This window comes from Bradyrhizobium japonicum USDA 6, assembly GCF_000284375.1.
Taxonomy (GTDB): Bacteria; Pseudomonadota; Alphaproteobacteria; order Rhizobiales; family Xanthobacteraceae; genus Bradyrhizobium; species Bradyrhizobium japonicum.
The window spans coordinates 3,893,260-4,007,642 of sequence record NC_017249.1; the positions used below are offsets into that span (position 1 = coordinate 3,893,260).

100 protein-coding genes and 1 pseudogene (2 of these 101 only partly in view) are annotated in these 114,383 nt (G+C 64.9%); 60 read left to right on the plus strand and 41 right to left on the minus strand.

The features are described 5' to 3' along the window. The 11 genes and pseudogenes from BJ6T_RS18145 to BJ6T_RS18190 all read left to right on the plus strand — a co-directional run. Window positions 1-93, plus strand: the 3' portion of a protein-coding gene (locus BJ6T_RS18145) for an SDR family NAD(P)-dependent oxidoreductase (RefSeq protein ID WP_014493914.1). The gene continues 897 nt to the left of window position 1, outside the view; the window shows 93 of its 990 coding nt (coding positions 898-990); the start codon falls outside the window, past its left edge; the stop codon is at window positions 91-93. A 7-nt stretch (window positions 94-100) separates the two neighbouring features. Beyond that, window positions 101-1,513 (plus strand): mannose-1-phosphate guanylyltransferase/mannose-6-phosphate isomerase, encoded by a 1,413-nt coding sequence (locus tag BJ6T_RS18150; RefSeq protein WP_028170556.1) that lies wholly within the window; start codon window positions 101-103, stop codon window positions 1,511-1,513. A gap of 183 nt (window positions 1,514-1,696) precedes the next feature. After that, complete coding sequence (locus BJ6T_RS18155; protein ID WP_028170557.1) at window positions 1,697-2,701, plus strand: Gfo/Idh/MocA family protein; 1,005 nt, start codon at window positions 1,697-1,699, stop codon at window positions 2,699-2,701. Between the two features lie 10 nt (window positions 2,702-2,711). Further along, window positions 2,712-3,887 (plus strand): DegT/DnrJ/EryC1/StrS family aminotransferase, encoded by a 1,176-nt coding sequence (locus tag BJ6T_RS18160; RefSeq protein ID WP_028170558.1) that lies wholly within the window; start codon window positions 2,712-2,714, stop codon window positions 3,885-3,887. A gap of 277 nt (window positions 3,888-4,164) precedes the next feature. Beyond that, a complete protein-coding gene (gene murJ, locus BJ6T_RS18165; protein WP_014493918.1) occupies window positions 4,165-5,691 on the plus strand; it encodes a murein biosynthesis integral membrane protein MurJ in 1,527 nt (508 codons plus the stop codon). 46 nt (window positions 5,692-5,737) lie between these two features. Then, window positions 5,738-8,668 carry a helix-turn-helix transcriptional regulator gene (locus BJ6T_RS18170; protein ID WP_225894833.1) on the plus strand — a complete coding sequence of 977 codons (2,931 nt, stop codon included), beginning with the start codon at window positions 5,738-5,740 and terminating at the stop codon, window positions 8,666-8,668. Window positions 8,669-9,051: 383 nt separating this feature from the next. After that, window positions 9,052-9,653 (plus strand): annotated as a pseudogene (locus tag BJ6T_RS18175) (alpha/beta hydrolase); the annotation flags it as partial. A gap of 12 nt (window positions 9,654-9,665) precedes the next feature. Beyond that, on the plus strand, window positions 9,666-9,800 hold the full coding sequence (locus tag BJ6T_RS49150; protein ID WP_014493921.1) for a hypothetical protein: 135 nt from the start codon (window positions 9,666-9,668) through the stop codon (window positions 9,798-9,800). 418 nt (window positions 9,801-10,218) lie between these two features. Further along, window positions 10,219-10,494 (plus strand): YjiS-like domain-containing protein, encoded by a 276-nt coding sequence (locus BJ6T_RS18180; protein WP_014493922.1) that lies wholly within the window; start codon window positions 10,219-10,221, stop codon window positions 10,492-10,494. A gap of 259 nt (window positions 10,495-10,753) precedes the next feature. Further along, window positions 10,754-13,063: a xanthine dehydrogenase family protein molybdopterin-binding subunit gene (locus BJ6T_RS18185; RefSeq protein ID WP_014493923.1), complete on the plus strand. Its 2,310-nt coding sequence runs from the start codon at window positions 10,754-10,756 to the stop codon at window positions 13,061-13,063. A gap of 131 nt (window positions 13,064-13,194) precedes the next feature. Then, entirely contained in the window at window positions 13,195-13,641 is a 447-nt protein-coding gene (locus tag BJ6T_RS18190) for a c-type cytochrome (RefSeq protein WP_014493924.1), read from the plus strand. A gap of 95 nt (window positions 13,642-13,736) precedes the next feature. Here BJ6T_RS18190 and BJ6T_RS18195 read toward each other — a convergent pair whose 3' ends face one another. Further along, window positions 13,737-14,015, minus strand: a complete 279-nt coding sequence (locus tag BJ6T_RS18195; protein WP_141378592.1) for a hypothetical protein — start codon at window positions 14,013-14,015, stop codon at window positions 13,737-13,739. A gap of 364 nt (window positions 14,016-14,379) precedes the next feature. On the opposite strand from BJ6T_RS18195, the gene BJ6T_RS18205 reads away from it, so the two are divergent. Next, on the plus strand, window positions 14,380-15,663 hold the full coding sequence (locus BJ6T_RS18205; protein ID WP_014493926.1) for a cystathionine gamma-synthase family protein: 1,284 nt from the start codon (window positions 14,380-14,382) through the stop codon (window positions 15,661-15,663). A 61-nt stretch (window positions 15,664-15,724) separates the two neighbouring features. On the opposite strand, the gene BJ6T_RS18210 is transcribed toward BJ6T_RS18205, so the two are convergent. Further along, window positions 15,725-15,970 carry a YjiS-like domain-containing protein gene (locus BJ6T_RS18210; RefSeq protein WP_014493927.1) on the minus strand — a complete coding sequence of 82 codons (246 nt, stop codon included), beginning with the start codon at window positions 15,968-15,970 and terminating at the stop codon, window positions 15,725-15,727. Window positions 15,971-16,140: 170 nt separating this feature from the next. Here BJ6T_RS18210 and BJ6T_RS18215 point away from each other — a divergent pair, with 170 nt between their 5' ends. After that, window positions 16,141-17,709: a winged helix-turn-helix domain-containing tetratricopeptide repeat protein gene (locus BJ6T_RS18215; protein WP_014493928.1), complete on the plus strand. Its 1,569-nt coding sequence runs from the start codon at window positions 16,141-16,143 to the stop codon at window positions 17,707-17,709. Between the two features lie 90 nt (window positions 17,710-17,799). Here the strand turns inward: BJ6T_RS18215 and BJ6T_RS18220 are convergent, their stop codons facing one another. Then, window positions 17,800-18,216, minus strand: a complete 417-nt coding sequence (locus tag BJ6T_RS18220; RefSeq protein ID WP_014493929.1) for a CHRD domain-containing protein — start codon at window positions 18,214-18,216, stop codon at window positions 17,800-17,802. Window positions 18,217-18,369: 153 nt separating this feature from the next. On the opposite strand from BJ6T_RS18220, the gene BJ6T_RS18225 reads away from it, so the two are divergent. Further along, window positions 18,370-19,299, plus strand: a complete 930-nt coding sequence (locus tag BJ6T_RS18225; RefSeq protein WP_028170562.1) for a c-type cytochrome — start codon at window positions 18,370-18,372, stop codon at window positions 19,297-19,299. A gap of 1 nt (window position 19,300) precedes the next feature. Here the strand turns inward: BJ6T_RS18225 and BJ6T_RS18230 are convergent, their stop codons facing one another. From BJ6T_RS18230 to BJ6T_RS18245, 4 genes are all read right to left on the minus strand, one after another. Beyond that, window positions 19,301-20,110, minus strand: coding sequence for an alpha/beta hydrolase (locus BJ6T_RS18230; RefSeq protein ID WP_210161782.1), 810 nt, complete (start codon window positions 20,108-20,110; stop codon window positions 19,301-19,303). A gap of 140 nt (window positions 20,111-20,250) precedes the next feature. Beyond that, window positions 20,251-20,865: a hypothetical protein gene (locus BJ6T_RS18235; protein ID WP_144038004.1), complete on the minus strand. Its 615-nt coding sequence runs from the start codon at window positions 20,863-20,865 to the stop codon at window positions 20,251-20,253. Between the two features lie 147 nt (window positions 20,866-21,012). Continuing rightward, entirely contained in the window at window positions 21,013-22,047 is a 1,035-nt protein-coding gene (gene ypfJ, locus BJ6T_RS18240; protein ID WP_141378594.1) for a KPN_02809 family neutral zinc metallopeptidase, read from the minus strand. A gap of 379 nt (window positions 22,048-22,426) precedes the next feature. Further along, a complete protein-coding gene (locus tag BJ6T_RS18245) occupies window positions 22,427-22,672 on the minus strand; it encodes an Lrp/AsnC ligand binding domain-containing protein (protein ID WP_014493934.1) in 246 nt (81 codons plus the stop codon). A 231-nt stretch (window positions 22,673-22,903) separates the two neighbouring features. Between BJ6T_RS18245 and thiD the strand changes: the two genes are divergently transcribed. From thiD to BJ6T_RS18265, 4 genes are all read left to right on the plus strand, one after another. Next, window positions 22,904-23,704 (plus strand): bifunctional hydroxymethylpyrimidine kinase/phosphomethylpyrimidine kinase, encoded by an 801-nt coding sequence (thiD, locus tag BJ6T_RS18250; RefSeq protein WP_028170563.1) that lies wholly within the window; start codon window positions 22,904-22,906, stop codon window positions 23,702-23,704. A 228-nt stretch (window positions 23,705-23,932) separates the two neighbouring features. Then, window positions 23,933-24,745, plus strand: a complete 813-nt coding sequence (locus tag BJ6T_RS18255) for a UDP-2,3-diacylglucosamine diphosphatase (protein WP_014493936.1) — start codon at window positions 23,933-23,935, stop codon at window positions 24,743-24,745. A gap of 13 nt (window positions 24,746-24,758) precedes the next feature. Further along, window positions 24,759-25,802, plus strand: coding sequence for a glycosyltransferase family 4 protein (locus tag BJ6T_RS18260; RefSeq protein WP_014493937.1), 1,044 nt, complete (start codon window positions 24,759-24,761; stop codon window positions 25,800-25,802). Between the two features lie 64 nt (window positions 25,803-25,866). Continuing rightward, complete coding sequence (locus BJ6T_RS18265) at window positions 25,867-26,850, plus strand: threonine/serine dehydratase family protein (protein WP_028170564.1); 984 nt, start codon at window positions 25,867-25,869, stop codon at window positions 26,848-26,850. 76 nt (window positions 26,851-26,926) lie between these two features. On the opposite strand, the gene BJ6T_RS18270 is transcribed toward BJ6T_RS18265, so the two are convergent. From BJ6T_RS18270 to BJ6T_RS49385, 3 genes are all read right to left on the minus strand, one after another. After that, window positions 26,927-28,753: a caspase family protein gene (locus BJ6T_RS18270; RefSeq protein ID WP_014493939.1), complete on the minus strand. Its 1,827-nt coding sequence runs from the start codon at window positions 28,751-28,753 to the stop codon at window positions 26,927-26,929. A gap of 250 nt (window positions 28,754-29,003) precedes the next feature. Continuing rightward, window positions 29,004-30,488, minus strand: a complete 1,485-nt coding sequence (locus BJ6T_RS18275) for a Na/Pi cotransporter family protein (RefSeq protein WP_347336784.1) — start codon at window positions 30,486-30,488, stop codon at window positions 29,004-29,006. Then, complete coding sequence (locus BJ6T_RS49385; protein ID WP_347336785.1) at window positions 30,485-30,682, minus strand: hypothetical protein; 198 nt, start codon at window positions 30,680-30,682, stop codon at window positions 30,485-30,487. The genes BJ6T_RS18275 and BJ6T_RS49385 overlap by 4 nt, the downstream gene beginning before the upstream one ends. Window positions 30,683-30,975: 293 nt before the next feature. On the opposite strand from BJ6T_RS49385, the gene BJ6T_RS18280 reads away from it, so the two are divergent. Then, a complete protein-coding gene (locus BJ6T_RS18280; RefSeq protein ID WP_039229249.1) occupies window positions 30,976-31,335 on the plus strand; it encodes a hypothetical protein in 360 nt (119 codons plus the stop codon). A gap of 297 nt (window positions 31,336-31,632) precedes the next feature. Here the strand turns inward: BJ6T_RS18280 and BJ6T_RS18285 are convergent, their stop codons facing one another. Further along, window positions 31,633-32,958 (minus strand): hypothetical protein, encoded by a 1,326-nt coding sequence (locus tag BJ6T_RS18285; RefSeq protein ID WP_014493942.1) that lies wholly within the window; start codon window positions 32,956-32,958, stop codon window positions 31,633-31,635. A gap of 75 nt (window positions 32,959-33,033) precedes the next feature. Here BJ6T_RS18285 and BJ6T_RS18290 point away from each other — a divergent pair, with 75 nt between their 5' ends. Further along, a complete protein-coding gene (locus tag BJ6T_RS18290) occupies window positions 33,034-34,230 on the plus strand; it encodes an MFS transporter (RefSeq protein WP_014493943.1) in 1,197 nt (398 codons plus the stop codon). Here the strand turns inward: BJ6T_RS18290 and dgcA are convergent. After that, complete coding sequence (gene dgcA / locus BJ6T_RS18295; protein ID WP_014493944.1) at window positions 34,200-35,195, minus strand: N-acetyl-D-Glu racemase DgcA; 996 nt, start codon at window positions 35,193-35,195, stop codon at window positions 34,200-34,202. The genes BJ6T_RS18290 and dgcA overlap by 31 nt on opposite strands. A 143-nt stretch (window positions 35,196-35,338) precedes the next feature. Between dgcA and BJ6T_RS18300 the strand changes: the two genes are divergently transcribed. The 7 genes from BJ6T_RS18300 (at window position 35,339) to BJ6T_RS18330 (ending at window position 44,373) form a co-directional block, all read left to right on the plus strand. Then, entirely contained in the window at window positions 35,339-36,472 is a 1,134-nt protein-coding gene (locus BJ6T_RS18300) for an MlaE family ABC transporter permease (protein ID WP_014493945.1), read from the plus strand. 2 nt (window positions 36,473-36,474) lie between these two features. Further along, complete coding sequence (locus tag BJ6T_RS18305) at window positions 36,475-37,257, plus strand: ABC transporter ATP-binding protein (protein WP_014493946.1); 783 nt, start codon at window positions 36,475-36,477, stop codon at window positions 37,255-37,257. A 16-nt stretch (window positions 37,258-37,273) separates the two neighbouring features. Beyond that, on the plus strand, window positions 37,274-38,152 hold the full coding sequence (locus BJ6T_RS18310; protein ID WP_014493947.1) for an MlaD family protein: 879 nt from the start codon (window positions 37,274-37,276) through the stop codon (window positions 38,150-38,152). A 219-nt stretch (window positions 38,153-38,371) separates the two neighbouring features. Continuing rightward, entirely contained in the window at window positions 38,372-38,548 is a 177-nt protein-coding gene (locus tag BJ6T_RS43665) for a DUF3311 domain-containing protein (RefSeq protein ID WP_028159764.1), read from the plus strand. Continuing rightward, window positions 38,538-40,028, plus strand: coding sequence for a monocarboxylate uptake permease MctP (gene mctP, locus BJ6T_RS18320; RefSeq protein WP_014493949.1), 1,491 nt, complete (start codon window positions 38,538-38,540; stop codon window positions 40,026-40,028). Before BJ6T_RS43665 ends, mctP begins: the two co-directional genes overlap by 11 nt. 143 nt (window positions 40,029-40,171) lie before the next feature. Further along, window positions 40,172-43,723: a hybrid sensor histidine kinase/response regulator gene (locus BJ6T_RS18325; protein ID WP_014493950.1), complete on the plus strand. Its 3,552-nt coding sequence runs from the start codon at window positions 40,172-40,174 to the stop codon at window positions 43,721-43,723. Beyond that, entirely contained in the window at window positions 43,720-44,373 is a 654-nt protein-coding gene (locus BJ6T_RS18330; protein ID WP_014493951.1) for a response regulator, read from the plus strand. Before BJ6T_RS18325 ends, BJ6T_RS18330 begins: the two co-directional genes overlap by 4 nt. A 76-nt stretch (window positions 44,374-44,449) precedes the next feature. Here BJ6T_RS18330 and BJ6T_RS18335 read toward each other — a convergent pair whose 3' ends face one another. After that, the gene (locus tag BJ6T_RS18335) at window positions 44,450-50,161 is read right to left on the minus strand and encodes an apolipoprotein A-IV repeat region-like domain-containing protein (RefSeq protein WP_014493952.1); all 5,712 of its coding nucleotides are present in this window, start codon (window positions 50,159-50,161) and stop codon (window positions 44,450-44,452) included. Window positions 50,162-50,557: 396 nt separating this feature from the next. Here BJ6T_RS18335 and BJ6T_RS18340 point away from each other — a divergent pair, with 396 nt between their 5' ends. Continuing rightward, window positions 50,558-50,932: an Hpt domain-containing protein gene (locus tag BJ6T_RS18340; protein WP_014493953.1), complete on the plus strand. Its 375-nt coding sequence runs from the start codon at window positions 50,558-50,560 to the stop codon at window positions 50,930-50,932. A 166-nt stretch (window positions 50,933-51,098) separates the two neighbouring features. Beyond that, on the plus strand, window positions 51,099-51,419 hold the full coding sequence (locus BJ6T_RS18345; protein ID WP_014493954.1) for a 2Fe-2S iron-sulfur cluster-binding protein: 321 nt from the start codon (window positions 51,099-51,101) through the stop codon (window positions 51,417-51,419). A gap of 15 nt (window positions 51,420-51,434) precedes the next feature. Here the strand turns inward: BJ6T_RS18345 and BJ6T_RS18350 are convergent, their stop codons facing one another. Next, window positions 51,435-51,902: an acyl-CoA thioesterase gene (locus BJ6T_RS18350; protein WP_014493955.1), complete on the minus strand. Its 468-nt coding sequence runs from the start codon at window positions 51,900-51,902 to the stop codon at window positions 51,435-51,437. A gap of 181 nt (window positions 51,903-52,083) precedes the next feature. Between BJ6T_RS18350 and BJ6T_RS18355 the strand changes: the two genes are divergently transcribed. Together BJ6T_RS18355 and BJ6T_RS18360 are read left to right on the plus strand one after the other, a co-directional pair. Next, entirely contained in the window at window positions 52,084-53,112 is a 1,029-nt protein-coding gene (locus BJ6T_RS18355; protein ID WP_014493956.1) for an NAD(P)/FAD-dependent oxidoreductase, read from the plus strand. A gap of 107 nt (window positions 53,113-53,219) precedes the next feature. Then, a complete protein-coding gene (locus BJ6T_RS18360) occupies window positions 53,220-53,825 on the plus strand; it encodes a DUF2147 domain-containing protein (RefSeq protein ID WP_014493957.1) in 606 nt (201 codons plus the stop codon). A 115-nt stretch (window positions 53,826-53,940) separates the two neighbouring features. Here the strand turns inward: BJ6T_RS18360 and BJ6T_RS18365 are convergent, their stop codons facing one another. Continuing rightward, window positions 53,941-55,041, minus strand: a complete 1,101-nt coding sequence (locus BJ6T_RS18365) for a hypothetical protein (protein WP_014493958.1) — start codon at window positions 55,039-55,041, stop codon at window positions 53,941-53,943. A 399-nt stretch (window positions 55,042-55,440) separates the two neighbouring features. Between BJ6T_RS18365 and BJ6T_RS18370 the strand changes: the two genes are divergently transcribed. Beyond that, the gene (locus BJ6T_RS18370) at window positions 55,441-55,788 is read left to right on the plus strand and encodes a hypothetical protein (RefSeq protein ID WP_014493959.1); all 348 of its coding nucleotides are present in this window, start codon (window positions 55,441-55,443) and stop codon (window positions 55,786-55,788) included. Between the two features lie 9 nt (window positions 55,789-55,797). Here BJ6T_RS18370 and BJ6T_RS18375 read toward each other — a convergent pair whose 3' ends face one another. Together BJ6T_RS18375 and BJ6T_RS48420 are read right to left on the minus strand one after the other, a co-directional pair. Continuing rightward, window positions 55,798-58,059: a TonB-dependent siderophore receptor gene (locus BJ6T_RS18375; protein WP_039227810.1), complete on the minus strand. Its 2,262-nt coding sequence runs from the start codon at window positions 58,057-58,059 to the stop codon at window positions 55,798-55,800. A gap of 192 nt (window positions 58,060-58,251) precedes the next feature. Beyond that, a complete protein-coding gene (locus tag BJ6T_RS48420; RefSeq protein WP_240537983.1) occupies window positions 58,252-58,674 on the minus strand; it encodes a hypothetical protein in 423 nt (140 codons plus the stop codon). A gap of 160 nt (window positions 58,675-58,834) precedes the next feature. Here BJ6T_RS48420 and BJ6T_RS49155 point away from each other — a divergent pair, with 160 nt between their 5' ends. Next, the gene (locus BJ6T_RS49155; RefSeq protein ID WP_259228888.1) at window positions 58,835-58,960 is read left to right on the plus strand and encodes a hypothetical protein; all 126 of its coding nucleotides are present in this window, start codon (window positions 58,835-58,837) and stop codon (window positions 58,958-58,960) included. 57 nt (window positions 58,961-59,017) lie between these two features. Here the strand turns inward: BJ6T_RS49155 and garD are convergent, their stop codons facing one another. The 8 genes from garD to BJ6T_RS18420 all read right to left on the minus strand — a co-directional run bounded on the left by garD (window position 59,018) and on the right by BJ6T_RS18420 (window position 70,589). Beyond that, window positions 59,018-60,559, minus strand: coding sequence for a galactarate dehydratase (gene garD, locus BJ6T_RS18385; protein WP_014493962.1), 1,542 nt, complete (start codon window positions 60,557-60,559; stop codon window positions 59,018-59,020). Between the two features lie 123 nt (window positions 60,560-60,682). Beyond that, a complete protein-coding gene (locus BJ6T_RS18390; protein ID WP_014493963.1) occupies window positions 60,683-62,131 on the minus strand; it encodes an aldehyde dehydrogenase family protein in 1,449 nt (482 codons plus the stop codon). Window positions 62,132-62,210: 79 nt separating this feature from the next. Then, window positions 62,211-63,569: a glucarate dehydratase gene (gudD, locus tag BJ6T_RS18395; protein ID WP_014493964.1), complete on the minus strand. Its 1,359-nt coding sequence runs from the start codon at window positions 63,567-63,569 to the stop codon at window positions 62,211-62,213. A 26-nt stretch (window positions 63,570-63,595) separates the two neighbouring features. Beyond that, the gene (gene kdgD / locus BJ6T_RS18400) at window positions 63,596-64,540 is read right to left on the minus strand and encodes a 5-dehydro-4-deoxyglucarate dehydratase (protein ID WP_014493965.1); all 945 of its coding nucleotides are present in this window, start codon (window positions 64,538-64,540) and stop codon (window positions 63,596-63,598) included. A gap of 130 nt (window positions 64,541-64,670) precedes the next feature. Then, window positions 64,671-65,576: a LysR family transcriptional regulator gene (locus BJ6T_RS18405; protein WP_014493966.1), complete on the minus strand. Its 906-nt coding sequence runs from the start codon at window positions 65,574-65,576 to the stop codon at window positions 64,671-64,673. A gap of 122 nt (window positions 65,577-65,698) precedes the next feature. Next, entirely contained in the window at window positions 65,699-67,054 is a 1,356-nt protein-coding gene (locus tag BJ6T_RS18410) for an MFS transporter (protein ID WP_014493967.1), read from the minus strand. A gap of 416 nt (window positions 67,055-67,470) precedes the next feature. Further along, entirely contained in the window at window positions 67,471-69,420 is a 1,950-nt protein-coding gene (locus tag BJ6T_RS18415) for an SGNH/GDSL hydrolase family protein (RefSeq protein WP_028170569.1), read from the minus strand. An 86-nt stretch (window positions 69,421-69,506) separates the two neighbouring features. Continuing rightward, window positions 69,507-70,589: a lysylphosphatidylglycerol synthase transmembrane domain-containing protein gene (locus BJ6T_RS18420; RefSeq protein ID WP_014493969.1), complete on the minus strand. Its 1,083-nt coding sequence runs from the start codon at window positions 70,587-70,589 to the stop codon at window positions 69,507-69,509. 444 nt (window positions 70,590-71,033) lie between these two features. Between BJ6T_RS18420 and BJ6T_RS18425 the strand changes: the two genes are divergently transcribed. From BJ6T_RS18425 to BJ6T_RS18435, 3 genes are all read left to right on the plus strand, one after another. Continuing rightward, window positions 71,034-71,540, plus strand: coding sequence for a YciE/YciF ferroxidase family protein (locus tag BJ6T_RS18425; RefSeq protein WP_014493970.1), 507 nt, complete (start codon window positions 71,034-71,036; stop codon window positions 71,538-71,540). A gap of 141 nt (window positions 71,541-71,681) precedes the next feature. Next, window positions 71,682-73,115, plus strand: a complete 1,434-nt coding sequence (locus BJ6T_RS18430) for an MFS transporter (protein ID WP_014493971.1) — start codon at window positions 71,682-71,684, stop codon at window positions 73,113-73,115. Between the two features lie 104 nt (window positions 73,116-73,219). Beyond that, on the plus strand, window positions 73,220-75,619 hold the full coding sequence (locus tag BJ6T_RS18435; RefSeq protein ID WP_014493972.1) for a bifunctional diguanylate cyclase/phosphodiesterase: 2,400 nt from the start codon (window positions 73,220-73,222) through the stop codon (window positions 75,617-75,619). Between the two features lie 3 nt (window positions 75,620-75,622). Here the strand turns inward: BJ6T_RS18435 and BJ6T_RS18440 are convergent, their stop codons facing one another. Next, window positions 75,623-76,057, minus strand: coding sequence for a hypothetical protein (locus tag BJ6T_RS18440; RefSeq protein WP_014493973.1), 435 nt, complete (start codon window positions 76,055-76,057; stop codon window positions 75,623-75,625). Window positions 76,058-76,150: 93 nt separating this feature from the next. On the opposite strand from BJ6T_RS18440, the gene BJ6T_RS18445 reads away from it, so the two are divergent. Next, on the plus strand, window positions 76,151-76,738 hold the full coding sequence (locus BJ6T_RS18445) for a hypothetical protein (RefSeq protein ID WP_014493974.1): 588 nt from the start codon (window positions 76,151-76,153) through the stop codon (window positions 76,736-76,738). A gap of 8 nt (window positions 76,739-76,746) precedes the next feature. Here the strand turns inward: BJ6T_RS18445 and BJ6T_RS18450 are convergent, their stop codons facing one another. After that, on the minus strand, window positions 76,747-78,090 hold the full coding sequence (locus BJ6T_RS18450) for an aminotransferase-like domain-containing protein (protein ID WP_014493975.1): 1,344 nt from the start codon (window positions 78,088-78,090) through the stop codon (window positions 76,747-76,749). A 185-nt stretch (window positions 78,091-78,275) separates the two neighbouring features. Between BJ6T_RS18450 and BJ6T_RS18455 the strand changes: the two genes are divergently transcribed. Further along, window positions 78,276-78,512, plus strand: a complete 237-nt coding sequence (locus tag BJ6T_RS18455) for a DUF1127 domain-containing protein (protein ID WP_014493976.1) — start codon at window positions 78,276-78,278, stop codon at window positions 78,510-78,512. A gap of 151 nt (window positions 78,513-78,663) precedes the next feature. Here BJ6T_RS18455 and BJ6T_RS18460 read toward each other — a convergent pair whose 3' ends face one another. Next, window positions 78,664-79,089 (minus strand): universal stress protein, encoded by a 426-nt coding sequence (locus BJ6T_RS18460; RefSeq protein WP_014493977.1) that lies wholly within the window; start codon window positions 79,087-79,089, stop codon window positions 78,664-78,666. Window positions 79,090-79,148: 59 nt separating this feature from the next. Then, a complete protein-coding gene (locus tag BJ6T_RS18465) occupies window positions 79,149-79,685 on the minus strand; it encodes a SixA phosphatase family protein (RefSeq protein ID WP_028170570.1) in 537 nt (178 codons plus the stop codon). A gap of 197 nt (window positions 79,686-79,882) precedes the next feature. Here BJ6T_RS18465 and BJ6T_RS18470 point away from each other — a divergent pair, with 197 nt between their 5' ends. From BJ6T_RS18470 to BJ6T_RS18510, 9 genes are all read left to right on the plus strand, one after another. Continuing rightward, a complete protein-coding gene (locus BJ6T_RS18470; protein WP_014493979.1) occupies window positions 79,883-81,340 on the plus strand; it encodes an NAD(P)/FAD-dependent oxidoreductase in 1,458 nt (485 codons plus the stop codon). Between the two features lie 86 nt (window positions 81,341-81,426). Beyond that, window positions 81,427-81,939, plus strand: a complete 513-nt coding sequence (msrB, locus tag BJ6T_RS18475; protein ID WP_014493980.1) for a peptide-methionine (R)-S-oxide reductase MsrB — start codon at window positions 81,427-81,429, stop codon at window positions 81,937-81,939. 292 nt (window positions 81,940-82,231) lie between these two features. Further along, the gene (locus tag BJ6T_RS18480) at window positions 82,232-84,508 is read left to right on the plus strand and encodes a flagellar hook-basal body complex protein (RefSeq protein ID WP_014493981.1); all 2,277 of its coding nucleotides are present in this window, start codon (window positions 82,232-82,234) and stop codon (window positions 84,506-84,508) included. 34 nt (window positions 84,509-84,542) lie between these two features. Then, window positions 84,543-86,426, plus strand: a complete 1,884-nt coding sequence (gene flgK / locus BJ6T_RS18485) for a flagellar hook-associated protein FlgK (RefSeq protein ID WP_014493982.1) — start codon at window positions 84,543-84,545, stop codon at window positions 86,424-86,426. A gap of 21 nt (window positions 86,427-86,447) precedes the next feature. After that, entirely contained in the window at window positions 86,448-88,316 is a 1,869-nt protein-coding gene (locus tag BJ6T_RS18490) for a flagellar protein (protein ID WP_014493983.1), read from the plus strand. 72 nt (window positions 88,317-88,388) lie between these two features. Beyond that, window positions 88,389-89,171, plus strand: a complete 783-nt coding sequence (locus tag BJ6T_RS18495; RefSeq protein ID WP_014493984.1) for a methylenetetrahydrofolate reductase — start codon at window positions 88,389-88,391, stop codon at window positions 89,169-89,171. After that, window positions 89,161-90,810, plus strand: a complete 1,650-nt coding sequence (locus BJ6T_RS18500) for a hypothetical protein (RefSeq protein WP_028170571.1) — start codon at window positions 89,161-89,163, stop codon at window positions 90,808-90,810. Before BJ6T_RS18495 ends, BJ6T_RS18500 begins: the two co-directional genes overlap by 11 nt. Window position 90,811: 1 nt before the next feature. Continuing rightward, window positions 90,812-92,065: an ATP-grasp domain-containing protein gene (locus tag BJ6T_RS18505; RefSeq protein ID WP_014493986.1), complete on the plus strand. Its 1,254-nt coding sequence runs from the start codon at window positions 90,812-90,814 to the stop codon at window positions 92,063-92,065. Then, the gene (locus BJ6T_RS18510) at window positions 92,062-93,561 is read left to right on the plus strand and encodes a pyridoxal phosphate-dependent decarboxylase family protein (protein ID WP_014493987.1); all 1,500 of its coding nucleotides are present in this window, start codon (window positions 92,062-92,064) and stop codon (window positions 93,559-93,561) included. The genes BJ6T_RS18505 and BJ6T_RS18510 overlap by 4 nt, the downstream gene beginning before the upstream one ends. A 79-nt stretch (window positions 93,562-93,640) precedes the next feature. On the opposite strand, the gene flbT is transcribed toward BJ6T_RS18510, so the two are convergent. Further along, entirely contained in the window at window positions 93,641-94,066 is a 426-nt protein-coding gene (gene flbT / locus BJ6T_RS18515) for a flagellar biosynthesis repressor FlbT (protein ID WP_014493988.1), read from the minus strand. Window positions 94,067-94,389: 323 nt separating this feature from the next. Between flbT and BJ6T_RS18520 the strand changes: the two genes are divergently transcribed. From BJ6T_RS18520 to flaF, 3 genes are all read left to right on the plus strand, one after another. Beyond that, on the plus strand, window positions 94,390-95,994 hold the full coding sequence (locus BJ6T_RS18520; protein WP_014493989.1) for a DUF1522 domain-containing protein: 1,605 nt from the start codon (window positions 94,390-94,392) through the stop codon (window positions 95,992-95,994). Window positions 95,995-96,238: 244 nt separating this feature from the next. Then, entirely contained in the window at window positions 96,239-97,846 is a 1,608-nt protein-coding gene (locus BJ6T_RS18525; RefSeq protein ID WP_014493990.1) for a DUF1522 domain-containing protein, read from the plus strand. A gap of 290 nt (window positions 97,847-98,136) precedes the next feature. Beyond that, window positions 98,137-98,505, plus strand: a complete 369-nt coding sequence (flaF, locus tag BJ6T_RS18530; protein WP_014493991.1) for a flagellar biosynthesis regulator FlaF — start codon at window positions 98,137-98,139, stop codon at window positions 98,503-98,505. Window positions 98,506-98,558: 53 nt separating this feature from the next. On the opposite strand, the gene BJ6T_RS18535 is transcribed toward flaF, so the two are convergent. From BJ6T_RS18535 to BJ6T_RS18550, 4 genes are all read right to left on the minus strand, one after another. Beyond that, entirely contained in the window at window positions 98,559-98,921 is a 363-nt protein-coding gene (locus tag BJ6T_RS18535) for a hypothetical protein (protein ID WP_014493992.1), read from the minus strand. 161 nt (window positions 98,922-99,082) lie between these two features. Next, window positions 99,083-99,580 carry a hypothetical protein gene (locus BJ6T_RS18540; RefSeq protein WP_014493993.1) on the minus strand — a complete coding sequence of 166 codons (498 nt, stop codon included), beginning with the start codon at window positions 99,578-99,580 and terminating at the stop codon, window positions 99,083-99,085. Window positions 99,581-99,591: 11 nt separating this feature from the next. Beyond that, on the minus strand, window positions 99,592-99,960 hold the full coding sequence (gene flgJ / locus BJ6T_RS18545) for a flagellar assembly peptidoglycan hydrolase FlgJ (RefSeq protein WP_014493994.1): 369 nt from the start codon (window positions 99,958-99,960) through the stop codon (window positions 99,592-99,594). After that, a complete protein-coding gene (locus BJ6T_RS18550) occupies window positions 99,960-101,084 on the minus strand; it encodes a flagellar basal body P-ring protein FlgI (protein ID WP_028170572.1) in 1,125 nt (374 codons plus the stop codon). Before BJ6T_RS18550 ends, flgJ begins: the two co-directional genes overlap by 1 nt. 270 nt (window positions 101,085-101,354) lie before the next feature. Between BJ6T_RS18550 and BJ6T_RS18555 the strand changes: the two genes are divergently transcribed. Further along, the gene (locus BJ6T_RS18555) at window positions 101,355-101,768 is read left to right on the plus strand and encodes a flagellar assembly protein FliX (protein WP_014493996.1); all 414 of its coding nucleotides are present in this window, start codon (window positions 101,355-101,357) and stop codon (window positions 101,766-101,768) included. A gap of 157 nt (window positions 101,769-101,925) precedes the next feature. Here BJ6T_RS18555 and BJ6T_RS18560 read toward each other — a convergent pair whose 3' ends face one another. Then, the gene (locus tag BJ6T_RS18560) at window positions 101,926-102,297 is read right to left on the minus strand and encodes a winged helix-turn-helix transcriptional regulator (protein ID WP_014493997.1); all 372 of its coding nucleotides are present in this window, start codon (window positions 102,295-102,297) and stop codon (window positions 101,926-101,928) included. Between the two features lie 164 nt (window positions 102,298-102,461). Between BJ6T_RS18560 and BJ6T_RS18565 the strand changes: the two genes are divergently transcribed. Further along, on the plus strand, window positions 102,462-103,073 hold the full coding sequence (locus BJ6T_RS18565; RefSeq protein WP_014493998.1) for an NAD(P)-dependent oxidoreductase: 612 nt from the start codon (window positions 102,462-102,464) through the stop codon (window positions 103,071-103,073). A gap of 213 nt (window positions 103,074-103,286) precedes the next feature. Next, on the plus strand, window positions 103,287-103,652 hold the full coding sequence (gene dksA, locus BJ6T_RS18570) for an RNA polymerase-binding protein DksA (RefSeq protein ID WP_008554760.1): 366 nt from the start codon (window positions 103,287-103,289) through the stop codon (window positions 103,650-103,652). Between the two features lie 297 nt (window positions 103,653-103,949). Here dksA and BJ6T_RS18575 read toward each other — a convergent pair whose 3' ends face one another. Next, window positions 103,950-104,348 carry a winged helix-turn-helix transcriptional regulator gene (locus BJ6T_RS18575; protein ID WP_014493999.1) on the minus strand — a complete coding sequence of 133 codons (399 nt, stop codon included), beginning with the start codon at window positions 104,346-104,348 and terminating at the stop codon, window positions 103,950-103,952. 96 nt (window positions 104,349-104,444) lie between these two features. Here BJ6T_RS18575 and BJ6T_RS18580 point away from each other — a divergent pair, with 96 nt between their 5' ends. Both BJ6T_RS18580 and BJ6T_RS18585 read left to right on the plus strand, forming a co-directional pair. Continuing rightward, complete coding sequence (locus BJ6T_RS18580) at window positions 104,445-105,473, plus strand: SDR family oxidoreductase (protein WP_014494000.1); 1,029 nt, start codon at window positions 104,445-104,447, stop codon at window positions 105,471-105,473. Between the two features lie 88 nt (window positions 105,474-105,561). Then, the gene (locus BJ6T_RS18585) at window positions 105,562-106,341 is read left to right on the plus strand and encodes a 2-keto-4-pentenoate hydratase (protein ID WP_014494001.1); all 780 of its coding nucleotides are present in this window, start codon (window positions 105,562-105,564) and stop codon (window positions 106,339-106,341) included. Between the two features lie 147 nt (window positions 106,342-106,488). Here the strand turns inward: BJ6T_RS18585 and flgH are convergent, their stop codons facing one another. The 4 genes from flgH to flgF are packed head-to-tail and all read right to left on the minus strand — an operon-like array spanning window position 106,489 to window position 109,973. Next, entirely contained in the window at window positions 106,489-107,253 is a 765-nt protein-coding gene (gene flgH, locus BJ6T_RS18590; RefSeq protein WP_014494002.1) for a flagellar basal body L-ring protein FlgH, read from the minus strand. A gap of 3 nt (window positions 107,254-107,256) precedes the next feature. Next, window positions 107,257-108,396, minus strand: a complete 1,140-nt coding sequence (gene flgA, locus BJ6T_RS18595; RefSeq protein ID WP_014494003.1) for a flagellar basal body P-ring formation chaperone FlgA — start codon at window positions 108,394-108,396, stop codon at window positions 107,257-107,259. Window positions 108,397-108,406: 10 nt separating this feature from the next. Beyond that, on the minus strand, window positions 108,407-109,195 hold the full coding sequence (gene flgG, locus BJ6T_RS18600) for a flagellar basal-body rod protein FlgG (protein ID WP_014494004.1): 789 nt from the start codon (window positions 109,193-109,195) through the stop codon (window positions 108,407-108,409). Between the two features lie 16 nt (window positions 109,196-109,211). Then, window positions 109,212-109,973 carry a flagellar basal-body rod protein FlgF gene (gene flgF, locus BJ6T_RS18605; RefSeq protein WP_014494005.1) on the minus strand — a complete coding sequence of 254 codons (762 nt, stop codon included), beginning with the start codon at window positions 109,971-109,973 and terminating at the stop codon, window positions 109,212-109,214. Between the two features lie 381 nt (window positions 109,974-110,354). On the opposite strand from flgF, the gene fliL reads away from it, so the two are divergent. The 5 genes from fliL to BJ6T_RS18630 all read left to right on the plus strand — a co-directional run bounded on the left by fliL (window position 110,355) and on the right by BJ6T_RS18630 (window position 114,152). Next, window positions 110,355-110,855: a flagellar basal body-associated protein FliL gene (fliL, locus tag BJ6T_RS18610; protein WP_014494006.1), complete on the plus strand. Its 501-nt coding sequence runs from the start codon at window positions 110,355-110,357 to the stop codon at window positions 110,853-110,855. Between the two features lie 19 nt (window positions 110,856-110,874). Further along, complete coding sequence (fliM, locus tag BJ6T_RS18615) at window positions 110,875-112,077, plus strand: flagellar motor switch protein FliM (protein ID WP_014494007.1); 1,203 nt, start codon at window positions 110,875-110,877, stop codon at window positions 112,075-112,077. Then, the gene (locus tag BJ6T_RS18620) at window positions 112,074-112,520 is read left to right on the plus strand and encodes a DUF6468 domain-containing protein (RefSeq protein WP_014494008.1); all 447 of its coding nucleotides are present in this window, start codon (window positions 112,074-112,076) and stop codon (window positions 112,518-112,520) included. The genes fliM and BJ6T_RS18620 overlap by 4 nt, the downstream gene beginning before the upstream one ends. Window positions 112,521-112,529: 9 nt before the next feature. Beyond that, entirely contained in the window at window positions 112,530-113,291 is a 762-nt protein-coding gene (locus BJ6T_RS18625) for a MotE family protein (RefSeq protein ID WP_014494009.1), read from the plus strand. 663 nt (window positions 113,292-113,954) lie between these two features. Next, window positions 113,955-114,152: a hypothetical protein gene (locus tag BJ6T_RS18630; RefSeq protein WP_028170574.1), complete on the plus strand. Its 198-nt coding sequence runs from the start codon at window positions 113,955-113,957 to the stop codon at window positions 114,150-114,152. 22 nt (window positions 114,153-114,174) lie between these two features. On the opposite strand, the gene BJ6T_RS42600 is transcribed toward BJ6T_RS18630, so the two are convergent. Then, window positions 114,175-114,383, minus strand: partial view of a VCBS domain-containing protein gene (locus BJ6T_RS42600; protein ID WP_080593877.1) — the 3' end only. The gene runs 3,193 nt beyond the window's last position; 209 of the gene's 3,402 nt are visible here — the last part of the coding sequence; the start codon falls outside the window, past its right edge; it ends in the stop codon at window positions 114,175-114,177.

The following is a 114,383-nucleotide window of genomic DNA, read 5'->3' on the forward strand; positions in this document are numbered from 1 at the left end:
CTGACGCGCGACACCGGCTTTGCACCGTCAACGCCGATCGCGCTCGGGGTCCGTAATTTTGTCACCTGGTATCGGGACTACTTCAAGGTTTGAAATGACGATGGACAAACGCATTATCCCCCTGATCATGTGCGGCGGTGCCGGCACGCGGCTGTGGCCGGCTTCGCGCGAGGTGCGCCCCAAACAGTTCCTGCCGCTGTTCGGCACGCGCTCGACCTTCCAGGACACGCTGCTGCGCGTGTCGGATGCCTCGCTGTTCGATCGTCCGATCGTCATCACCAATGCGTCCTATCGCTTCATGGTGCTGGAGCAGCTTGCCGAGATCGGCATCGAGGCCGACGTGATCCTCGAGCCGATGCGGCGCGATTCCGGCCCCGCGATCGCCGCGGGCGCGGTGTTCGCGCAGAACCGCGCCGGTGACGCGATCGTGCTCGCGCTCGCCGCCGACCACGTGGTGCAGGACAATGCGGCCTTCGTCGCCGCCTGCCGCGAGGGCCTCACCGCCGCGAGCGCCGGGCGCATCGTCACCTTCGGCGTCAAGCCGGAACGGCCGGCGACCGAATACGGCTATATCAGCCCGGGCGAGGTGATCTCCGGCGAGGTGCATGCCGTCGCGCGCTTCGTCGAAAAGCCTGATGCCGTGAAGGCGGCCGACTACGTCAGCTCGGGTTATCTCTGGAACAGCGGCAACTTCATGTTCCCGGCCACGGTCCTGCTCGACGAGTACCGCAAGGTGGATGCGGCGAGCGTCGAGGCGGTGTCCAATGCAGTGGCCAATGCCGGCCGCGATCTCGGCTTCGTGACGCTGGAGCCCGAGGCGTTCGGCGCGGCGAAGGCGATCTCGATCGACTACGCGGTGATGGAGAAGACCTCGCGCGCAGCGGTCGTGCCGGTGTCCTGCGGCTGGTCCGACGTCGGCTCCTGGCGCGCCGTGTGGGAATTGTCCGAGAAGGACACGCAAGGCAACTCGGCACACGGCACCGCCGTGTTCGAGGATTCGCGCAACTGCAACGTCACGAGCGATCATGCGCTGGTCGCGCTTGAAGGCGTCGACGATCTCGTCGTGGTCGCCACCGCGGATGCGGTGCTGGTCTCGCGCCAGAAGGATGCCAACGGCCTGAAGCGCCTGGTGACGAAGCTGAAGGCGGTCGCGCCGAAGGTCACTGAGGAGCATCTCAAGGTGCACCGGCCCTGGGGCAGCTACCAGTCCGTCGACAACGGCGAGCGCCATCAGGTCAAGCGCATCGTGGTGAAGCCGGGCGGGCGGCTGTCGCTGCAGAAGCACCATCATCGTGCCGAGCACTGGATCGTCGTTCGCGGCGCGGCCCGGGTGACCGTCAACGAGACCGTCAAGACCGTGCACGAGAACGAATCCATCTACATCCCGATGGGCGCGGTGCACCGGATGGAGAACCCCGGTAAAATCATGCTGGAACTCATCGAGGTCCAGACCGGCAGCTATCTCGGGGAAGACGACATCATCCGGATTGAAGACGACTATCAAAGGTCGTAACCAGCAAGCTCCGAATCACGCGACCCGGGCCGACAAGGCGGTCTGTTTTCCGGCTTAAGGCCCGGGGAACGTGTAACTTTTTGAATCAAATCGTGTCCGGACCGTCAGGTCGGCATTCGCCACAAATGTGGCGCCCGTGCTAGAAGCGGCCCGGGGATTTGCGTTGAATCGGGGTTTGCTCAGATGAGTTCCAAAGGGTTTGCACCGGCAAAGGCCGGCTTGCGCGTTGGCGTCATTGGCGCGGGCGTGATGGGCAGCAACCATGCGCGCGTGCTTAGCGGTCTTCCAGGCGTCAGCCTCGTCGGTGTGGTCGATCCGTCGCCGACGCATCTGACGCGCACCATCGAACTTGCCAGCTGCCAGGGCTTCGAGACGCTCGACCAGCTCCTCGCCGCGGGTGTCGACGCCGTCACCATCGCGGCGCCGACCCATCTGCATCACGAGGTCGCGCTCGCCTGCATCGCCAAGAACGTCCACGTGCTGGTCGAGAAGCCGATCGCCTCCACGGTCGCGGAAGGCCGCGAGATCGTCGCCGCCGCGCAAAAGGCCGGCGTCACGCTCATGATCGGCCATGTCGAGCGCTTCAATCCGGCAGTCGCCGCCGTCAAGCAGGCGATCGCGGGCGAAGACATTCTCTCCATCGCGATCACCCGCGTCGGCCCGTTCCCGCCGCGCATGTCCAATGTCGGCGTCGTCATCGACCTCGCCGTGCACGACATCGATTTGATCCGCTGGTTCACCGAATCCGACATCGTCGAGGTGCAGCCGCAATTGTCGAGCGCGGTCGCCGAGCGCGAGGACATCGCGCTCTTGCAGTTCCGCACGGCCAACGGCGTGCTCGCGCACATCAACACCAACTGGTTGACGCCGTTCAAGGCGCGCAGCGTCACGGTCGCGACCCGCGACAAATACGTGATGGGCGATCTGTTGACGCGCCAGGTCACCGAGTGCTTCGGCTTCAAGCCGGACGGCAGCTATTCGATGCGGCATCTGCCGGTCGGCCACGACGAGCCGCTCCGTGCCGAGCTGATCGCGTTCCTGAAGGCCGTGCGCAACGGCGAGACGCCGGCGGTCACGGGCGACGAAGGCGTCGCCAGTCTCGAGATCGCCACGCAGTGCCTCGAAACGCCGGCGCGGCCCGCGGCCTCGTCGGCTGCCCGCAAGGGCCCGCGCCGCGTCGCCGGCTGATTCCCTTTCCATGTCGACCACTCAAGAAGGCGCCATGAACCAGCACCTGCGTTCCGAACCCATTCCCTTCATCGACGTTGCCTCGCAGCGGCGCCGGCTCGGCGCCTCGCTCGATGCCGCGGTCAAGCGCGTGATGGATCATTGCCAGTTCGTCAATGGACCCGAGGTCTTCGAACTCGAGAAGCAGCTTGCGGCCTATTGCGGCGCCAAGCACGTCATCGGCTGCTCCAACGGCACCGATGCGCTTCTGATGGTGCTGATGGCGAAGAATGTCGGGCCCGGCGATGCCGTGCTGTGTCCCTCCTTCACCTTCATTGCGACCGCCTCGCCGGCGGCACGTACCGGCGCGACGCCGGTTTATGTCGACGTCGATGAAGCCACCTTCAACATGAGCCCGGAGTCGCTCAAGCGCGGCATTGCGGCCGCGCGCAAGGCTGGCCTGAAGCCTGTCGCGGTCATTCCGGTCGATCTGTTCGGACAGCCTGCCGACCACGATGCCATCGCCGAGATCGCGAAGGCCGAAGGCATGTTCATCATCGATGACGCCGCACAAGGCTTTGGCGCAAGCTACAAGGGTCGCAAGCTCGGCACCTTCGGGCTCGCCACCACCACAAGCTTCTTCCCGGCAAAGCCGCTCGGCTGCTTCGGCGACGGCGGCGCGATCCTCACCGATGACGACGAGCTCGCCGCGACGCTCCGCAGCATCCGCGTGCACGGGCAGGGCGTCGACAAATACGACAACGTCCGCCTCGGCCTGACCGGCCGGCTCGACACCATGCAGGCCGCGATCCTGATCGAGAAGCTGAAGATTTTTGACGACGAGATCGCCGCCCGCAACAAGGTTGCGGAGCGCTACGCGCGCGGCCTGTCGAACGTGGTCACCGTGCCGCGGCTTGCGCCGGGCAATACTTCGGTCTGGGCGCAGTACACCATCCGTCTCCCTGAGGGCACCGACCGCGACGGCTTTGCCGCCGCGCTGAAGGCCCAGGGCGTGCCGACCGCGATCTATTACGGCAAGTCGATGCACCAGCAGACCGCCTACAAGCAGTATCCGGTCGCCGACGGCGGCCTGCCGGGCTGCGAGAGCCTGTCGCAGGACGTCATCAGCCTGCCGATGCACGCCTACCTGACCGAAGCCGACCAGGAGCGAATCATCGCCGCCGTGCGCGGCGCGATCGCGGGCTGATTTTTGCCTTTCTTCCCCTCTCCCTGCGGGGGAGGGTGGCAGAGGCGGCCTTCGGCCGCCGTCTCTTTAAGGACGCCGATGCTTTGCATCGGCTATGGCATAGCGGCGAGACAGGTGAGGGGTATCTCTCCGCACGTAATGCTCGGAGAGATACCCCTCACCCCAATGAGTTTGCGTCTACCGGCGGCGTAGCCCTCTCCCGCAAGGGGAGAGGGCGCAGCAATGCGCATCGCAAGATGCAATCGACCTCTGTTCGATAAGTCTCTAAAACGGACGCATGCTCGGACGCATCTTCACGGTTGGTGGTTACACGCTGCTCTCGCGGCTGACGGGATTTGCCCGCGACATCATGCTCGCGGCGATCCTCGGCGCCGGCCCCGTGGCCGACGCCTTTTTCGTGGCGCTGCGGCTGCCCAATCATTTCCGCGCGATCTTTGCCGAGGGCGCCTTCAACGCCGCCTGGGTGCCGGCCTATGCCCACGTCCATGGCGAGCGGGGGGAGGGGGCGGCAAAACTGTTCGCCGACCGCATCTTCACGCTGCTGCTGGCCTCGCAGGTGGTGCTACTGATCGTCGCGTGGCTGTTCATGCCGCAGGCCATGAGCATTCTGGCGCCCGGCTTCAGTGAGGACGCCGAGCAGCGCAAGCTCGCGATCGAGCTGACCCGGATCACCTTCCCCTATCTGCTGCTGATCACGCTGGTGACGCTCTACGGCGGCATGCTCAATGTGATGCAGCGTTTTGCCAGCGCCGCGGCGGCGTCGATCTTCCTCAACATCTCCATGATGATGACGCTGGCGCTAGCCGCATGGTTTCCCAGCGCAGGCCACGCCGCCGCCTGGGGCGTGCTGATCTCGGGCTTCCTGCAATATTTTCTGCTGGCGGGCGATCTCGCCCGCCATGGCGGCCTGCCGCGCTTTGCGCCGCTGAAGCTTGATGAGGACGTCCGCGGCTTCTTCAAAGCGCTTGGGCCGGCGACGCTGGGATCGATGGGCACGCAGGTGGCGATGTTCGCCGACACCATCATTGCGACCTTCCTGCCCGCTGGCGCGCTGTCGGCGCTCTATTATGCCGACCGGCTCTATCAGCTGCCGATCGGCGTGATCGGCATCGCCATTGGCACCGTGCTCCTGCCTGAGATGTCGCGCAGGCTGACGGCCAACGATCATGACGGTGCAATGAGGTCGCAGCGCCGTGCCTTCGATTACACACTGCTGTTCTCGGTCCCGTTCGTCGCGGCCTTCCTCACCGTGCCCGACGCGATCATGCGCGCGCTGTTTGCTCACGGAGCCTTCTCCAGGGCGGACGCGGCCGCCGCCGGAGCAACGCTCGCGGCCTATGCGATTGCCTTGATCCCGGCTGTGCTGATCCGCAGCGCGGTCGCAACTTTTTACGCGCGCAAGGACACGGCAACGCCGGTCCGCGCCTCGCTGACGGGCATTGCCGTCAACGTTGCGCTGAAATTCGCATTGATGGGGACGCTCGCGCAGATCGGCCTTGCACTCGCGACCGCCGTCGGGATCTGGACCAATCTGCTGCTGGTGCTCTTCTTCGCGGTGCGGCGCGGCTTTCTCGTGCTGGACCGCGCCTGGCTGTTGTCGCTCGGCAAATTCCTGCTGACCGGACTGATCCTCGCCGCCACGTTCTGGCTGATCGCGCGCTTCAGCGGTTCTATCCTGGGCTCGATGCACTTCCACGATGAACTGACGTTGGTCCTGCTCGCCGTCGGAGGCACGATCATCTACGCGCTCGCGATACTCGCGCTGTTCGGCCGCCGCTGGCTGGTCTCGCTCGTGCGCGGCTAGGCCTGTATCAATCCGTCGGGCCAAAGGCTGCTGCAGCAGGCGAGACATGCCGGAAGCAGCCATCACGTATACGACTCTCCTTTGGTTCCCGGTACATGCTAACGTTAAACCTCGACTGGGTTCGAAGGGGTGCAGTGCCACCAACGGTTATGCGATGACCAGACGGGCGAAAAAGACAGCCTCGTCGCCGAAAAAGCGCAGTGGTGTTGCCCCTGCGTCTCCAAGTTTGCAGGGTCGCGCGCAGGACATTGCGCTGATCGATCACCAGATCGAACGGATCGACCAGGGTGGATCCACGCTTGTGATCAGCGGTGAGCCCGGCATCGGAAAGTCTGCGCTCCTCGATGTGGCCCGACACAGGGCCAGTGAACGCGGCTTCACCGTCCTGGGCATGACCGGCGTCCTGGCCGAAGTCCATTTGCCGTTTGCAGCACTTGAACAGGCCTTGCGTCCGCTGATGAAAGGGGCCGAGGGCCTTGTCCCTCGCCAGCGATCGGCGTTGCTGGCCGCTTTTGGCATGCATGACGACGCGGGGCCGCCCGATATCTTCCTGGTTGCGCTCGCGACGCTGTCTCTTCTGAGCGAAAGGGCGACGCGCAAGCCTCTGCTGCTTGTTGCCGACGATGCCCAATGGCTGGATCAGGCGACCTATGAAGTGCTGGCCTTCATCTCGCGCAGATTGAGCTCGGACCCGATCGTTCTGGTGGTGGCCATGCGCGATGACTTCAAGGGTTCGCTTGGCGACGCCTCGACCCAGAGGCTGCGACTTTCAGGGCTTGACGCCGCCGATGCCGAGCATCTGCTCGATGCCAATGCGCCGGGCCTTCCTGCGGAGCTGCGCAGCCGCTTCCTTAAGGAAGCCTCGGGCAATCCACTGGCCCTTGTGGAGCTGCCTCGCGGAGAACGAGCCGCTGGAGATACTCCGTGGCTTCCGCTGACCGACCGGCTCGAGCGCGCCTTCTCCAATCGCTTATCCGACCTCCCGCCCATCGCGCGATTGCTGCTGTTCGTGACGGCAGAAAACGACGGGACATCACTCCACGAAATCCTTTCCGCCGCCGAAGCCGTGTTGGGCGAGCGCGTGGGGATCGATGCGATGGCACCCGCGGTCGCCGCCAAGCTGATCGAGATCAACGGAACGGAGGTGCGGTTTCGGCATCCGCTGGTTCGCTCCGCCATGCACCAGGCCGCCGACCCGGCAACTCGCCAAAGGATCCACGCCGCGCTTGCTGCCGTGATTCACGATCAGCTCGACCGCCAATTATGGCATCGTGCCGCAGCGACGATCGGACCTGACGACGAACTCGCCGGCGAATACGACCTGATGGCGGCGCGGGCGTTGCGGCGCGGCGCGGTTGCCATGGCGATCGAGGTCCTGGAAAGTGCGGCACGGCTGAGCAGCACGGCGAGAGCCAGAAGCGACCGGCTGTTGCGGGCGGCCGAGCTCGCGGCCGATCTGGGACAGCCGGAGCTCATGGAGCGGCTGCTGCGGCAGGCCGACATCGATGAAGCGAACCAATTGGCGCTGGTCCGGATTGCCTGGTGCCGCGAGATCAGCCAGCCTCCGGCGGCCGACCATCCCGCGAAGATTCTCGCCTTGATCGGGTTTGCTGCGAAAGCCCACGCCGCCGGCGCGATCGATCTCGCTGGCAATCTTCTTTGGCGCGCCGCGCAACGCTGCTGGTGGAGTAGCGCAAGCGATGAATTTTGCAAAAAAGTTTACGACGCGGCAACGCGGCTGGAATTGCCCGACACGGATCCCCGCCTGATCGCGATTTCCGCTTACGTCGAACCGCTGCGGCGCGGAGCTGATGTGTACCTCAAGCTGCAGGGGCTTGCGGGAACGGCGCCCGGCGATCCCACCATTGCGAGAATCCTTGGCAGCACCGCCAATGTCATCGGGACCTTCGACATCGGCGTGAACTTTCTCGCCGAGTCCAGTGCCGTGCTGCGCACGCAGGGACGGCTCAGCGATCTCGCCCGGGTGCTTTTCGCCCAAGGCTGGGCGGAAATGGAAGTCGGTGACTGGCGGGGCGCCATGAGGGAGGCCGAGGAATCCGCTCGCCTTGCCGAAGAGACCGGCGGGCTTCCGTGGATTGCCGCAGCCACGATCCTGAAAGCCAGGCTCGCAGGAATGCAAGGCAATCTGGAGCAATCCGAAGCCTATGCGGCGCAGGCGGAAGCCCTGGCCCTGTCCATCGGCGCGAGTTTCCTGCTGGCCATGTTGCAGATCGCACGAGGCGTATCCGCAATCGGCGCGGGCCGTCATTGGGAGGCCTTTGAGCATCTGCGACGCCTGTTCACGCCGGCCGATCCCGCTTTCAATTTCGGCCTTCAGTTCTTTGGCCTCGCGGATTTCGTGGAGGCCGCCGTGTCGTCCGGCAATGCGGACGAGGCGAGCCGCGTGCTTGATGAGATCGAGCGCGCCTCGGCTCCGACGCCGGTGCCGTGGGTCGGGACGATGCTGCAATATGGCAAGGCGTTCCTCGCTGCGCCTGATGATGCCGAACCGTTCTTCCTGCAAGGTCTTGGACTGCAAGGTCCTGGACTGCAAGGTTCTGGGCCGGCCGCGAAGAAATGGCCGTTCCTTCGTGCCCGATTTCTCCTGGCCTATGGCGGATGGCTGCGCCGCCAGCGCAGATCCGCCAATGCAAGGGCACCGTTGCGCGAGGCGCGCGACATGTTCGATGCGCTCGGCGCCTCACCCTGGAGCGATCGGGCCCGCGAGGAATTGCGTGCTTCGGGCGAAGCCAGCCGCCGGCGAACCGAGCAGGTGTGGGAGACGCTGACCCCGCAGGAGCTTCACATCGCGCAACTCGCCGCCGAAGGTCTCTCGAACAAGGAGATCGGCGCCAGACTGTATCTGTCCCACAGAACTGTCGGGTACCACCTGCACCGGATCTTTTCGAAGGCCGGAATCACCTCGCGGTCCGGGCTACGCCCCGTTCTCGCCAGCATCAGCCGCCCCGCGGACTGATCGCCGTCCGGTCATCGGACTGGTCATTTGACAGAAGCGGCAGCCCCTCCGCGCGGGCTAGCTGTGCGAGTGCGTCTACCCCCAAGCAAAAGTTGACCATGAAACTGTTCTCTTCACTCGCAGTCCTCAGCCTCGGAGCATGCCTCATGACCCAAGCCGCCGATGCGGCCCCGGACGCCGGGACCGACCCCCGGATCGATCCCCAGGTTCGCGCCTTCCTGCGCGAGATCAACAAGGATCCGAGCCCGTTCTGGGAGCTGCCCCAGCCCAAGCCGCAGGACATCCTGACGGAGCTTCAGAACAAGACGGCGGTCGACATGTCGGGGGTGAACACGACCGAGCAGACCATCACCCAGGATGGTCAGTCCGTGAAAATCTACATCATGAAGCCCGAGCACGTGACCGGAAAGCCCGGCGTACTGCTGTTCATTCACGGCGGTGTCTGGATCGTCGGGAATTTCCAGAACCATCAGCGTCTGTTGCGCGATCTGGTGGTCGGCTCCGGCCAGATTGGTGTTTTCGTTGAGTACACGTCCCTGCCGAAGGCGCGCTTCCCCACGCAGCTCGACCAGTCCTATGCCGTGCTGAAATGGGTGGCGAGCCACGCCGAAGAGTTCGGCGCGGACGGTGGCCGGATCGCAGTGGCGGGCAATTCGGTCGGCGGCAACATGACCGCGGCATTGTCGCTGATGGCCAAAGACCGCAGCGGACCCAAGATCAGCTATCAGGTCATGATGATCCCGGCGACCGACGCCAGCGTCGACACCGCGTCCTATCACGAATATGGCACGGGACGATTTCTCGCCCGCGCCTTCATGAAATACGGCTGGGATCTGTACGCGCCGGACGCAGCGGCGCGCAACAACCCCTACGTCTCGCCGCTGCGCGCCAGCCTGCAGCAATTGAAGGGGCTTCCCCGGCTCTTGTCATCACCGCAGAGAACGATCCGCTGCGCGACGAAGGCGAGGCTTACGCGCGCAAGCTCAAGGAGGCCGGCGTGTCCGTGATCGCGACCCGCTACAACGGGATGATCCACGACTTTGTCCTGCTGAACGGCATCCAGAGCGATCCCGAGCCCCAGGCCGCGATTCGGCAGATGTCGGCGGAGATCAAGGCACATCTCGCGCCTTGATCCAGCCTTGGAAGAGCAGGCGGCGACATTGTCGCCGCTTGCGGCGCCTTGACCGATCCCGAGCTTATGATTGCGGCGTACCGCTCACGTCCCAGTCGATCGAGTTGATCCCGAACGCAACGCTGCGAGGAGGTTGCGACGGCGTCGAAGACGAATGCGCCCGGAGTGGGCTCGCCCCCAGGATGCAGCGAGCCTCCGTACATCCCTTGATTTCGTGCGATGGCCGTGGTATTGGCGCCGTATGATCAAATCGTCGCGCCACTTCAACCGCAACCACATGACCCGCTTCGGCTGGGCCGTGGAAGGAGTCGCGCGCTAGGAATTCGACGACGACATCTTTTCACCAAGGCCCCGCCGGCATCGGACGGGGCCTTTTGTTTGGCCACGCTCCCTGCCGGCACAACAGCAGGAGCATCCGATGCCACCTCAACAGACGAACATCTCATCCGAGATTGAGCGCGATGCCGTGAGGCTTCGCCTCGACCTCTCCATCGTCTTGAGTCTGCTCAGGCGATATTGGTATGCGTTTCAGGAGCGGCGGCAGCGCCCACGGGGCGCCTTGCAGGAGCTGAGTGACAGGGAGCTGATGGATATCGGTTTGACGCGTGGCGAGATCGGCTACATCACGCCCGAGCGCGCTATCGACACACTGAGAGATCGCGCCACGGATCTTTGGAGGCGGGGCGTGATATAGGCCGTCAGAAGCGGAGTTACGCTTTGCGAACAAGCGGCAGTAGGAGTGCATTGCGGGACGAGATCGGCAACTATCGTGCCATCAACCGGCCCATTCTTCACAGGGAAATGACCGGGCTGCGGCGTTTTCGTCGCATCCCGCTCTGACAGGCGAGGCACCGGGCGAGTCTTCGCGGCCTGTGCATGCCTAAAGCCGTTTGCCTTGCCACTTTTTCCACGGCAATATGCCCACAAAACAACCATGAGGACGGGATAAGAAAATGGCGGCTCCCATCAAGTTCGGCGTTGGCCAAAGCGTGCTGCGCAAGGAGGATGACGCGCTCATCCGCGGCAAGGGCCGCTATACCGACGATTATGCGCCGCAAGCCGCGCTTCGCTGCCTGATGCTGCGCTCGCCGCACGCGCATGCCAAGTACACCATCGATGCGAGCCGGGCCCGCACGCTGCCGGGCGTTGCGCTGATCCTGACCGCCGATGATGTCAAGGATCTCGGCAATCTGCCCTGCCTGTTCAATCTCGAGACCGATCCGTTCACCGGCCCGCCTTATCCGATCCTCGCCAAGGACGAGGTGCGCCATGTCGGCGATTCCATCGCCTTCGTGGTCGCCGAGACCATCGACCAGGCCCGCGACGCGATCGAGGCGATCGAGGTCAAATGGAGCCCGCTGCCGGCCGTGACCGGCGTCGTCAACGCGGTCAAGAAGGGCGCGCCGCAGGTCTGGCCGGACAAGGCCGGCAACGTGCTGTTCGACGTCTCGATCGGCGACAAGGCGGCGACCGAAGCTGCCTTTGCGAAGGCGCATGCGGTCGCCGAAATCAACATCATCAATCCGCGCGTGGTCGCGAGCTTCATGGAGGCGCGCGCGGCCGTTTGCGAATACGACGCCAAGCGCGATCATCTGACGCTGACCGTCGGCAGCCAGGGCAGCCACCGCCTGCGCGACATCCTCTGCCAGAACGTGCTGAATATCCCCACGGAGAAGATGCGGGTGATCTGCCCCGACGTCGGCGGCGGTTTCGGCACCAAGCTGTTTCCGTACCGCGAATACGCCTTGATGGCGATCGCCGCGCGGCAGCTCAAGAAAGCGGTGAAATGGGCGGCCGACCGCACCGAGCACTTCATGGGCGACGCGCAGGGCCGCGACAACGTCACCACCGCCAAGATGGCGCTGGCCGAGGACGGCAAATTCCTCGCGATGGATTGCGACCTGATGGGCGACATGGGCGCGTATCTGTCGACCTTCGGCCCCTACATTCCGCATGGCGGCGCCGGCATGCTGCCGGGCCTCTACGATATCCAGGCCTTCCACTGCCGGGTGCGCACCATCTTCACCAACAGCGTGCCGGTCGATGCCTATCGCGGCGCGGGCCGACCCGAGGCCGCTTACGTCATCGAACGCCTCGTGGACGCCTGTGCGCGAAAACTCGACATGACGCCGGACGCCATCCGCCGCAAGAACTTCATTCCGCCGAAGGCGCTGCCCTACAAGACGGCCACGGGCAAGGTTTATGATTCCGGCGATTTCGCCGCGCATCTCAAGCGCGCCATGGAGATCGGCGAGTGGAAGGAGTTTCCGAAGCGCGCCAAGGCGGCCAAGAAGAATGGTCTGATCCGCGGCATTGGGCTGGCGAGCTATGTCGAGATCTGTGGCGTGATGGGCGAGGAGACCGCCAATGTGCGGCTCGATCCCAACGGCGACGTCACCGTTCTGATCGGCACACAGTCGAGCGGGCAGGGCCACCAGACGGCTTATGCGCAGATCGTCGCCGAGCAGTTCGGCCTGCCCCCGGAGCGCGTGCACGTGCGCCAGGGCGACACCGACGAGATCGCCACCGGGCTCGGCACCGGCGGCTCGGCCTCGATTCCGTCAGGCGGCGTCAGCGTCGAGCGCGCCACGCGCGAGCTCGGGCAAAAGCTGAAGGAGATCGCGGCGCAGGCGCTGGAAGCCAGTGCCGGCGACCTCGAGCTCTCCGACGGCGTGGTGCGGATTGCCGGCACCGACCGTTCGATGTCGTTCGCTGATCTCGCCAAGCGCGGGAGCGCCGATCCATCGAAGCTTAACGGCAGCGCGACCTTTGCCAGTGCCGACGGCACCTATCCGAACGGCACGCATCTGGCGGAAGTCGAGATTGATCCGGCGACCGGCATCATCAAGATCGTCAACTACGTGATCGTCGACGATTTCGGCAAGACGCTCAATCCGCTGCTTTTGGCGGGCCAGGTGCATGGCGGCGCCATGCAGGGCATCGGCCAGGCGCTGATGGAGCAGGTGGTCTACGGCGCCACTGACGGGCAACTGATCACCGCGACCTTCATGGACTACGCGCTGCCGCGCGCGGCGGATGGTCCGGACTTCGTGTTCGAGACCAGCAACGTTCCCTGCACGACCAATCCGCTGGGCGTGAAGGGGGCGGGCGAGGCCGGCGCGATCGGCTCCTGTCCGGCCGTCGTCAACGCCATCGTCGACGGGCTCTGGCGCGAATACAAGATCGACCACATCGACATGCCGGCCACCCCGGAGCGGGTGTGGATCGCCATCAACGAGCACCACCGCCGTCACAGCCTTTAAGCTCGAGCTCGACCAAATAATCCAAAGTGCGACGATCTATCGCCGCGCTTTGGATGGAATGAACTCTGCCAAACGGTGTTGGCCCAATGTGGGGTCAGCACGATCCTGTCTCGGAGAAAGGGATTTTGCGAATGAAGCGAGTGTTGGTTGTCGGGGGCGCGCTGCTGCTCGGCATGGGCGCGGTTTGGGCGCAGCAGGACTCCGTCAAGGAGGTCCAGGCCCTCATGAAGGGCAACGGCAAGAACGCCGGCGCGGTCGCGGCGATCGTCAAGGGCGAGAAGCCTTACGACCAGGCCACGGTGGACAGCGCGCTGGCGCAGTTCGCGGATACTGCCAAGAAGCTGCCGAACCTGTTCCCGGCGAGTGCAAAGGGCCAGAAGCCCGAGGGCGACTACAGCGCCTCGCCGAAGATCTGGGAGGACAAGGCCGGCTTCGACGCCAAGATCGCAAGCTTCGCCAAGGTCGTCGGCGAGGCCAGGGGCAAGATCAAGGACCTGGACTCGCTCAAGGCGACTTTTCCCGCGGTCGGCAAGGAATGCGGCGGCTGCCACGAGACCTTTCGTGTGAAGAACAGCTGACGCGAAGCCGGCAAAAAGCAAGGGCGGATGCGCGCAGCATCCGCCCTTTTTGCGTCGTGTGCGGGCGCCTCGGTTGACGAAGGCGAGCGTATTGCTCAGCCGGCTCCCGAAGCTTTTCGAGCGGCAGGCTTGCGAGCCTCTTTTTCGAGTAACCACCCCAAAGCCTTGGCTGGGTTCAACCAGCGCACCTCATCGATCTGTTCGGCGAGCGTCAGCGCGTGAACGGTCAGTACCTCAATGTCCTGAGGATCGACGTCAGCCTTTTCAAGCACGTGTATGCACCGGTTGATCGCCGCCAGATCGAGCTGAAGTTGCTCGACACTCGAGTGGTGATGGTTGGCCCCCACGACTTTCCATGGTCTTCTTGCGCGCACTTTTTTCTCCCCATACGCGGTCACGCCTTCGTGAGTGCCGTTTGTGGCGGCAACACGAAGATGGATGGACGGAATCGGGGATGTTTGCGGGCGGCCCGTCAAAGGTAGGGCCGCGGCGGGAGAGGCTCGGACCATTGCGTTGAGGTGCCTCGGTTACCGAGACATCGCTTCGTCGAACCACACCAAAGGCAAAATTTGTCTACGAGGCCTGGCTGATCGCTGTCGGGGCGCCGCGTATGAGCTTATCTTCAACCGCAGCCGCTGCGACGTTGACGAGTCGGATGCAGGCGCATCCGAGCCCTCTGCTTCGATCGCGGAGTTCCAATACGTGGCGAGAATCTGAATCCAAACAGCGAGACAGGCCATGGTCAAACCGTTCCCGTCGAAGACGCACATCGGCAACCATATGCTGCATCCGGAAACGCTAATGCTGACCTATGGCTATGATCCGCAATTGTCGGAAGGCGCCATCAAGCCGCCGGTGTTCCTGACCTCCACCTTCGTGTTCAAGACGGCCGATGATGGGCAGGACTTCTTCGATTTCGTCGCCGGCCGGCGCGAGCCGCCGGAAGGGATGGGCGCGGGGCTGGTCTATTCGCGCTTCAATCACCCGAACAGCGAAATCGTCGAGGACAGGCTCGCGATCTACGAGCGTACCGAAAGCTGCGCGCTGTTCTCATCCGGCATGGCGGCCATCGCAACCACGATCCTGGCGTTCGTCCGCCCCGGCGACGTCATCCTGCACTCCCAGCCGCTCTATGGCGGGACGGAAACCCTGCTGACGAACACGCTTGCGCGCCTGTCGATCGGTGCCGTCGGCTTCGCCGATGGTGTTGATGAAGCGGCGGTGAGCCAGGCCTCGGAGGAGGCCATGCGCAAGGGCCGGGTCTCGATGATTCTGATCGAAACTCCGGCCAACCCGACCAACGGGCTGGTCGACGTCGCGATGATGCGCCGTGTCGCCGAAGCCATCGGAAAGACCCAGGGACACATTCCGATCATCGCCTGCGACAATACGTTGCTCGGACCGGTGTTTCAGCGGCCGATCGAGCATGGTGCGGACATTTCCCTGTACTCGCTCACGAAATATGTCGGCGGTCATTCGGACCTGATCGCGGGTGCCGCGCTCGGCGCGAAGGCGATCGTGAAGGGCATCAAAGCGCTCCGGGGCGCGATCGGCACCCAGCTCGATCCGCATTCCTGCTGGATGATCAACCGCTCGCTCGAGACGCTGAGCCTGCGCATGGAGAAGGCCGACAGCAACGCGCGCCTCGTGGCGGACTATTTGCGTGATCACCCCAAGGTGGCCAGAGTCCACTATCTCGGCCATCTCGAGCAGGCTTCGCCGGCCGGGATGGTGTTCGCGCGGCAATGCCTGGGAGCGGGCTCCACCTTCTCGTTCGACATCGTCGGCGGCAAGGACGCGGCGGTGAAATTCCTCAACGCGCTGCAAATCCTCAAGCTGGCGGTGAGTCTTGGCGGAACGGAGTCGCTTGCGAGCCTGCCTGCAACCATGACCCATTCCGGCGTTCCCGCCGACATCCGCCGGAAAATCGGCGTCCTCGATTCCACGATCCGGCTGTCGATCGGCATCGAAAACCCGACGGACCTGATAGCCGACCTCGCGCAAGCGCTGAACGCGGCCTGAAGGCGCAGCCCCGACATTGCCGGGGCGTGCCCAATCAACGCAATGAGGTCGGCCGTGCCGCTCAGCGCGAATGGCTCACGATGTCTCGCGGGTCGATATCGCGGCTGGAGGCAACGTAGTCGATCTCGCCGCGCGTCGTGCCGATGTCCATCAGCTCCCGGTCACTCAAGCCGGACAACGTGCCGCGCAATCTCCGGCGATCGCGACGTGCCTGAAAGACATCCCAGTAGGTCCGGATCAGGCTGCGGAGATGCCGGGACGATATGGACGCCCGTTCCGGCCATATTGTACCTTGGATCAGGATCATTGCAGTACCTTCGGAGGGTGTTTTTCACCCCGAGAAGGTGCCCGAAGACCGCCGCGCGTGCTTGACCGACAGCTTACATTTTCCCTACCGGCAGCTTATTCTTGCGACGTCCAGCGGGCCAAAAAGCCCACCCCGGTCGCCCCGGAGGGCTCACCCAAGGGATTCGCACCGTGCGCTATCTCTTTGAGGAGTATGCATTCGACGCCGGTCGGCGAGAGCTGCATCGCGGAGCGGATCGGATCTCAGTTACGCCAAAGGTGTTTGATCTCCTCGATTACCTGATCCGCAACCGGGAGCGCGTCGTAGGCAAGGATGAACTCATCGATGCCGTTTGGCAGGGGCGCTGCGTGTCCGATGCTGCGGTGACGACCCGCCTCAACAGTGCGCGATGCGCGATCGGGGATTCTGGCGAAGAGCAGCGGCTGATCAGAACACTGCCACGCAGAGGTTTCCGCTTCGTGGGTCAGGTCCGGGAAACGCTCGCCGCCGAGGGCGCCGCGGCCGCCGACGGCGGAGCCGAGACGCCGAAACCAGGGCTCTCGCTTCCCGACAAACCCTCGATCGCGGTCCTCCCATTCGCCAACCTGTGCCCGGATCCGGAGCAGGACTATTTTGCCGACGGTATGGTCGAGGAGATCATTTCGGGACTGTCGCGTTCGAAGTCTCTTTTCGTCATCGCGCGACATTCGACTCTGGCCTACAAGGGCAGGGCGATCGATGTCAAACAGATCGGTCAGGAGCTGGGCGTTCGCTATGTGCTCGAAGGCAGTGTGCGCAAGGCCGGCAATCGGGTCCGAATTGCGGGCCAGTTGATCGACGCGGCGACAGGCCTGAATCTCTGGACGGACCGGTTTGACAGTGAGATCGAAGATCTTTTCGACCTGCAGGATCGGCTGACGAGCAGCGTGATCGGCGCAATCTCCCCGCAGCTGGAGCGCGCCGAAATCGAGCGCGCCCGACGCCAGCCGACCGACAACCTTCAGGCTTACGACTATTATCTTCGGGCATTTGCCTCCTTCTTCAAATTCACCGAGGAAGCAAGCATCGAGGCTATCGAGCTCGCAAAAACTGCCCGCGAGATCGATCCCGAATTCGCGCGTGCATACGCGCTCGGCGCCCGTTGCTATGTCCTGAGGAATGTTTTCGACTGGATCACTGATGAAGCCCATGAACGCAGTGAAGCCGCGCGGCTGGCGAGGCGAGCGGTTGAACTTGACAGGAATGATCCATCGGTACTTGCCATGGCCGGACATGCTCTCGCCCAGGTCCTCGGTGAGGTCGAGGAGGGCGAATCTCACCTGACGCGAGCGATAAAGCTGGATCCAAACCTCGTCATCGCACGGCATTGGAGCGGATGGGGCCAGCTCTGGCTTGGCCGCGGTGACGCCGCAGTCGAGCAGTTCAGTATTGCATTGCGTCTGAACCCGCTCCATCCGCATGGGAGCTGCAACGCCCAGACGGGTCTGGCTTACGCTTATTTCCTCGCCGGTCGCATTGAGGACGCCTTGTCCTGTGCTGCGTCAGCCGTCAGTCTGATCCCAATCTTTCCGCCTGCACTGTTCATTCTGGCAGCATGTCACGCCGCATTAGGCCACGTCGAGGAAGCGCGGCGGATTTGCGCCGACGCGATCAAGCTATCTCCCAACAAGCGCATCGCCAACTACACATCGCGAATGCGTCGACCGCAAGATGCCGAAAAGCTGACGCAAGCGCTCCGGGTTGCCGGCATGCCGGAATGAGCTTGCGTGGTCACCTCGTGGCGTGCGGAATCGAAAAGGCCGGACGCTCCCTCCGGCGCCCGGCCTTCGCGTACGAAGCAGCCTTGAGGCTTACTTCGTCACCTGGCCGCGGATCTCGCCGCCCGGATTGGCCGCGGTGTGGATGTTGACGTAGAGCTTGCCGGCGAGCAGGTCAGCAGCTTGCGCATCGGTCAGCGTCGCCGAGCCCTCGACCGGGCTGGAGGTCGCGTTCGGGATCGCGACCGCGACGCCGGCGTTCTTGCCGGCCTCGGCCGGCCCGTGGAAGTGGGCGGCCGTTGCCGGGCCGGACAGGCCGGAATAGGTGACCTTCCAGGACAGCTTCTTGCTGGCGGCATCATAGTCCAGATCGGCGGTTCCGGTGCCGCTGGTGGTGGTCGCGGGCACCTCGGACTTGCCGTCGAGCGTTGCTTTCAGCTTTTCGGCGCCGGCGGGGGCTGCAAAAGCTGCGGCGCCCAGCGCGACCATGGCGATGACGGTCTTGTTCATGACATTCTCCCTGAGACCTCGTTGGCCTGCCAACCTTCCAACATTGGCCGTTTCAGTTTATTCCCGTATCCGGCCGGGGCGGGCTAAATTCTTCGTGGCTGGAGCCGCGCGGACATCGGTCATAAGTTCGCGGCAAGCAATGAATGGATCTGCATGTTGCAACGAACAATTGCCGTGGCGCTGCTCGCCGCGGTCGCTGCTGCGGGCCTCTATTGGTGGCTCAGCGCGCCGGTGGTGGCGGCCGGCGCCGCCACAACGCCGGCCCATGTCCCCAATCTCGCCAATGGCGAGGTGATGTTCAACGCCGGTGGATGCGCGTCCTGCCATGCCGTCCCCGACCAGCCCGATCGCACCAGGCTCGGCGGCGGCGTCGCGATCAAGTCGCCGTTCGGAACGTTCTACGCGCCGAACATCTCCTCCGATCCGACCTACGGCATCGGCAAATGGACCGACGCCGATTTCGTCAACGCGGTCATGCACGGGGTCTCGCCGGACGGACAGCATTATTTTCCGGCGTTTCCCTACACGTCCTATCAGCACGCCAGGCGCGAGGATGTGCTCGACCTCTTCGCCTATCTGAAAACGCTGCCGCCCGTTGCAGGCAAGGTGCGTGACCACGACGTGCGCTTTCCGTTCGACATCCGGCGCAACATCGGCATCTGGAAATTCCTGTTTATGGACGGAAAGCCCTTCGTCGCCGACGGCACGAAGTCGCCGCAATGGAATCGCGGAGCGTATCTCGTCAACAGTTTCGGCCATTGCGCCGAATGCCACAGCCCGCGCAATGCGCTCGGCGGCATCATCTCTGGAGAGCGCTTTGCCGGCGGACCCAATCCGGAAGGCGAGGGCTGGGTACCCAACATCACACAGAAGCGTCTCGGCGAGTGGAGCGCGAAGGATATTGCCTATTTCCTCAAGACCGGCGAACTGCCCGACGGCGACAGCGTCGGCGGCGCGATGACGCGCGTGATCAAGAACACCTCGCAATTGCCGGACGAGGATCTCGCGGCCATGGCGGATTACATCAAATCGCTGCCGCCGGTGGACGGGCCGCCGCGGCCGAAACGCAAGGAAGCCAGCTAGTCTAGGGTATGTAGCGGAAGTACGCGGCTTTTTGGGGAGGCTCAGGGAAGCCCCGGATTTCAATTAGCCGTGGTGGAGGCTTGCCTTCCATAAGTAGTATCGCAAGGTCGTTTAGCACGTTTCGTGTCGTGGCGAACGTGTTGTGATTTAGCCCGAACAATTCATCTCCAATCAGACTGACATCAATCGTCCAAAGTCCAGGCAAAACAACTGGCCCGGCATCAGGTACATCTCCTGCGCGCGGGATACCTCCGGCAATACGCTTCGATAGCTGCAAGGCCTTGTCGTTCTTGGATGCGTAAAGTGTAAGCCCCTTAGTGACCTTTGCAACGCCGGAAATGTCTTGGACAAACATGTCTCGGTCCACATCGGGGGCGACCATAATCAACTGCGCGATAGCCGTGGGCGATCGTGTCGCGGCGCTATTTGATAGGGCCTCAACTGCGATCAAATTCCCCATACTGTGAGCTATCACATCGATATTGTCATATCCGGCTTTGTAAAGATCGTCGATCACGCGAAGAAAGGCCGTGCGCGAACCTAACGCGCTTTCTTTGTCATAGAGATAGTCCGCGATATCCCCGCGAGACGGCCATGAGAATAAGATTGTGGTGCCTCTGAACTGAAGATCCCAAGTTATCTGCGCTGCCCGGAGGACGGCGTCGCGGAATTTGGTATTGAAGCCATGGACAAACACGAGAGCCCTTTTCTTCTTCGTTGACGCCAGCGTTCTTATCCATTTCGCTTCGTCTGTTTTCTCGATGTTGCGAATAGTAAAATGCTTCGTTGGGTCAAGTGTGTCTTTTCTCAAGCTAAATCCGAAGAGCTTAAGGCTCGGGGGCAATTCTATGTTTCCGATGTGGTGTCCTTCAGGCACCCGGACGCGAACGATCCCGACACTCAGATCAGGGTTGCGCTCGCCTGTGTAGCCGCTGACAGCAGTCCAGCCGTTCAAGCTGTAGACAGGAGGTCCATCGCTTGTGAATGCGGGCTGGGGATGGCCTTCGATATCGGGGGAGTGTCTGACTGTTTGCGGTTCGTTGCATAGAAAAACTCAACGATACGTGTGTCGATTCCGGAGTCTTGAATCGCGCCGCCTTGGATATCCGGGTCTATCTTGGTGCCGCCGGGCTTGATGGTTGGCCTGACCGGGGCTGCTGTCACATCAAAAGGCGCGCGCCATGGCTCATCATCTGCCAGCGTGACGGGCCTAAACCTCTCGATAGAAATCCATTGAACTGAGTTGGAATCAGTGAGGAACTTCCAGTAACTCTCATACTGTGTGTTCTGAATCAAAAAAGTCACGCTATTTGGCCCGCGCTCGCGCTCCGATGCCGATAGGCAGCCTCGTAGCCGGTCCGAAAAGCGAGCGTATCTCCCAATGAAATTTTTGGCAGCTTCCGGCTGAACAATTGCCGGCATTCGCTCTGGGGCCTTCCGCGAAAACGCTTCGCAGATTTGAAGGACGTCTCGCTCGGCGACGATCGGTTGCGCGCAGCTGCTCCCGAAGCTCGTTGCCAAAGCAATTGACCAAACAGCCAAGTATTTTAACCAATGCTGGGGCACGGCACTCCCCTCAAAATGAAAATGCAAGAGACGCGAGCAGGGGTTCGTCGCGGAGTTTCGCTTCGTCCAGTGGGGGCTCCCGAGCGGCCCCGCTCGGTAGTATGCAGTCGTCGGACATCGGCTGTTGAGAGTTGGGAAGGTCGGGCCTCATTGCCGCGCTCCAGCAAAGGTATTGCAGCTCTTCACCAATCCAGTTGCGTAACCGACATCGAACCAATGATGGCGCTGCGCAGCGCTGCCATGAGTGAACGAGTCAGGCACTACGTACCCCAAGGCACTTTTCTGCAGGGTGTCGTTGCCTAGTGCTTCTGTCGTTCGAATTGCCGCTGCTATGTCGCTCGCGTTGATCTTCGCTTTCTCTTTAATCTTACGCGCCCAAATGCCGGCGAGACAATCGGCCTGCAACTCGAGAAGAACTTGTAACCGGTTTCTCTCCGCCTCCGTTTCCATGCTCCCTTGAAGCTCGCGCACTTTTGGCATAATTCCCAGCAAATTCTGAACGTGGTGTCCGATTTCGTGGGCTATCACATAGGCCTGAGGAAGTTGACAGTCGGCGCCGCTCGAATCGCAGGCGTGAAGTTCAGCCTGCATCTCTTGGAAGAACGAAAGGTCGAGGTAGACCTTCTGATCATCGGGACAATAGAATGGTCCCATGATCTTCTCGGCTAATCCGCAGGCTGCGTAGGTGGCGCTTGTGTACAGGACGAGACGGGGTGGCCGATAAGTCAGGCGATCGGATGCGAAGATTGCCTGCCAGACCTCCTCCGTGCTGCCCAGAACTCGCGAAACGAAGAGATACATCTTGTCGCGCGGCGCACCGGTCTGGTCGCCCGACTTCGCTGGAAGCTCAGCATAAAGCCACTCGGCTTGCGCGTCATGGCTACTCGTTGTTGCCGTAAATCCTTCGCCGAACAGGCGAGCCCGCACGAAGCTGCCAACTTCGATCTGTTCAGTTTGAGCCACGCCATGACGTTGGAGCGGCTGGACGGCTATTGGCTCGTGATAGCCGACCGTCATTTCCGTCGGAGGATCAAAGACAACTGAACCCGGACCAATCCTGTCGACTTGGTTACGGAGGATGGCAGCGGGGTCTATCGGTGCCGGGCGAACTGCCCAGGCTAAGCCGCCTGTGCAAAGCACCCAGACAGCAACTGCTATCGAAACAAGCGGTCCTTTGGGCATTGCCGGCCCCCGGCGCTCACGATCCGTGCGAAAAGAGCATTCCAGGGTTGTATGTTCAATGAAATTTCTCACACTTTGCGCGCGGCATAAGTGCACGCGATCGGGCCGCCGAATTGTTATTCCTCCGCGGACCTAAGCGCGTGGGCTACGATGCAAAGGCCCCAACCACTTGGAGACTATCCGTTTTTTGACCGGACATTGGCGCGATGTCGACGCGGCCGTCATCGATGAAGCGCGTTGAGCCTTGCCAGCGCGGGAGGGGCGAGCGCTGGATGATGTATGCGATGGTCAAAATCCGAAGAACTCACTTTGAGCACAATAGGTCCGCTGCGCTGTCCCGGAAGCGGACTTCCCATCCGGCCCTCTGTGAGTGCACGCCCTAGCTCGCCCCAAACGCCTTGAAGGTGATGATGGTGAGGGTGTCCTGGATGCCAGGCAGCACCTGCACCTTCTCGTTGATGAAGTGGCCGATGTCGGTGTCCTTGTCGACGTAGAACTTCACCAGCAAATCGTAATGGCCGGCCGTGGAGTAGATCTCGGAGGCGATCTCGGCTTCGGCAAGCGCATTGGCGACCGTGTAGGACTGGCCGAGCTTGCATTTGATCTGGACGAAAAAAGGAACCATTGCAGTCACTCCGAAGGCATATCTGGCGGCTAGAGCTATTTCCGTTCCGATGAAATCGGAACGGGGCTCTAGATTCTAGTTTTGACGCGTTTTCTTCACGCGAACCGGTATCCACTTCGCTCGAAAACGCTCTAATAGGCCAAAACCGGCCGGATTTAGCAAGCGAACTTGCGGGCCGCCGGGGTGCGCGCTAGGACGGGCGATGGCCTCAAAAACGTGGAAAATCGCCCCATGACGACGCCCGTGGCGCTCACCATCGCCGGCTCCGATTCGAGCGGCGGCGCCGGCATCCAGGCCGACCTGAAGACCTTTGCCGCGCTCGGCGTCTATGGCGCCTCCGCCATCACGGCCCTGACCGCGCAGAACACGCGCGGCGTCACCGGCATCCACGCGGTGCCCGCCGAATTCGTCACTGCGCAGATCGATGCCGTGTTTTCCGATCTCGAGGTCGGTGCGGTGAAGATCGGCATGGTGGCACAGGCCGCCAGCATCGATGCGATCGCGGCAGCCCTGTCGCGCTGGAAGCCTCGCCATATCGTGCTCGATCCCGTGATGGTCGCAACCTCCGGCGATCGGCTGCTCGCCTCGGAGGCGGTGGAAGCCCTGCGCAAGAAACTGATGCCGCTGGCGTCGGTGATCACGCCTAACCTGCCCGAGGCCGCGGCTCTGCTCGACGAGCCCGTCGCGACACGCGAGGCCGAGATCGAGAGCCAGGGGCGCCGGCTGCTGGCGCTGGGCTGCCGCGCGGTCCTGATCAAGGGCGGGCACGGCGAGGGCGCCGAAAGCATCGACTATCTCGTCAGCACCGAAGGAACGATCGCGCTCGCCGCGCCGCGCGTCGCCACCCAAAACACCCATGGCACCGGCTGCTCGCTGTCCTCGGCCGTCGCGGCGGGCCTCGCCAAGGGCGAGGTGCTCGAGCAGGCGGTGCGCAACGCCAAGGCCTGGATCAGCGCAGCGATCGCGGCCGCCGACCGCTTCAGCGTCGGCCACGGCCACGGGCCGATCCATCATTTCCACAAATTTTACTGATCCGGGCCGCGAGCGCACCGCCAGCGGCGCGCGGGACCGCTGCGGTTAACCTGTTCAGCCATCGGTTCCGGGGTCTTGCGGGGGCCGCTGCGGCGCCATGTCGCCTGATTGTCGCATGCGACTGATATTCGCGGGGAGGGCGAGGCAAGGTCTGATTCGTATTCGAGGGTGCCTCAAGGGTTCAATCTGTCATCCCCCTGTCACGGGACATTTGTTACAGGCTGGCGCATGGGAAGTTACGATGTGAGTGACGAGAGCCCGGAGCGGCGCTTTCGCACTTTGTTCATCTCCGACGTTCATCTCGGAGCCCGCGGTTCTCAAGCCGACCTGCTGCTCGACTTCCTGCGCTACCACGATGCCGATACGATCTATCTCGTCGGCGATATCGTCGACGGCTGGGCGCTGAAATCGAGCTGGCACTGGCCGCAATCGCATAACGACCTGGTCCAGAAGCTGCTGCGCAAGGCGCGCAAGGGCGCCAAGGTCATCTACATTCCCGGCAATCACGACGAGTTCCTGCGCAATTATTACGGCACGCATTTCGGCGGCATCGACGTCGTCGAGAACACCGTCCACACCGGCGTGGACGGCAAGCGCTATCTCGTCATCCACGGCGACATCTTCGATCTCGTGGTGCAGAACGCGCGCTGGCTCGCCCATCTCGGCGACAAGGCCTACGACTTCGCGATCCAGATGAATCGCTTCGTCAACTTCTTCCGGCGCATGTTCAAGGTGCCCTATTGGTCGCTGTCGCAATGGGCCAAGCAGAAGGTCAAGAACGCCGTCAACTACATCGGCGCGTTCGAGCAGGCGCTCGCCGCCGAGGCGCGGCGTCACGACGCCGACGGCGTGATCTGCGGCCACATCCACTATGCCGTGATCCGCGACGAAGCCGGCATCCGCTACATGAATTGCGGCGACTGGGTCGAGAGCTGCACGGCGCTGGTCGAGCATGACGACGGTCATTTCGAGATCATCACCTGGGCGGATCAGGCGCGGAAGCCGGTACAGGTTCCGCAGGTCGCAGCCAGAGCTGCATAGCAGAGGCCGCTTGATGCGCATCCTGGTCGCGACCGACGCCTGGCACCCGCAAGTCAACGGTGTGGTTCGGACGCTGACCAAGCTCGCAGACGCCGCCAAGGCGCTCGGCGTCGAGTTCACGTTCCTGACGCCGCAATCGTTCCGCACCTTCGCGATGCCGAGCTACCGCGACGTGCGGCTCGCGATGCCGCGTCCGGCGCGAATCGCGAAGCTGATCGAGGAGGCGCGCCCCGACAGCATCCACATTGCGACGGAGGGGCCGATCGGCCTGATGGTCCGCCGCTACTGCCGCCAGCGCAAGCTGCCGTTCACGTCCAGCTTCCACACCCGCTTTCCCGAATATGTCCGCGCCCGCGTGCCGGTTCCGGAATCCCTGATCTGGCGGGCGCTGCGCCGATTTCACGCGCCCAGCCGCGCCGTGATGGCGGCAACGCCGGCGCTGGCCCGCGAGCTTGGCGAGCGCGGTTTCGACAACGTCGTGCTGTGGCCGCGCGGCGTCGACACCAGCCTGTTCCACCCCCGCGGGATCGACCTCTGCCTGCCGGCGCCGGTGTTTCTCTCGGTCGGCCGGATCGCGGTGGAGAAGAACCTCGAGGCGTTTCTCGATCTCGATCTGCCCGGCACCAAGGTGATCGTCGGCGACGGCCCGGCGCGGGGCGCGCTGGAAGAAGCCTATCCGGATGCGATCTTCCTGGGCGAGAAGCACGGCGAGGCGCTGGCGGCAATCTATGCGGCGGCCGACGTGTTCGTGTTCCCCAGCAAGACCGACACGTTCGGCCTGGTCCTGCTGGAAGCGCTCGCCAGCGGCCTGCCGGTCGCGGCCTTCCCGGTGAAGGGCCCCCGCGACGTGATCGGCGATGCACCGGTCGGCGCCCTCGATCACGATCTGCGCAATGCCTGCTTCGCCGCGCTCGACGTGTCCCGGCAGGACTGCGTCGAATTCGCCGCCAATTACACCTGGGAGGCCTCGGCGAGGGCGTTTGTGGACAGCATCAAGGCGGTTGGCGCGGTGCTTCCAGGCAGGAATGGGGCGGAGCCGGTTAGTTTCGTAGCCTGAAAACCAAGGTTCATCGCGCGCAGGTGTCTTGCCCTGCGCCTCGTCCGGCGCGATAACATTGGACATGACCGAACAGCTCCTCCCGATCGGCCCTGCCGATATCGATGCAGCAGCGCGTGTGATCGCGCCCTTCGCCATCCGCACCCCGCTGTTGTCTTTTCCCGTGCTCAACGAGCGCGTCGGCGCAAAGGTCTTCCTGAAGCCGGAGATGCTCCAGCGCACCGGCTCCTTCAAGTTCCGCGGCGCCTTCAACAAGGTCGCCTCGATCCCGCAGGACAAGCGCGCCGGCGGCGTCGTCGCGTTCTCGTCCGGCAACCACGCCCAGGGCGTGGCGGCCGCGGCCAAGATCCTCGACATGCAGGCGACCATCGTGATGCCTGCGGATGCGCCGCTGTCGAAGCGCGAGCGCACCAAATCCTACGGCGCCGAGGTCGTGCTGTACGATCGCGATCGCGACGACCGCGAGGCGATCTCGCGCGGCATCGCCGAGAAGCGCGGCGCGACGCTGGTCAGGCCCTACGACGATCCGTTCGTGATCGCGGGGCAGGGCACCGCAGGTCGCGAGATCGCGGAGGACATGACTGCGCTCGGCCTCAGTCCCGACATCGTGGTGGCACCGGCCTCCGGCGGCGGCCTGATCGCGGGCGTCGCCACGGCGGTGAAGGCGCGCTATCCGCGAGCCGAGATCGTGGTGGCCGAACCCGAGGCGTTCGACGATCACGGCATTTCGCTGACCGCCGGCCACCGCGAGCCGCATGGGCCCGCGGGCCGCACCATCTGCGATGCGCTGATGGCGCTGATCCCCGGCGAGATGACCTTTGCGATCAACAGCAAGCTGTTGGCGCGCGGCGTGACTGCATCTGACAAGGAAGTCGGCGCGGCCGTGGGCTTCGCCTATCGCGAGTTGAAGCTCGTGGTCGAGCCGGGCGGTGCTGTCGGTCTTGCCGCGCTGCTCGCGGGGCGCCTCGACGTCGCCGGGAAGAACGTCGTCATCGTGCTCTCCGGCGGCAATGTGGATGCGGATCTGTTTGCCGAGCTGGTTGCTTAGGGTTCGGACCTTCTAACATGAGGAAGGGGGGGCAGAGCGTTGCCGCTCTGCCCCTTTGTCGTTTCGCTTGTGGCGATCAGCGCATGATGCCGCGGTGATTGTTGCCGCCGCCCATGGAGGGCGCCTGGTTCATCGACTGCCGGAAGTTGTTGCTGTTGCCGCCGTTGTTGACCACACGGTTGGTCGCATTGAACTGCGGGCGGTTGTTCTGCTGGTTGTTCTGGACCTGCACCTTGTTCACCGGGTTGTTGTTGAGCTTCACGATGCCGGTGTTGCCGTTGTTGACGCGGATCGGGTTGTTCTGCGTCTGAACGACCGGCTTCGTATCGACGGTCGTGCCACCCTTGCCGGCATTCACCGGCATGCTCACGATCTTGCCTGGCGTGCCTTTGGTCGTGCTGTTATTGTTGCTGCCGGCGTTCGGCGTATTGTTGGTCGCGGGCAGCGTCACGATCTTGCCGGTGCCGCCATTGGTGTTGGTCGTGTTGGTCGGTGCGGGCAGGGTGACGATCTTGCCCGGGGTCTGCGACGGCGTGCCGTTCGGCTGGTTGTTGCCCGCCGGCAGGTTGACGACCTGACCGCCATTGCCGAGCTTGCCGATGACGTTGCTGTCGATCGGCTTCTGCACGACCAGCAGATTACCATTCATCTGGCCACCGCCATTGCCCTGCTGCATCAGCGGCATGTATTTGGGCTGGCCGAGATTGCCGACCTTGAAGGTCGGGGCAATGTTCTGCGGCGCCAGGAACTTGGTCGCCTGCATCAGCGGGATCAGCTTCGGCTGGGCCTGCAGCTTCAGCGCGGATTGCGCATAGGGGCTGTTGCCGTAGCCGTCATAGAAGCTCTTGTAGCCGAGCGGGGAGTTTGCGAGCACCGCCTTGTGCCAGGCCTGCGTGATCAGCAGGTTGTTGAGCAGCCAGCGGATGTGGTCGCACAGCGGGTCGTGCGGGTACATCTGGATGAACTCCTGATAGTACTCCGGACGTCCCTCGGACACGACGTAGTCATAGGCCTGGCGCGTCGAGCGGCTCGGCAGGTTGGAGGCCATCTGCACGACAGGGGTGTTCACCGGCGCGCGAATGGCGGCAACAGCGGTGTCGCCGAAGAAGGTGAAGTCCGAGGTCAGCGATGAGCTTTCCCACGGGATCTGCGCGCCGCTGGTGCTCTGGTTCACTTCCAGGCGCACGCGCTTGAACAGCTGCTCGATCGGCACGTTGGGCTCGCGCGCGACGTTGAGGAAGGCCTGGGTGTAGGGGCTGTGGCCGTTGGTGCCGTCCTGTGCTTCCGCACCCGGCGCGGTCGAGTAGCCGACGATCGAGCCGTTCGGCGCATCGACGATGGCCAAGCCGCGGCCGGCGTCGTTGACATCAGGGAACGGATTGTTGCGGCAGGCATCGAGGATGACGATGCGCATACGGCTCGGGATCGTCTCCAGCGTCGACATCACGTCGACGAGGCGCACCGAGTTGCTCACGAGCTCGGTGGGGTTCGACACTTTCGCGTCCACGGGGACGAGATAGTTCTCGCCGGCGAGCTGCACGCCGTGACCGGCGTAGTAGACCATCGCGACAGTGTTCGGCCCCCGCGCGGAAACCTTGGCGGAAAAGTCCTGGACGACGCGGAGCATGTCGTTCTGGGTCAGGTCGGTCGCGGCAACCACCTCGAAGCCGGCGGAGTTCAGGAACTGCGCCATCGACTCCGCGTCATTGTCGGGGTTTTGGAGCTGCGGCGCGTTCTTGTAGTTGGAATTGCCGATCACCAGCGCCACGCGCTGTTCCGGGCCTTGCAGCGCGCTCGGGCCAGGCTGGACCGGGGCGACTTGCGCGGAAACAGGGCCGCAGGCGAAGCCGAACAGGCTTCCCACGAGGCTAGCCGTCATCAGGAAAGGCTTTAGGCGGAACATGGCGTGCTCCTCTGGCACTCATCTCGATGCGAGATTGGTTGCGGGGAAGCTTGGTCGCGTTCGAGCCCGTGGTCCGTGATCGCAATCACCATGGTAGGCTGCGTGATCTGAATCACGCTTTGGAACCTGCTATGGTGAACGGCCGATGACCGGCCGCGCCGGTTCGACCCGCGAAGATGCTTCCTGATCAGGAAGGGCGTGATCTGAACGGTCATCGCGCTTTAGGCTGCTGATTGAACATATCTCCGCGCTAGCCCCGCCCCATCAGATGAGCCGCCGAGCGCCAGGCGTGCTGCGACAGGGCTTCGAGGTTTCGCACCGCCTCGACACGAAGCAGGGCGGCGTCGGCGGTCAGGGTTCCATTGGCCACCGCACCGAGCGTCGCACTGCGATGGGTGCGCAGCATTTCGGCGAGCTGTGTCGTGCAACGCTCGAGTTCGGCGATCGCCTCGTCGGGCGGGTCGGCGCGCGGACCGGCCATGGCGTCGCCCGCACGCGAGGCGGGTAGCGATCCGTCCACGCGGGGCGGCGCCGCCACGCCGCGCGCAATCGCAGCCGCGCTACGCATGACTTCGGCACATAGCTCTCGGGCGCGGATGTCCTCCGGTCCGCCTGCCACCGAAGCGAAATTGTTTCCTCCACTTGCGAGGTCCGTCAGCCGGGACGCGTGGTCGAGGGCGTGCAGCGTGCTCGTCAGACGCTGTTGCTCGTCGTCGGTCTCAGGCGGTCCAGCTACATCCGACAGGAATATTTGTGCCTGGCGCACGGCATCGGCCGCCTCGTCTACGGATACGGCGTCCTTCCCCAGGCGTATCGATCCAGCGCGGCCGGCCAGTTTCGCCTCGATCGAACTGCACACCGTCAAGAGCACGCGCGCGATCGTGCGCCGAACCGCTTCCACCGCCACGATCGGAGTCTCAAGCGCCGAAGGATCGAGACATCGCGTCAGCGGCGAGCCGCGCTCGGGCAGAATCCGTTCGACCAGCCGCGTGAACGGGTTGATCAGGGGCAGCAGGACCGCGACGCCGACGACGTTGAAGGCCGTGTGGTAGCCGGCCAGTAGCGTGACGCCGTCGATCGTGTCAGCGGCGTGCAGCAGCAAGGGGGTTACTATGGGGAAAGCCACCAACGCGATGAGTGCGGCAATCAGCTTGAAAAGAACGTAGGCAATGGCCAGCCGCTTCGCGGTCGGGCTCGCGCCGATCGCGGCCAGGGCGGAACTCGTCGCTGTCCCGATGTTCTGGCCGATGATCAGGGCGCAGGCCTGGTCCAACCCGATCGCGCTCGCGAAATAGGCGGACAGGGTCACCGCGATTGCGGCCGTCGACGATTGCATCAGCGCTGTCATGACCAATCCGATCACGACCAGCGCCAGCACGCCGAAGAGGCCCGACCACCATGACACCCCGGGACTGCCGAGGACTGCGGGCAGGTCCGCCGGGTGCAATCGTTCAGCCAGCCCGCCCATGCCCTGCTGCAGGGTCGTCAAGCCGAACAGCACAAGTCCGAAGCCGGCGAGCGCGGCGCCGACCCCGGAGATTCGTCCCCTGCCGAGAAGCTTGGTCAGCGCGCCGACGAAGATCATCGGCAGCGCCGCGGCCGTGAGCGAGACGCGGACGCCGATCAGCGCGACCAGCCAGCCGGTCCCGGTGGTGCCGATATTCGCGCCGAAGACGAGGCTCAACCCTTGCTGGAAGGTCAAGAGGCCGGCGCTGACGAGACCGATCGTCGTCATGGTCGTTGCGCTGGAGGACTGCACCAGCAGCGTGACCACGGCCCCCAAAACGAGCCAAGCAGCGGCGTCGACGCAGCGTTGCCGAGCACAGTGCGTAGCGCAGAGCCGGCCAGCGTCTTCAGGCCCTCCGTCATCACGGTCATGCCGAGCAGGAAGAGACCTACCCCGCCGAGCGTCGAGATCGCCGTGGACATGTATGCTCCTTCCGACAGGGCACCACGAATGGCGAAGCAGACAGTACAGCAACGGAGTGCTGAACGGTCGGATCAATTATTGCACGATGGTCGGGCTTCCCGCGTTTCGGATGGGCGTGATCAGCCGGGGGACGCCATCAGATCGGTCCAGCCGCCCGATCGCCGCGCGCCAACGCGTGACGATTCCGCGAAAGCCCGCATGGCTGCGTGTGGGGGATATTGATCGAGGCGACGAAAAGTCTCGCACCCGAATTTGAATGGCCTTCTCGCAAGCGACTGTCTATGGTCGATACATGTCGCGCCTTATGTGTCTATTCATTGCTGTCGTCCTGTCGCTGCTACCCGCCATCGCGTCTGCTGCGTCATCTCAAAAACGCCCCAAGCCGGTCTGGCATGGTTACGGCTTCCTGCCGGGCTATCGCCAGCCGCTCAGCAACAGCATTCCGCTCTACAAGCAGAAGGAAGCGATGCGGCGCCTGTCGCGCAGCGATCGCCGCCATTGGTACATCGATCCGGTCCCTCAATATTACGGCTGGGACGGCGAATGGCGCTATTTCGGCCGGCCCGGCTTTGGCGGCGGCCGCTACAATGGCGGCAGCTTCGGGCCGTGCTGGACGCGGACCCCGATCGGCGCGGTGTGGAATTGCGGGTGACGCTGATCGTCACTGCCAACACTGATCTATCACCGTCACCCTGAGGTGCTCGCCGCTTCGGCGAGCCTCGAAGGGCGACGGCCCGGCTGCATCTCGGCCGTCCATCCTTCGAGCCTCTCCACACGATGCTGCGCATCGTGCGTCTCGCACCTCAGGATGACGGAGATAGAGTGGCGCTCGCTGTCAATCCCGTCATTGCGAGGAGCGAAGCGACGAAGCAATCCGGAATCCCCCCGCGGAAAGATTCTGGATTGCTTCGCTGCGCTCGCAATGACGATGTGGAGAGAGCGTGCGCTCTTACGAGAAGAACGCGATCTTCTCGGCCTGGGTCATGCGGCGGATTGGCGCCATGGGGTCGTTGGCCGCCGCGCGGGGCTTTTGCAGGATGCCGCTGGCGAGGATGGTGGCGCCGAGCGAGGGCTCGGGCAAGGAGGCGGACAAGGGCGAGGGCATCGGAAGCGTCGCGGTCGGCGCCGCGCCGAATGTCGCGGCGGCCGCCATGGCCGGGGCCGGCTGCTCCATCACTTCGGCGGCGGCCTCCGCAATGGCGTCGGTCAGGCGCGCGAGCGAGTCCATCGCGATCGGCGCGTCTTCGGCGGGCTCCTCCGCGACTGCGGTGGCGGCCGGCTCGGCTGCGACCGGCTCCGGAAGCTCTGCGGCAATGGGGGCTGCGACCTCCGCGGCCATCGGCTCCGGAATGGCCGCTGCCAGCTCGACCGGTTCGGTGATCTCGTCGAACTCCGGATCGGGCGCGGCCATTTCCAGCGCGATGGCCTCGAGTATGGCTTCGTCCTCGGCTTCCGCGGCGGCGTCGAGCGAGCCCCCGTCAGTCACCTCGGCGAACGCGGCGGTCTCTGCGATCTCCTCTTCGGGTTCGACCTGATTGCCGGCGACGAGCTCCGGCTCGGTCGCGACGTCCACTGCCTCCTCGCCAACGGCGTGTGCTTCGGCGGTGCTGGCCTCGACCGCTGCTTCAGGCGCGGGAGTCGCTGCGATGTCCTTCGGCGCTTCCGTAAAAGCCACGGGTGCTTCGGTGGCCATCGCGGCAGGCGCGGGATGCACCGCCGCTTGCGGCGCTGTGTCGCCGTCACCATCAAGCTGCTCGACCCGATCCCTGAGCAGATCGAATGCGGCCTTGAGCTCGACGCGGGGGTCGATGGTCGATAGCTGTCCGCAAGCCGCCTCGATGGAGGCGAGCTGCGAATCAATGAGATCGCAGATTCGCCCGTCGGCGCCGATCTCGCGCCAGCGCCAGGAGATCTCCTTGATGATGCGCACGCCGCGCGGAATCGGCGCGAGGCCGGCCTCGATCGCCGCGGGATCGAAGGCGGCGATCGCGATCGTCTCGGCCTCGCGGATGGCGCGGCGGATCTCGACCAGCGCCTTGGGCAGGCGATCCTCGACGACCGGTTGTCGCTGTGCCGCAAGGGTTTCTTCGATTTTCGCGACCGCATCGAGCACCATGCGGGTATCCGCATTGCGGTTGCGCTTGGCATATTCGCCGAGGAACCAGCGGCCGCGCGCGGTCTCCATGAAGGCTTCGCGGATCGCGTCGTAATCCTGCTCGTTCGGCTCGGCCGCACGGGCAGACATAGGCGAGAGGGCGAATGCTTCGTTGGCCATGACAATCTCGTCGCGCAAATCACTACGCGTTACTGTAACGATCACCACGATATCGACCGAATCGCAATTGGTTTGATGGCAGGCGAATCACAAATCCCCACGCAAGCCGCCGTGAAGCGGCGATTCGCCGTGAGTCTGGCGCTGTTCTATTCGGCGGTCTTCGCGGTGTCGGGCACGCATCTGCCGTTCTTTCCTGTCTGGCTGAAGGCGATCGGCATCGACGCAAGCTGGATCGGCCTCATCAACGCGCTGCCGGCGATCACGCGCTTCACCACGCTGCCGCAGATCACCGCCCTTGCCGAAAGGCGACATGCCATTCGCGTCGGCATGATGGTGTCGGTGCTGGCAACCGCGATCGGGTTCACGGCGGTCGGCTTGCAGCAGCAGCCGCTGGCGCTGTTCCTGATCTATGCGTTGACCTGCATGATGTGGACGCCGACGACCCCGCTGACCGATGCCTATGCTCTGCGCGGCGTCGCCCGCTACGGGCTCGATTACGGGCCGCTGCGGCTCTGGGGCTCGGCGGCGTTCGCCGCGGGCTCGCTCGTCTGCGGCTATCTCGTCGACCACATCGCGGCGCGCGATCTGATCTGGATCATCGTCGCGTGGGCCGTCGTTGCGGTCGCCGCCAGCCTGCTGCTGCAGCCGCTCGACGATGTCAGGCGAAGGACGACGGAGACGCATGCCGGCAAGGCCTTGCTGCGCGATGGCGGTTTCTGGGCCGTCATCGCGTCGGCCGCGCTGATCCAGGGCAGCCACGTCGCCTATTATACGTTCTCGGCCATCAACTGGCAGCTCCACGGCTTCGGCGGGCTGACGATCGCGGGACTCTGGACGCTGGGTGTGATCGCCGAGATCGTCGTCTTCGCGCTGTCGCCGCGCTTCTCGCTGTATCCATCCACGCTGATCGCCATCGGCGGCGTGAGCGCCGTGGTGCGCTGGATCGTCACCGCGCAGGAGCCGCCGCTGGCGCTGCTCGTGATCGTGCAGCTCGGCCACGGCCTCACCTTCGGCATGACCATCGTCGGCACCATGAACCTTCTGGTGCAGCGCGTGCCGTCGCATCAGATCGCACGGGGACAGGGCTATTACGCCGCATGCAACGGGCTGCTGGGTGCAGCGACATCGATCGCGTCAGGTGCGATCTACGCCCGCATCGGCGACAGCTTGTACTACGTCATGGCCGCGATGGCCGCGGCCGGCGCGCTGGTGATCTGGTCCGCGCGGCATCGACTCAAGGGTCATCCCCAGAGCGAGGTATCAGGCGGATAGACCAGGCTGTCGTCGTAGCGCAGCCCATGATCGCGATCGCGCGCGAGCAGCAGCGGGCCGTCGAGATCGACGAAGCGCGCCTGCGGCGTCACCAGCATTGCGGGGGCCATCGACAGCGAGGTCGCGACCATGCAGCCGATCATGATCTCGAAACCGAGCGCCTGCGCCGCATCGGCCATCGCCAGCGCCTCGGTGAGCCCGCCGGTCTTGTCGAGCTTGATGTTCACGGCGTCGTAGCGCTCGCGGAGCGGCGCGAGCGATTTGCGGTCGTGCACGCTCTCGTCGGCGCAGACCGCGAGTGGCCGCTTGATCCGCGCCAGAGCGCCATCCTTCCCGGCCGGCAGCGGCTGCTCGACCAGGGTGACGCCGACGGCGTCGCAGGCGGCGAGATTCTGCTCCAGATTGGCCTCGGTCCAGGCCTCGTTGGCATCCACGATCAGCTCGGATTCGGGGGCTGCCTTGCGAACCGCCGCGATCCGCTGCGCATCGCCATCGCCGCCGAGCTTGATCTTGAGCAGGGGTCGGTGCGCCGCCTTGGCGGTCGCCGCCGCCATGGCCTCGGGGGTGCCCAACGAAATTGTGAAGGCGGTGGTGCGCTCGCCCGGCACCGGGCGGTCCAGCAGGTTCCAGGCCCGCAGGCCGGTCGCCTTGGCCTCGAGGTCGATCAGGGCGCAATCCAGCGCGTTGCGGGCGGCTCCCGGCGGCATGGCGGCCTGCAGGGCCTCTCGCGACAGGCCGCCGGCGACGGCCGCCTGCATGGCCTGGATGGCGGCAAGGGTCGCCTCGGGTGTCTCGCCATAGCGGGGATAGGGGACGCATTCGCCGCGACCGGTGAGGCCGTTCCGCCTCACTTCGGCCACGACGGTCACGGCCTCGGTCTTGGCGCCCCGGCTGATGGTAAAACTGCCGGCGATCGGAAAGCGCTCGATTTGCGCGGCCAGGGCGGGAACTTTGCTGGAAGTCATTTTGAACTCTGGCGAAATCTGAACCTGCTAGTTACCTCTAGCAACTAACATTAACCAGTTGGGGATACCTTCTCTGGGTAAGGGCGTGTGCACAACCATCTGATTCTACCCGTTTCTCGCGCCCCGGCACGGGAGCGGACACCTTGAGCGGCGATCCGAAGCTGGAACGGATTGCCAAAGGCAACGCGCTGGCACTCTGCGCCACCGGAACCTGGACCGCGAGCTTCGCGCCGGTTCTGGAGCGGATGGTGGCTGACGCCGAGAAGCTCGCCGGCAGTTCGCAAAGCATCTTCATCGACGTCTCCGAGGTCGCCAAGCTCGACACCTTCGGCGCCTGGCTGATCGAACGGCTGCGCCGCAGCCTGACGCAAGGAGCCGTCGAGGCGCAGATCGCGGGGCTCTCCGCCAATTATTCGAGCCTCGTGGACGAGGTGCGGCGGGTCAGGGCGACGCCGGTCGTCGACAGCAGCGCAGTCACCATCACCGGCATGCTGGAGCAGATCGGCCGGGCCGTGGCCGGGGTCGCCGGCACGGTTGCGGGCCTCGTCGACATGCTCGGCGCGGTGCTCGCGGCGGGGTTTCGCGTGTTGATCCACCCGCGCTCGTTCCGCCTGACCTCGACCGTGCACCACATGGAGCAGGTCTGCTGGCGCGCGGTGCCGATCATCGTGCTGATCACGTTCCTGATCGGCTGCATCATCGCCCAGCAGGGCATTTTTCATTTCCGCAGGTTCGGCGCCGACATCTTCGTCGTCGACATGCTCGGCGTGCTGGTGCTGCGCGAGATCGGCGTCCTCCTGGTCGCGATCATGGTCGCGGGTCGTTCGGGCAGCGCCTACACGGCCGAGCTCGGCTCGATGAAGATGCGCGAGGAGATCGACGCGCTGCGCACGATGGGTTTCGACCCGATCGAGGTCCTGGTGCTGCCGCGCATGCTGGCGCTGGTGCTGGCGCTGCCGATCCTCGCCTTCCTCGGCGCCATGGCCGCGCTTTACGGCGGCGGCCTCGTCGCCTGGCTCTATGGCGGCGTCGATCCCGAGGCCTTCCTGCTGCGCCTGCGCGACGCCATCTCGATCGACCATTTCATCGTCGGCATCGTCAAAGCACCGGTGATGGCCGCCGTGATCGGTATCGTCGCCTGCGTCGAGGGGCTCGCCGTGCAGGGCAGCGCGGAATCGCTCGGACAGCACACCACGGCCTCCGTGGTGAAGGGCATCTTCTTCGTCATCGTCATGGACGGCGTGTTCGCCATCTTCTTCGCCTCGATCGGGATGTGACGATGGTGCAAGAAACTCAAAACGCGATTCAAAATCCGATCATCCGTGTCCGCGACATCACCGTGCAGTTCGGCGCGACGCGCGTGCTCGATGGCCTCAACCTCGACGTCAAGCGCGGCGAAATCCTCGGCTTCGTCGGCCCATCCGGTGCCGGCAAGTCGGTGCTGACGCGCACCATCATCGGCCTCGTGCCGAAGGTCGCGGGCTCCATCGAGGTGTTCGGCGTCGACCTCGATTCCTCCAGCACCGCGCAGCGCCGCAGCGTCGAGCGCCGCTGGGGCGTGCTGTTTCAGCAGGGCGCGTTGTTCTCCTCGCTGACCGTGCGGCAGAACATCCAGTTTCCGATGCGCGAATATCTCCGGGTCTCGCAGCGGCTGATGGACGAGATTACCCTGGCCAAGCTCACCATGGTCGGGCTCAAGCCGGAAGTCGCGGATCGCTTTCCCTCGGAACTGTCGGGCGGCATGATCAAGCGCGTGGCGCTGGCGCGCGCGCTGTCGCTCGATCCCGATCTCGTGTTCCTCGACGAGCCGACCTCGGGCCTCGATCCGATCGGCGCCGGCGATTTCGACGAGCTGGTCAGGACGCTCCAGCGTACTTTGGGCCTGACCGTTTTCATGGTAACGCACGACCTCGACAGCCTTTACACAGCTTGCGACCGCATCGCCGTTTTAGGGAACGGTAAGATCATTGCGGCAGGGTCGATCGCCGACATGCAGGCCTCGCAGCATCCCTGGCTGAGACAATATTTCCACGGCAAGCGCGCCCGTGCGGTGATGGGCTGAGGTGCCGGAGTAGCTGATGGAAACGCGGGCCAATTACGTATTGATCGGATCGTTCACGCTGGCGGTGATCGCCGCGGCGATCGGCTTCGTGCTGTGGTTCCAGTCGCTGCACACCACCAAGCAGCGCAGCCCGCTGCGCGTCGTGTTCGAGGGCCCGGCGGCGGGCCTGCGCAACGGCGGCAGCGTCAACTTCAACGGTATCCGGGTGGGTGAGGTGGTCTCGGTGAAGCTCGACAACCCGCGGCGGGTTGTCGCACTCGCCATGGTCGAGAACAACACCCCGCTCCGCAAGGACACCTTGGTCGGCCTCGAATTCCAGGGCCTCACCGGCGTCGCCGCGATCTCGCTCAAGGGCGGCGAGGAGGCGGCACCTCCGCCGCCGCTCGACGAGGACGGCATCCCGTCGCTGACGGCCGATCCCAACAAGCTCCAGGACGTCACCGAGGCGATCCGCGGCACGCTCCAGAACATCAACAAGATCGTCGCGGACAATCAGGAGTCGGTGAAGAACTCGCTGAAGAACCTCGAGACCTTCACCAACTCGCTCGCGCGCAACTCCGAGAAGATCGACGGCGTGATGGCCAAGGTCGACGGCGTCATGCACAAGGCCGACAGCCTCATGCTCGGCCTCAACACGCTGGCCGGCGGCAAGGACGGCGGCGAGCTGTTCCAGGCGGTGAAGTCGATCCGCGAGCTGGCCGAGGATTTCGACAAGCGCTCCGGTGCATTGATGACCGACGGCCGCCGCACGCTCGGCGATATCAGCCGCGCCGTGAACAATTTCGACCGCAACCCGACCCGCGTGCTGTTCGGCGCCAGCAACAGCGCGCCGGCCGCCGCGCCGCCGGCCGAACCGCCGAGGCAGGCGCCGGCCGCGAGCGGCAGGCGGCAGTAGCGGCGCCTCCGCCGCCATCCCATCATCGAACGCATCGGTTCATCGGCACGGCGCCATCGTGGTGCCGTGCGCGTTCGTGCGTTCCCGGGCCGCGATACGAAAGTATGGGGGTCTAGCCGCGCCAAGGTAGGGGAGGGGGCAGCCGTCGTTGTCGGCTATATCGCGCTCAAGGCGCGCTTCAAGCAGAGCGCGTCGTTTCACTCACAGGGGAGAGAGCGCGTGGTACGTCTGTTGCTGCTGTTGCCGTTCATCGGGCTGATGATCGTGCCGTTCTACAATGTCCGGGAGCCCCATCTGTTCGGCTTCCCGTTCTTCTACTGGTATCAGCTCGCCTGGGTGCCGCTGACCTCGCTGCTCACCTACATCGTCTACAGGAGCGTGCCTCGTGCTGACTGACGTCGATAGCGCGGCGTTCGCCGTATTCCTCGCACTGTTCATCCTTGTCACCGGCATGGGCTTTGTCGCCGCGCGCTGGCGCAAGCCGGAGACGCTCGCCCATCTCGACGAGTGGGGCCTCGGCGGCCGCAAGTTCGGGACCTGGATCACCTGGTTCCTGGTCGGCGGCGATTTCTACACCGCCTACACCGTGATCGCTGTTCCGGCGCTGGTCTATGCGGTCGGCGCCTACGGATTCTTCGCGCTTCCCTACACCATCATCGTCTATCCGTTCGTGTTCGCGGTGATGCCGGTGTTGTGGAAGGTCGCCAAGGAGCGTGGCTACGTCACCGCGGGTGACGTGGTGCGCGGTGCTTACGGTTCACGCGGGCTCGAGCTTGCGGTCGCTGCAACCGGCGTGCTTGCGACGATGCCCTACATCGCGCTTCAGCTCATCGGCATGGAGGTGGCGATCAAGGCGCTGGGGCTGCACGGCGAGGTGCCGCTCGTTCTCGCCTTCCTGGTGCTGGCACTCTACACCTATTCGTCGGGCCTGCGCGCACCGGCGCTGATCGCTTTCGTCAAGGACATCATGATCTACATCGTGGTGATCGCCGCGATCGCGATCGTGCCGTCGAAGCTCGGCGGCTACGGCGCGATCTTTACCGCAGCGGACGCGGCCTTTGCCGCGAAAGGCTCGGGCGGCATCCTGCTGTCGCCGGCGCAGATCGTACCCTACGCCTCGCTGGCGCTGGGCTCGGCGCTCGCGGCCTTCATGTACCCGCACACGCTGACCGGCATTTTCGCGTCCTCGGGCGGCAACACCATTCGCAAGAATGCGATGCTGCTTCCGGCCTACACGCTGCTGCTCGGCCTGCTCGCGCTGCTGGGCTACATGGGCCATGCCGCGGGCCTGAAGCTCGCAAGCAACAACGACGTTGTGCCGGAGCTGTTCAAGACGCTGTTTCCGAGCTGGTTCGCAGGCTTCGCGTTCGCCGCTATCGCGATCGGCGCGCTCGTTCCGGCGGCCGTCATGAGCATCGGTGCGGCCAATCTGTTCACCCGCAACTTCTGGAAGGTGTGGGTCGATCCGAAGGTGACACCGGCGGGTGAGGCGAAGGTCGCCAAGATCACCTCCATGCTGGTGAAGGTGGGCGCACTGCTCGCGATCCTGCTGATGCCGACGCAGTTCGCGCTCGACCTGCAATTGCTCGGCGGCCTCTGGATCCTCCAGACGCTGCCGGCGCTGGTGTTCGGCCTCTATCTGAACTGGTTCTCGAGCACCGCGCTCCTGGCCGGCTGGGCCGTCGGCCTTGCAGGCGGATCGTGGCTCGCCTGGTCGGACGGGCTGAAACCGCTCCACGGCCTCGACCTCGGCGCGGGCCCGGTCGCGATCTACACCGGGGTGCTAGCGCTCGCGCTCAACATCATGGTCGCCGTCGTGGTCAACCTCGTGCTCAAGGGCCTGCCGCAGGCGCGGCTGTCGCGCGAGGCGACCTGAGGTCAAGCTCCAAACGGCGGCCGGACATCCGGCCGCCGGACTTGAAAAGTGCCTTCCATGCGATTGAAAACGCCCTAGTATCCGCCCGCATTCCGAGCGCCGCCCGCCGGCGGGCGGATCAGACGGTCTCGAGTGAGGATGTTTTGCAGGCGTGGTTCGTTCTCGCGGTCGCGGCTGGCTATGTGACCACGCTGTTCCTGATTGCCTGGTGGGGCGATCGGCGGAGCGTCGACGGGCCGCTGGTTTCGCCCAAATCCTGGGCCGCCGCGATCAGCTACTGCCTGACGCTTGCGGTCTACAACACCTCCTGGAGCTTCTACGGGTCGGTCGGTCGTGCCGCCACCAGCGGGTTGGACTTCGTCACGATCTATGTCGGCCCGACGCTGGTGCTGTTGTTCGGCCAGCCGCTTCTGTCCAAGGTGATTGCAATCGCCAAGGCCCAGAACGTCACCTCGATCTCGGACTTCATCGCCGCCCGCTACGGCAAGAGCCAGGGGCTCGCCGCCTTCGTGACGCTCGCATCCCTGCTCGGCGTCCTTCCCTATATCGCGCTTCAGCTCAAGGCCGTCGGCAAGAGCTTCGACTATTTGATCCTCCAGCCGGAGCGAGCAGGCGGTGAATCGCTCCGGTTCTGGCAGGACTCGGCGTTCGGCGTCGCCGCGTCGATGGCGCTGTTCGCGATCGTGTTCGGCGTCCGGCATGTCCACGCCAGCGAGCATCATCGCGGGCTGATGCTTGCGATTGCCTTCGAGAGCGTCGTCAAGCTCGTCGCATTCCTGATCGTCGCGTTGTTCGTGCTGTTCGGCCTCTCCGGTGGGCCGGTCACTCTGCTGTCGCAGTTTCAATCGGACCCGCAATTGGCGGCGATACTGACCTTCGACCCAGCGCAGCCGGTTTGGCCTTCGACGATCCTCATCTCGGCGATCGCCTTCCTGTGCCTGCCACAGGCGTTTCACGTCGCGGTCGTCGAGAACGAGGCGCCGAGCCACACGCGCACCGCGGCGTGGCTCTACCCGACCTATCTGGCGCTGTTCAGTCTGCTGATCCTGCCGATTGCCGCGGCAGGGCTCGCCAGATTCGGTGCGATGATGGACCCCGACACCTACGTCATCTCGCTGCCGGTTGCGGCGGACGCGACCACCGTCAGTCTGATCGCCTTTCTGGGCGGACTGTCGGCCGCCACCGGCATGGTGATCATGACTTCCGTCGCGCTGAGCACCATGCTGTGCAACGACGTCATCATGCCGCTCGTGCTGCGCTCACGATTCTTCGGCCTGCGCGCGCAGAGCCAGCCGGTGACCTCGATGCTGGTGGCGGTGCGCCGGCTGTCGATCCTCGGCATACTGCTGCTCGCCTATCTGGTGCACCGCCTGGTCAACCAGACCTATCCATTGACCGTGATTGGTCTTCTGTCGTTCGTCGCGGTCGCGCAATTCGGTCCGGCGTTCGTCGGCGGCCTGTTCTGGCAACACGCAAACAAGACCGGCGCGTCGATCGGGATCGCAGTCGGATTTTTCGTCTGGGGTTATACGCTGTTGCTCCCATCGGCCGCGCCTCTCTGGCCCGCGATCGACGAGATTATTCGCCAGGGCCCGTGGCGGCTCGCCTGGCTAAAGCCCAACGCGTTGTTCGGCCTCGAGGGGCTCGACCCGATCTCGCATGCCACTTTGTGGAGCCTTACGGCCAACCTCGTCTGTTTCCTGGCATTCTCGGCGCTTGGACGGCAGTCGACCGTCGAGCGCAACCAGGCCGCGGCGTATGCCGATGGCGTCGTGCGCGAGATGGTCCCGAAGCTGTCCTCGCGCGTGGTGGTCCGTCTCGACGATCTCCGCGCGCTGGCGCTGCGTTTTGTCGGTGTGGAGCGGGGCTCCGCGGCCTTCGACAGTTACCGCGCTTCTCGCACGACCGGCGCCGGGCCGCCCCTCGATCCGTCGGGCCTCGTCGATCTCGACTCGATCCGCTTCACGGAGAACCTTCTCGCCGGCGCAATCGGCGCGGCGTCGGCGCGCGTGGTGATCGCAGCTTCACTGGAAGGGCACTCGCTATCGCGACGGGAGGCGATGGCGATGCTGGACGAGGCCTCCGAGGCGTTGCGCTTCAATCGCACCCTCTTGCAGAGCACGCTCGAAAGCGTGCCGCAGGGGATCTGCGCGTTCGACGCCGACTTCAACATCACGGCCTGGAACGGCCGCTTCATCGCGCTGCTGGACCTGCCACCGGACTTCGTGCGTGTCGGCCTTCCCCTGGCGGAGCTGATTGTTTTCAACGTCGAGCGCGGCGAATATGCCGCCTCCGAGTTCGCCGCGCTCCTGGTCAATCGTGACGTCGCCACGCAGAGCTGGCCCTATCTGTACGAGCGCAAGCGGCCGGACGGCACCGTGCTCGAGATCGTCTACGATCGCGTCGCGGAGGGCGGCTACGTCTCGACCTACACCGATGTAACCGAGCGGCACCGCGCGGCGGAAGCCCTGCGGCGGGCCAATGAGGATCTCGAGCTGCGCGTCCGCGAGCGCACCGAGGCGCTCGAGCAGGCGAAGGCGGAGGCCGAGCAGGCCAATCTCGACAAGACCCGTTTCCTGGCGGCCGCCAGCCATGATCTGCTGCAGCCGCTGAACGCCGCGCGGCTGTTCCTGTCCGCACTCGACGAGAGTCTGCATGCCTCGTCGCAATCGGGCGACGCCGACAAGGAACGAACCTTGGCGGGCAGCGCGATCACGGCGCTGCGCTCGACCGAGCATGTGCTCGACAGGCTGCTCGACATTTCCTCCTATGATGCCGGTGCTGTTCGCGCCGAGCCGTTCGAATTTCCGATTGCGGATCTTCTCGTGCAGTTGAACGTGGAGTTCTCGGCAATGGCGCGCGAACGTGGGCTCGCGCTGCGTGTCGTGGATTGCAGCATCGCTGTGCACAGCGATCCGCATCTGTTGCGGCGGATCTTGCAGAACCTGCTGTCGAACGCGCTTCGCTATACGCGCAAGGGCCGTATTCTGCTCGGCTGCCGGCGACGCGGCGGCGATCTGCGCATCGAGGTCTGGGATACCGGCGTCGGGATCGCCGCCGAGGACCAGAAGCGGATATTCGAGGAGTTCCATCGCCTCGCGCCCGGATCGGAGAAGGGCCTGGGTCTCGGCCTTGCGATCGTGGATCGCGTCTCGCGGCTGCTGGGCCACGCCGTCGACGTCCGATCGCGGCCGGGACGCGGCTCGTGCTTTGCCGTCACGGTGCCGCTGGCGCGCGGAGCGGGGACTCCGCTTCAGCGCAAGCCGGCAAGCGCGGCGCCGGCAGTGGCAGAGCGTGCGATGACGATCCTGTGCCTCGACAACGATGCGACCATTCTCGACGGCCTCACGGCTCTGCTGGGCGGCTGGGGGCACCATGTGCTGGTCGCTGCGGACGCCGACGGAGCGATGCTGGCCGCCGCTGCCAGTCCGCCGGATGTCGTGCTGCTCGACTACCACCTCGACGGCGGTCGCAGCGGCTTGGACTTTCTCGACGATCTCAGGCAGAAGTCGGGTCGCGACGTCCGCGCGCTGATCGTCACCGCCGATCGCAGCGAGGCGGTACGCAAGGAGGCGAGGGCGCGCGGCTGCGAGATCCTGTCGAAGCCGGTCAAGCCGGCGGCGCTGCGGCGCTTCCTCGGCGGCGAGGCCCTGAGCCGGCAGTTCGGTGCGAAACAGAGGACATCGTCGGCGTGACCATGCGCATCCTTATCGGTGACGATCACCCACTGGTACAGGCCGCCTTGCGCAGCGCGCTCTCGAGCGTGCTGCCCGACCTCGAGATCGTCGCCTGCCAGTCGCTCGACGAGGCGTTGGGTGTGCTGTCGGCCCAGTCCGACGAGATCGACCTGATCCTGTGGGACCTGACGATGCCGGGCATCCAGGGATTTGCCGCGCTGTTCATCCTGTCGGCGCAGTTCCCGACGGTGCCGGTCGCGATCATCTCGGCGCGGCAGGACGCCGCCACCATCCGACGCGCCATTGCCTATGGCGCATCCGGCTACATCCCGAAATCGCTCGGCCTGCCCGAGATGGCGGATGCCATCACGCGCATCCTCGCCGGTGAAATCTGGATGCCGCCCAATATCGGCGGTCGGGGCTCGATCCAGAGCGCGGACGTCGAGCTCGCCGCGCGAATGGCCTCGCTGTCGGCGCAGCAGCTGCGCATTCTCGCGATGATCGTCGAGGGCAAGCTCAACAAGCAGATCGCGGGCGAGCTCGACATCGCCGAGCAGACGGTGAAGGGCCATGTCTCGACGATCCTGCGCAAGCTCGGCGTCGGCTCGCGTACCCAGGCCGCCGTCCTGGCCGAGCGGCTGTCGTTCGGCCAGCCTGGGGGCAGTTGAGCCGTCGACATCCAAACGAAAACGGAGGCAGTGAGGCCTCCGTTCTCATTCGCTATTCGTTGTCGCTACGGGCTGATCACCCGAGCCGGCCCGCGGCGTGTGCGAGCAGGGTGTAGACCAGGCCCGTCTCCGAGGTCAGGTGGCTGCGCAGCTCCTGCGGACCACGGCCGTCGCGGGCGACTTCGTCGAGCAGGCGCTCGAACTCGGCGACGTAGCGGTCGACCGTGCCCTTGAAGTTGCGGTCGGAGCGGTACTTGCGGGCGACCTCGTCAAAGGCCTTCTGGCCGGCGGGCGTGTAGAGGCGCTTGGTGAAGGCCTTGTTCTCGCCGCGCTGGTAGCGGTCCCACATCTCGGCGGCGAGGTTGCGGTCCATCAGGCGGCCGATGTCGAGCGACAGCGACTCCAGCGGATTGCTGCTGCCACCCTGCGGGGCCTGCGGCTGCGGCGCGGTTGCAGCGCGGCCACGCGGGGCCTCACGACCGGTCGGAGCGCCCTGGTTGGCGTCGGTGCGGTTCAGGAGGTCCGACAGCCAGCCGTCGCGGCCCTGGTCGTTGTTCGCGGGCGCGACCGGCGGCGCTTCGGTGCGGCGCGAGGGGGCGGGCATGCCGAGGTCCGGCGGCGGCAGCGTCGAGGCGCTGCCGGTGTCGCGGGCGCGGGTTTCGGTGTTGCGCGCGCCGACGGCCGCCAGCAACGGCTCTTCCTGGCGCTGCGCGCCGGCGCGGCCCGTCGTGGAGACGTCGAGGCCACGGCCATGCTGGGCCACGATGCGGTTGAGCTCGGCGAGGGCCTCGATCTGGTCGACGATCACCTTGCGCATCTGCGCAGTGCTCTCGGCGGCCTCCTGCGGCATCTCGAGCACGCCGCGGCGCAGCTCGTTGCGGGTGGCTTCGAGCTCGTTGTGCATCTCGAACGCCATCTGCTTCATGCTGGAGACGAGGTTGGTGAACTTCTCGGTCGACTGCTTGAACATCGTATCCGCCTCGTCCGTGGTCTGGCGGTAGATGTCGTGCATGGCCTCGATGGTCTGGCGGTGCTCCTCCTCGGACGCCACGCGCACCGCCTCGAACTGGCGGGTGATCGCGGCGGAACCTGCGCCGGCGGTCTCCGCGACGACGCGGGCGATGTCGCGGGCACGCTCTTCGGCGGCGGCCAGCGATTCATCGAGCAGGCCGGTGAAGCGCGACAGACGCTGGTCGAGATCGGCCGTGCGCAGGTCGATGGTCGTGACGAGCGATTCCAGCGCCTGCTTGCGTTCGGCGAGGGAAGCGGTGGTGTTCTTGTTGCTCACCTCGACCACCTGCGCGGCCTCGACCAGCGCCTTGCCGTGCGCGTCGAACTGGGTCGACAGCTCGCCGAGGTCCTGCAGCGCCCGCGTGGTCTTCGTATTGAAGACGTTGAGCTGGTCTTCCAGGTTCTGCGTCGCAGCGCCGTTGCGCGAGGTGACGTCGTTCATCGCCGAGACGAAGTCGGCGACGCGCGTCACCAGCGCCCGCTCGAGCGAGTTGAGGTTGTCGTGCGCACCGGTCAGCACCTCCTGGAGCAGGATGTTGCCTTCGCGCAGACGCTCGAACAGGGCCACCGTGTCGGTGCGCAGGATCTTGCTGGTCTCCTGCATCTCGGTGACGGCCGCGATCGAGACCTGGCGCGACTGGTCGATCGCCGAGCGGGAGGCCTGCTCGAGGTCCTTGAGCGACTTGCCGACCGCGCCGGTGGCCATCTCGCTCGCCGCGTTGATGGTGCGGGCGACTTCGGAGCCGTTGCCCATCATCGTCTGCGAGAACGCATGGCCGCGCGTCTCGATCGACTTCAGCGCATCCGAGGTGACGCGGTCGATGTCGAGCGTGAGCTGGCTGGTCTTCGAGCCGATCGCGTCGACCAGCGCGCCGCGCTTGGCGTCGATCATGTTCGACAGACGGTCGGCCTGCTGCTGCACGTAGGTGACGATCTCGTCGGTCTTGCCGGTCATGGCCTGGCCGAAGCTGCTGCTGGCGGCGAGCACCGAACGCTCGACGTCGGCCGAGCTCGACTTGACGCGCGAGCTTGCCTCGTTGGAGGCGCTGATCAGCGCGTTCTGGGCGTTGAGCGCGCTGGTCTGGATCTCGTTGGTAGCGTTGGTCGTGGCCGTGCTCAATGCGCGCTCGATCTCGGTCGAGATCGTACGGATCTGGCTCGCGGCATCCGCCGACGTCGATGTCAGCGAGGTCTGCGCCTCTCGCGCGCTGTTGAGGATGGTCGAGGCGGTGTCGGCGCCGACCGAGGTCAGCGTGCGCTCGATGTCCGTGGTCAGCGACTTGATCTGGCTTGCCGCATCCGTCGAGGCGGTGATCAGCGTGCCCTGGGCCTCGCGCACGCCGCTGGTGAGCGCCTCGATGGTGGCGCCGCCGGCGGTCGCCAGCGCGCGCTGCATCTCGGCCGCCAGCGAACGGACCTGGCTGGTCTGTTCGGCCGAGACGGAGAGCAGGGTGCTCTGGGCGTCGCGGGCGCTGGTCGTGATCGTCTCGGCGGTCGACTGGCCGACCTGCGAGAGCGACCGATGTACTTCGACCGCGAGCGACTTGACCTGGGTCGCCGCATCCGAGGACGCGTTGACGAGGGTGGTCTGGGCTTCGCGGGCGCCGGTCATGATGGTCTCGGCCGTCGAGGTGCCGGCCATCGAGAGCGAGCGCTGCACGTCCGAGGATAGCGCCTTGATCTGGTTGGCGGTCTCGGTCGAGGCCGCGATCAGCGCGCTCTGCGCATCGCGGGCGCCGGCGGTGATCGATTCCGCCGTGGTGGCGCCGGCCAGCGACAGCGAACGCTGCACGTCGGCGGTGAGGGTCTTGACGTGGTTGGCCGCGTCCGACGACGCCGTGACGAGCGTGGTCTGCACCTCGCGGGCGCCGGCCAGGATCGAGGCCGCGGTGGCAGAACCGGCCGCCGACAGCGTGCGTTCGACGTCGACCGCGAGCCCCTTGATCTGGTTGGAGGCATCGCCCGAGGCCGCGACCAGGGTCGACTGAGCCTCGCGGGCGCTGCTCAGGATCGAGTTCGCAGCACCGGTACCGACCGCCGTCAGCGCGCGCTCGACCTCGGTGGAGGTCATCTTGAGCTGGGCGTTGACGTCGGAGGAGACCGTCATCAGCGACTGCTGCGCGGTGCGCGCACCGGTCTGGATCGTTTCGCTGGTGTTGACGACGAGGTTGGTGAGCGAGCGCTCGGCGTCCTCGACATGCGAGCGGATCGCGGTCGAGATCATCTCGGCACGGGACATCATGTCCTCGCTGGCCTGACGGCCGCTGCTCTCGATGCGGCCGGCGACGGCTTCGACACGCGAGCCGAGCAGGTCCTCGAACTGTGCCACGCGCACGTCGATGTCGTTGGCGACCGAGCCGACCTTGGTCTCGATGGCCTGGTGGATGTCCTGGAAGCGCGCCGTGACCGTGTCGGTCAGGTGCGTGCTGCGGCCGTCGATCATCTCGGCGACGCCGGTGATGCGGCGGTCGACCGCCTCGATCGCCTGCGCGGTGCCGTCCGTGAGTGTCGAGGTCAGGAGGGTGAGGCGCGTGTCGATCGACTGCACGGCCTGCGAGGCGCCGTTCGTCACCGCGGTCGTTAGGTAGGTGAGGCGCGTGTCGATGGATTCGAGCGCCTGCGAGGCGCCGCCCGAGAGCGTCGTCGTGAGGTGCGTCAGCCGCGTATCGATCGACTGGATGGTCTGCGATGCGCCATCGGTGAGCGAGGTCGCGAGATGGTTGAGGCGCGTATCGATCGTCTCGATGGCCTGCGATGCGCCGTCAGTGAGCGACGTCGTGAGGTGGGTGAGGCGGGAGTCGATTGACTGGATCGCCTGCGCGGCACCGTCGGTCAGCGACGAGGCGAGGGTGTTGAGGCGTCCGTCGATGGTTTCGGTCACCGACTTGGCGCGGGTGTCGAACGACTCTTCGAGCGCGGCGACGCGGCCGACGAGCTGGTCGTCGAAGGTCTTGATGTGACCTTCGATCGTGCCATCGAGGCTGACGATCTTGTCGTTCAGCGAGGCGTCGAGGTTGGTGACACGTTCGCTGACCGTGGTCTCGAACTGCACCAGGCGCTGGTCGAGCACGGCCGTGATCGCCCCGCCGTTCGAGGTGAAGCGGGTATCGAAATTGTCGACATAGGTCTTCAGGCTCTCGGCGATGTCCTGGGTGCGCTGGCCCATGCGATCGACGATCTCACCGCCGAACGTCTTCACGGTGCGGTCGAACTCGGAGATGTGGCGGGTGATCAGCGCGCCGAGCGTGCCGGAGTCGCGGGCGAACTTCTCGACCAGCTCGGTGCCCTGGTTCTTCACCAGCTCGTCGAACGCGCTCATCTGCAGCGACAGCGAGTCGTGCGCGGTCTCGGTCTGGCTGACGACCTTGGCGACGAGGGTGTTGACGGTGGCGTCGAGCGCCTCGCTCGCCTTGTCGCCGGAGGTCATGATGTGGCCGGCGAGCCGGTTGCCGGCATCGTCGATCTTGGCGGAGAGGTCGTTGGAGCGCAGCTCGAGCTCGAGCAGCAGCGAGTCCGACGAATTCTTCAGGCTGTCGTGCACCTGCTCGGTGCGCTCGGAGATGCCGTCGACGATCGCGGCGGAGCGCTGCTCGAACTCGCCGGTGATGCGGTCGATGCGCTCGTTCAGCATCTCGTGGACGCGGTCGGCGAGGTCGACGAACTCGTCGTGGACGTGGCCGGTCTTGAAGTTGAGGCTGGTGGTCAGCCGCTCGCTGGCGTCGAGCACGGCGCGCGTGGTCTCGTTGCTGGCCTCTTCGAGGCGGTCGAGCAGGTCGCCGCCGCGCTCGCCGAGCGCGAGGATCATGTTGTCGCCGGCGTTGCTCAGGGCGCCCGTGATGTGGGCGCCGCGCTCTTCCAGCGCGCCGGTGATGCTCTTGGCGACCTCGTCGACGCGCGAGGCGATCGCGTCCGAGATCAGCGCGATGTCGTGGCGCAGATCGATCTGCACGCCGGAGATGGCACTGCGGACCTGCTCGGCCTGGCCGACCAGATTGTCGCGCTGGTGCGCGATGTCCTGGAGCAGGGAGCGGATGCGGACTTCGTTGTCGGAATAGGCGCGCTCGAGCGCCGCAACCTCGTTGGCGACCAGCGTCTCGAGCTCGCCGGCGCGCGCGATGGCGCGCTCGATGCCGTCGCCCATCGCCGCGACCTCGCGGCGGATGGCCTGGCCGACGGTGACCATGGAATCGGATGCCGAGCCTTCGGGCTCGGAGAAGCGGATCGCGACCTGCGCCATCGCCTGCGCGATCATGCGCATTTCCTGGCCGCGCCAGACCAGGCTCGCAAGGAAGTAGAACAGCATGATCGGCGCGAAGAACATCGCGATCAGGCCGGCGATGACGAGCACGCCGCCGCTCTGGCCCATGGCGGCCTGGATCGAGGGCAGGAAGCCGACGGTGAGCGCGGCGCAGGCTGCGAGCCAGACGCCGGCGAAGATGGTGGCGAAGGTGTAGACGCTGCGGGCAGGGCGGCCCTTCTGAAGCGCCTGAAGCAACTGGCCGATGGTCTCGCGGTCGTCGTTGGCGGCGCGGCGCGAGGTGCGCGGTTCCTCGATCGTATCGAACACGGTGGCGCGCTCGTTGGCGGCAGGACGCGGCTCGAAGGTCGGCTCGTCGAAGATCGGGGGAGCCGGCGGCCCCACCGGAGCCGACGTTTCGTTGCGCATCGAGGCGTTGCGGCTGGTGTCCGCGGCCGTGTCGCTGATGTTCAGGGCTTCCTGGATCGCAGAAAGCGCAACTTCTGTGGGGTCTTTGACCTTCTTCGGAGTGTTCGCCATGTTCAGTCCGAGCCCTCGTTACTTGTACGCATCCCCCGCGAGCCCTGCGCGCGCTACGCAAGCCCACAGACCGGATCGTGCCGCTTGCGCGGATTCCGAGCCGTCCCCACCCGGACGGCTTGTCCGCCAATTTCCGCAACATCCTATTGGCAGAGCGTCGCGAATGAAATGCCCGGGATTAAGACAATCTTAATCATCGTTAACAGGATAAAGCCGTAACGCCTTAGCAATAAATGGAATTCTCCACTGGACTCGCCGGATTGCGGCAACTTTTCGTCAATAACCGGGCGGATTTGCGTAAAGCGGCCCAAACACTTCGTTAACCATTTCCATGCTTCGGTTGGGGGAACGTGACCGCCGGATCGGCGGAGATCGCGCGATGCCGGGGCCTGCGCCATGACGCCTGAACTGCAACGGATGGACTGGATGCCTTCGCCCCCGCTTGCACCCATCGATAGCCCGCTCGACCTCGATCACCTCTCGCGCATGACGCTCGGCGACACTGAACTGGAACAGGAAGTGCTTGCGATGTTCGCCGAGCAGGCGGTTCGCCTGGTCGCAGCGATGGCAGCACTGCCGGCCGAGGCCGGCGCACTCGCCCACAAGCTCAAGGGCTCGGCGCGCGGAATCGGCGCCTTTGCGGTGGCCGATGCCGCGGCCAGCCTCGAGACCGCGGTCCGGACCGGCCATGGCCAGCCCCACGCCTTCGCTGCGCTGAAAGAGGCGGTGACCGAGGCTCGCGCCGCCATCGAGGTGATCCTGAAGCCCTAGGGCGACGGGGCTAGAAACCGCGCTCTAGTCTTTTGTTTTGACGCGTTTTCTTCCCGCGAAGCGGGATTCACGTCGCTTCAAAACCCTATGGCGCCGGGCGGATCGACCCGTTATAGGACAGCCCGGACCCTCCTTCATTCGCAACATCGCGGCAGCACGAGCACACATGGCCAAGATTAACTTTGTCGACCACAAGGGCGAAACCCGTACGGTGGAAGTCGAGAACGGCGCGACCGTGATGGAAGCCGCCATCCGCAACAGCATTCCCGGCATCGAGGCCGAATGCGGCGGCGCCTGTGCCTGCGCAACCTGTCACGTTTATGTCGACGAAGCCTGGCGCGAGAAGGTCGGCAGCCCGACGCCGATGGAAGAGGACATGCTCGATTTCGGTTTCGACGTGCGCCCGAACTCGCGGCTGTCCTGCCAGATCAAGGTCTCCGACGAGCTCGACGGGCTCGTCGTGGCGACGCCGGAACGGCAGGCCTGACCGCCCCTCGCTATATTAGATGCTCGGCGGCGCGACCTCGATACCGCGCTTGTACCAGGGCCTGAGTTTCTCGATGATCTCAGCGGTGAGCGGTGCGGGCCGCCGCGTCGCCTCGTCGAGCATGACGCCGACCGACATCGCCGATGCGATGCACTTTCCTTCCGAAAACACCACCTGTTCGAAGGTCACCGACGTCCGTCCCAGCTTGACCACGCCGAGGCCGAGCTCGATCTTGTTCGGCCAGTGCAGCTCGGCGCGGAAATGGATGTCGAGCCGCACCATGATCCAGGCGAGGCCCGGCGGCGTCAGCCCGTATTCCGGGCTCTTCATCAGCGTGACGCGGCCGGTCTCGAAATAAGTGGCGTAGACCGCGTTGTTGACGTGCTGGTTCGGATCGAGATCGCCGAAGCGGACATTGTCGCCGAGACGGTAGGGATAGTCCTCCAGCCGTGGCGTCGTATCGAGGCGGCTTGGTGCGTTCACCGATTGATCTCCGTCATATCGCATCCCGTTACAGCCCAGTTATCCTGACCCGGCAAGTGGGCGCGGCTGCGGGGTGCTCCCGCTTTTATGCCTTCCCTGATCCATCCCCGTTGGCTAGACAGGCAGGGTCACTTCTGCCTCCGGGCGCCGTCCAACCGATAACGATCGATAAAGAGACGACATGAGCGACGTGATCAAAACCGATGTGCTGATTATTGGCGCCGGCCCCTGTGGTCTGTTCGCCGCCTTCGAGCTTGGCCTTCTCGACATGAAGGCGCATTTCATCGACATCCTCGACAAGGTCGGCGGGCAGTGCGCCGAGCTCTATCCGGAAAAGCCGATCTACGACATTCCCGGCATTCCGCACGTTTCGGGGCAGGGCCTCACCGACGCGCTGATGGAGCAGATCAAGCCGTTCCATCCGACCTTCCATCTCGGCGAGATGGTGGAGACGGTGGAGAAGATCGGCGATCCCTTGTTTCGCTGCACCACCGACGCGGGCAAGGTGTTCGAATGCAAGGTGGTGGTGATCGCGGCCGGCGGCGGCTCGTTCCAGCCCAAGCGTCCGCCGGTGCCGGGCATCGAGGCCTATGAAGGCACCTCGGTGCACTACGCCGTGCGCAAGATGGAGGCGTTCCGCGACAAGAGCGTTCTGATCGTCGGCGGCGGCGATTCCGCGCTCGACTGGACCCTCAATCTGCATCCGCTCGCCAAGCGCATCACGCTGCTGCACCGGCGCGACGATTTTCGCGCCGCGCCTCACAGCGTCGAGCAGATGCGCGCGCTGGTGGCCGACGGAAAGATGGATCTGCGACTCGGGCAAGTCACCGCGCTGTCCGGCGCCGAGGGCAAGCTGACCGGCGCCACCGTCAAGGGCAACGACAACAGCGTGAGCGAAATTTCCTGCGATACCATGCTGCCGTTCTTCGGGCTGACCATGAAGCTCGGTCCGGTCGCGAACTGGGGCATCGCGCTGGAGAACAATCTGGTGCCGGTCGAGACGTCCGCGTTCGAGACCAACGTATCCGGCATCTTCGCCATCGGCGACATCAACACCTATCCCGGCAAGATCAAGCTGATCCTGTGCGGCTTCCACGAGGGCGCGCTGATGTCGCAAAAAGCCCATCGCTACGTCTATCCGGAGAAGCGGCTCGTGTTCCAGTACACGACCTCGTCCTCCAGTCTGCAAAAGAAGCTCGGTGTCAGCTGACGGCACCGGGTCCGGCAGGCAATGCCCCATGTTTCTGGTGCTGGAACCGTTCGCGAAATCGCCGTAGTCTGCGGCCATTGCAGTGGCGGCTTAGCAAGGTGATCATAATGCGGACTCTCTTTTCCAGCTTTCGGCTGCGCTCGCTCCTCGCGCTCGCTCTCGCGCTGACGCTTGGCGCGGTTGGGCCGGTAGCCGCACAGGCGCAGCAGCCAACCGCCGCGGGTCTTTGGCAGAAGATCGAGGACGGCAAGACGGTGGGATGGTTTCTCTTCGTCGACCACAACGGCATCTTCGAAGGCGTGATCGCAAAAACCTTTCCGCGCCCCGGCGACGACCCGAACGAGGTCTGTGCGAAATGCACGGATGATCGCAAGAACGCGCCGGTGCTCGGGCTCTCTTTCATCCGCGACATGAAGCGCGAGGGCTTGAAGTATGACGGCGGCAACGTGGTCAATCCGCGCGACGGCAACATCTGGAAGGCCAAGATGTCGGTCAGCCCGGACGGGCAGACGCTGACCATGCGCGGCTTCCTCGGCATTTCCCTGTTCGGCAAGGACGAAACCTGGACGCGTCTCCCCGACGCCTACATCGCCCAGGTCGATCCTGCCATCGTCGCCAAATATCTTCCGGCACAGGCGACCGCCGCGACGACGAAGCCTGCGCCCGCAGCGAAGAAGGGCGGCGCCACGATGGCGCCGGCGCCGAAGCAGTAGGGCCCCTCCGTATCCTCGCGTTGTCTCTGGAATAGTGGATCGCCCGATCAAGTCGGGCGATGACAGTCGAGTGTGTGGCTCGGGCCTGCCTCAGCAACGACTGTCTTGACGACCGTCAATAGGTCCGTGCCTTCTTGCAAGGCGCGTAGAACGTGCCGTTGCCGGCGACGACCCGCTCGAGGCATTGACGGGGATCGGTGATCTCGCCGTCGACCTGGAAATAATAGGCCTGCGATCCCAGGCTCAGGACGTAATGTCCCGGCGCAAGCTCGAGCCCTGAATCGCCGGTGTGAAGCTCGTACATCTCGGGCTTCCCCGGGATCGGCGACACCCGGAACGGATAGGAGAAGTTTCGGATCACCCCGACATCTTCTCCGCCGCCCAGATTTTTGCCTGCAGCGTCGGTCGAAAACTCCCTGGCGATCTTCGCGACGACCCGAACCTCGACGCGCTCCGGGATCACGTTCGCGGCGTCACGCCGAAACACGATGAATTTGACGCGGCCGTTCGGCAGATGCGGACGATCGGGCTTCTTGAACTCCGGTGAAATCGCGATGCGCATGTCCGGCGCCATCACGCCGGTCGCATTCAACTCCGCCAGCGATTTGTCGTCGATCAATGCGTAGATGCCGTAGTCGGTTGGCAATACGCGCGTCGGGGGAGGCGGGGCAGGGGTGACCAACTCCGGCTTGGCGACCGTGATCGTCGTCTCCGGCTTGGGCAATACCTGCGCGATCTCCTGGGCCTGGGACGAAATCTGCCGGCGCAGCGCGGCGATGTTGTCTCGCTGCGAGACGATCAGGATGACTGCGCCAACGGCAAGCAGGATGGCCGCCGTACGCTTGATCACCGGTAGGAGCGGGCCCGAGATCGCAGGCAGCTTGCTGCGGGATATCTCGATCCTCGATCGCAAAACGGTCGCGTCGCCGGACACCAGAAGACCGCCTGTCTCAGTCGCCTTTGACGACGTGAGCTGTTGTGACGGCAGGCGCTCCAGCGGCGCCTCGTCGCGCGAGAATTTTTCGACCTCCTCGATCGCGACCTCGAGCGCCCGCTTCATCTGGTCGATGTTCCTGGCGTCGGCGTAGGTGAACTGCTCCTGGAGCTTGTAGCGGGCAAGGTCGTAGACCATCTGCCGCCTGGCGTCCGCGTCGTCCTTCACCGTCTCGAGCATGCGTGAAATCACGAGCGCAAACTGCACTTCGCTTGCGGGCAAGTCGGTCGAATCCTGCTGGCCAGGAAGCAACTCTCTCGAACTCATAGCGCTGACGGTCCAATGCCAGTCACGCCAACACCTGATTTCTCTAATTGAAACAGTTGATTAAACGATGCGGCCCGCGTCCGCGGCCGTTTCGTACACGTCCTCGCGGAACAAGGAAAGCCTCCAAAGCGGCTGCGGCAAATTGCCGGCGCGTTGGACATGCAGGACGTGCACGCCGGCCGGCGCAACACCGTGCGGCCGTAGTTCTCCGGAATGCGCGCTGGCGCCGGATTTGCATAGCTGTCGCAAAGCCGCTGGGGAGCGAGTCGCCGTCTCCACGCCTGCCGCCATCGCGCGGAAGGCGGACGGCGGTGTCTGTCCCTCGCGGCGCTGATCGCGATCCGCGGAGACGATATGCGACTTGCCAGACTATGTGCGGCGGCGCTGATGGCGCTGCTTGCGACCTCGGCACTGGCGCGCGACGACGGCCGCTATGCCAACTCGCCGCTAAAACCCTGGTTCGAGAGCTTGCACAGCCAATACGGGCAATGCTGCTCGGATGCCGACGGCTACGTCATAGCCGACGTCGACTGGGAATCCGATAGCGGCCACTACCGGGTGCGCATCGACGACGAATGGGTCGTCGTGCCCGACGGCGCCGTGATCACTGAGCCGAACAAGATCGGTCGCACCATGGTGTGGAAGCACTATGTCGACGGCCATCCGCGCGTGCGCTGCTTCATGCCCGGCAGCATGACCTAGCGGTCGTGGCTAGAATTTGTACGTCACGCTGCCGAGCACCGTGCGGCCGAGACCGAGAAAGCAGTCGCCGCGCGCCAGGCACGTGGTGACGTGACGCTTGTCGAAGAGATTGCTGGCATTGACCTGAAGCCGCCAGGAACCGGTCTCGTAACGAACCATGGCGTCGAACAACGTGTAGTCGGGTGTGCGGAGGGTGTCGGTGCCGTCCCAGGAGGTGCCGATGTAGCGCACGCCGCCGCCGAGCGTGACCTCGGGCAAGCCGAGCAGGGACAGACGGTACTTCGCCCAGAGCGAGGCCTGGTGATCCGGCACGGTCTCGACATGCTTGCCGGAATTGTCGCCGCTTTCCACGCGGGCATCGAGATAGGTATAGGCGCCGATCAGGTCGAGCTCCGGCGTGACGCGCGCAAGCACCTCGAGCTCCGCGCCGCGGATGCGCACCTTCCCGGTCTGGATCGAGAAGCGGTCATCATTGGGGTCGCTGGCCAGCCGATTCCGTTCGGTGGTGTCGAATATCGCGCCGTTGATCGCATTGCCCGGTGTCGGATTGTACTTGAAGCCGAGCTCCACCATCTCGCCGCGCTGCGGCGCGCACACCGTGGCGCAGACGCCGCTGCCGAACACCGGGTTGAACGACTGCGCATAGGTCACGTAGGGCGTGACGCCGAACGGCAACTCGTACATCAGCGCGGCGCGGCCGGTGGTCGCCTGGTAGTTTTCGACCGGCGAGCCCTGCGTGTCACTGGTGACGTAGTCGTGGCGCAGCCCAAGCACGGCGAGCCACGGTCCGAGGCGCAACTGGTCCTGAGCGTAAAGACCGAGCTGGGTCTGGCGCAGGTCCGGTTCGGGCGACATGGTCGGCGCGGGTACGCCGCGGTAGACCGGGGCGTAGAGATCGAACGGCGTCGGGTCTGTGGTGAAGCCTGATTGCGCGTGTTCCCTGAACTCACGGTAGTCGGTGCCGAACAACACCTTGTGTGCGACCGGTCCGGTGTGCAATTTCAGCTCGGCATTGCTGTCCGAGGTCAGGTTGTCCTTGACCGTCTCGCGGCTCCATACGCTGCGCGCCACGGTGCGTCGGCCGGGATCGAGAAATGGATAGTTCGGATCGCTTGGATCGACGAAGTTCAGGTCCGGCCACGTCGACCGGTAGATGCCCTCGACATGGGCGTAACGCAGGTTTTGCCGGATCTTCAGGGTGTCGCTGAAGCTGTGCTCGAACAGGCTGCTGATCGCGCCGGTCTCGGTCTGGTACTTGTCGAAGCCGGGCTCGCCGGCGAAGCGCTGCACCGGAATGTAGCCGTTGGGTCCGGCGAACAATGTGCCCTCGTGCGGCAGGAAGGCCGTGGAGGATCCCGTGGTGTCCTTCTGATAGGTGCCGAGCACCGTCCAGCTGGTGTTGTTGGTCGGCCGCCAGGTCAGTGACGGCGCGAGCACGATGCGATCGTCCTTGACGTAGTCGGTCTGGGTGTTGCTGTCGCGGAACACGCCGATGAAGCGATAGAGCCACTCGCCGTCCTTGGTCAGCTTTCCCGTGGAGTCGAGCTGCACCTGCTTACGGTTGAAGCTGCCATATTGCACGCCGATCTCATTGGCGGATTCGGCCTGCGGGCGCTTCGAGATCAGGTTCAACAGGCCGGCGGTCGAGGTGTCGCCGTAGAGCACGGATGAGGGGCCGCGCAAGACCTCGATACGCTCCAGCGTGTACGGCTCCGGCCGCCATTCGTTGAAGTTGTTGGTGTTCGCCATGCGAGTGCCGTCGAGATAGATATTCGGGTCCTGGCCGCGGATGCGCGGATAGTCGCCGCGCGAGTCCGCGCCGTAGGCGTCGGCGAACACGCCGGGGACATAGCGCAACGCCTCCTGAACGGTGGTCGCGCCCTGGTCGATGATGCGGTCGGCGGTGACCACGCTGATCGATTGCGGCGTCTCGCGCAGCGGCGTGTCGGTCTTCGTGCCGGTGCCGCTGCGGGTCGCGACGTAGCCGCGGACGGGGCCTGTCGCGGTCTCCGCGCCCGTGCTCGCGCCCGCCTGTGTATCGGCGTTCGATGGTGCGCGCTCGGCCTGACGACGGCGGCTTGCCGCCTGTGCGGCCTGACGGGAGCGAGATGGACGTGTGCGCGCTGCCGGCCGCGACGATTGCTCGACCACGACGGCGGGCAATTCCTGCGACGATGATTGCGCCTCGGCCGGCATCGCATCCATCAGGCCTGCCAATAGCGGCAGCGCGCCGCCGATCAATCCTGCCGTCGTTCTGAGATATGTAGTCATTCGCGACCCCATCATTTGCGGGGCGGACGACTAACAAGCGCAGTCGATGGCTTGAAGTGCGGGAGGGGCGCAATGGTCCCTCAATCATCAGATTTGGAATTAGTATTTATATAACCAGAGCGCGCGCCGCTTGATGGCGGCGCGCAGATCCGCAATTGTGAAGATGACGTAATGCGTCTGGCGTAGCGCCAATCAGCGTTCTTCGCTCGTGGCGTTGGCGCTCGCCAGCCGCTTGACGCGCGGCGACAGCACCGACACTTGCGCAGGCGAGGCGGGCATGCCGGCGACGATCATCGCGGGCGCAACCGACTGCTCCTCGACTCCGGCGCCGCCGAGAACCTGCACTTGCGTCGTCGAAATCGGAAACGACTTCACTTCGTAAGAGGGAAGCTCGCCGGCAAATGCACCGGCCGAGCTCGCAATCATAGCGCCGGCAACGGCAATCATTGAAAGAACGCGCATTGGAAAATCTCCGTGGAAGATGGCAATCGGAGGTTTGGTCGCGGCGATACCGCGCCAGGTTCGCTTGTGCGCGAACATTCGACCGCCACCGGTGGATCTTTTTGATTGCGTGATGCGACAGACGTGAAACGCGGAAGAAGTTTTGCGCGCCAATGTTTCCGGACGGTTTCGCCGAAGGCTCGAAACGACTCGTCAGCCCGTTTGCAGATCGAGGTGCGGCGATCTGGTCGTCGCGGTGGCCTCGGGAAAGCGCAAGCTCATCGTCGTCCCGCGGCCTGGTATCGCATCAATCCGCAGTGGGAAGTCCATGCCTATGTCGAGTACGAGAAGCTGCTGGGAGCGCAGCCTGCCGGTCACGCTCGGCGACATGCATCTGATCGATAGTCAGTGGAGCCGGCTGGCCCAAAGCGCGATGAGATTGGTCGTCATCGCGCTTTAGGTTATTGTTTGAGCATGATCGTTTCGGAAAACTTCTTCGCACGTTTCCGGATCATGCTCAGGTCACCGGCGCCGGGTTGAACAGCGTGAGGTCGTTGTGGATGCCCCAACGGTCCGACCACGGTTTCGTGCGGCCGGAGGCGACGTCGAGGATCAGGCGGAACAGGTCCCAGCCGGTTTCCTCGATGGTCTTCTCGCCGGTGGCGATGCCGCCCGCGTCGAAATCGATCAGGTCCTTCCAGCGGCGCGCGAGCTCGGTGCGGGTGGCAACCTTGATCACGGGCGCAGCCGCAAGACCGTAGGGCGTGCCGCGGCCGGTGGTGAACACCTGCAGCGTCATGCCGGAGGCGAGCTGCAGCGTGCCGCAGATGAAGTCGGAGGCGGGCGTTGCCGCGAACAGCATGCCCTTCTGGGTCGCCTTCTCGCCGGGCGAGAGCACGCCGGTGATGGCAGACGAGCCGGACTTGACGATCGAGCCGAGTGACTTTTCGACGATGTTGGCAAGGCCGCCCTTCTTGTTGCCGGGCGTGGTGTTGGCGCTGCGATCGGCGCCGCCGCGGGCGAGATAAGAGTCGTACCAGGCCATCTCGCGCACCAGTGCGCGGCCGACGTCCTCGTTGATGGCGCGGCGGGTGAGGAGCTGGATCGCGTCGCGGACTTCGGTGACCTCGGAGAACATCACGGTCGCGCCGGCGCGCACCAGCAGGTCCGCGGCAAAGCCCAGCGCGGGGTTGGCGGTGACGCCGGAGAAGGCATCGCTGCCGCCGCATTGCAGGCCGATGACGAGGTCGGAGGCCGGGCAGGTCTCGCGGGTGCGGGTGTTAAGGATTTTCAGGCGGGCTTCCGCCTGGGTCATGATCGCGTCGACGATGGCGCCAAAGCCGTCGAAGGCTTCGTCCTGCATGCGCACGATGGCATCGCTGATGCCTTCCGGCACCAGCCGCTCGGGCGCGAGCTTTTCGCATCCAAGGCTGATGACCAGAATCTCGCCGCCGAAATTCGGGTTCTGCGCGATGTTCTGCAGCGTGCGGATCGGCACCACCGCGTCGGGGGCATTGATGGCCACGCCGCAGCCATAGGCGTGCGTCAGCGGCACGACGTCGTCGACGTTCGGGTATTTCGGCAGCAGCTCGGCGCGGATGCGCTTGACGGCGTATTCCATCGTGCCCTTGACGCATTGCACGGAGGAGGAGATGCCGAGGATGTTCTTGGTGCCGACCGAGCCGTCGGTGTTGCGAAAGCCTTCGAAGGTAAAGCCTTCAAGCGGCGGCAGCGGCGCGGGGACGGCGGTCGAGATTTCCAGCTTGTCGAGGGCAGGGGCCTCCGGCATGCGGATGCGCGCTTCATCGACCCACTCGCCGGCCAGGATCGGCGAGAGCGCATAGCCGATGATCTCGCCATAGCGGACGATCGGCGCGTCTTGCGCGATGTCGACCAGCGCCGTCTTGTGCCCTTGCGGCACGAAGGCGCGCAGCGTCAGGCCGCTGGCGAAGCGGGAGCCGGCGGGAAGCCCAAAATCATTGACCACGATCGCGACATTGTCGCGCTCGTTGAGCTTGATGTAGCGGGGCTGCTCTTTTGCTGCGACGTCCTGGTCCATCTGCGCTCGCCTCCGAAGTCGTAGGGTGGGCAAAGGCGCAACGTGCCGTGCCCACCATCTTTCCCGATTGAGACCTTGGTGGGCACGCTTCGCTTTGCCCACCCTACGATATCTTCCCCGTGGTTAGCCCGGATAGGTATAGGCCGTCTTCACCGTGGTGTAGAACTCGCGGGCATACGAGCCCTGCTCGCGGGCGCCGTAGCTCGAACCCTTCCGGCCGCCGAACGGCACGTGATAGTCGACGCCGGCGGTCGGCAGATTGACCATCACCATGCCGGACTCGCTGTTGCGCTTGTAGTGCGAGGCGTATTTCAGGCTGGTGGTGCAGATGCCCGAGGCGAGGCCGAACTCGGTGTCGTTGGAGATCGCCAGCGCTTCCTCGTAGTTCTTGGCGCGGATGACGGCGGCGACGGGGCCGAAGATCTCCTCGCGCGCGATGCGCATGTTGTTGTTGGCTTCGGTGAACAGCGCCGGCTGGAGATAGTGGCCGGGATTCTCGCGCTTGAGCAGCTCGCCGCCGAAGGCGAGCTTGGCGCCCTCGTCCTGGCCGATCTTGATGTAGCGCAGGTCCTGGTCGAGCTGGCTCTGATCGACCACGGGGCCGATATGCACGCCGGCCTTGAGTGCGTCGTCCACCGACAGGCCGTTCAGGCGCTCGGCCATCGCCGCAACGAAGCGGTCGTGGATGCCTTCGGTGACGATCAGGCGCGAGGACGCCGTGCAGCGCTGGCCGGTCGAGAAATAGGCGCCGTTGACGGCGACCTCGACGGCGGTCTTGAGGTCGGCGTCGTCGAGCACGACCAGCGGATTCTTGCCGCCCATCTCGAGCTGGAACTTCTTCATGGGGTTCGAGAGCACGCAGGCCTGCGCGATCTTGCGGCCGGTCTGCACCGAGCCGGTGAAGGAGATCGCGGCGACATCCGGGTGGTCGAGCAGGGTCTGGCCGACCACGGAGCCGGAGCCGACGACGAGGTTGAACACGCCGGCGGGAATGCCGGAGCGGGTGATGATCTCCGACAGCGCATGCGCCGAGCCGGGCACCAGCTCGGCCGGCTTGAACACCACGGTGTTGCCGTAGCAGAGCGCCGGCGCGATCTTCCAGGCGGGGATCGCGATCGGGAAATTCCAGGGGGTGATCATGCCGACGACGCCGACCGGCTCACGGGTGAGCTCGACGTCGAGGCCGGGACGCACCGAGGCGCCCTTCTCGCCGATCAGGCGCAGCGCTTCACCTGCAAAGAACGCAAAGATCTGGCCGGCGCGGGCGACCTCGCCGATACCTTCCGGCAGGGTCTTGCCTTCCTCGCGGGCGAGCAGGCGGCCGAGCTCTTCCTTGCGGGCAAGGATTTCAGTCGAGATCTTGTTGAGCGCGTCGTAGCGCACCTGCGGGGTCGACTGCGCCCAGGCGGGGAAGGCGGCCTTGGCTGCGGCGATCGCCTTCTCGGTCTGCGCCTTGTCGGCCTTGGCGTATTCGCCGACCAGATCGTTGGTGTTGGAGGGGTTGATGTTCTTGGTGACGCCGGAGCCGTCGACCCATTCGCCGCCGATGAAGTTCTTGAGGATCGCAGTCATCTCTTTTTCCTCCTTGTTCAAGGGGCATGATCCTACGGAAAACCGGTGTCCACTTTTCCGGGATCATGCCTGAAGTATTTTAACGCACGAGGCAGGGACGCTTGTCGTCGAAGGTCCAGCCCGGGATCAGGTCCTGCATGGCCATAGCGTCATCTCGGGCGCCGAGTCCATGCTTCTTGTAGAGCTCATGCGCGGCCTCGATGGCGGCGCGATCGATCTCGATGCCGAGGCCCGGCCGCTCGGGCACGGCGATCTTGCCGCCCTTGATCTGGAGCGGCTCCTTGGTCAGCGCCTGGCCGTCCTGCCAGATCCAGTGGGTGTCGATCGCGGTGACCTTGCCGGGCGCGGCGGCGCCGACATGGGTGAACATCGCGAGCGAAATGTCAAAGTGATTGTTGGAGTGAGAGCCCCAGGTCAGGCCGTTGTCACGGCAGGTCTGGGCGACGCGCACCGAGCCTTGCATGGTCCAGAAGTGGGGGTCGGCCAGCGGAATGTCCACCGCGCCGAGGCGCAGCGCGTGGAAGAGCTGGCGCCAGTCGGTCGCGATCATGTTGGTCGCGGTCGGCAGGCCGGTAGCGCGGCGGAACTCGGCCATGATCTCGCGGCCGGAGAAGCCGGCCTCGGCGCCGCAGGGATCCTCGGCATAGGCGAGAATGCCGTGCATGTCCTTGCAGAGGCTGATCGCCTCGTCGAGCGACCATGCGCCGTTGGGGTCGAGCGTGACGCGTGCGTTGGGGAAGCGCTTTGCGATGGCGGTGACGGCCTCGATCTCCTGCTCGCCGCGGAGCACGCCGCCCTTGAGCTTGAAGTCCGCGAAGCCATAGTGGTCGTGGGTGGCTTCCGCGAGCCGCACCACGGTCTCCGGCGTCATCGCCTCCTGGTGGCGCAGGTTGAACCATTCGGGCTTGCCGGTCTCGCCCTTGGTGTAATCGAGCTTCGACCTGCGGCGATCGCCGACGAAGAAGAGATAGCCGAGCGTCTCGACGCTCTTGCGCTGCTGGCCTTCGCCGAGCAGCGCCGCGACGGGCAGGTTGAGGTGCTGGCCGAGCAGGTCGAGCAGCGCGGACTCGATCGCCGTGACCGCATGGATCATCACGCGCAGGTCGAACGTCTGCTTGCCGCGGCCGCCGGCATCTCGGTCGGCGAACGCCGTGCGGACGTCGGCAAGGATGTTGTTCATCGCGCCGACGGTCTTGCCGATCACGAGGTCGCGGGCATCCTGGAGCGTCTGCCAGATCTTTTGCCCGCCCGGCACCTCGCCGACGCCGGTGTGTCCGGAATTGTCGGTGAGGATGACGATGTTGCGGGTGAAGAACGGCGCGTGCGCGCCGCTCAGATTGAGGAGCATGCTGTCGCGGCCCGCGACCGGGATCACCTGCATCGATGTGACGACCGGTGCGCCAGCGACTGGCGCGCCGGAAATCTCAGTCTGGGCCATCGCACGCTCCTCCCTGTTGTTGTCTGTTATTCTGCAGCCTGTTGTGACGATCGGATGGCGGGCAGATTCTTCACCAGTGCGGTCAGTTCCGCCATCTCCTGCTCGGACAGATCGGTGAGCGGCGGGCGGACCGGGCCGGAATCGCGACCGATCACCTTCATGCCGGCCTTGATGATCGAGACCGCATAGCCCTTCTTGCGGTTGCGGATTGCGATCAGCGGCAGGATGAAGTTCTTCAGGCCGGCATGGATCGTCTCATGGTCGCGCTTGCGCACCGCGGCGTAGAAGTTGGTGGCGAATTCCGGAACGAAATTGAACACGGCCGAGGAATAGGTCGTCACGCCCATGTCGAGATAGGGCAGCGCGAAGGTTTCCGCGGTCGGCAGGCCGCCGATATAGGTGAGGCGGTCGCCGAGCTTGGTATAGACGCGGGTCATCAGCTCGATGTCGCCGATGCCATCCTTGTAGCCGACGAGGTTCGGGCAGCGCTCGGCGAGGCGGGCGAGCGTATCGGGCTGGAGGATGGCGTTGTCGCGGTTGTAGACGATGACGCCGATCTTCACGGCGGCGCAGATCGCTTCCACGTGGGCGGCAAGGCCGTCCTGCTCGGAATGGGTCAGATAAGGCGGCAGCAGCAGCAGGCCGTCGGCGCCGGCCTTTTCCGCACCGATTGCGATCTCGCGCGCGGTGGCGGTGCCGTAGCCGGTGCCGGCGAGCACGGGCACGCGGCCCTTGGTCTCGTCGACGGCGATCTTGACCACCTGCGGAACCTCGGTCGGCGTCAGCGAGAAGAACTCGCCGGTGCCGCCGGCGGCGAACAGGCCGGCGACGTCATAGCCGCACAGCCAGTCCATGTTGGCGCGGTAGGTCGCTTCATCGAAGGAATAGTCCGCCTTGAAGGGCGTGACGGGGAAGGACAGGAGGCCCGATCCGATCTTCTGGGCCATTTCCTGCGGGGTCATCTTGCTCATGGGCGCTGCTCCCTTAATTGCGTGTTGTGGAGGACGCGGGCCGAAGCCTGCGCGTCCATGCGCCGTTGTTTAGGAGACCGTTCGATGCGCGTCCAAGCCAAAGCCTATATCGACCGATGCGGATTGAGCATCAATCGTCCGCCACCTCCGCGGAGGACAATTCGCCTGCGATTTTGACCAGCGCGGAGAGCAGCGGATTCTCGTCGTCGCGGCGCCAGACCATGAACAGCTCGACGGGGACGCGCGTACGCAGCTTCAGCGGCCGCAACCGCACGTCGGAGATCTTCAGGCTTGCAGCCGCGGCCGGCACGATGGCAAGGCCGAGGCCGGCGCGGACCATGGCGAGGATCGAATGGATCTGGCTCAGATGCTGCACATAGCGCGGCAGCACGTCGGCGCGGGTGAACAGCGCCACCAGGAGATCGTGGAAATATCGGCTCTCATAGGGCGAGTACATCACGAAGGGCTGGTCGTCGAAGTCCTTGATGGTGATGGTCTCGGCATTCGCCAGCGGATGCTTCTTCGGGATCGCGGCGAGCAGGGGCTCGGCGACGACGCGGCGGCTGGTCAGCTCGGGGCGGGCGATCGGCGGCCTGAGCAGGCCGGCATCGATCTGACCCGAGGTCAGCGCCTCGAACTGGTCGCCCGAGACCATCTCCTTGAGCGAGAAGTCCACCTCGGGCAGCTTGGCGCGACAGGCCGCGACGAGCTCGGGGAGGAAGCCATAGGCGGCGGCCGCGGTGAAGCCGATCTTGACCGAGCCGGTCTTGCCGAGCGCGATGCGGCGGGCGACTTGCGAGGCGCTTTCCGCAAGCTTCAGGATGCGCCTTGCCTCCGGCAGGAAGCTGCGCCCCGCCGGCGTCAGGCGCACCGAGCGGCTGGTGCGCTCCAGCAGCGGCGCGTCGATGATGTGCTCAAGCACCTGGATCTGTCGCGACAGCGGTGGTTGGGTCATGTTCAGCCGCGCGGCGGCGCGGCCGAAGTGCAATTCTTCGGCCACCGTGACGAAACAGCGGAGCTGGTTGAGGTCGAACATCGATACATGCCTTAGATGGATAAGGCGTTTCCCCGGCACTTCTAGCATCGATCATCCCCAAAACAAAGACGGCGGCTGAGGAGCCGCCGTTGAGTTGCCTGGTCAAGCTCCCGTGGGAGCCCTCAGGAGGAACGTTTGAGCACCACCCGCTCGATCTTGCCGACCACCACGAGATAGGCGAAAGCGGCCACCAGCGCATTGGCGCCGACGAACAGCAGTGCGCCGTTGAATGAGCCGGTCGCGGCCAGGATGTAGCCGATCACGATCGGGGTGCTGATCGAGGAGAGGTTGCCGAAGGTGTTGAACAGGCCGCCGGAGACGCCGCCGGCTTCCTTGGGCGATGTGTCGGAGACGACCGCCCAGCCGAGCGCGCCGATGCCCTTGCCGAAGAAGGCGAGCGCCATGAAGCCGACCACCAGCGCCTGTCCGTCGACATAGTTGCAGGCGATGATCGACATCGACAGCAGCATGCCGCCGACGATCGGGATCTTGCGCGCCATGGTGAGCGAACCGGTCTTGCGCAGGATGGCGTCGGAGATGACGCCGCCGAGCACGCCGCCGATGAAGCCGCACAGCGCCGGCAGCGTCGCGACGAAGCCGGCTTGCAGGATCGACAGGCCGCGCTCCTTGACGAGGTAGACCGGGAACCAGGTCAGAAAGAAATAGGTCAACGTATTGATGCAGTACTGGCCGAGATAGACGCCGAGCATCATGCGGTTGGAGAGCAACTGGCGGATGTGATCCCAGCCGGAGCCGGACTCGGGCGCACGCTCCTGCATCAGATCGTTTTTGGGCGCATCGAGATCGACCAGCGCGCCGCCTTCCTTGATGTAATCGAACTCGGCCTCGTTGATGCCTGGATGCTCCTTCGGGCCGTAGACGGTCTTGATCCAGACCAGGCCCATGATGACGCCGAGCCCACCCATCACGAAGAACACGAAGCGCCAGCCGTAATCATGCGCGATCCAGCCCATCAGCGGCGCGAAGATCACGGTGGCGAAATACTGTCCGGAATTGAAGAAGGCCGACGCGGTGCCGCGCTCGTTGCCGGGAAACCAGGCCGCGACGATGCGGGCATTGGCGGGGAAGGAGGGCGCTTCCGCGACGCCGACGAGGAGGCGAAGCGCGAACAGCACGATGACGGCAGCGCCGGCGCTGAGGAAACCAACCCAGCCCTGCATCATCGTGAACAGCGACCAGACGATGATGCTGAAGGCATAGACGAGGCGCGAGCCGTAGCGGTCGAGCAGCCAGCCGCCCGGCACCTGCGCCACGACATAGGACCAGCCGAAGGCCGAGAAGATCCAGCCCATGGCCACGGGATCGAGATGCAGTTCCTTGGAGAGCGCAGGGCCCGCGATCGACAGCGTGGCGCGGTCGGCATAGTTCACGGTCGTGACCAGGAACAACATGGTCACGATGAACAGCCTGACGCGAGACCTCCTCACGTCCGCTGCGGATGACACCACTGCGCTCATCACGCGCCTCCTTAGAACTCGAAATGTTTCCTCACTGCGACTCCTAGAGGCGCGCGCGGCAAAGTGTCCAAGTTCAAGGGAGTATCGATCGATGCCGTTTTTGGATTGATGGAACGGCAGGTGCGGGGAACGATATTGTCGCGACGAGAATGCGGGAGCGAGCAGGCGCCACATACTCCGCTGTCATTCCCTGCGAAGGCGGGGAATCCAGTACGCCGCGGCTTCTCGATTCAATCACTGCCGTCACGGAGTACTGGATCGCCCGCCTGCGCGGGCGATAACACCGAGTATGCGGAGAGTGCAAACCCAATCGTCATTGCGAGCGCAGCGAAGCAATCCAGAAATCCCTCCGCGGAAAGATTCTGGATTGCTTCGCTGCGCTCGCAATGACGGTGTGGAGAGAGTTCGCTTTGCTTCTACTGCTGCGTGCCCAGCAGCGGCGCCAATAGTCCGCGCGTCACGCCGGGCGGCACCGCATCGAGGCCGAGCACGCTGCTCGCGGCCGGCAGTGCGGCGTCCGCCATCGCGGCGTGGCCTTCTGCGCTTGGATGCACGGCGCCGCCGTAGACGGCGGAGAGCACGCCCCAGGTGGCGTCGTGGATGTCGGTCGGCTGGCTCGCCGCCGGCAGACCTTGCGGATAGGTCATCGCGGCAAAATAGCTGTCATTGGCATCGCGGATCCAGCGCGCGCGCGGCAGGTAGGCGCGATATTCCGAGGCGCCGCGGCCGCACAGCATCGGCTGGCTCGCCGCGCTCACGATATCGGGATTGAAGCTCTGGCCGTTCTCGGCGAAGCACGTGCGGTCGAATTCGGGATCGTTGCCCGCATGGGCGCAGAAGCCGTGATCGGCGAACGCCGCCTGGTGCGAATCCACGAAGGTCATGCGGTCGGCTTCGGGATCGCGGCACAGCGCCCCGCGCGTGCAGGTGGCGAGCCCCTTCAGCTGCGGCAGGAATTCGGTGTCGACGAAGGTCGAGACGCGGGCCAGGCGCTGCGGATCGGCGTTGAAGGACGGATGGATGTCGAACCCGGCGCGGCCGCCGCGGCAGGGCACTCCGCCATCGGCGAGCGCGGGATTGGCGTAGGAGACATAGACCACGTGCGAGAGGTCGCCGCCGACGAGCGGCTTCAGCGCCTCGCGCAGCTTGACGAAATTCTGTGGCAGTTCGCGCGCCAGCGCATCGCGGGAATCGTCGACGCTCGCCATCACGCCGGAGCGGCGGAACAGCGCGCGCTCGGTCGCGGTGTCGACGATGACGTCGGCGACGAGGCCGGAGAAATAGACGTCATTGGCACCGACCGAGAGCAGCACGAGATCGAGCGTGCGGTCCGGCTGGCGCTTTTTTGCCGCGGTAAGCGCCTCGCGCAGCTCGGCGACCTGTGCGTTCACGCTGGTGTTGCAGACGCCGGTCTTGCCGGGCGGGCATTCGCGGGCGCGCTGCGAGCCCAGCAGTCCGTCGCCGATGCTGGCGCCGGTGCAGGCGAGCGGCAGAAAGGTCACCGCGATGTGGGTGTAGCGCACCGCGAGCGCGAGAGCCGTGCGGGCCTGGTAGCTGTAGAGCGAGCGGTGGCAGGGCGAGTTGAACCAGAGCGCGCCGTAATGCTGCCAGTTGGCGAGCGTGTCGGGTGCCTCGCAGGCGCGGCCGCCTTTATAGCCGGCGCGGCTCGGCCGGTAGTACTGCGCACCGGCGGTACCGAGATAGGAGCGGAAGCAGAAGCCCTCGTCCGATAGCGCCAGCGGCCGGTCCGGGTTGCCTTCGCCGGAGGCGATGCTGTCGCCGAGCCCGGCAACGAAGATGTCGCGGACCTGGATCTCGGCCTGGACGCGCTGGGTCGGATCGGAGCCGGAGGAGACGTCGACGCTCGCGACCGTCTGCTTGCCGTAGCGGACGCGCAGGTTGATCGGCTCGGCGCAATCGAAAGTCGAGGTCTGCGGCCCGTCGCCGTCGTCGAACGACCAGGCGCAGGTGGCGCCGACCGGCACCGCGCCGGTCAGGCGCACGGTCACCGGATGGTCGGTCGGGGTGATGTAGTTCTCTTTGACGTTATCGCGGGTGCAGGGCTGGTTGACCCGGCCCTGGAGGTCGATGCAGAGCCGGTTGACCATGTTGCGGGCCCAGCCGCGGCCCTCGCTCTGGAGCTCCAGCGATTGCTCTGCGGCGAGGATGCTGCGGTTCCGCGCGTTCTCGACATGGAGCAGGAAGTCGCGCTCCTCGCGGAACAGGCGGAAGCGGTTGCGCACCTCCCAGGATATTTGCATCGCACCGGCGCTCTGCGCGGCGGCGCGCTCGAGCGGCAAAGACGTCAGAATCCCGGCAAGCAGCAGGAGGCCTGCGGGAAGGGTACGAAAGGAAAAAGGGATCATGGCCCGCGTGTTCAACGGCAAAGTTGAGGCGGAAATAAGAGAGCATTGCTGCCCCGCCCGCAACCTCTGGCTGACGGGCGCCCGCCTTACCGCTTGCTGGCCTGTCGCAACGACCGTTCGCGTTCCATCGCTGCGACCTGCTTGGGCAGGTTGGCTTGCGCGCAGGCCTCGGCCAGCCGCCGCCGCTCCTGCCAGGGCTCGACCACGTTCATCCAGAGCTCGCGCGCGCCCATGATGGAGATGGCGAGGCCGAACGGGATCACGAAATAGAGGATGCGGAAGACCAGCAGGGTCGCCAGAAGCTGCTCGCGGCCGAATTCGGGCAGCGCGACCAGCATGGCGACATCGAACACGCCGATCGAGCCGGGCGCGTGGCTGGCAAAGCCGATCAGCGTCGCCAGGATGAACACCACCGCCAGCGACATGAAGTCGATGGGCGGATTGGCCGGCATCAGCAGGTACATCGCCGTCGCGCAGAAGCCGAGATCGACCACGCCGATCAGGATCTGGACCAGCGTCAGCGGCGCCGAGGGCAGCACCACCTTCCAGCCCTTCTGGCCGAGTTCGCGGCGCTTCTCGCCCATGCAGAGCCAGACCAGATAGGCGCCGATCGAGGCGAGGCCGCCGAGCCCGATCAGCCGGTTGATCGACGACGGGAGTTGATCCATCGATGAGGCGGCATCCGGATGGATGACCATGCCGATCGAGAGCACGAAGATGTTACCGAGCCAGAAGGTCAGGCCCGAGAGGAAGCAGATTTTCGCGACGTCGATCGCGTTCAGCCCGTAGTCCGAATAGATCCGGAAGCGGATCGCGCCGCCGGTAAAAACGGTGGCGCCGATGTTGTGGCCGATCGAATAGGACGTGAAGCTGGAGAGTGCTGCGATGCGATAGGGCACATGCTTCTTGCCGATCGTTCGCAGTGCAAAATAGTCGTAGAAGGTCAGCGTACAGAACGCGAAGACGACGCAGATCGCCGCCAACCCGATATTTCCGCGGGGAATCTCGGTCAACGCGGTCAGGATGACGCCGGTATCGATGTCCTTGAGAGTGCCCGCAAGTGTGGTGATCGCGAAGGCGATGATGAAGACGCTCGCAGCAACACCGAGCCGTCGCCAGCCGATCCATCTCTTGAAGCCGCGCTTCAGCGCGGGCAGCAGTCCGTGCATTCATCCTCCCGGCGGGGGGCAAGACCGATCGGCCAGACATTGGCCGGTCGGGTGCGATCACTGCCCGAAATGGGCTTCGACCGCTAGGCATGATGTAGCTCATTTAAGGCAAAAACAGCGTCTTGTGCAGCCCTTGACAACGATTGGTTCTGCGTTCGATCGATGGCTTCTGCGGTGGACCGCCGCTTTTGTCATATGTGGTTCACATCGGGCGCGCGTTAAGCATATGAGTCGAGGCACTTGCCTGGAACGCGCGTCCGCATCTTGACATGATTTCGTGTCCGCCCGCAGTCGGCATTGTTCCAGCGCGAGCGATGTGAGCTTTTTTGGAACGTCGGTACCTTGCGCCGGTTAGCGCTCCATCAGCAATCGAACATGGCGGAATCATCGGCTTTTCGTGCGAGCCGACGCCTCCGTGTTCCCGAAACCGCGAGGATCGGAACGATGGGACTGTTCACAAAAGACATCAAGACTATGAACGACCTGTTCGTGCACCAGCTTCAGGACATCTATTATGCCGAGCAGCAGCTCACCAAGGCGCTGCCGAAAATGGCAGATAAGGCCACCGATCCGCAGTTGAAGCAGGGCTTTTTGACGCACCTCGAAGAAACCAAGCAGCACGTCAAGCGGCTCGAGGAAGTATTCAAGATGCACGGCGCGCAGGTGAAGGCGGTCGACTGCCCGGCCATCGACGGCATCATCGCGGAAGCCGACGAGACCGCCGGTGAAGTCGCCGACAAGGCGGTCCTGGACGCCGCCCTGATCAATGCGGCCCAGGCCGCGGAGCATTACGAGATCGTCCGCTACGGCAGCCTGATCGCCTGGGCCAAACAGCTCGGCCGCAACGACTGCGCCACCGTGCTCGCCAAGACGCTGGAAGAAGAGAAGGCGACCGACAGGAAGCTGACCACGCTCGCCGAGAGCAAGGTCAACCTGCGCGCGGCGAGCTAGGACCCGGCGTTGTCGCGAAAGGCGTCGTGCGGTCATCCGCGCGGCGCTCGCGTATGACGCATCCATCATTCGGTCATTGTCGAAACATGACGGCGGGCTGGAAGCGTATGTTTCGCATGGGGCTGCAACCGAGGCGGCAGCATGCGAGCCAGCACCATCAAATATGAACCTCTCGACGACCGCGCCGGCGCGCAGCGTGCCGGCTCGCGCCTTGCAACCTCCCTCACGCTCGCCGCGATGAGCCTCGGCTATGGTGTGGTCCAGCTCGACGTCACCATCGTCAACACCGCGTTGGATGCGATGGGCAAAACGCTCGGCGGCGGCGTCGCCGAGTTGCAATGGGTGGTCAGCGCCTACACCGTCGCCTTCGCCGCTTTCATTCTGACCGCCGGTGCGCTCGGCGATCGGATCGGCGCCAAGCGCATCTTCATGGCGGGGTTCGCCATCTTCACCGCGGCCTCGCTCGCCTGCGCGATGTCGCCCAATGCGGACGTGCTGATCGCAGCGCGGCTGGTGCAGGGGCTGGCGGCGGCGATCCTGGTGCCGAATTCCCTGGCGCTGCTCAATCATGCCTATGCGGACGACCGCGCGCGTGGCCGCGCCGTGGCGGTCTGGGCCGCCGGAGCCAGCCTGGCGCTCACTGCCGGTCCCTTCGTCGGCGGCGCGCTGATCACGCTGGTCGGCTGGCGCGCGATCTTCCTGGTCAACCTGCCGATCGGTCTTACCGGCTTGTGGCTGAGCTGGCGCTACGCCAGCGAGACCACGCGGTCGCGTGCGCGTGAGATCGATCTGCCCGGCCAGCTCGCCGCGATCGGTGCGCTGGGCGCGCTCGCCGGCGCAATCATCGAAGCTGGCGCGCTCGGCTGGAGCCATCCAGCCGTGATCGCAGCATTCGTCGCCTCAGCCGCACTTGCAGTGCTCTTCGTCTGGTGCGAAAGCCGCACCGTGCAGCCGATGCTGCCGCTGTCGCTGTTCAGTCACCGGCTGTTTGCCTTGACCACGATCGTCGGCCTCCTCGTCAACATCGCGATCTACGGCCTGATCTTCGTGCTGAGCCTGTATTTCCAAGGGATCAACGGGTTGTCGGCCTGGTGGACCGGGCTCGCCTTCGTGCCGATGATGGGGGCGGTGCTGCCCGTCAACCTGCTGGCGCCGCGTCTGGCCGAGCGCATCGGCTCGTGCCCGACCATCGTGGTCGGCGCCTGTATCTCGGCGCTCGGCTGTCTCGGGCTGCTCTGGACCGAAGCCGGGACCAGCTACTGGGCGATCTTTGCGCAGATGATCGCGATCAGCGGTGGACTTGGCCTGCTGGTGCCGCCGCTGACCTCCACCTTGCTTGGCAGCGTCGACAGGGCGCGCTCCGGCATCGCCGCCGGCGTCCTGAACGCGACGCGGCAAACCGGCAGCGTGCTCGGCGTCGCGCTGTTCGGCTCGCTGGTGGCTTCGGACAGCGCATTCATGACGGGCCTTCACCAGTCGCTAATCATATCGACGGCCGTCCTGCTGCTCGCCGCCGCCGTGATCGGCCTCGGCGCAAATGCACCCGACGCAAAGGCGCAAGGGCGCTCAATGTGAGCGAACCCACACATTCTCTGTTCACCATTCCCGAAACCGGCGCATAGCCGGTTACCGACTGTCCATCTCTGCCGGCTCTAGTGCGGTTGGAATAGGGGCCGGCAATGTATCAAGTTCTTTACTGCCTGACGGATCAGCACGACTGGCGTCTGGTCGCACTCGGCGGAGCGGTATGTCTGCTCGCCAGCGCGGCGGCGATCAGCCTGTTCCACCGCGCGCGTGCGGCGCGCGGGGGAGCTCGTGTATCGTGGGTCGCGCTTGATGCCGTCGTCGCCGGCAGCGGCATCTGGGCAACCCATTTCATCGCGATGCAGGCTTACGGGCCTGGTGCGGGCGGCGCCTACAATATTCCGTTGACGGTGCTCTCGCTGATCTTCGCGATCGCGGTCACCTTCATCGGGCTGAGCATCTCGGTGTCGGTGACGCGGGCGGGCCTGGTTGCGCTCGGCGGCGCCGTGGTTGGTGGCGGCGTTGCCGCCATGCATTACACCGGCATGATGGCGCTCGAGATTCCCGCGCACATCGGCTGGGCGACCGGCACAGTGACGGTCTCGATCGTGCTCGGCATCGTCCTCGGGTCGTTTGCCCTGGTCGTTGCGGGGCGGCGCGACACCCTCGCGGGCGCGCTCGGCGCGACGGTGCTGCTGACGCTTGCCATCGTCTCGCATCATTTCACCGCCATGGGCGCCGTGGAGCTGACGCCGGATCCTGCGGTCGTGATCAGCGGTCTGTCGATCCCGCCGGCCTCATTGTCCATCCTCACCGCCAGCGCCGCCGCTGCGATCATCGCGATCGCGCTCGCGGCGGCTCTGCTCGACCGCCGCGCCAAGGGCGAACTGGGACGCCAGCAAGTCGTGCTGGATACCGCGCTCGAGAACATGTCGCAGGGACTGTGCATGTTCGATGCGGACGGCAAGATCCAGCTCTTCAACGAGCGCTACGCAGCGATGCTCGGCCGCACCGACATTCCGCTCGCCGGCCGCCTGCTCGTCGACGTGTTGCGGGAAGAGCAGGCCAAGGGCCATTGGCAGGGCGATGCGGGCGAATTCTTCGCGCGCCTCGTGGCCGACGCGCGCGAGGGCCGCACGACCAGCCAGGTCGTCACCCGGTTCGGTCGCTCCATCCGCGTCGTCAACCAGCCGATGCAGGGCGGCGGCTGGGTCGCGACCTTCGAGGACATCACCGAATGGCTGGAGGCGCAGGCCAAGATCTCGCACATGGCGCGCCATGACGCGCTGACCAATCTGCCGAACCGCGTGCTGTTCCACGAGCAGCTCGAGCAGGGCCTGCGCCGGGCGAAGTCGGGCGACCAGCTCGCAGTGCTGTGCCTCGATCTCGATCACTTCAAGGACATCAACGACTCGCTCGGCCATCCCATCGGCGATGCTCTGCTCAAGGAAGTCGGCCGCAGGCTGAAGGCCACTGTCGGCGCGAGCGACACCGTGGCGCGGCTCGGTGGCGACGAGTTCGCCGTGGTCCAGATCGGGCGCTCCGAGGAAGCCGCGGCGCGAGCCCTTGCCGGCCGCCTCGTCGAGGTGATCTCCGCGCCTTACGAGATCGACGACCACCAGATCGTGATCGGCGTCTCGATCGGCATCTCGCTGTCGCCGCAGGACAGCGACAATCCGGACGAGCTGTTGAAGAACGCCGACCTCGCGCTGTACCGCGCCAAGGCAGACGGCCGCGGCACCTATCGCTTCTTCGAGACCGGCATGGATGCGCGCGCGCAGGCGCGGCGGCTGCTGGAGATGGACTTGCGTGCGGCGTTGCTGCGCGACGAGTTCGAGGCGTACTACCAGCCCATCCGCGACGTCGCCAGCGGCCGCGTCGTCGCCTTCGAGGCGCTGCTGCGCTGGAACCATCCGCAGCGTGGCCTGATCGCCCCCATCAACTTCATTCCGGTGGCCGAGGAGACCGGCCTCATCGTCCAGCTCGGCGAGTTCGTGCTGCGCAGCGCCTGCAGTGACGCCGCCACCTGGCCGGACGATGTCGATGTCGCCGTCAACCTGTCGCCGGTGCAGTTCAAGAGCCCGAACCTGATCGCATCCGTGACCGATGCGTTGGCCGCCTCGGGGCTCGCGGCGCGGCGGCTCGAGCTCGAGATCACCGAATCGGTGCTGCTCCAGAACAGCGAGGCGACGCTGACCACCCTGCACGAGCTGCGCGCCATGGGCGTGCGGATCTCGCTCGACGATTTCGGCACCGGCTATTCGTCGCTGAGCTACCTGCGCAGCTTCCCGTTCGACAAGATCAAGATCGACCGCTCCTTCGTGTCGGAGCTTGCGACGCGCGAGGATTCCATGGCGATCATCCGTGCCGTGACCGGCCTCGGGCGCAGCCTCGGAATCGTCACCACGGCGGAAGGCGTCGAGAACGACGCGCAGCTCGAGCTGCTGCGGCGCGAGGGCTGCACCCAGGCGCAGGGCTATCTTTTCAGCAAGCCGCGGCCCGCATCCGATGTCGCGTTGATGCTGAACCGGCCGCGGCTGCGCGTCTCGGCCTGATGTCTAGCCGCGGCGCAGCGCGAAATGCGCGCCGCAAAACGCCATCACGGCGCCAAGACATAGCGCGGCGAGCCCGGCGAGCACGCCCGAGACGGACGGGATCGGGCTCGGCGCCGAGGCCACCTGACCCGCACCGGCAAGCAGCAGCACGCCGACCGCGATCAGGAACTGCCGCATCCGCTGCGGGATCTGCCCGGAGACGGCGCTCTGCATCAATGTCGCGGTGAAATAGCCGCCGGAGAAACCGACCGTGGCAATCAGCCACCAGGCGATCGCTGCGCCCGCGGGTATGTATTCATGCGTGTCGGAATGCCAGAGCCCGCCGAGGTCGAGCCCGTAGCGTGCGCCCAGCATGTGCACTGCGAGCGCGAGCAGCACGCCGGAGATCACGGCGGCGCCGAGAATCAGGCGGCGCGGAAAAAAGGTCGTCTCAGCCATGCCCCGCTTGTAGGATGGGCGAGGGCGATCGCGCAAGCCGATCGCAGGCGGGATTGCGCGGACGGGATTGCGCGGACGGGATTGATTGTGGGGATGCAGGTTTCGGGAGCGCAAGGCCCGTCGGTCACGAGCTACGCCTACAAGGCGTCTCTGATCGGCTCGGCGCATCGTTTCGAGCTGACGGACGCGGGCCTGTCCTGGCACATCGCCGGCCGCGCCGGCCTGTGGCGCTATGACGAGATCTCGGCGGTCCGGCTGTCGTTTCGCCCGGTGTCGATGCAGCAGCACCGCTTTCGCGCCGATCTCAGCCACACCGGCGGCGGCCGCATCAGGATCCTGTCGACAAGCTGGCAGACCGCGGCGCTGATGGCGCCGCAAGATAACGGTTTTCGCGATTTCATCATCGAATTGCACGCACGGATGGCGCAAGCCGGCAGCCACGCCGAATTGACTGCAGGCCTCGGTCGCAAAACCTATGCGGCGGTGCTGGCGTTTTTGGCGGTGCTGACGGTGGCCATGGCCGGGCTGTTGATCCGCGCGCTCCTGATCGGCGAATTCGCGGGTGCGCTGTTCATCATCGGCTTTGCCGCGCTGTTCGCCTGGCAGGTCGGCGGCTTCGTGCGGCGCAACCAGCCACACAGCTACAGTTTTGATCACGTACCGAAGGCGTTGCTGCCATAGACGGATCTCTACTCCGTCGAGTCGAAATCCTCTTCCTTGGTGCCGAGCAGCGACACGAGCGTGCGCAGGCCGGAATCGAGCTGCTCGAGCGAGGGCGGGGCGAGCGCGAGCCGCACCGCGTTCGGTGCATGTCCGTGCGCAATTGCAAACGTCGAGGATGGCGTCAGTGCGATGCCGCGCCGGGCTGCCGCGGCGACGAAGGTCTGCGAGCGCCAGTGCGGCGGCAGCGTCAGCCACAAATGATAGGAGCGCGCGTCGGCCGCGATCTGGTAGCCGGCAAGCAGCCTTGCCGCGGTCTGCTGCCGGCGCGCAGCGTCGATCCGTTTCAGCCGCGTCAGCTCGGCGACGGTGCCGTCGGCCATCAGCCGCTGCCCGGACGCCAGCGCATGGCCCGAGGCGATCCAGCCGCCGGTCCGCACCGCGCTCATCACGCTCTCGCGCAGATGCGGCGGGGTCACGAGGATGCCGAGCGCGAGGCCCGGTGCGACCTTCTTGGACAGGCTGTCGATCACGATACAACGGTCCGGCCCGAGCGCCGCCAGCGGCGTATCGTCGGCGAGGAAGCCGTAGACGGCGTCCTCGATGATGGTGAGATCGAGCTTCTCGGCGACGCGCATGATGTCGGCGCGCCGCGTCGCGTTCATGGTGACGCCGAGCGGGTTCTGGATGATGGGCTGGAGATACAGCGCCGACAGATGCGCCTCGCGATGCGCCTTCTGGATCGCATCGGGCCTCGCGCCGTATTCGTCCATCGGAATCGGGACCAGCGTCACGCCGAGCCGCGCGGCGATGCTCTTGACGTAGGGGTAGGTCAGCGCCTCGACGCCGCAGCGGCCGCCGGTGGGAACGAGGGCGGCGAGCGCGGCGGCGAGCGACTGCTTGCCGTTGGCGGTGAAGACGATCTGCTCGGCCTGCGGCGTGAAATCCTTGCGCGCGAGATAGGCGACGGCCGCGTTGCGCGCGCTCTTGGTGCCGGTGCTGGTCGAGACGCGCAGGGCGGATTCGAGCGCATCGACGCGCTCGAGCCCGGCAAGGCTCTTGGCGATCATCGCCCATTGCTGCGGCAATAACGGATAATTGACCTCGAAATCGATCCGCGCGTCGCGCGGCTCGCTCAACGCCTCGACCTCGCGCTTGATGTCGCCGGAGATGAAGGTGCCGCGGCCGACCTCGCCGACGACGAGCCCGCGGCGAAGCAACTCCGTATAAACCCGGCTCGCGGTCGAGACCGCGATGCCGCGGTCATAGGCAAAATTGCGCTGTGGCGGCAGCCGGTCGCCGGGCCTTAACGTGCCTTTAGTGATATCGGCCGCAATGGCATCGGCAAGCTTCACGTATTCGAACTTGGACATTATTGCACCGAGAGCAATGTTTTACTTGCTCCGAGTAGTGTACTGGAGCATTTAAGTTCCATCAAGTTCCGCGATTGAGCCGAGGAGAGCGAGAGCAATCCGACGGCAAATGAGGTGCAGGCGCTCACGGCGTCCGCGCCAACGGCACCTGCTTCGCCGCGCGGACAATAGGCCGGAGAAGAAAAATGACCACGATCTCGCAAACTGCCGGGCGGAGCTTACGCCCATCCTCGTCGGGCGGATTTTTCAGCACGCTCGCCAACCTCGCTCATGCGCTGTTCGACCGCCTGGAGCGCCGCTCTGCCGTCAAGACGCTGAACGAGCTCGACGACCACGCCTTGCGCGACATCGGGATCACGCGCAGCCAGATCGAGGACGCCGTCTACGGGCAGTTCAAGGCCGAACTGACGCGGTATCTGTAAGTTCATTCGGCTGCCACGCCCGGCAAGTCCGGGCGTGGTGACAATGCCTCCGCATCGTCTTTGCGAGCGGAGCGAAGCAATCCAGGCTGCCAACGCGGAAAGACGCTGGAATGCTTCGCTGCGCTTGCAATGACGGCGTTCGTTGTGACGATCAGTGCCTGACCACCAGCACCGAGCACTTGGCGTAGCGCACGACGTGCCCGGCGTTGGAGCCGAGGAAATAGGTGCGCATCGCCGGCCGGTGCGAGGTCATCACGATCAGGTCGGCCTTCATGTGCACGGCTTCCTCCAGGATCTCGTGGTAGATGCCGCCCTGGCGCACCACGCTGGAAATGCGTCCTGCCTCGATGCCTGACTCCCGCGCGACGATGGCGAGCGCTTCCTCGGAGGTCTGGCGCTGCTGCTCGTCGAAATCGGCCGGCACGTATTCGGCGAGCATCACCGGCGTCATCGGCAGCACGTTGAGCAGCCGTATCGATCCGCTCCAGGTCTGCGACAGCGTTACCGCGGTCGCAAGCGCCGGCTTGGCCAGATCGGTGTCGGCGAGGTCGATGGGCACGAGGATGGACTTGAACATCTGCGCCTCCCAATTGACCAAGCTGGATCAACCGGTCGAAACGGCGCGCCCCGCGCGTCTCAACCCGATCGAAGCAGCTTGGGGCTGACGAACAGCACCAGTTTGCCGCGGCGGTAGGCCACGTCACCCCAATCCTTGACGTCAAAGTCGAAGATCGCAAGCCCCGACGTGGGCAGATTGTGAGCGAGCGCCTTGGCGCCGGCCGGATCGCCGCCGCCCATCAGCATCAGAGCGGCCTCGTGCATGCCGGGATTGTGGCCCACCAGCAGCAACTGCTTCGGGTCGGCCGGAGCGGTTGCAGTGCGAATGGATTCCAGAATCTGGGCGGGATCGGCGCCGTAGAGTTCGGGCAGGACCTCCACCTTCGGCGCTGCGACGCGGTCCTTCATCGTCTCCCAGGCAATGTCCCAGGTCTGCCGGGCCCGGACGGCGTGCGACACCAGCACGGCCTTGAGGAAGGGGGGGTGGGTGGCGAGCCAATCCCCGATCTGCGCGGCGTCCTTGTGGCCGCGGTCGTCGAGGCGACGATCCTGGTCACGGCCGCTCGGCGCGTCAGTCTCGGTCTTGGCGTGACGCAGCAGCATCAAACGGCGCATGGCATTCTCGAATCGTTACGCGTCCAGAATAATCTACAGGCGCCGGTTGAGGACAAGGTGACAAGGGCCCGATCGGTCCTTTAAAGCGCGATGAGATTGGGACAAGTCCTCCTCGCGCTCTAAATTTTTGGTTTTGAGCATGATCTTTTCGGAAAACCGCTGCACACTTTTTCCGGATCATGCTCTAAGAAAACGACATGAGCGAGACTTTCACAAGCGTGTCCCAGGAAGAAGCCGGCTTTCGTGAACGCACGCGACTGTCGTTTGATCTCGATGCCGACATCTGCGTGATCGGGGCCGGGCTTGCCGGGCTCTCCATCGCGCTGGAGGCAGCCCGGCTCGGAGCCAGCGTCGCGGTGCTCGAGGGCCGCCATGTCGGCTGGAACGCCTCCGGAAACCAGCTCGGCACCGTGATGCCGGGCTTTGCGCTACCGCTGGCCGATTTGATCGAGCGCATCGGCTTCGAGGACGCGCGCGAATTGTGGACGCTGGCGAAGGAGGGCGCCGAGTTCGTCCGGGCCAACGCCACCGAAGAGAACATGCCCGGCATTGGCCCGAGCGATGGCGTGCTGGAGGTCTCCAACGTCGATGCCGGCGACCGGCTGATCAGCCGGTTGCAGATGCTCGACGAGGATTTCGACACGGAGGTCGAGGGCTGGCAGGTGGATCGCGTCCGCGAGGTGCTCAAGACCGACCGTTACTTCCACGGCGTCTATTATCCCCGGGCGTTCCAGCTCGACGGCCGCAAATATGTGCACGGCCTCGCAGCGCTGGCGCGGCGAGCGGGAGCGCGCATCTTCGAGGAGACGCCGGTCGTCAGCATCGATCATTCCGGCATCCGCAAGCGCATCGTCACGCCCTCGGCGCGGCTGCGCGCCACCCACATCGTGCTCGCCGGCAACATCCACCTCGGCGCGCCCTTGAGGCGCCTGTCGGAGACGCTGCTGCCGGTCTGGCGCTATGCCGGGATTACCGCGCCGCTCGGCGAGCGCGTGCACGAGATCGTGGCGTTCAAGGGATCGGTGATGGATTCCGACGGGGTCGACCATTTCCGTGTCGTCGACGGCGACCGCCTGATGTGGGAAAGCCCCGAGACCACCTGGGCCGCGCGTCCGCAGCGCTTCGCGGGCGCGGTCAGGCGGCGGATCAGATCGATTTTCCCCGAGTTCGGCGATGTCGAGATTACCGACATGTTCGGCGGTGCCACCGGCCAGACCGTGCACGGCATGCCGCAGATCGGCCAGTTGCGCAAAGGCCTGTGGGTGGCGAGCGGGTTCGGCCGCCAGGGCATGAACACCTCGGCCATGGCCGGGCAGCTGATCGCGCGCAGCATTTTGTGGGGCGACGACCGCTGGAAGCTGTTCTCGCCATTCGAGCTGGTCTGGGCAGGCGGCACGACCGGACGGGTCGCGGGCCAATTGGTGGGAGTTTGGGGCAGGGCGAGTTCCGCCGCCGCAGGCTCGCTCGCCCGCTACCGCGAGCGAGCCCGCGTCAAGGACCGGGAGCGCGAGGCGCGGCTGGCCGAAGCCAACCGGGCCGCCGGTACCGGTCCTCGCCGTCCGCCGCCCGGCGTCCGGCCGCGGCCGGCCCCTCCGCCGAAACCTGCGGCTGAGGGCATGGAACCGGCTTCGCACGAGGACATCGTCTCGCAATAAGTTGAGAAAAACCGCGCCCGGACGTGTAACGTCGGCCGTTAGAGCCCGTATCTCAGGGCGTGGACTCCCCGCGCACGGAGAATGAGATGTTTGATCGCCGCATCCTGCTGACGACTGTTGCCGGCCTGTTCGGCCTTTCGGCCTTCCGCTGGCTGAGAGGAACGCCTGCCGAGGCTGGAGAGAAGGCCACGCAAAAATTCGAGATCGAGAAGACCGACGCCGAGTGGCGCGCCCAGCTCACGCCGCAGCAATATGAAATCCTCCGCAGGGAGGGCACCGAGAGGCCGGGCTCCAGCCCGCTGCTCAAGGAGCACCGCAAGGGCATCTTCGCCTGCGCCGGCTGCGACCTGCCGTTGTTCTCGTCCGAGACCAAGTTCGAGAGCGGCACGGGTTGGCCGAGCTTCTATCAGCCGATCGAAGGCAATGTCGGCAAGACCGAGGACCGCACCTTCGGCATGGTGCGCACCGAAGTGCATTGCCGGCGTTGCGGCGGCCATCTCGGCCACGTCTTCGACGACGGTCCGAAGCCGACCGGATTGCGCTATTGCATCGACGGTTTCGGGCTGGTCTTCCATCCGGCCGCTGCCTCGGCCACGTAGGTCTCGCTGGAGTCATTCCGGAGCGATGCGTGAGAATCGAATCCGGGATCTCGCGAATTCTCAGGTGCGCAATTGCGCACCTGAGTTCGGTCCCGCGGGCCGCCCCGGAATGACCCGATGCCCCGGCAATTGTTGCCGGCCCGGCAATTGTGCCCCGGTCATCGGACGGGGGCCTTCCCATTCAAGTCATTGATTTCCTGAGAATACCCGCATTGGCATAGCCCTTGCGACTGTCTCTTCCGACTGCGGCCATGGTCGACCGGCCGCCGAGATCGGATCTGGAGACAAAGTTATGGGTATCTTCGATGCAATGAACACCTCGGTGGGTGGCCTGCAGGCGCAGTCCTACGCGCTGCAGAACATTTCCGGCAACATCGCGAACTCATCCACCACCGGTTACAAGGGCATCGGCACCAGCTTCGTCGATCTCATTCCCGACGCCTCGGTGCCGAGCAAGCAGGTCGCGGGCGGCGTGACGGCCAACGCCAAGGCCACCATCACCACGCAGGGCACGATCTCATCCTCCTCCGTCGCGACCAACATGGCGATCACCGGCGACGGCTTCTTCTCGATCCAGAAGGCGACTAGCGTCGTCGACAACTTGCCGCAGTTCAGCGGCGTCACCTACTACACCCGCCGCGGCGACTTCCAGCTCAATTCCAACGGCAATCTCGTCAATGGCGCCGGCTACTACCTGATGGGCGTCACGGTCGACCCCAAGACCGGCAACCCGACCGGCAATGTGGCGTCCGTCCTGAAATTCCAGAACAACTTCATCCCGGCACAGGCGACAACCTCGATCCAGTACGCCGCGAACCTGCCGAGCGTGCCGAACACGGCGGCGAGCTCGACCGCGGCGAGCGGCACGCTGCTGGCGGCCGGCGGCCTGAACCCGTCCGATTTCGCCGCCAACCCGCTGATCGTCGGCACGCCGCCGCCGCCCTATTCGAATGCGACGGTCTCCGGCGCAGCCGCCACCGGCAATCTGCGCTCGGCCTATACGGCGACGACCGCGACTGGCTCGGTGGCGCTGCAGGACAACGCTTCGGCGGCGGCAACTGGCAGCACGTCTCTCGATGCCGGCCTGGGGACGCATCTCAACACCAGCCTTCTCACCAACCTGGCCGGCAAGTCGTTGACGGTCAACGGCCAGACAATCAACTTCGACAACACCGTCTCGGGCACTTCGACGGCTGCAGGCCCCCCTGTCGTCACCACGATTGGTCTGAAGTCGCCCACCAGCGCACTGATGTCGGATGTCCTCAGCGCGATCGCGTCAGGAGCCGGCGTCCCCACCACCAGTGTGACTCTGACCGCCAGCGGCAACATCCAGATCACGACCAGCACCACGGCCGACGTGACGATCGGCGGCACTGCGGCAGGATTGCTCGGCGTCAGCAGCGTGACGCGCGGCGGTAACGTGCTGTCCACCCCCGCGATTACGAGTGGTACACAGCTCGGCGGCACCGCGACGCCCGGCGGGCCGGAAGTGCTCTCGACGCCCTTCCAGGTCGGCAACACGATCCAGGTCAATGGCACGGGAGCCGCCAATACGATCACTTTCGTGGCCTCCGGTGCTGTCGCTCCGAACCAGATCAACATCACTGACGACATCGCGACCTTGCTCCAGAGGATCGACACGCTCAGTGGTGCGAGCGGTTCTTCGATCAGCAACGGCGTGATCACCCTGAATACCGGTATCGCCAATCCCACCTTGACGGTGACCAGCAACAACTCCAGCGCCTTCGCCGCACTCGGCTTCACGTCGTCCATCTCCAAGAACCGTGGCGGTGGCGGCACGGCGGGCACCGGCGGCGTGATCGGCAACGACATCGCCACGTTCACCAAGGAATCGATCAGCGGCGGTGCGGTCACCGCCTACAACGCCGCGGGCACGCCGGTGAACCTGCAGCTGCGTTGGGCCAAGACCGACAGCGCCTCGCTGGGTACCGGCCATTCCGACACCTGGAACCTGTTCTACCAGACCGATCCGAATGCAACGGGCACGACGGTCGGCTGGGTCAACACCGGGCAGGCGTTCACCTTCGCCGCCGACGGCTCGCTGACCTCGCCGAGCGGATCGGGCATCACCATCAACAACGTCAGCGTCGGCGGCCAGTCGCTCGGCTCGGTCGCCTTCAACATGTCCTCGGGCGGGCTGACGCAATATGCCAGCACCAGCGGCGCGGTGACGATCAACACCATCACGCAGAACGGCTACGCCGCCGGTCAGCTCCGCTCGGTTGCCGTCAACAACAGCGGCCTCGTGGTCGGCACCTTCTCCAACGGCCAGAACCTCAACCTCGCACAGGTCTCGCTGTCGCACTTCAACGGCACCAATTACCTCAAGGCCCTCGACGGCGGCGCCTACGCGGCGACCGAACAGTCGGGCACAGCGATCGACGGCGCGTCGGGCAGCATCAGCGGCTCGTCGCTGGAAGGCTCGAACACCGACATCGCCGACGAATTCACCAAGCTGATCGTGACCCAGCAGGCCTATTCGGCCAACACCAAGGTGATCACGACGGCGAATTCGATGGTGCAGGATCTCCTGAACGTGTTGCGCTGATCGGCGCGTGACGTAACCAAAGGCGGCCAGTGATATGGGTTTGAGTTCAGCCCTCGCCAGTGCGATGAGCGGTCTGCGTGCCAACCAGGCCGCGCTCTCGATCGTCTCCTCGAACGTCGCAAATTCGCAGACGCCGGGTTACGTCGTCCAGAGGCCGAACCAGATCGAGGTCACCACCGGCGATTTCGGCTCGACGGCGATGACGACCGGCGTCAGCCGGGAGCTCGACACCTTTGTGCAGAACCAGCTGCGCACCGAGACCGGCGGCAGCGGTTACGCCGACCAGATGGCCAACATCCTGAAGCAGCTTCAGAGTGTCTATGGCACGCCCGGCAACAGCGGCACGCTCGAAACCGCGCTGAACAATTTCACCACGGCGTTGCAGGCGCTGTCGACCAGCGCGGGCTCGTCGTCGGCGCAGACGGTTGCCCTCGGCGCGGCGCAGGCCCTGGCCCAGCAGCTCAACGTGACCACCAAGGGCATCCAGTCGCTGCGCTCCAATGTCGAGCAGGACCTCGGCACCTCGGCGCAGCAGGCCAACGCGGCGATGCAGCAGATCGCCGACATCAACACCAAGCTCCAGGGCCTGTCGGCCAACGATCCCTCGGCCGCGACGCTGATGGACCAACGCGATCAGGCCATCAACACGCTGTCGAAATTCGTCGACGTGCGCGTCACCACCGACGGTTCGAACCAGGCCAACATCTACACCACGACCGGCGTCCAGCTGGTCGGCGCCGGGCTCGCCTCGCAATTCTCCTTTGCCTCTGCCGGCGCGCTGTCGGCGACCTCGCTCTACAACGCCGACCCGGCCAAGTCCGGCGTCGGCGCGCTCAACATCAAACTGCCGAACGGCTCGCAGGTCGACGTCGTCGCCAACAACGTGGTCTCGTCCGGCCGGATCGCGGCCGACCTGAAGCTGCGCGACCAGACGCTGGTGCAGGCGCAGAACCAGATCGACCAGCTCGCAGCGACGATGTCGAGCGCGCTGTCGGACAAGACCACGGCCGGCAGCACGGTCTCGGGCCCGCCGGCCGGATTCGATCTCGACCTTGCCGGCGCCCAGCCGGGCAATACGGTCAACATCACCTACAAGGACACGGCGACCAACACCCAGCGCCAGATCACGCTCGTCAACGTGACCGACCCGGCGGCGCTGCCGCTCCAGAACGCCACCAATGCCAACCCGATGCGGGTGGGCGTCAATTTCTCCGGCGGCATGAGTGCGATCGCCGCTGCGCTCAACACCGCGCTCTCAGGTTCGCACCTGACGTTCTCCGCCGCTCCGTCGCCGGCGACGGCCACGACGCTGCGGGTGACCGATGACAATACCGGTCTTGCCAACGTCAATTCGGCCTCGACCACCAAGACGATCTCGTCGCTGACCTCGGGCAGCCCGCAGCTGGCGGTGTTCACCGACGGCGGGCAGGCGCTCTACACCGGTGCGATCACCGCCTCGGGCTCGCAGATAACCGGCCTTGCCGGGCGCATCGCCGTGAATACGCAGCTAGTCAGCGATCCCACGCGGCTGTCAGTCTACAACACCTCGCCGGTGACGCCCGCCGGCGATACCACGCGCTCGGACTATCTCTATTCGCAGCTCACCAATGCGGTGTTTTCCTATTCGCCGACGACCGGCCTCGGCTCGGCGAACCAGCCCTTCACCGGCAGCGTCTCGAACTACCTGCAGCAGTTCCTCAGCATCCAGGCCAACGCCTCGACCCAGGCCACCCAGCTCCAGCAGGGCCAGAGCGTCGTGGTCTCGACGCTCCAGGCGAAGTTCGACTCGACCTCCAGCGTCAATCTGGACTCGGAGATGTCGAACCTGATCCAGCTCCAGAATGCCTATGCCGCCAACGCTCACGTGATGTCGGTGGTGCAGAGCATGATGAACACGTTGATCCAGGCTCAAGTGTAACAAGTAACAGGGTTCTGAAAGATGTCGATCAGCAGCATCAACTACTCCTCGTCGGTTCTCGGCGCGCAGATCCGCAACATCAATCAGCAGCTCACCGACCTGTCGACGCAGCTCGCGACCGGCAAGCTGTCGCAGAACTATTCCGGGATGGGCACGAACGAGGGCTTTGCGATCGCCGGGCGCTCGCAGCTCTCCAACATCGCCGCCTATACCGACACGATCACGAACGTGAACGTGAACATCAACCTCGCCAATACCGCGCTCCAGTCGCTCACGACGATCCGCAACACGGTGCAGACCGGCTCCGCGAGCACCGCGCAGGATCTCAACGTCAACGGACAGACCGTCGCGCAGAACACGGCCGCATCGCAGTTCGGCTCGATGGTCGGCGTTCTCAACACGCAGTCGGGCAACCGTTATCTGTTCTCCGGGACGGCGTTCAACACGCAGTCGGTTGCCAATGCCGGCGACATCATCAACGGCACGACCACGCAGGCGGGCTTCAAGACCGTCATGGCGGAACGCCAGGCTGCCGACCTCGGTGCCAACGGCATGGGACGGCTGCTGCAGACGCAGCCGACGCCGAGCTCGGTGAGGGTGTCCGAGGACGTCGCCGGATCGCCGTTCGGAATGAAGATCGCGGCGGTGTCCTCGACGCTGACGGGTGCGACGGTCACCGGTCCGAGCGGCTCGCCGGTGTCGTTCTCGGTCGATCTCAACGGCCTCAACCCGAACGACGGCGACAAGCTGAGCGTCCAGTTCACGCTGCCGGACGGCTCGACCGAGCAGATCGTCTTGACCGCCTCGACTGCCACGCCGACGCCGGCCGGCAGCTTCGCGATCGATACCACCACCCCTGCCAACACCGCCACCAACCTCAACGCCGCGCTGAACACCGCGATCACGAAGCTCGCCAACACTTCGCTGGTGGCGGCATCCGCCGTCACCGCAGGCGACAACTTCTTCAACACCGCGAGCTCGGCGATTGGCAGTGCCAAGACCAGCCAGGCGGCAACACCGATAACGGGGGCGACCGCTCTGTCCGGCACGGCCCCCTCGGACTCGATCTCGCCGGGCTTCGCCGCCGGTGACACCATCACCGTGAACGGCACCACGCTGACCTTCGTCAATTCGGGCGCGACCGGCAACCAGCTCAATGTCGGCGACAGCATCCAGACGCTGATGAGCAAGATCGACCAGATCACGGGCACGTCGAAGCCTTCGACCGTGCATGGCGGCTCGATCACGATCAACACGGACGACGCGGCGAGCCTCAGCATCACGACCTCGAACTCGGGCGCACTCAACGCGCTCGGCTTCGGCTCGACGCAGGTCACCGCGACGCAGCCGCCGCTGCGCGTCGGCTCGTCGCCGGCGAGCTCCGCGACGACGCTGGTCAACGGCTCGGCCAACACCGTGAAATGGTACCAGGGCAATGATGGCCCCGGCTCGCCGCGCTCGACCGCAGTGGCGCGGGTCGACGATTCCGTGACGGTGCAGTATGGCGCGCAGGCCGACGAGGACGCGATCCGCCAGCAATTGCAGGCGATTGCTGTGTTCGGGACGTTCTCGACCTCGCCGACCAGCCAGTATGCGGGCGGGCAGGTCTCTGCGCTGAGCCTGCGGGTGACACAGTCGCTGACGAAGCAGCCCGGCCAGCAGCACATCGAGGACATCCAGACGGACCTCGCGATGGCCCAGAACACGATGAAGGACGCCAGCACGCGCCAGACCCAGGCCAAGGCGCAGCTCCAGTCCATCATCGACCAGGCGGAATCGGCCTCGCCGGACCAGGTGGCGAGCGAGATCCTGTCGCTCCAGAACGCGCTTCAGGCGTCCTACCAGGTCACCTCGAACCTCGCGCAACTCTCGCTCGTCAAGTTCCTGTAACGGCGCATTAAGACGCCGTTAACCATGCCTCTTTACCTTTTGGTGAGGAGTTAAGCGGGGCGGGGGCCGTCGATGTCGGACAAGATGCAACTGGTGGTGGCCACGCCATGCTTCGGCCGGCAGGTGTCGACCATCTACGCGAGTTCGGTCTTCGCGCTCCAGCGCGCCGTGCACGGCGTGCCCAATCTCGAGCTCAAGGTGCTCCTGCGCGACGGCGACGCCCTGATCACGCGCGCGCGGGCCAATCTGGTCGCGATGTTCCTGGATGATCCCAAGGCGACGCATTTCCTGTTCATCGATGCCGATATCGGCTTCAAGCCGGAGCAGGTGTTCCGGCTAATCGAATGCGGCGCGGACGTCGTCGCCGGCTGCTATCCGATCAAGCAGGTCAACTGGGACAAGGCCAGGCGCGCGATCCAGTCCGGCCAAGCCGACGTGCCTGCCGCCTCGCTCGACTACGTGCTCGAGATCGAGGATCCCGACCACATCGTGGTGGTCAACGGTTTTACCCGCGTGCGCTACGCCGGCACCGGCTTCCTGATGATCCGCCGCCACGTGCTGGAGGCGATGTGCCGCCATCCCAACTATGCGGCCTTGCAATTCTTCCGCGAGCATTCGCACGACACGCTGGCGGGGAGCCAGAACCGCTTCGCGCTGTTCGAATGCATGATCGATCCGGCGACCGGGACGTATCTCTCCGAGGACTTCGCCTTCTGCAAGCGCTGGACCGACATCGGCGGCGAGATCTGGGCCGACATCGAGAGCTCGCTGGATCACGTCGGCCCGTCGGTATTCCACGGCGACATCGCCTCGCAATTCGCAGCCGCGCCTGCGGCAGCTGCCGATGCCGCGTGAGCCTTCCGGGATGAGTGCCGGCGCATCCGGTCTGTCAATCCCCGAGCGCACATTCGATGGCGGCTCGCGCTACCGCTTGCGCGATCTCTTCACGCCGCTGGACACGCTTCTCGTCTCCGGCGGAGATCCGCGGCTGGCGCTCGACGCTGGGGATCGCGTCAACGCCTATGGCTGTGCGGCCTCGCCGGAACCGGAGATCTGGAATTTCGCCTCCTCGACGGCATCGACGATCTCGCAATTCGCCTATGACCGCGCCGCGCTGGCGCGCGAAGAGCTGATGCACAGGTGCCTGTTCGACGAGGTGGAGATCGCCTTCGATGCGCGCTGCGAGGGCATGCGCGAGGAGTTGCGCGGCCATCTCCAGCTCTCGCCGCGCGTCGACGTCGTGTTCTCGCCGTCCGGGACGGATTCTCAGCTCCACGCCCTGTTCCTGGCGCGTGCGGTGCTCGGCGCCCCGCCAGTGACGATCGTGGTCGGGGCCGACCAGACCGGTAGCGGCACGGCCCATACCGCCCGCGGTCACCATTTCAGCTCCATGACGGCGAGCGGCTTTGTGGTCCGCAAGGACGGCGCGGTTGCCGGGCTTGCCGGCGCCAGCGTGACGTTGCCGCTGCTTCGGGATGGGCCCGGGATCGCGATGCGCGCCGACACCGATGCCGCGGTGCTGGGGGCGATCGAAGCGACGATCGCGCAAGGTGCGTCCGTGCTGCTTCAGATCATGGATTCCTCGAAGCTCGGCTGGCGCGCGCCGAGCGTGGCCTGTCTCGACGAGATCGCGCGGCGCTGGCCGCGCAAGGTTCAGGTCGTCGTCGACGCCTGTCAGGCGCGGCTCGGCCGCCGCCGGCTGCGCTCCTATCTCGACCGCGGCTATATGGTGCTGATCACCGGCTCGAAATTCTTCGGCGGCCCTGCCTTCAGCGGCGCGCTGCTGGTGCCGAAAGGGTTTTCGCGGTCGCTCGACCGGATTGAGGGGATTGCGCCGGGCTTCTTCGACTATGCCGGCCGCTGCGATTGGCCGGTGGCCTGGACGGCGCTGCGCTCACGTTTCGAGCGCCGGCCGAATTTCGGACAATGGCTGCGCTGGGAGGCGGCGCTCGCGGAGATCGGCAGCTACTACGGCGTGCCCGGAGCTTTCCGCGTCAGGGTGCTGGCCGAGCTTGCCGCCGGCATCGACAGCATGATCGCGCTGTCGCCGTCGCTTCAACCCGTTCCAACGGCGACCGAGAAGACTGCCGGGGACGACGAGGAGTTCGCGCACGCCACGATCTTTCCGTTCATGCTGCTGCGCGACGGCAAGCCGGTCTCGATGGCCGAGACCGGCGCCATCCATCGGGCGCTACGGCGTGACATGAACGACGAGATCAGCGGCAGCTCGGCGGACCGGGAGGTCGCCGTCCAGCGCAGCCTGATCGGCCAGCCGGTCCGGCTGGAGCGGCAGGACGATGCGCCGCAGGCCGTGCTGCGCCTCTGCGTCGGCGCCCGGCTCGTGACCGAGGCCTGGTCGCCGGATATGGCGCAGGCACAACGCAATGTGCAGCACCTGCTCGATCGCATCGCTCATGTCCTGGTGAAGATCGAGCTGCTGCTTGACCGCGGCGCCGCCGCAACCGCGCCGGAAAAGTCCGCCTTCGAGGTATGAGATGCAGCATCCAGTTTCCGCGCCGATCGGCGTGACCGTGCCGAACTATGCCGACCGCATCGGCTTTGCGCAGCTGACGCGCCAGGCCTTCGAAGGTGTCGATCTGCAGCCACTGCGCGATCAGCTCGTCACGCGGATCACGGAAGGAGCCGCACACGCGGGCGAAGGCCTTGACCTATCGCTGATCGTCCAGCTACTCGGCGACAAGGCGGCGGGGCTGGCAATCCAGTCGGAGGTACTGACCTTCCATCAATTGTTTCGCACGCCCGCTGCGGCTCCAAAGCCCGGCTTGCGCGTGCTTGCGTTAGCGGCCGACATCGACATGGGCGGCAACACGCCGATCGAATTCCTGCTCGAAGGCTCCGATTTCGAGCTGCTGACGCTCTACGTGACCAAGGATGTCGGCTTGCCTGAAACGTTGCCCGATCACGACGTCGCCATCGTGGTTGCATCCGATTCCGAGGAATGCCGGGAACCGCTCGCCCTGATCGAAAAGGCGGCGCAGCGCTGGCCGCGGCCGCTGCTCAATCGCCCCGATCTCATCGGCAACCTCGATCGCGACAAGCTGTATCGGCTGCTGGCGGGCATCCCTGGTCTCGAGATTCCATCGACCATCCACGCGACGCGAGCGCAATTGACGGATCTCGCGCAGGGCCGGATCGCTTGTGAGGACATCGCCGGCGAATTACGCTTTCCGATGATCGCGCGGCCGCGCGGTACGCATGCCGGTGTCGGGCTTGCGAGGCTCGACGATGCGCCTGCCCTCGCGGCCTATCTCGCCGAGCGCGAGGAGCAGGATTTCTTCGTCGCGCGCTTCGTCGATTATGCGAGCCCCGACGGACTCTACCGCAAATACCGTCTCGCGATGGTCGACGGCAAGCCCTACGCCTGCCACATGGCGATCGCCGATCGCTGGGACATCTGGTATCTCAACGCCTACATGGCGTTCAGCGAGGAGAAGCGGGCTGAAGAGGCCGTCTTCATGCTGGACTTCGACCACGCCTTCGCCGCGCGCCACAAGACCGCGCTCGACGAAATGAGCCGGCGCGTCGGTCTCGATTATTTCATCGTCGATTGCGCCGAGAACCAGGACCGCGAGCTGCTGGTCTTCGAAGCCGACAACACCGCCGTCGTGCACAACATGGATTCGCCGGTCGTGTTTCCGTACAAGCCGCCGCAGATGCGCAAGATCTTTGCCGCGTTCACGGCGATGCTGTCGCGGCACGCAAGAGAGGGCAAGGTGAGCGCAGCATGAACGAGATCATCCGCAACGCGCAAAGCTCCGTCGCGCAGGCTTCGCTCGATCCGCAGGACTGGAGCGAATTTCGCACGCTCGCCCATCGCATGCTGGACGAGGCGATCGACCGCATCGCCAATATTCGCGCGCGTCCGGTGTGGCAGCCGATCCCCGATGACGTCCGTGCGGCATTCAAGGCCGACGTGCCGCGCGAGGCGAGCGACCTTGCCGATGTCTATCGCGAATTCGCCGAGCACGTCGCGCCCTATGCGACCGGCAACGTCCATCCCGGGTTCATGGGCTGGGTGCATGGCGGCGGCACCGCGGTCGGCATGCTCGCGGAGATGCTCGCAGCTGGCCTCAATGCCAATCTCGGCGGACGCGATCACATGCCGATTGAAGTCGAACGCCAGATCGTCGCGTGGATGCGGCGCCTGTTTGATTTCCCGGAGAGTGCGAGCGGTATCTTCGTCACGGGCACGTCGATGGCCAATTTGATGGCGGTGCTGGTGGCGCGCACGAGCGCGCTCGGTACGCTGGCGCGGCAGCACGGCGTCGGCAATGACGGCGCGCTGCTCACGGCCTACACGTCGCAGGCGGCGCATGGCTGTGTCTCCAGGGCGATGGACATTGCCGGGCTCGGCACCGATGCGCTGCGCAAGATCGATGTCGATGCCGATCATCGTATCGACGTCGCCGCGTTGCGCGCGCAGATCGCGATCGATCGCGAAGTCGGCTTCAAACCGTTCCTGGTGATCGCATCTGCCGGCACGGTCGATATCGGCGCGATCGACGACCTCAAGGCCATCGCTGAACTGTGCCGCGAGGAGGGAATCTGGTTTCACGTCGATGGCGCCTTCGGGGCGCTGGCGATCTTCTCGCCCGAGCTCGCGCCCATGCTCGGCGGCATCGAGCTCGCCGATTCCATTGCGCTCGACTTCCACAAATGGGGGCAGGTGCCGTACGACGCCGGCTTCCTGCTGGTGCGCGACGGCGAACTGCACCGGCAGGCCTTTGCGCAGCCGGCGGCCTATCTGCGCCGCGAGGCGAGGGGGCTTGCGGCGGGCGCGGTCTGGCCCTGCGATCTCGGCCCCGACCTGTCGCGCGGCTTCCGCGCGCTGAAGACCTGGTTCACGCTGAAGACGTTCGGCACTGACAGGCTGGGCGCCGTGATCGCGCGAAGCTGCGCGCTGGCGAAATATCTGGAGACGCGCGTGCTGGCCGAGCCGCGGCTGGAATTGCTGGCGCCGGTGAACCTCAACATGGTCTGCTTCCGCTACCGCGCCGACGATGCGGTCAATCGCGAGATCGTCGCCGACGTCCAGGAATCCGGCGTTGCGGCGCCCTCGAGCACGACGCTGGACGGCAGGTTCGCGATCCGCGCTGCCATCGTCAATCACCGTACCGACGAGACGGACATCGACGCGCTTGTGGCTGCGGTGCTGGAGTTCGGCGCGCGGCGGACCGGCGGTGGTCTGATCGAGGTCGAGGCGCCGCCGCTGGCGGCGCAGTGACCAGGAATGCAGGCGAAACGACAACGGCCCCGGAGATGATCCGGGGCCGTTGTCATTTGGTCACGTTGATGCGTGCCGGTCAGGCGGCCGAGCTGACGTTGCCCTTGGGATGCGTCGCTTGGTACTGGTCCCGCAGCTTCTCTTCATAGGCGATCAGCTTGCGGGCATCCTTCAGTGCGCGGTAGAGATCGCCACTCATGATGTTGTTGTTGATGCTTTCGATGATCGGCCAGGCGCTCGGCACCGCAGTGATGATGTCGCGCACCAGGTTGAAGTAGGTGCCGTGCTGGCTCTGCGGATCCGGCGAGATGTACATGAGTTGGACCGCGAGATAGACGAGCTTGGCCGGCGTGTCGGCGGTCTCCGGCGTGAGGATGTCGCGCTCGCGCAGGATTGGCACGTTCTCGCCGTCGATCAGGAGGCGGGCGCGCTGGTCGGTGTTGGTGATCACCGAATTTCCGACGATGATGCGTTCGTGCGGTTTGAGCTCAACCTTGAGAGCCATGCCTGTTCTCCATCAACCCTTTTACAACGATCCGTCGCGGCGTTCGTGCGATGAGGGCGATCGTTCGTGATTTGGGGCCGATCCTTGCGCAACATGGTTAACAGGTCGTAAACGACGGCGGCGGGGACGGAAAATGCAACAATTTCAAGGCCGATAGCGGCATTTCCAGCCGTCTGCCGCGGCCTCGAAGCGGCCTTTCAGCCTCGCGACGGAAAAAGCGCGGGTTTCATTTCACGGATTGTTAGAGGCTTGGACGCACGGTTCGGCGGTCGTCTGATCAATTATGGTCAGATAGGACGCGTAGCTACCAGAAAGGTAACAGTATGTCCGTCGTTCTCTCCGCATCGGTTCGCCAGAACCTGCTCTCCCTCCAGTCCACCGCCGACCTCCTCGCCACCACCCAGTCCCGTCTGTCGACTGGCAAGAAGGTGAACTCGGCTCTCGACAACCCCACCAACTTCTTCACCGCCCAGGGCCTCGACAACCGCGCCAACGACATCAGCAACCTGCTCGATGGCATCGGCAACGGCGTGCAGGTGCTCCAGGCTGCCAACACCGGCATCACCTCGCTGCAGAAGCTGGTGGACAGCGCCAAGTCGATCGCCAACCAGGTGCTGCAGAGCCCGACGGGCTACTCCACCAAGTCGACCGTGACCTCGACCGCCATCACCGGCGCGACCGCCAACAACCTGCTGGGTACCGGTTACACCAACAACACGGTTGCCGGCACTGCCGTGCTGAACGACAACACCGGCACTGCGGTCAACATCACGGCCTCCACCCAGCTGGTCGGTACCGCCGGTGCGGCTTCCGACAACCTCAGCACCGCCATCACAAACGGCTCGGTCCTGACGGTCAACGGCAAGACCATCACGTTCTCGACCGCGCAGACCACCTCGACCACGGACACCGCCGGCAACGTCACCATCGGCATCGGCACGGGCAGCACCTTGACGGTGCAGAGCGTGCTGAGTGCGATCGACGGCATCACCGGCACCGGCACCGCCTCGACCGTCGCGGCTGGTAAGCTCACGCTGAGCACCGGCACGACCTCGGATCTCACGATCGCGGGTTCGGGCAACGTGCTCGCCGCGCTCGGTCTCTCCGCCGGCACGACCGCCCGCGTCCCGCCCGCCATCTCGGGCCAGACGCTGACGATCGCAGCCACCGGCGGCGGCACGCCCACCAGCATCACCTTCGGCACCGGCACCGGCCAGATCTCGACGCTGAACGGGCTCAATTCGGCGCTGGCGGCCAACAACCTGCAGGCCTCGATCGACTCGACCGGCGTGATCTCCATCACGACCACGAACGACGCGGCCTCCTCGACGATCGGCACGCTCGGCGGCTCGGCCTTTACGGCCACCGGTCCGTTCCACAGCGCCGCCATCGCGGCTCCGGTTGCCGATCCGACCTCGCAGAGCCAGCGTGCAGGCCTGGTTGCGCAGTACAACAACGTGCTCGCGCAGATCAACACGACCGCGCAGGATGCCTCCTTCAACGGCGTCAACCTGCTCAACGGCGACACGCTGAAGCTGACGTTCAACGAAACCGGCAAGTCGACGCTGAGCATCACCGGTGTGACCTTCAACACCGCGGGTCTCAACATCTCGAGCCTCGCCTCGGGCACCGACTTCCTGGACAACGCTTCGGCCAACAAGGTCCTGACCTCGCTCAATGCCGCCAGCAGCACGCTGCGTTCGGAAGCATCGACGCTGGGTTCGAACCTGTCGGTCGTGCAGATCCGTCAGGACTTCAACAAGAACCTGATCAACGTCCTGCAGACCGGTTCGTCCAACCTGACGCTGGCCGACACCAACGAGGAAGCGGCCAACAGCCAGGCGCTGTCGACCCGCCAGTCGATCGCGGTCTCGGCGCTGTCGCTGGCTAACCAGTCGCAGCAGAGCGTGTTGCAGCTCCTGCGCTGATACGCGGCGAAAATCGTCAAACAAGGCATTACGGCGGGGCTTTTGCCCCGCCGTTTTTTTGCGCGTGATGCGGCGTGAGCCGGGTTGCAGGGAACCCTGGCCTGTTAATACCTTGTTAACCCTGTGGCTTAAGTGGCCATTAACCTTAATTTAAAGGACAGGCTCTAAAACTGGACAAAAGCTCATCTGCCAGGTCGGCCTGGACCGATTCGTACAGCGTCGCGCTTCAAGAGGAAGATCCGCCATGTCCAACATCGTTCTCTCGGCATCAGTTCGCCAGAACCTGTTGTCGCTGCAGTCGACGGCCGACCTGCTGGCCACCACGCAAGGACGCCTTTCGACCGGCAAGAAGGTGAACACGGCGCTGGATAACCCCACCAACTTCTTCACCGCCCAGGGGCTGGACAACCGCGCCAGCGACATCAGTAACCTCCTCGATGGCATCAGCAACGGCGTGCAGGTGCTGCAGGCCGCCAACACCGGCATCACCTCGCTGCAGAAGCTGGTCGACAGCGCCAAGTCGATCGCCAGCCAGGTGCTGCAGAGTCCGACGGGCTACTCGCCCAAGTCCAACGTGACATCGGCTGCGATCCCCGGTGCGACCGCTAACAACCTGCTGGGCACGGCATACACCAACAACACGGTCACCGGCACCGTCGTCAACAATGACGATACGAGCGGCGCGGCGCCGATCACGGGCGCGACCAAGCTGGTCGGTACCGCCGGTGCGGGTTCGGACGATCTCGGTACGGCCATCACCAACGGTTCGGTCCTGACTGTCGACGGCAAGACGATCACCTTCTCGACCGCGCAAACCACCTCGACCACCGATTCCTTCGGCAACGTCACGATCGGCATCGGTACCGGCAGCACACTCACCGTGCAGACGGTGCTGAGCGCGATCGACGGCATCACGGGTACGGGCACGGCCTCGACCATTTCCGGCGGCAAGCTCGTGCTCAGCACCGGCACTAGCCAGGATCTGGCGATCTCCGGCTCGGGCAACGTGCTCACGGCGCTCGGCCTCACTGCCGGCACCACCGCCCGCGTTCCGCCCCCGCTCAGCGGCAAGACGTTGACGATCGGTGCGACCGGCGGCGGCACCGCCACCAGCATCACGTTCGGCGCCGGCGCCGGGCAGGTTTCCACGCTCAATCAGCTCAACGCGGCACTGGCGGCGAACAACCTGCAGGCGACGATCGACACGACCGGTCATCTCAACATCGTGACCTCCAACGACTCGGCGTCCTCGACGATCGGCGCAATCGGCGGCACGGCCGCGGCGAGCGGCCAGTTCTTCTATGGCCTGATCGCGCAGGCGCCCACCGTCGACCCGGATTCGCAAGCCACGCGCGCCAATCTGGTCGGGCAGTACAACAACGTGCTCGCGCAAATCAACACCACGGCGCAGGACTCTTCCTACAACGGCGTGAATCTGCTGAACGGCGATACGCTCAAGCTCGTGTTCAACGAAACCGGGCGTTCGACGCTGAACATTCAGGGCGTCACCTTCAACGACGCCGGCCTCAACCTTGCTCCCTTGACCTCGGGCGTTGATTTCCTGGACTCGAAATCGGCGAACGCCATTCTGACTTCGCTCAACTCGGCCAGCACCACGCTGCGTGCCGAGGCGTCGACGCTCGGTTCGAACCTGTCGATCGTGCAGATCCGTCAGGACTTCAGCAAGAACCTCATCAACGTGCTGCAGACCGGCTCTTCGAGCCTGACGCTTGCGGACACCAACGAGGAAGCGGCCAACAGCCAGGCGCTCTCGACGCGCCAGTCGATCGCAGTCTCCGCGCTGTCGCTCGCCAACCAGTCGCAGCAGAGCGTGCTTCAGCTCCTCCGCTAAGCGCGACGCCGACGTACACGATGAGTCATTCAACGGCGAAGCCTAGGCTTCGCCGCTGTTTTGAGCGAGATCGCTAACTGTCGATTAGCTCAGATCAGCGCATGATGGATGCAATCGTTTACAGTGCGCGCACTCGGATTTAGCCTTGAGGTGAAGATGGATGCCGCGACCAGTAATTGTCCGGAGATCGTCGGCACTCTCACGTAAGCAAATCTTAAGCGGTGCTGCCTAGGGTTGGGAAAGAAATCCTTAAGCCTGTACAACGGGCGAGGAAACCTCCAGGGTGATCGATGTCGAGTTCTGCTGCTTCGGCCTACGCGCGTGTAGCCACGACCACTGCGTCTCCTCGCGATATCGAGGCGCAGACGCTCCTGAAGGCCGCCAACAAGCTGCAGGACGCCATCAACAGCGCCGATCCCTTCAACGAGCAGACGACGCAGGCGTTGATGTTCAACCGCAAGCTCTGGACCATCTTCCTGAGCGAGGCGATGCGAGACACCAATCCGCAGCCGCTCGACGTTCGGCAGAGGATCGCCAACATCAGCGTGTTCGTGCTGAGCCAGACTGCGGCACTGCTGATGAGCCCGCAGCTCGATCACTTCCGCCCGTTGATCGAGATCAATCGCAATATCGCCGCCGGTCTTTCGGGACGGTCGTAACGCGACCGGTTCGAACGACCTCGATACGGCCGTCGCGACACGCGGCGTGAACGTCAGGCGCTGCGATCGGTGCTGAGTGGACGCGGGGGCTCGGACTTCATGTCCAGTGCGTGGAAATAGGCTCGCCGCCGCAGCATCGCTTCGTCCGGAAACTGATCGACAACCGCATCGGTCCTTTCGTTCACGATCTGGAACACGAAGGATGCGGCGGGCTGGTTGAATACGACCTGGCGTGAAACGCTGTCGTTGGTGCTCTGCAAATCATTGCGCGCAGCCGCGCTGGTATCGCTCGCGGCGACCGTCTGGCTCACCGGCAAATCAGTTTGCACGGCCTCGTTCGCCGCCGCATTGGACGTCGTTATGATCTGCACGGGGGCCGGTATCCCCACCGGCCTGATGCTGAAATCTGTACTCATGGCAGCCTCCTGGTTGCCTCGTCTGAGTCAAATCCCAACCCCTCTCAATACGCAACCATTGAACACCAGGATTGAAGACCGGGTAAGGAAACGTGACTAACCGCGCGACGATATCGCCGCGCGGTTTTTCGTAAAATTGCAGGTAGTTTTCGCGCGCGCGCTCAGAGCGAGCGACTGACCGCGAGCGGGGTGATGTGGCGTGGGCCCGGAGCCGCGCGGCGTCCCGCCGCCGTGTAGGTGTTGGGCACGTTGCGCTTCTGGATCTCGGCGTTGACGCCGCGCACCACGCTCTCGGAGACCGCGTGTGCGGTCGCGAGCACGGTGAGATTGACCTGGAGCATCGCGCGGAACGCGTCGTGGTGCCGATGCAGCGTCGAGAGCAGCTCCGGCGCGGATTTCGCGAGCTGGGCCTGGTTCGTCTTCAACTCGCTGACGGCGCTGACATAGTTGCGCGACAGCTCCTGCTTCTTGCTCTCCAGCGTCATCGCTTCGCGGACCTGGCCGGCGCGAACGAGTTCGGTCTCGCGCTCGACCAGTCCGAGCAGGGCGTTCATCGCATCCATCAGCTGCTCGGCGACCTTGCGCGCCTCGGCGTTGCCGGGCGCGGTGTTCGGGCGCTGCGCTTGCCCCGGCTGACGTGAGGCGTTGAAGTGGTTCATCTCGGTTGACCTTATGCCGTGCGGATCGTTTTCGCCTGCTGCATGATGAGGGTGCGGTAGACTTCGGTGGCGACACCGACGCCGCCCGCCTTGGCGAAGTTCTTGGAATATTGCTCGGTCAGCATCGAACGCCACACGCCGGTGCCCGGGGTGTCGCCGAAAGGGCCTTCGCCCTTCAGGCCCGAGGTCATCTGCGAGAACATGCTGTTGAGGAACATCGCCTCGAAATCGGTGGCCGTCTTCTGCGCCTTGGCCTGCTGCTGCGGCGAGACCTTCTGCAACGCGGCGGCAAGCTCGAAGTCGGGCCGGCCGTTGCGGCTCTCCACCGAGAAGGCCGAGGAGGTGACGATGTGCGGGGTGTTGATCATGCTGGTCTGCATCACATCACCTCGATGTCGGCTTCAATCGCGCCGGCGGCCTTGATCGCCTGGAGGATGCTGATCATGTCGCGGGGGCCGATGCCGAGGCCATTGAGGCCGTCGACGAGCTGCTGCAGCGAGACACCGTCCTTGACGAGGGCAAGCTTCCTACCGTCCTCGGTGACGCTGACGCCGGTGCGCGGCGTGACCACGGTGCGCCCCCGTGACAGCGGGTTGGGCTGGCTGACCTGCGGGCTCTCGGAGATGGTGACGGTGAGGTTGCCTTGCGCCACCGCGACGGTGGCGACGCGAACGTCGCGGCCCATCACGATGATGCCGCTGCGTTCGTCGATGACGATCTTGGCGGCGAGATCGGGATCGACCTGGAGCTGCTCGATCTCGGTGAGGAAGGCGACGACGTTGCCCTTGAACTCCGGCGGGATCGCAAGCTGCACCGTCGAGGGATCGATCGGTTCGGCGGTCTTGACGCCGAGATAGTCGTTGATCGCCGCCGCGATCCGCTTGGCCGTCGTGAAGTCGGCGTTGCGCAGCGCGAGCCGCACGTTCGGCAGCCGATTGAGCGCGAACTCGATCTCGCGCTCAATGATGGCGCCGTTGGCGATGCGCCCGACGGTCGGAACGCCGCGCACGATTTTCGCCGCTTCGCCCTCGGCCTGGAAACCGGAGATCGCGAGCGAGCCCTGTCCGACCGCGTAGACATTGCCGTCGGCGCCGAGCAGGGGCGTGACCAGCAGGGTGCCGCCGCGCAGATCCTTGGCGTCGCCCAGCGCGGAGACGGTGACGTCCATGCGCGTGCCCTGGGTGGCGAAGGCCGGCAGATTGCCCGTGACCATCACGGCGGCGACGTTGCCGGTGCGGATGGTGGCGCCGCGGATGTTGACGCCCATGCGCTCGAGCATCGCTTGCAGCGACTGCTTGGTGAAGGGGATGTTGTTGAGGGTGTCGCCAGTGCCGTTGAGGCCGACGACGAGGCCGTAGCCGATGAGCTGGTTCTGCCGCACGCCCTCGATATTGGCGAGGTCCTTGATGCGCGACGTCGCGCTTGCAGACGTGACCGAGAGCGCCAGCGCTGACAGCGCGGCGCAGGCCACCCCAACAATCCTCACCCAACGAACGCCTGGCATCCTCTGCTCCCCGAGGCTCCTCACATCTCGGACCATCCACGACACTCCCATGACGAGCTGGTCCGACGCTTTCCTTGCGAGCGCTGTGCCAACGCGGGGCAGCGGGGTTACGCGATTGAATAGGTTGAATAAACCTGTTTCCACCGGTGTCAGGGAGCGTTCTCCCTGAGGAGCGAAACTGCCGCCTGTCGGCAGATTTTGCCGGGCCGTTTACGCGCCGTTAACCATAAGACGGCGAAGGTGACGGCATCGATCACCCGGATTCCTGCGATGCGCATCTACGGACCGAACGGCACCACGCTTGGTACGCCGGCCAGCCAGGCCAGGCGGACGAGCTCCGGCACCTTCGTGCTGCCCGACACCTCGTCGGCGCAGGAGACGCGGGGCGCTGCCGCACCGAAGGCCGCCGCGAACATCGACGGGCTGCTCGCACTGCAAGGCATCGAGGAAGATCCGGTCGAGCGCCGCAAGCGCTCGGTCGCCCGCGGCAGGACCGCGCTCGACGTGCTCGACGATCTCAAGATGGGACTACTGTCCGGCAATCTCGACGCCTCGACAGTGATGCGGCTGCGCGATGCCGCGGCGAACCTGAAATCGTCCTCGGGCGATCCCGGTTTGGATTCCGTGCTGTCCGAGATCGAGCTGCGCGTCGAGGTCGAGCTGGCCAAGGCCGGGCAGGCTTAGCCGGGCAGGCTGTCGTCGCCCGGCTTGACCAGGCGACCCAGTATTCCAGAGACAGTCGTTATTGAATCGCGAGGCCGCGGCGTACTGGATGCCCCGGTCAAGCCGGGGCATGACAGCGGAGTTTGGCGTGGCGAGCAGCGCACTCTCGAGAGAGTGCCTACGCCGCTTCGTCCTTCAACTGCGCGTCGTAGCGGCGCTGGGCGGCGAGCACGTCTTTCAGATTCTGCTCGGCCCAATCGCGCAGGGGATCGACGGCGGCCGCGAGCGTCACCCCGAGCTGCGTGATCGAATACTCCACCGTCACCGGCACGGTTGCGATGGCGTGACGCTTGATCAGGCCGTCGCGCTCGAGCGACTTGAGAACCTGGCTCAACATCTTCTGCGAAATGCCTTCAATCGTTCGGCGCAACTGATTGAAGCGCATCGACTCCTCGCGCAGCAGCAGCAGGATCAGCACCGCCCATTTGTCGCCGACGCGGTCGAGGATCTGGCGCGTGGGGCAATTCGCTGAATAGACGTCTGGCTTCATCGTCGGCTCCTCACGATCCGTTTGGCCCCTTGCCGGCTCGCGCGCCGGTGACGGGTCCCGGTTACTCTTGCGTAATCAGGTAAGCACAAAGTGCTCTCTTAACACCAGCATCCTTCGCGATATCTAGTAACTGTTAGTTACCAAAAGAAGCAAAGGAACCATCAATGAAAATCGCAGTCGCCGGCGCCTCGGGCCGGGCCGGGTCGGAGATCACCAAGGAACTGTCACGCCGCGGCCATGCGGTCACGGCGATCGCCCGGAACCCAGAGAAGATCGCGACCCTGCCGAACGTCACGCCCACGAAGGGCGACGTGCTCGACCAGGCTGGCCTTGCCAGATTGTGGGCGGGGCATGACGTTGCCGTGAGTTCCGTGCACTTCCTGGCCAGCGACCCGCTCAAGCTGATCGGCGCGGCGAAGGCGTCCGGCCTTGGTCGCTACCTCGTTGTTGGCGGTGCCGGCAGCCTGGAAGTCGCTCCCGGCGTCAAACTGGTTACAACCCCCGGTTTTCCTGCCCAATACAAGGCCGAAGCGGAGGCGGGCGGGGCTTTCCTTGACCTGCTGCGACAGGAAAAGGACATGAACTGGACCTTCATCTCGCCGTCGGCCCTCTTCATCGAGGGCGAGCGAACCGGCAAGTTCCGGCTCGGGACCGATCAGCTTCTCGCAGATGCGAACGGAAAAAGCTGGATCAGCTTCGCCGACTACGCCATTGCGCTCGCCGACGAGATCGAGCGGCCGGCCCATCTAAGGCAGCGTTTCACGGTCGGTTACTAGGCCTTCGGCCGCCCCCGGGCTCTCCAGGATAAACCTTCCTGTGCAAGGGCTTGGGGGCGCTAACCGAACGATCAGGGAAATATTGTCTGTCACATGAGGCCACTATATAAGCCCGGCTTAACGGACCCGTTTCCGTTGCGAGTCGTTGCTTAGACAGATAGGCCGCCCTTGGAAAAGTTGAAAAACTACCGACCGACCGAAAAAGAGCCTTTCATGAACGACCGGCAGAAGGAGTACTTCCGTTTGAAGCTCCTCGCCTGGAAGGATGAGATCCTCAAAGAGTCCAAGCTCACGCTGCAGGCTCTGCAGGAGGAGAACGTGAACCACCCCGATCTCGCCGATCGGGCATCGTCCGAAACCGACCGCGCCATCGAACTCCGCGCCCGCGACCGCCAGCGCAAGTTGATCGCCAAGATTGACGCCGCGCTCCAGCGTATCGAGGACAACACCTACGGCTATTGCGAGGACACCGGCGAGCCGATCTCTTTGAAGCGGCTCGAAGCCCGGCCTATCGCAACGCTCTCGGTGGAAGCGCAGGAGCGCCACGAGAAACGCGAGAAGGTCTACCGCGACGAATAGAGTCCGAGCCGCAGCGATGCGGCTCTTTATTTTTGGGCTCACGGTGCAGCTTGAGCGCCGTGACCAGCATTTTGTCTGCCGCTTGCCGCGATGCGCATCAGCGCAGGCGCGATCGCGAAAAATGAATCGCGATCAATGGGCTAGAGTCACTTCCTCCGAGCTCACGTAAGTTCGGATGAGGAACAGCCTTCACTTCAGGTGCCGGAGGTTTTGCGAGTCGCATCAACGAGATCGACTCGAATGCTGAGGCGCCGAGCCGGCAGCTTCACACATCGCTGCAATCAGGCTTGGCTGCAATCAGGCTTGCTGCGACGCCACAAGGCGCGCATCGCCATAAAGCCTGGACCAGCTCAATATTTCCTTAAACGCCGGCAACAGGCCGTAGGCCGCATCCGTCAACTCGTACTCGACCCTCAAGGGCTTCTCCGCGAAGACGCTTCGCGACACCAGGCCGTCCTGCTCGAGCTCGCGCAGCTGCGTGGTCAGCATGTGCTGGGTAATGCCGCCGATCGATCGTCGCAACGCGCCGAAACGAACGGCACCGTTCATCAACGCGAACAGGATCTCCAGCTTCCACTTGCCGCCGAGTGCATGGATGGCGCGCTTGAAGTCGGCGAGTAGGGCCGGGTCGGGGCTGCAATCGCAATCGCCGTCGCAAACGCTGGTCAGGTTTTCCATACCGGTCTCGAAATCCATTCTACTTGTTCCCCTGGGAGATAGTGACCAGATGCGACCTTGAGCAGGGTGGCGGAACCCAATTCGCCGGCTCGCGCAACGAGGGGAGTTTGGGCAATGAGCACCGTTCTGGTCACCGGCGGGTCCGGCTTCGTCGGCATCCATGTCGTCCTGCAGCTTCTGGCCGCCGGCCATCAGGTGCGGACCACGGTGCGCCGCCCGGACCGGCAGGCCGATGTGCTGGCGATGCTGCGCGAGGGGGGAGCGGTTTCGCCCGAAAGCGTGTCCTTTTTCACCGCCGATCTCACCGCGGACGACGGCTGGCGCGAGGCCGTCGCCGGCTGCGATTACGTGCTCCATGTCGCCTCGCCATTGTCGACCAGTGTTCCCAAGGACGAGAACGAGATGATCATTCCGGCCCGGGACGGCACGCTGCGGGTGCTGCGTGCCGCACACGAGGCCGGCGTCAGGCGGGTCGTCGTCACCTCGTCGCTGGGCGCGATCGGCTATGGCCATCCGTCGCGCGACAGGCCGTTCGACGAGACCGACTGGACCAACCTCGACGGTGCCGACGTGCAGCCCTACATCAAATCCAAGACGCTGGCTGAGCGGGCGGCCTGGGATTTCATCGCGCGCGAGGGCAGCGGGCTCGAACTGTCCGTCGTCAATCCCGCCGGCATTTTGGGCCCCGTGCTGGGGCCGGACTTCTCCGGCTCGATCGAGATCGTCAAATCGCTGCTCGACGGCGCCATGCCGGCCGTGCCGCGGGTCTATTTCGGCGTGGTCGACGTGCGCGACGTGGCCGATTTGCACCTGCGCGCGATGATGGCGCCCGAAGCGAAAGGCGAGCGCTTCATCGCGGTCTCCGGTGAGACGATGTCGATCCTCGATATCGCCAGGGTGCTGCGGCGGGAACTCGGACCCAGGGCGCGCCGGGTTCCGCGGCTCCAGGCCCCGGACTGGCTGGTGCGGCTGGCCGCGAACCGGATTCCGCTGCTGCGCGCGGTCGTGCCGATGCTTGGAAGGGTTCGGCATTCCACCAGCGCCAAGGCGAGGTCGCTGCTCGGCTGGCGGGCCCGTTCGAACGACGAGGCGATCCTCGCGACGGCCGAGAGCCTGATCCGGCTCGGCCTCGTCAAGGGCTGAGGGCGCCCTGCTTTGGCCCGCGCTTGTCACGCCCCGGCGGGGATGCTGAAGTGCCGACCTCAATTGTGTAGCGTGGGAGCCGGCGCCGATGGACAAAATTCTCAAAGCCGCAAAGGCGATTGCGCTCGCGCGCCGTAACCGCGCGCCGCTCGCGGCCCTGGACCATCCGCCCGCCGACGAGGCCGAGGGCTATCAGGTCCAGCGCGCGCTGCATGATCTGCTGCTGCCGCAAGTCGGGCCGCTGGTCGGCTATAAGATCGGCTGCACCAGCCAGGTGATGCAGGACTATATCGGCATCCCGCATCCCTGCGGCGGCAGCGTGTTCCAGAAGGGTGTGCACGAGAGCGGGGCCAAGCTCGCAGCTGCCGACTACGTCCGTGTCGGCGTCGAGTGTGAGATCGCGGTGCGATTGAAGCGCGACCTCGCCGCCGGCGAGGCGCCGTTCACGGCCGAATGGGTCGGCGAGGCCGTCGAGGCCTATCATCCCGCGATCGAGATCGTCGACGACCGCTATGTGAAGTGGGAAACGATGGGCGCGCCGACGTTGATCGCCGACGATTTCTTCGCCGCCGGCTGCGTGCTGGGTGAGGCGGTGCCGCGCTCGTCGGTGCCGGACCTGAAGGCGGTCAAGGGCCGCGCCATCGTCAATGGCGAAGAGGTCAGCCACGGCACCGGCGCCGACGTGCTCGACCATCCCCACAACGCGCTCGCCTGGCTCGCCAACCACCTCGCCGCCGAAGGCAAGGGTCTGCATGCGGGGCAACTCGTGCTGACGGGGAGCCTGGTGAAGACGCTGTGGCTGAAGGCCGGGGACAAGGTGCGGATGGAGCTCGACGGGCTGGGGACGGTCGAGGCGGAGTTTACGTGAGGCTGCTACGGCAATCCCCGCCGTCAGTCGTCCCAATCAGCTTTACAAAATACATGCGGCCTCCGGCAGGGGAGCTACCGGAGGCCGCGTAGTACATCGTCGTTCGCGCCTAGGTTCGCGAACACGATGTGGGAGCTCGGGAGAGACTTAGAAGGGCAGCAGCACGTCCATGACTTGCTGGCCGTAGCGCGGCTGCTGCACGTCCATGATCTGGCCGCGGCCGCCATAGGCGATGCGGGCCTGCGCGATCTTGGAGGAATCGATGGTGTTGTCGCTCTGGATGTCTTCGGGGCGGACGATACCGGCGACGATGAGTTCGCGGATCTCGTAGTTGACACGGATCTCCTGCTTGCCCTCGACGACGAGGTTGCCGTTCGGCAGTACCTGGGTCACGACCGCGGCGACGTTGGTCTGCAAGGCCTCCGTGCGATTGACCGAACCCTTGCCGTCGCTGGCGGCGGTGGAATCGGCGGTGAGGATGCGGCCGGGCAGGATCTTGAGCGGCTGCGTGATCGTCTGGGCGCCGATGAAGTCGCTGATACCCGAATTTTCCGAATTGGTGCGGCTGCGCTGGGTCTCGTTGGCGATGTTGGCCTTGTCGGTGATGTTCACGGTCACGGTCAGGAGGTCGCCGACATGGGTCGCGCGCTGGTCCTTGAAGAAGGCGCGGCTGCCGTTGCGCCACAACGAGTTCGGATTGTAGGAGGCGACTTCCGGCTTCGGCATCGGCATCTGCACCGGCTTGTAGCCGGGCTGCGTCGTCGGATTGTCGATTGCCGACAATTTCGGTTGCTCGCCGATCTGCGACAGGCGGTCGATCGAGGAGCAGCCGCTCGCCAGCGCGCAAACTGCCAGCAGCAGACCAGAGATCGCGACGCGACGAAGACGGGAAGCCGAACTGAACGTGGACATGACTTACTCTGACTTGGCTGGAGCTTGCGGGACGCGAGTTTGAGGGATCTGGGCTTGGGCGACTTGAGCCTGCGATGCGGGGGGCTGGACCAGGTTTCGGACCAAAGCTGCAGTGTCGACGGGTGCGGGTGCTTCGTCGCGCTTGAGCGAGGAGGTCTGCTCGACCGCGGGCGCCATCGGCGCGGACTGGCTCGCGCCCTGGACCGTTACCTGGCCGCGGCCGGTGACCACGCCGGTCAGCGTGCGCTTGGTCTGCAGGTTGAGCACGCTGACGGTGTCGCCCTCGGCGCCGCTCTCGATCGCCTTGCCACGCGTGGTGAGGTAAATCCCGGGGACCTGGTAGATGACGGTGACGCTCTGGTCGCGCGACACGAAGTCGGGCTTGACGATGTCGGCGACGCGGATCGGCATGCCCGCCCGCATCGGCCGGCGCAGCTGCATGCCGATGCTACGGTCGCGCGAGGCGGGCTCGCCGGTGACCTCGGCCTTGGGCCGGCGCTCCAGCGCGATGTCGGAGGACTTCAGGAGATCGGCGCGGTCGATGTCGCGCGTCAGCACGGCAACTTCCACCGTCTCGATTGCGGTGCCGGTGAAGCGCAGCTTGGTCGGCGCCGGATTGCTCTCGTTGTTGATCTCGAAGGCGATGTCGAAACGGCCGTTGCGGACGTCATAGCGGGTGGCGACCGGCTGGAGCGCGCCGGTGTTGGAGGCATCGAGCCGCATGTCGGCAACGCCGCGGTCGAACGTGACGGCGATGTTGGCGGCTTCCCCAAGGCCGAAGCGGCGCTCGAGCGCCGAGGCCACCGCGGTTTCGAGGTCCTTGTTGGCGAGCGTGCGGGCGAGGCGGGTGACCTGGACTTCCTTGATGTCGCCGGTCATCACGCCGATCACCTGCTTTGCGCGCAGCACCGACAGCACATGCGCGACCGGTAGCGCGCCGGTGGTGCCGAGATCGGGCGAGCGGTAGACCGGGATCAGCGCGGCCGAGCCCGCATTGTCGATGAGGTCGCCAACCCGCACCACGTCCGAGGTCACGGTAACGCTCGCGCGCAGCGTCGGCGCTGCGATGAAATCTTCGGCGGCCTGCGCCGGCAGCGCCAGCAGCAGAAGAGCGGAGATCGTGGCGAGGGTGGCGCGGATCATCGTCATCACCTCAGCGGAACAACGCCGTGGTCGATTGCATCATCTGGTCGGCGGCGCTGATGACCTTGGCGTTCATCTCGTAGGCGCGCTGCGCGGCGATCAGGTCGCTCATCTCCGAGACGACGTCGACATTGGCCTGCTCCAGGCTGCCCTGCGTGACCTTGCCGTAGCCTTCGGAGTTCGCGGTGCCGTCCTGCGGCGGGCCGGAAGAGGGCGTCTCGACGAACTGATTGTTGCCGACGGGCTGGAGGCCCGCCTTGTTGATGAAGCGGGTCACGCCGATCTGGCCCTGAACGGCCGACGTCGACGAACCCGGCAGCGTCACCGAGACCTGGCCCTGCTCGTTGACGGCGAGGCCGGAAGCGTTGTTCGGGATGGTGATGGTCGGTTGCACCGGGTTGCCCTGCGCGGTGACGACGCGGCCCTGGTTGTCCATCTGGAAGGTGCCGTCGCGGGTGTATTGGAAGGTGCCGTCGGGCATCAGGATCTTGAAGAAGCCTTCGCCCGAGATCGCGAGGTCGAGGTCGTTGCCGGTCTGCGACAGTGTGCCCTGCGTCATGCTGCGCGGCGTGCCGACGGTCTTGACGCCGCCGCCGATGTCGACGCCGACAGGCACGATGGTGCCCTGGTCCGAGGCCTGCGCGCCGACGCGGCGGACGTGCTCGTAGATCAGGTCCTGGAACGCCGCCGTCTGCTTCTTGAAACCGGTGGTGCGCAGGTTGGCGATGTTGTTGGAGATGACCTGGACGTTGAGTTCCTGGGCCGCCATTCCGGTCGCAGCGGTGTGGAGCGCTTGCATGTCAGTGATCCCCTAATCAGGCCGGAACGTCGGCGAGCTTCTCGATCGCCGATTTGTGGAGGTCGCTCTGCTGCTGGAGCAAGTTGGCGATGGCGGTGTAGCTGCGCATGACTTCGACCATGCGGCTCATCTCGCCGACCGAGTTCACGTTGGACTTCTCGATGTAGCCCTGGCGCACGGTCGACTTGGTGGCGGCCTGCGGGGTCGCGGAGCCGACGTCGTAGAGGTTGGCGCCGAGCTTGGTCAGCTTCGCCGCATCGTCGAACGCAGCCATGCGGATCTTGCCGCGGATCGAGTCGGTCTTGGCGGTGCCCTCGAGCACCGTGACGGTGCCGTCGGGCGCGACGTTGATGTCGTGGTCGGTGGGCTGGAAGGTGATCGGGCCGCCGGTGCCGAGCACGAGGCTGCCGTCGGAGGTGACGAGCTGGCCGGTGCTGTTGAGCGAGAACTTGCCGTCGCGGGTGTAGCGTTCGCCACCATTGGCCTGCACCGCGAAGAACGCGTTGCCGTCGATCGCCATGTCGAGCGGGTTGTTGGTCGGCTCCATCGGCCCCTGGCCGACGTCGCGGAAGGTGCCGCGGTCCTGCACATAGGAGACCCGGCGGTCGGCCGCGATGAAATTGTCCTCACGCGCGTTCGAGTTGAGAAACTCCTCGAACAGCGAATGGTCGGCCTTGAAGCCGTTGGTGTTGGCATTGGCGACGTTGTTGGCGATGACATCCATCTGCCGTTCCAACGTCATCTGCCGTGACAAGCCGATCAGAAGCGCGTTCTGCATCGGAAATCTCCCCTGAGTGAGCCTGCCACCTCGCTCTCCCAAGCGCCTTGGCCGACCCGTGAACGAGACCGCCAGGTTCTCCCAAACCCTCCGGCCTCGGTCCTCTCTCAGCGAAAGCCGTGCCAACTAATAAAGTTGTGTAATGTCAATAGCTTGCTGATTTTTGAGCGGCGCGGGGAGGCGGCAGAAAGGTTCTGTTAGCCATGTTTGCCCGGCAGATTTTTCCTAGTGGAGGCCCAATCGAAAGATTCCGTTAACCATTATTACCGTAGCGTTTGCGTGTAAGTGGAGCGCACTGCGCTGGGGCATTTGTATCGCGTCACTGTCTGCCAGGAGGCTTCGCTCTTTCGACCCCTTATGAGATGAGCGAGCCTATCGACCATGGCAGACAATGAAGCGGAAGGCGGCGCAACCGCCGAAGGCGCGGAAGCCGCTCCGCCGAAGAACAAGCTCAAGCTCATCATCATGGCCGTCGGCCTGCTCGCCGTCCTCGGCGGCGGTGCCGCGACCTGGTTCTTCTTCTTCCGTCATGGCGACGACGAGCATCACGCCGAGGCGGCGCCACCGCCGAAGCCGCCGGCCTTCGTCGACGTGCCCGACATCATGGTCAACCTCGCCGGCGCGCCCGGTGAGCGCGTGCAATATCTGAAGCTCAAGATCGTGCTGGAGCTGAAGGAAGAGAAGCAGATCGAGGCGATCAAGCCGACGATGCCGCGCGTGACCGACATCTTCCAGACCTATGTGCGCGAGCTGCGCTCCTCCGACCTCAACGGGTCCGCCGGCGTCTTTCGCCTCAAGGAAGAGCTGACCAAGCGCGTCAACGCGGCGGTCGCCCCGATCCAGGTCAGCGCGGTGCTGTTCAAGGAAGTCGTGATCCAGTGAGCATGACGGGCTAGGGATCATGGCAGGCACCGACCAACCAGACCAGGATGCAATTGCCGCCCAATGGGAGGCCTCGCTTGATTCCGAGGATCCCGCGGAGGCCGCGAAGGCTGCTGCCGAAAACGAACTATCCGAGACCATGGCCCTGCAATGGGCGGCCATGGTCGAGGATGGCAGCCGTGATCTCGGCGCCGGCAAGAATTCCGGCGAGCGGGTGCTGTCACAGGAGGAGATCGACAATCTTCTCGGCTTCGCGGTCGGCGACGTCACGCTCGACGACCATTCCGGCATTCGCGCGATCATCGATTCAGCGATGGTCTCCTACGAGCGTCTGCCGATGCTCGAAATCGTCTTCGACCGCCTGGTGCGGTTGCTGACGACCTCTTTGCGCAATTTCACCTCCGACAACGTCGAAGTCTCGCTCGACCGCATCACCTCGGTGCGCTTCGGCGACTATATGAACTCGATCCCGCTGCCGGCCGTTCTCTCGGTGTTCAAGGCCGAGGAGTGGGAAAACTTCGGCATGGCGGTGGTCGATTCCAGCCTGATCTATTCGATGATCGATGTGCTGCTCGGCGGCCGCCGCGGCGCGAGCCAGCTCCGCATCGAGGGCCGGCCCTACACCACGATCGAGACCGAGCTGGTCAAGCGGCTGGTCGAGGTGGTGCTGGCCGACGCCGAGCAGGCGTTCCGGCCGCTGTCGCCGGTGACCTTCACGATCGACCGGCTCGAGACCAATCCGCGTTTCGCCGCGATCAGCCGTCCCGCCAACGCCGCGATCCTGGTGCGCCTGCGCATCGACATGGAAGATCGCGGCGGCAACATCGAGCTGCTGCTGCCTTACGCGACCATCGAGCCGATCCGGGGCGTCCTGCTCCAGATGTTCATGGGCGAAAAATTCGGCCGCGACACGATCTGGGAGGGCCATTTCGCCACCGAGATCAACCAGGCCGAGATCGCAGTCGATGCCGTGCTCTACGAGGCCGAAATCCCGCTCAAGCAGCTGATGCGGCTCAAGGTCGGCGACACCCTGCCGCTCGACATGCGTGCGGATGCCAACGTGACCGTGCGTTGCGGCGACGTCACCCTGACCGAGGGGCGGATGGGCCGGGTCGGAGACCGCGTCGCCATACGGGTGACGAAACCCCTGCGCAAGCCAAGTACGACACTTGCGATGTTCGAGAAGGTGGACGAGCAGAACAAGATGATGGAGGCCCCATGAACCACTCCCTGGGAATGGCGATCGAGACGCTGGTGGCTATCCTGCTGATGCTGACCATCGTCTACTGTGTCATGCTCAACAAGCGGCTGACGCGGCTGAAGGCGGACGAGCATTCGCTAAAGGCGGTCATCGGCGAGCTGATCACCGCCACCGAGATCGCCGAGCGCGCGATTGGCGGGCTGAAGCTCGCGGTGCGGGACGTCAACGAGAACCTCGGCAGCCAGCTGGCGGCGGCGACGCAGATGTCGGACCAGCTCTACAAGCAGCTCGGCGAAGCCGACAACGTCGTGCGGCGCCTGTCCAAGATCGCGATCGCCGCGCGCCCCGCGGCGAGCCCGGAAACGGCCGCGGTACCCGCGGCCAAGCCCTCATCGGCGAAAGCGGTGGCGGCTGCGGCCGAAGCCTTCTCCGAGCGCCGACGATCCAACGGCCTTGCGGCATAAAGTCAGGGTATGAAATCCTTTCGTAACATCCGCGTCATTCCGGTCGTCCTGGTCGCCGTCGCGGGGCTCGCCACGCTCAAGGTCGTGGGCCTCGTGATCAATGGCGGCTATGTCTTCGACTACCAGCCGAGCCAGATCAAGAAATCCTGGGCGCAGGAGAATCTGAACTTTCCGACGGGGCGGGAAGACCCCGATATCACGGGTTCTACCCACGGCGCGCCGAAGGAGGCGCCGAAGCCCGCCGCGCCCGAGACCAAGCCCGAGGGCACCGTGGTCAAGATGGACGAGGCCCAGCCGCAGGTCTCGGCCTCCGAGCGCGCGATCCTGGAACGCTTGCAGGCACGCCGCCAGGAGATCGAGTCCCGCCAGCGCGAGATCGATATCCGCGAGAGCCTGCTGAAGTCGGCCGAGAAGCGCATCGAAAACAAGGTCGAGGAGATGAAGGCGGTGGAATCCCGCATCTCCGCGACCCAGGCCGAGCAGAAGGCCGCCGAAGCCCAGCGCATGAAGGGCCTCGTGACCATGTATGAGGGCATGAAGCCCAAGGACGCCGCACGGGTGTTCGACCGGCTCGAGATGGGCGTGCTGATCGAGATCGCCTCGCAGATCGCGCCGCGAAAGATGTCGGACATCATGGGCGTGATGTCGCCGGAGGCCGCCGAGCGGCTGACGGTCGAGATGGCTCGCCGGGCCAATGGCGGCGGCGATCAATCGGCCGCGGCGGGCGATCTCCCCAAGATCGACGGCAAGCCGACGCAAAAGCCGAATTGAGGGCCCCGGAGGCGCGACGCGCTGCGGCAGCCTGCGCGTAATCGCGCGGTCGTTCGGCCTGTACGCGGCTAGACGCCTTGCGCGTCTAGTGCGCGAACCGCTGTTGAACCCTGGGACCCGTCGCGCTCGGCGGCTTCTCGACGGGAAGGAGGGTCTCGCAGTGCTGCCTGATCAGCGCAGCCTTCGTCGTGCGAGTCACGAGATGAAGGGTGCTGTGGCAGCAAGAGCACTCGTATACCTTTAGTGCATAGCCCCGCGCGATTGGAAAGACGGCTACGACCGTTCTCGCCTGGCTACATACAATGCAGTTGGCTTCTCCGCTCATTGATTGCTCCCCCAAAAAAGTTGACCAATCGCATTCGCATCGCAATGATCACATTTGATTCAGAGTCGTTGATCGACCGCAACACCTCTGAGGTTGTGCGAGCCCACTTGGCAACCAAGTACGCAGATCAAACGCACCGGGGAGTGGGGTGATCGCCGCGAGCTTGACGACTTTGCCGCACGAAGCACGTCGGCTCGCGTTGCGGATGCAGCTGAAGCAGGCGGCATCTTCTGAGGCTGCGATGAGTTGACGCGTGCAACTGTGAACTGGAGTACAGTGGTGCTGGAGAGTTCGTCCTAGGCTCCCGCCATCGGCAATCAGCCGCGCGGGCGGAAGCCATGAATTACTCGTCCGTAGCAGAACGCGCAATCGAAGCCGTCAATCGGCTGCTCATCGCGGCGATGACGTTGGCCTGGACATCCGCGCTTGACCATCAGCATGCATTGCCGCCGCAAGAAGAGGACGGCGACACTGACGATGCTTGTCCCGAGCGGGACAGCTCCGCCGCATCGGATGGCACTGGAAAACAGCACTGAAGATCCGGTTGCCCTGCGGACATCACACGATCAGATCGTGCGGCACGTGGGCGTGAGCTGAGCCTGCGCCGTGAACCGGATCAATATGCGGCGGGGACGGTTCAGGCATCGACGCCGCCCTGAATCCGTGGGCGACGCCAGCATGTTCGTGATGACCGGACGGGTCCGAAGGATCGTCCCATCCTGCGCTGAGCTCTGAATGGTGGCCATGCAAAGCGCCATCCCTGATGG

Excerpts from the sequence above, each read along its gene's own strand:
- BJ6T_RS18335 (WP_014493952.1), bottom strand. The coding sequence starts at position 50,161 with ATGGCGAACACTCCGAAGAAGGTCAAAGACCCCACAGAAGTTGCGCTT.
- BJ6T_RS18170 (WP_225894833.1), top strand. The coding sequence starts at position 5,738 with ATGCCGGAAGCAGCCATCACGTATACGACTCTCCTTTGGTTCCCGGTA.
- BJ6T_RS18625 (WP_014494009.1), top strand. The coding sequence starts at position 112,530 with ATGAAATCCTTTCGTAACATCCGCGTCATTCCGGTCGTCCTGGTCGCC.
- fliL (WP_014494006.1), top strand. The coding sequence starts at position 110,355 with ATGGCAGACAATGAAGCGGAAGGCGGCGCAACCGCCGAAGGCGCGGAA.
- BJ6T_RS18260 (WP_014493937.1), top strand. The coding sequence starts at position 24,759 with ATGCGCATCCTGGTCGCGACCGACGCCTGGCACCCGCAAGTCAACGGT.
- gudD (WP_014493964.1), bottom strand. The coding sequence starts at position 63,569 with ATGGCCCAGACTGAGATTTCCGGCGCGCCAGTCGCTGGCGCACCGGTC.
- BJ6T_RS18275 (WP_347336784.1), bottom strand. The coding sequence starts at position 30,488 with ATGACGACGATCGGTCTCGTCAGCGCCGGCCTCTTGACCTTCCAGCAA.
- BJ6T_RS18150 (WP_028170556.1), top strand. The coding sequence starts at position 101 with ATGGACAAACGCATTATCCCCCTGATCATGTGCGGCGGTGCCGGCACG.
- BJ6T_RS18190 (WP_014493924.1), top strand. The coding sequence starts at position 13,195 with ATGAAGCGAGTGTTGGTTGTCGGGGGCGCGCTGCTGCTCGGCATGGGC.
- BJ6T_RS18520 (WP_014493989.1), top strand. The coding sequence starts at position 94,390 with ATGTCCGTCGTTCTCTCCGCATCGGTTCGCCAGAACCTGCTCTCCCTC.
- thiD (WP_028170563.1), top strand. The coding sequence starts at position 22,904 with ATGACGACGCCCGTGGCGCTCACCATCGCCGGCTCCGATTCGAGCGGC.
- BJ6T_RS18210 (WP_014493927.1), bottom strand. The coding sequence starts at position 15,970 with ATGATCCTGATCCAAGGTACAATATGGCCGGAACGGGCGTCCATATCG.
- BJ6T_RS18440 (WP_014493973.1), bottom strand. The coding sequence starts at position 76,057 with ATGGCTGAGACGACCTTTTTTCCGCGCCGCCTGATTCTCGGCGCCGCC.
- BJ6T_RS18280 (WP_039229249.1), top strand. The coding sequence starts at position 30,976 with ATGTCGCGCCTTATGTGTCTATTCATTGCTGTCGTCCTGTCGCTGCTA.
- kdgD (WP_014493965.1), bottom strand. The coding sequence starts at position 64,540 with ATGAGCAAGATGACCCCGCAGGAAATGGCCCAGAAGATCGGATCGGGC.
- BJ6T_RS18555 (WP_014493996.1), top strand. The coding sequence starts at position 101,355 with ATGCGCATCTACGGACCGAACGGCACCACGCTTGGTACGCCGGCCAGC.
- BJ6T_RS18405 (WP_014493966.1), bottom strand. The coding sequence starts at position 65,576 with ATGTTCGACCTCAACCAGCTCCGCTGTTTCGTCACGGTGGCCGAAGAA.
- garD (WP_014493962.1), bottom strand. The coding sequence starts at position 60,559 with ATGGACCAGGACGTCGCAGCAAAAGAGCAGCCCCGCTACATCAAGCTC.
- BJ6T_RS18265 (WP_028170564.1), top strand. The coding sequence starts at position 25,867 with ATGACCGAACAGCTCCTCCCGATCGGCCCTGCCGATATCGATGCAGCA.
- BJ6T_RS18550 (WP_028170572.1), bottom strand. The coding sequence starts at position 101,084 with ATGCCAGGCGTTCGTTGGGTGAGGATTGTTGGGGTGGCCTGCGCCGCG.
- BJ6T_RS18285 (WP_014493942.1), bottom strand. The coding sequence starts at position 32,958 with ATGGCCAACGAAGCATTCGCCCTCTCGCCTATGTCTGCCCGTGCGGCC.
- BJ6T_RS18490 (WP_014493983.1), top strand. The coding sequence starts at position 86,448 with ATGTCGATCAGCAGCATCAACTACTCCTCGTCGGTTCTCGGCGCGCAG.
- ypfJ (WP_141378594.1), bottom strand. The coding sequence starts at position 22,047 with ATGCCCAAAGGACCGCTTGTTTCGATAGCAGTTGCTGTCTGGGTGCTT.
- BJ6T_RS18205 (WP_014493926.1), top strand. The coding sequence starts at position 14,380 with ATGGTCAAACCGTTCCCGTCGAAGACGCACATCGGCAACCATATGCTG.
- BJ6T_RS18360 (WP_014493957.1), top strand. The coding sequence starts at position 53,220 with ATGCGGACTCTCTTTTCCAGCTTTCGGCTGCGCTCGCTCCTCGCGCTC.
- BJ6T_RS18345 (WP_014493954.1), top strand. The coding sequence starts at position 51,099 with ATGGCCAAGATTAACTTTGTCGACCACAAGGGCGAAACCCGTACGGTG.
- BJ6T_RS18580 (WP_014494000.1), top strand. The coding sequence starts at position 104,445 with ATGAGCACCGTTCTGGTCACCGGCGGGTCCGGCTTCGTCGGCATCCAT.
- BJ6T_RS18585 (WP_014494001.1), top strand. The coding sequence starts at position 105,562 with ATGGACAAAATTCTCAAAGCCGCAAAGGCGATTGCGCTCGCGCGCCGT.
- BJ6T_RS49385 (WP_347336785.1), bottom strand. The coding sequence starts at position 30,682 with ATGTCCACGGCGATCTCGACGCTCGGCGGGGTAGGTCTCTTCCTGCTC.
- BJ6T_RS18505 (WP_014493986.1), top strand. The coding sequence starts at position 90,812 with ATGCAGCATCCAGTTTCCGCGCCGATCGGCGTGACCGTGCCGAACTAT.
- BJ6T_RS18415 (WP_028170569.1), bottom strand. The coding sequence starts at position 69,420 with ATGATCCCTTTTTCCTTTCGTACCCTTCCCGCAGGCCTCCTGCTGCTT.
- BJ6T_RS18445 (WP_014493974.1), top strand. The coding sequence starts at position 76,151 with ATGCAGGTTTCGGGAGCGCAAGGCCCGTCGGTCACGAGCTACGCCTAC.
- BJ6T_RS18390 (WP_014493963.1), bottom strand. The coding sequence starts at position 62,131 with ATGACTGCGATCCTCAAGAACTTCATCGGCGGCGAATGGGTCGACGGC.
- BJ6T_RS18535 (WP_014493992.1), bottom strand. The coding sequence starts at position 98,921 with ATGAGTACAGATTTCAGCATCAGGCCGGTGGGGATACCGGCCCCCGTG.
- flaF (WP_014493991.1), top strand. The coding sequence starts at position 98,137 with ATGTCGAGTTCTGCTGCTTCGGCCTACGCGCGTGTAGCCACGACCACT.
- flgF (WP_014494005.1), bottom strand. The coding sequence starts at position 109,973 with ATGCAGAACGCGCTTCTGATCGGCTTGTCACGGCAGATGACGTTGGAA.
- flgA (WP_014494003.1), bottom strand. The coding sequence starts at position 108,396 with ATGATCCGCGCCACCCTCGCCACGATCTCCGCTCTTCTGCTGCTGGCG.
- BJ6T_RS18185 (WP_014493923.1), top strand. The coding sequence starts at position 10,754 with ATGGCGGCTCCCATCAAGTTCGGCGTTGGCCAAAGCGTGCTGCGCAAG.
- BJ6T_RS18290 (WP_014493943.1), top strand. The coding sequence starts at position 33,034 with ATGGCAGGCGAATCACAAATCCCCACGCAAGCCGCCGTGAAGCGGCGA.
- BJ6T_RS18480 (WP_014493981.1), top strand. The coding sequence starts at position 82,232 with ATGGGTATCTTCGATGCAATGAACACCTCGGTGGGTGGCCTGCAGGCG.
- BJ6T_RS18450 (WP_014493975.1), bottom strand. The coding sequence starts at position 78,090 with ATGTCCAAGTTCGAATACGTGAAGCTTGCCGATGCCATTGCGGCCGAT.
- BJ6T_RS18540 (WP_014493993.1), bottom strand. The coding sequence starts at position 99,580 with ATGAACCACTTCAACGCCTCACGTCAGCCGGGGCAAGCGCAGCGCCCG.
- BJ6T_RS18565 (WP_014493998.1), top strand. The coding sequence starts at position 102,462 with ATGAAAATCGCAGTCGCCGGCGCCTCGGGCCGGGCCGGGTCGGAGATC.
- BJ6T_RS18340 (WP_014493953.1), top strand. The coding sequence starts at position 50,558 with ATGACGCCTGAACTGCAACGGATGGACTGGATGCCTTCGCCCCCGCTT.
- BJ6T_RS18460 (WP_014493977.1), bottom strand. The coding sequence starts at position 79,089 with ATGTTCAAGTCCATCCTCGTGCCCATCGACCTCGCCGACACCGATCTG.
- msrB (WP_014493980.1), top strand. The coding sequence starts at position 81,427 with ATGTTTGATCGCCGCATCCTGCTGACGACTGTTGCCGGCCTGTTCGGC.
- dksA (WP_008554760.1), top strand. The coding sequence starts at position 103,287 with ATGAACGACCGGCAGAAGGAGTACTTCCGTTTGAAGCTCCTCGCCTGG.
- BJ6T_RS18255 (WP_014493936.1), top strand. The coding sequence starts at position 23,933 with ATGGGAAGTTACGATGTGAGTGACGAGAGCCCGGAGCGGCGCTTTCGC.
- BJ6T_RS18370 (WP_014493959.1), top strand. The coding sequence starts at position 55,441 with ATGCGACTTGCCAGACTATGTGCGGCGGCGCTGATGGCGCTGCTTGCG.
- BJ6T_RS18310 (WP_014493947.1), top strand. The coding sequence starts at position 37,274 with ATGGAAACGCGGGCCAATTACGTATTGATCGGATCGTTCACGCTGGCG.
- BJ6T_RS18160 (WP_028170558.1), top strand. The coding sequence starts at position 2,712 with ATGTCGACCACTCAAGAAGGCGCCATGAACCAGCACCTGCGTTCCGAA.
- BJ6T_RS18410 (WP_014493967.1), bottom strand. The coding sequence starts at position 67,054 with ATGAGCGCAGTGGTGTCATCCGCAGCGGACGTGAGGAGGTCTCGCGTC.
- BJ6T_RS18575 (WP_014493999.1), bottom strand. The coding sequence starts at position 104,348 with ATGGATTTCGAGACCGGTATGGAAAACCTGACCAGCGTTTGCGACGGC.
- BJ6T_RS18420 (WP_014493969.1), bottom strand. The coding sequence starts at position 70,589 with ATGCACGGACTGCTGCCCGCGCTGAAGCGCGGCTTCAAGAGATGGATC.
- BJ6T_RS18465 (WP_028170570.1), bottom strand. The coding sequence starts at position 79,685 with ATGCGCCGTTTGATGCTGCTGCGTCACGCCAAGACCGAGACTGACGCG.
- BJ6T_RS18630 (WP_028170574.1), top strand. The coding sequence starts at position 113,955 with ATGAATTACTCGTCCGTAGCAGAACGCGCAATCGAAGCCGTCAATCGG.
- BJ6T_RS18620 (WP_014494008.1), top strand. The coding sequence starts at position 112,074 with ATGAACCACTCCCTGGGAATGGCGATCGAGACGCTGGTGGCTATCCTG.
- BJ6T_RS18430 (WP_014493971.1), top strand. The coding sequence starts at position 71,682 with ATGCGAGCCAGCACCATCAAATATGAACCTCTCGACGACCGCGCCGGC.
- BJ6T_RS18510 (WP_014493987.1), top strand. The coding sequence starts at position 92,062 with ATGAACGAGATCATCCGCAACGCGCAAAGCTCCGTCGCGCAGGCTTCG.
- murJ (WP_014493918.1), top strand. The coding sequence starts at position 4,165 with ATGCTCGGACGCATCTTCACGGTTGGTGGTTACACGCTGCTCTCGCGG.
- BJ6T_RS18305 (WP_014493946.1), top strand. The coding sequence starts at position 36,475 with ATGGTGCAAGAAACTCAAAACGCGATTCAAAATCCGATCATCCGTGTC.
- fliM (WP_014494007.1), top strand. The coding sequence starts at position 110,875 with ATGGCAGGCACCGACCAACCAGACCAGGATGCAATTGCCGCCCAATGG.
- BJ6T_RS18155 (WP_028170557.1), top strand. The coding sequence starts at position 1,697 with ATGAGTTCCAAAGGGTTTGCACCGGCAAAGGCCGGCTTGCGCGTTGGC.
- BJ6T_RS18525 (WP_014493990.1), top strand. The coding sequence starts at position 96,239 with ATGTCCAACATCGTTCTCTCGGCATCAGTTCGCCAGAACCTGTTGTCG.
- BJ6T_RS18270 (WP_014493939.1), bottom strand. The coding sequence starts at position 28,753 with ATGTTCCGCCTAAAGCCTTTCCTGATGACGGCTAGCCTCGTGGGAAGC.
- dgcA (WP_014493944.1), bottom strand. The coding sequence starts at position 35,195 with ATGACTTCCAGCAAAGTTCCCGCCCTGGCCGCGCAAATCGAGCGCTTT.
- BJ6T_RS18375 (WP_039227810.1), bottom strand. The coding sequence starts at position 58,059 with ATGACTACATATCTCAGAACGACGGCAGGATTGATCGGCGGCGCGCTG.
- BJ6T_RS18455 (WP_014493976.1), top strand. The coding sequence starts at position 78,276 with ATGACCACGATCTCGCAAACTGCCGGGCGGAGCTTACGCCCATCCTCG.
- flgJ (WP_014493994.1), bottom strand. The coding sequence starts at position 99,960 with ATGCAGACCAGCATGATCAACACCCCGCACATCGTCACCTCCTCGGCC.
- BJ6T_RS18245 (WP_014493934.1), bottom strand. The coding sequence starts at position 22,672 with ATGGTTCCTTTTTTCGTCCAGATCAAATGCAAGCTCGGCCAGTCCTAC.
- flgK (WP_014493982.1), top strand. The coding sequence starts at position 84,543 with ATGGGTTTGAGTTCAGCCCTCGCCAGTGCGATGAGCGGTCTGCGTGCC.
- BJ6T_RS18220 (WP_014493929.1), bottom strand. The coding sequence starts at position 18,216 with ATGAACAAGACCGTCATCGCCATGGTCGCGCTGGGCGCCGCAGCTTTT.
- BJ6T_RS18355 (WP_014493956.1), top strand. The coding sequence starts at position 52,084 with ATGAGCGACGTGATCAAAACCGATGTGCTGATTATTGGCGCCGGCCCC.
- BJ6T_RS18435 (WP_014493972.1), top strand. The coding sequence starts at position 73,220 with ATGTATCAAGTTCTTTACTGCCTGACGGATCAGCACGACTGGCGTCTG.
- BJ6T_RS18470 (WP_014493979.1), top strand. The coding sequence starts at position 79,883 with ATGAGCGAGACTTTCACAAGCGTGTCCCAGGAAGAAGCCGGCTTTCGT.
- BJ6T_RS18500 (WP_028170571.1), top strand. The coding sequence starts at position 89,161 with ATGCCGCGTGAGCCTTCCGGGATGAGTGCCGGCGCATCCGGTCTGTCA.
- BJ6T_RS18180 (WP_014493922.1), top strand. The coding sequence starts at position 10,219 with ATGCCACCTCAACAGACGAACATCTCATCCGAGATTGAGCGCGATGCC.
- BJ6T_RS18225 (WP_028170562.1), top strand. The coding sequence starts at position 18,370 with ATGTTGCAACGAACAATTGCCGTGGCGCTGCTCGCCGCGGTCGCTGCT.
- BJ6T_RS49155 (WP_259228888.1), top strand. The coding sequence starts at position 58,835 with ATGTCGAGTACGAGAAGCTGCTGGGAGCGCAGCCTGCCGGTCACGCTC.
- BJ6T_RS18495 (WP_014493984.1), top strand. The coding sequence starts at position 88,389 with ATGTCGGACAAGATGCAACTGGTGGTGGCCACGCCATGCTTCGGCCGG.
- BJ6T_RS18425 (WP_014493970.1), top strand. The coding sequence starts at position 71,034 with ATGGGACTGTTCACAAAAGACATCAAGACTATGAACGACCTGTTCGTG.
- flgG (WP_014494004.1), bottom strand. The coding sequence starts at position 109,195 with ATGCAAGCGCTCCACACCGCTGCGACCGGAATGGCGGCCCAGGAACTC.
- BJ6T_RS18560 (WP_014493997.1), bottom strand. The coding sequence starts at position 102,297 with ATGAAGCCAGACGTCTATTCAGCGAATTGCCCCACGCGCCAGATCCTC.
- flgH (WP_014494002.1), bottom strand. The coding sequence starts at position 107,253 with ATGTCCACGTTCAGTTCGGCTTCCCGTCTTCGTCGCGTCGCGATCTCT.
- flbT (WP_014493988.1), bottom strand. The coding sequence starts at position 94,066 with ATGGCTCTCAAGGTTGAGCTCAAACCGCACGAACGCATCATCGTCGGA.